The organism is Rhodovulum euryhalinum (assembly GCF_004342445.1).
Lineage (GTDB): Bacteria > Pseudomonadota > Alphaproteobacteria > Rhodobacterales > Rhodobacteraceae > Rhodovulum > Rhodovulum euryhalinum.
Window position 1 is genome coordinate 1 of the sequence record NZ_SLWW01000004.1, and the last position, 111589, is coordinate 111589.

110 protein-coding genes and 1 tRNA gene (1 of these 111 cut by a window edge) are annotated in these 111589 nt (G+C 68.8%); 54 read left to right on the top strand and 57 right to left on the bottom strand.

Annotated elements, in window-relative coordinates:
* From EV655_RS18595 to EV655_RS05765, 3 genes are all read left to right on the top strand, one after another.
* Positions 1 to 192: hypothetical protein (locus EV655_RS18595; protein ID WP_165905284.1), on the top strand; the 192-nt coding region annotated here is incomplete at its 5' end.
* Between the two features lie 46 nt (positions 193 to 238).
* Positions 239 to 1231, top strand: a complete 993-nt coding sequence (locus EV655_RS05760; protein WP_132542779.1) for a CheB methylesterase domain-containing protein — start codon at positions 239 to 241, stop codon at positions 1229 to 1231.
* Positions 1228 to 1794 (top strand): chemotaxis protein CheD, encoded by a 567-nt coding sequence (locus tag EV655_RS05765; protein WP_243645001.1) that lies wholly within the window; start codon positions 1228 to 1230, stop codon positions 1792 to 1794. The genes EV655_RS05760 and EV655_RS05765 overlap by 4 nt, the downstream gene beginning before the upstream one ends.
* A 77-nt stretch (positions 1795 to 1871) precedes the next feature.
* Here the strand turns inward: EV655_RS05765 and EV655_RS05770 are convergent, their stop codons facing one another.
* From EV655_RS05770 to EV655_RS05805, 8 genes are all read right to left on the bottom strand, one after another.
* The gene (locus EV655_RS05770) at positions 1872 to 2411 is read right to left on the bottom strand and encodes a 2-oxoacid:acceptor oxidoreductase family protein (RefSeq protein ID WP_132542781.1); all 540 of its coding nucleotides are present in this window, start codon (positions 2409 to 2411) and stop codon (positions 1872 to 1874) included.
* The gene (locus tag EV655_RS05775; protein WP_132542783.1) at positions 2411 to 3259 is read right to left on the bottom strand and encodes a 2-oxoacid:ferredoxin oxidoreductase subunit beta; all 849 of its coding nucleotides are present in this window, start codon (positions 3257 to 3259) and stop codon (positions 2411 to 2413) included. Before EV655_RS05775 ends, EV655_RS05770 begins: the two co-directional genes overlap by 1 nt.
* Positions 3256 to 4398, bottom strand: a complete 1143-nt coding sequence (locus tag EV655_RS05780; RefSeq protein ID WP_132542785.1) for a 2-oxoacid:acceptor oxidoreductase subunit alpha — start codon at positions 4396 to 4398, stop codon at positions 3256 to 3258. The genes EV655_RS05775 and EV655_RS05780 overlap by 4 nt, the downstream gene beginning before the upstream one ends.
* Entirely contained in the window at positions 4395 to 5288 is an 894-nt protein-coding gene (locus tag EV655_RS05785) for a 2-oxoacid:acceptor oxidoreductase family protein (RefSeq protein WP_132542787.1), read from the bottom strand. Before EV655_RS05785 ends, EV655_RS05780 begins: the two co-directional genes overlap by 4 nt.
* 9 nt (positions 5289 to 5297) lie before the next feature.
* Positions 5298 to 7109, bottom strand: coding sequence for an indolepyruvate ferredoxin oxidoreductase subunit alpha (gene iorA / locus EV655_RS05790; RefSeq protein WP_132542789.1), 1812 nt, complete (start codon positions 7107 to 7109; stop codon positions 5298 to 5300).
* Between the two features lie 96 nt (positions 7110 to 7205).
* Positions 7206 to 8549 carry a TRAP transporter large permease gene (locus EV655_RS05795; protein WP_132542791.1) on the bottom strand — a complete coding sequence of 448 codons (1344 nt, stop codon included), beginning with the start codon at positions 8547 to 8549 and terminating at the stop codon, positions 7206 to 7208.
* The gene (locus EV655_RS05800) at positions 8546 to 9055 is read right to left on the bottom strand and encodes a TRAP transporter small permease (protein WP_132542793.1); all 510 of its coding nucleotides are present in this window, start codon (positions 9053 to 9055) and stop codon (positions 8546 to 8548) included. The genes EV655_RS05795 and EV655_RS05800 overlap by 4 nt, the downstream gene beginning before the upstream one ends.
* A 69-nt stretch (positions 9056 to 9124) precedes the next feature.
* Positions 9125 to 10147, bottom strand: coding sequence for a TRAP transporter substrate-binding protein (locus EV655_RS05805; RefSeq protein WP_132542795.1), 1023 nt, complete (start codon positions 10145 to 10147; stop codon positions 9125 to 9127).
* Between the two features lie 277 nt (positions 10148 to 10424).
* On the opposite strand from EV655_RS05805, the gene paaI reads away from it, so the two are divergent.
* The 3 genes from paaI to EV655_RS05820 all read left to right on the top strand — a co-directional run bounded on the left by paaI (position 10425) and on the right by EV655_RS05820 (position 13810).
* Complete coding sequence (paaI, locus tag EV655_RS05810) at positions 10425 to 10850, top strand: hydroxyphenylacetyl-CoA thioesterase PaaI (RefSeq protein WP_132542797.1); 426 nt, start codon at positions 10425 to 10427, stop codon at positions 10848 to 10850.
* A gap of 40 nt (positions 10851 to 10890) precedes the next feature.
* On the top strand, positions 10891 to 12201 hold the full coding sequence (gene paaK, locus EV655_RS05815) for a phenylacetate--CoA ligase PaaK (protein ID WP_132542799.1): 1311 nt from the start codon (positions 10891 to 10893) through the stop codon (positions 12199 to 12201).
* Between the two features lie 100 nt (positions 12202 to 12301).
* Positions 12302 to 13810, top strand: coding sequence for a hypothetical protein (locus tag EV655_RS05820; protein WP_132542801.1), 1509 nt, complete (start codon positions 12302 to 12304; stop codon positions 13808 to 13810).
* 13 nt (positions 13811 to 13823) lie between these two features.
* Here EV655_RS05820 and EV655_RS05825 read toward each other — a convergent pair whose 3' ends face one another.
* The 7 genes from EV655_RS05825 to EV655_RS05855 form a co-directional block, all read right to left on the bottom strand.
* Entirely contained in the window at positions 13824 to 14822 is a 999-nt protein-coding gene (locus tag EV655_RS05825; protein ID WP_132542803.1) for an SUMF1/EgtB/PvdO family nonheme iron enzyme, read from the bottom strand.
* Positions 14819 to 16618 (bottom strand): hypothetical protein, encoded by a 1800-nt coding sequence (locus EV655_RS05830; RefSeq protein WP_132542805.1) that lies wholly within the window; start codon positions 16616 to 16618, stop codon positions 14819 to 14821. The genes EV655_RS05825 and EV655_RS05830 overlap by 4 nt, the downstream gene beginning before the upstream one ends.
* A gap of 96 nt (positions 16619 to 16714) precedes the next feature.
* Positions 16715 to 17722 (bottom strand): NAD-dependent epimerase/dehydratase family protein, encoded by a 1008-nt coding sequence (locus tag EV655_RS05835; protein ID WP_132542807.1) that lies wholly within the window; start codon positions 17720 to 17722, stop codon positions 16715 to 16717.
* A gap of 141 nt (positions 17723 to 17863) precedes the next feature.
* A complete protein-coding gene (locus EV655_RS05840) occupies positions 17864 to 18178 on the bottom strand; it encodes an H-NS histone family protein (RefSeq protein ID WP_132542809.1) in 315 nt (104 codons plus the stop codon).
* Between the two features lie 233 nt (positions 18179 to 18411).
* A complete protein-coding gene (locus tag EV655_RS05845) occupies positions 18412 to 19908 on the bottom strand; it encodes a phosphomannomutase/phosphoglucomutase (protein ID WP_132542811.1) in 1497 nt (498 codons plus the stop codon).
* Positions 19909 to 20075: 167 nt separating this feature from the next.
* On the bottom strand, positions 20076 to 20702 hold the full coding sequence (locus tag EV655_RS05850; protein WP_132542813.1) for an acyl-homoserine-lactone synthase: 627 nt from the start codon (positions 20700 to 20702) through the stop codon (positions 20076 to 20078).
* Positions 20703 to 20889: 187 nt separating this feature from the next.
* Positions 20890 to 21501 (bottom strand): helix-turn-helix transcriptional regulator, encoded by a 612-nt coding sequence (locus EV655_RS05855; protein ID WP_132542815.1) that lies wholly within the window; start codon positions 21499 to 21501, stop codon positions 20890 to 20892.
* Positions 21502 to 21618: 117 nt separating this feature from the next.
* Here EV655_RS05855 and EV655_RS05860 point away from each other — a divergent pair, with 117 nt between their 5' ends.
* From EV655_RS05860 to EV655_RS05920, 13 genes are all read left to right on the top strand, one after another.
* Positions 21619 to 22113: an autoinducer binding domain-containing protein gene (locus tag EV655_RS05860; protein WP_132542817.1), complete on the top strand. Its 495-nt coding sequence runs from the start codon at positions 21619 to 21621 to the stop codon at positions 22111 to 22113.
* Between the two features lie 133 nt (positions 22114 to 22246).
* Entirely contained in the window at positions 22247 to 24172 is a 1926-nt protein-coding gene (locus EV655_RS05865; RefSeq protein ID WP_165905285.1) for a DUF3141 domain-containing protein, read from the top strand.
* Entirely contained in the window at positions 24169 to 25581 is a 1413-nt protein-coding gene (locus EV655_RS05870) for a bifunctional enoyl-CoA hydratase/phosphate acetyltransferase (RefSeq protein ID WP_132542821.1), read from the top strand. The genes EV655_RS05865 and EV655_RS05870 overlap by 4 nt, the downstream gene beginning before the upstream one ends.
* Positions 25582 to 25587: 6 nt before the next feature.
* The gene (locus EV655_RS05875) at positions 25588 to 26787 is read left to right on the top strand and encodes an acetate/propionate family kinase (RefSeq protein WP_132542823.1); all 1200 of its coding nucleotides are present in this window, start codon (positions 25588 to 25590) and stop codon (positions 26785 to 26787) included.
* A gap of 95 nt (positions 26788 to 26882) precedes the next feature.
* The gene (ppsA, locus tag EV655_RS05880; RefSeq protein WP_132542825.1) at positions 26883 to 29255 is read left to right on the top strand and encodes a phosphoenolpyruvate synthase; all 2373 of its coding nucleotides are present in this window, start codon (positions 26883 to 26885) and stop codon (positions 29253 to 29255) included.
* A 27-nt stretch (positions 29256 to 29282) separates the two neighbouring features.
* Positions 29283 to 31022, top strand: coding sequence for an acetate--CoA ligase (gene acsA / locus EV655_RS05885; protein ID WP_132542827.1), 1740 nt, complete (start codon positions 29283 to 29285; stop codon positions 31020 to 31022).
* Positions 31019 to 33013 carry a pyruvate dehydrogenase (acetyl-transferring) E1 component subunit alpha gene (pdhA, locus tag EV655_RS05890; RefSeq protein ID WP_132542829.1) on the top strand — a complete coding sequence of 665 codons (1995 nt, stop codon included), beginning with the start codon at positions 31019 to 31021 and terminating at the stop codon, positions 33011 to 33013. Before acsA ends, pdhA begins: the two co-directional genes overlap by 4 nt.
* 4 nt (positions 33014 to 33017) lie before the next feature.
* On the top strand, positions 33018 to 34163 hold the full coding sequence (locus tag EV655_RS05895) for a dihydrolipoamide acetyltransferase family protein (protein WP_132542831.1): 1146 nt from the start codon (positions 33018 to 33020) through the stop codon (positions 34161 to 34163).
* Entirely contained in the window at positions 34160 to 34408 is a 249-nt protein-coding gene (locus tag EV655_RS05900) for a phosphopantetheine-binding protein (RefSeq protein WP_132542833.1), read from the top strand. Before EV655_RS05895 ends, EV655_RS05900 begins: the two co-directional genes overlap by 4 nt.
* A 161-nt stretch (positions 34409 to 34569) precedes the next feature.
* Positions 34570 to 35013, top strand: coding sequence for an ion channel (locus EV655_RS05905; protein WP_132542835.1), 444 nt, complete (start codon positions 34570 to 34572; stop codon positions 35011 to 35013).
* A 108-nt stretch (positions 35014 to 35121) separates the two neighbouring features.
* A complete protein-coding gene (locus tag EV655_RS05910; RefSeq protein ID WP_132542837.1) occupies positions 35122 to 36330 on the top strand; it encodes an ABC transporter substrate-binding protein in 1209 nt (402 codons plus the stop codon).
* A gap of 7 nt (positions 36331 to 36337) precedes the next feature.
* On the top strand, positions 36338 to 38023 hold the full coding sequence (locus EV655_RS05915) for an ABC transporter permease (protein ID WP_132542838.1): 1686 nt from the start codon (positions 36338 to 36340) through the stop codon (positions 38021 to 38023).
* Positions 38020 to 38655: an ATP-binding cassette domain-containing protein gene (locus EV655_RS05920; protein ID WP_132542840.1), complete on the top strand. Its 636-nt coding sequence runs from the start codon at positions 38020 to 38022 to the stop codon at positions 38653 to 38655. Before EV655_RS05915 ends, EV655_RS05920 begins: the two co-directional genes overlap by 4 nt.
* 178 nt (positions 38656 to 38833) lie before the next feature.
* On the opposite strand, the gene EV655_RS05925 is transcribed toward EV655_RS05920, so the two are convergent.
* Genes EV655_RS05925 through ectA form a run of 4 tightly spaced genes read right to left on the bottom strand, consistent with a single transcriptional unit; the run spans position 38834 to position 42587 of the window.
* Complete coding sequence (locus tag EV655_RS05925) at positions 38834 to 40267, bottom strand: aspartate kinase (RefSeq protein ID WP_132542842.1); 1434 nt, start codon at positions 40265 to 40267, stop codon at positions 38834 to 38836.
* A 50-nt stretch (positions 40268 to 40317) separates the two neighbouring features.
* Positions 40318 to 40707, bottom strand: a complete 390-nt coding sequence (locus EV655_RS05930) for an ectoine synthase (RefSeq protein ID WP_132542844.1) — start codon at positions 40705 to 40707, stop codon at positions 40318 to 40320.
* A 4-nt stretch (positions 40708 to 40711) separates the two neighbouring features.
* Positions 40712 to 41998: a diaminobutyrate--2-oxoglutarate transaminase gene (ectB, locus tag EV655_RS05935; RefSeq protein ID WP_132542846.1), complete on the bottom strand. Its 1287-nt coding sequence runs from the start codon at positions 41996 to 41998 to the stop codon at positions 40712 to 40714.
* Between the two features lie 49 nt (positions 41999 to 42047).
* Positions 42048 to 42587, bottom strand: coding sequence for a diaminobutyrate acetyltransferase (gene ectA / locus EV655_RS05940; RefSeq protein ID WP_132542848.1), 540 nt, complete (start codon positions 42585 to 42587; stop codon positions 42048 to 42050).
* 284 nt (positions 42588 to 42871) lie between these two features.
* Between ectA and EV655_RS05945 the strand changes: the two genes are divergently transcribed.
* The 4 genes from EV655_RS05945 to EV655_RS05960 all read left to right on the top strand — a co-directional run bounded on the left by EV655_RS05945 (position 42872) and on the right by EV655_RS05960 (position 45930).
* Positions 42872 to 43357, top strand: coding sequence for a MarR family winged helix-turn-helix transcriptional regulator (locus tag EV655_RS05945; protein WP_132542850.1), 486 nt, complete (start codon positions 42872 to 42874; stop codon positions 43355 to 43357).
* 129 nt (positions 43358 to 43486) lie between these two features.
* Positions 43487 to 44119 carry an ATP-dependent Clp protease proteolytic subunit gene (locus EV655_RS05950; RefSeq protein ID WP_132542852.1) on the top strand — a complete coding sequence of 211 codons (633 nt, stop codon included), beginning with the start codon at positions 43487 to 43489 and terminating at the stop codon, positions 44117 to 44119.
* A 145-nt stretch (positions 44120 to 44264) separates the two neighbouring features.
* Complete coding sequence (clpX, locus tag EV655_RS05955) at positions 44265 to 45530, top strand: ATP-dependent Clp protease ATP-binding subunit ClpX (protein WP_132542854.1); 1266 nt, start codon at positions 44265 to 44267, stop codon at positions 45528 to 45530.
* Between the two features lie 4 nt (positions 45531 to 45534).
* On the top strand, positions 45535 to 45930 hold the full coding sequence (locus EV655_RS05960; RefSeq protein WP_132542856.1) for a Rid family hydrolase: 396 nt from the start codon (positions 45535 to 45537) through the stop codon (positions 45928 to 45930).
* Between the two features lie 184 nt (positions 45931 to 46114).
* Here EV655_RS05960 and EV655_RS05965 read toward each other — a convergent pair whose 3' ends face one another.
* On the bottom strand, positions 46115 to 47326 hold the full coding sequence (locus tag EV655_RS05965; RefSeq protein WP_132542858.1) for an NADP-dependent isocitrate dehydrogenase: 1212 nt from the start codon (positions 47324 to 47326) through the stop codon (positions 46115 to 46117).
* Positions 47327 to 47627: 301 nt separating this feature from the next.
* Here EV655_RS05965 and EV655_RS05970 point away from each other — a divergent pair, with 301 nt between their 5' ends.
* On the top strand, positions 47628 to 47948 hold the full coding sequence (locus tag EV655_RS05970; protein ID WP_132542860.1) for a hypothetical protein: 321 nt from the start codon (positions 47628 to 47630) through the stop codon (positions 47946 to 47948).
* Positions 47945 to 49498: a methyl-accepting chemotaxis protein gene (locus tag EV655_RS05975; RefSeq protein WP_132542862.1), complete on the top strand. Its 1554-nt coding sequence runs from the start codon at positions 47945 to 47947 to the stop codon at positions 49496 to 49498. The genes EV655_RS05970 and EV655_RS05975 overlap by 4 nt, the downstream gene beginning before the upstream one ends.
* 33 nt (positions 49499 to 49531) lie before the next feature.
* Here the strand turns inward: EV655_RS05975 and EV655_RS05980 are convergent, their stop codons facing one another.
* Together EV655_RS05980 and EV655_RS05985 are read right to left on the bottom strand one after the other, a co-directional pair.
* On the bottom strand, positions 49532 to 49807 hold the full coding sequence (locus tag EV655_RS05980) for a hypothetical protein (RefSeq protein WP_207901934.1): 276 nt from the start codon (positions 49805 to 49807) through the stop codon (positions 49532 to 49534).
* Positions 49808 to 49821: 14 nt separating this feature from the next.
* Positions 49822 to 50475, bottom strand: a complete 654-nt coding sequence (locus tag EV655_RS05985) for an alpha/beta hydrolase (RefSeq protein WP_132542864.1) — start codon at positions 50473 to 50475, stop codon at positions 49822 to 49824.
* Between the two features lie 149 nt (positions 50476 to 50624).
* Between EV655_RS05985 and iscR the strand changes: the two genes are divergently transcribed.
* The 10 genes from iscR (at position 50625) to EV655_RS06035 (ending at position 58771) form a co-directional block, all read left to right on the top strand.
* Positions 50625 to 51086, top strand: a complete 462-nt coding sequence (iscR, locus tag EV655_RS05990) for a Fe-S cluster assembly transcriptional regulator IscR (RefSeq protein WP_132542866.1) — start codon at positions 50625 to 50627, stop codon at positions 51084 to 51086.
* A 67-nt stretch (positions 51087 to 51153) separates the two neighbouring features.
* Complete coding sequence (locus tag EV655_RS05995) at positions 51154 to 52200, top strand: cysteine desulfurase family protein (RefSeq protein WP_132542868.1); 1047 nt, start codon at positions 51154 to 51156, stop codon at positions 52198 to 52200.
* Between the two features lie 55 nt (positions 52201 to 52255).
* Complete coding sequence (gene sufB / locus EV655_RS06000; RefSeq protein ID WP_132542870.1) at positions 52256 to 53797, top strand: Fe-S cluster assembly protein SufB; 1542 nt, start codon at positions 52256 to 52258, stop codon at positions 53795 to 53797.
* On the top strand, positions 53797 to 54066 hold the full coding sequence (locus EV655_RS06005) for a hypothetical protein (protein WP_132542872.1): 270 nt from the start codon (positions 53797 to 53799) through the stop codon (positions 54064 to 54066). Before sufB ends, EV655_RS06005 begins: the two co-directional genes overlap by 1 nt.
* Positions 54067 to 54076: 10 nt before the next feature.
* Positions 54077 to 54388, top strand: a complete 312-nt coding sequence (locus EV655_RS06010) for a heavy metal-binding domain-containing protein (RefSeq protein WP_132543252.1) — start codon at positions 54077 to 54079, stop codon at positions 54386 to 54388.
* Between the two features lie 10 nt (positions 54389 to 54398).
* Positions 54399 to 55154, top strand: a complete 756-nt coding sequence (gene sufC / locus EV655_RS06015; protein ID WP_132542874.1) for a Fe-S cluster assembly ATPase SufC — start codon at positions 54399 to 54401, stop codon at positions 55152 to 55154.
* Complete coding sequence (locus EV655_RS06020) at positions 55154 to 56443, top strand: SufB/SufD family protein (RefSeq protein ID WP_132542876.1); 1290 nt, start codon at positions 55154 to 55156, stop codon at positions 56441 to 56443. Before sufC ends, EV655_RS06020 begins: the two co-directional genes overlap by 1 nt.
* Before the next feature lies 1 nt (position 56444).
* Positions 56445 to 56936 (top strand): YIP1 family protein, encoded by a 492-nt coding sequence (locus EV655_RS06025; RefSeq protein WP_132542878.1) that lies wholly within the window; start codon positions 56445 to 56447, stop codon positions 56934 to 56936.
* Between the two features lie 19 nt (positions 56937 to 56955).
* Positions 56956 to 57558 (top strand): Yip1 family protein, encoded by a 603-nt coding sequence (locus EV655_RS06030; RefSeq protein WP_132542880.1) that lies wholly within the window; start codon positions 56956 to 56958, stop codon positions 57556 to 57558.
* Positions 57551 to 58771, top strand: coding sequence for a cysteine desulfurase (locus EV655_RS06035; protein ID WP_132542882.1), 1221 nt, complete (start codon positions 57551 to 57553; stop codon positions 58769 to 58771). The genes EV655_RS06030 and EV655_RS06035 overlap by 8 nt, the downstream gene beginning before the upstream one ends.
* A gap of 12 nt (positions 58772 to 58783) precedes the next feature.
* Here the strand turns inward: EV655_RS06035 and EV655_RS18600 are convergent, their stop codons facing one another.
* Complete coding sequence (locus tag EV655_RS18600) at positions 58784 to 60301, bottom strand: fused MFS/spermidine synthase (protein ID WP_165905286.1); 1518 nt, start codon at positions 60299 to 60301, stop codon at positions 58784 to 58786.
* 122 nt (positions 60302 to 60423) lie between these two features.
* Here EV655_RS18600 and EV655_RS06045 point away from each other — a divergent pair.
* Positions 60424 to 60500: transfer RNA gene (locus EV655_RS06045), tRNA-Arg, on the top strand.
* A 321-nt stretch (positions 60501 to 60821) separates the two neighbouring features.
* On the opposite strand, the gene moaA is transcribed toward EV655_RS06045, so the two are convergent.
* Positions 60822 to 61835 carry a GTP 3',8-cyclase MoaA gene (gene moaA, locus EV655_RS06050; RefSeq protein ID WP_132542884.1) on the bottom strand — a complete coding sequence of 338 codons (1014 nt, stop codon included), beginning with the start codon at positions 61833 to 61835 and terminating at the stop codon, positions 60822 to 60824.
* 99 nt (positions 61836 to 61934) lie between these two features.
* On the opposite strand from moaA, the gene EV655_RS06055 reads away from it, so the two are divergent.
* The 4 genes from EV655_RS06055 to EV655_RS06070 all read left to right on the top strand — a co-directional run bounded on the left by EV655_RS06055 (position 61935) and on the right by EV655_RS06070 (position 65567).
* The gene (locus EV655_RS06055) at positions 61935 to 62396 is read left to right on the top strand and encodes a D-galactarate dehydratase (protein WP_243645002.1); all 462 of its coding nucleotides are present in this window, start codon (positions 61935 to 61937) and stop codon (positions 62394 to 62396) included.
* An 18-nt stretch (positions 62397 to 62414) separates the two neighbouring features.
* Positions 62415 to 64019 (top strand): AMP-binding protein, encoded by a 1605-nt coding sequence (locus tag EV655_RS06060; RefSeq protein WP_243645003.1) that lies wholly within the window; start codon positions 62415 to 62417, stop codon positions 64017 to 64019.
* A gap of 100 nt (positions 64020 to 64119) precedes the next feature.
* Positions 64120 to 64812, top strand: a complete 693-nt coding sequence (locus EV655_RS06065) for a phosphatidylserine decarboxylase (RefSeq protein ID WP_132542886.1) — start codon at positions 64120 to 64122, stop codon at positions 64810 to 64812.
* Positions 64809 to 65567: a CDP-alcohol phosphatidyltransferase family protein gene (locus tag EV655_RS06070; protein WP_132542888.1), complete on the top strand. Its 759-nt coding sequence runs from the start codon at positions 64809 to 64811 to the stop codon at positions 65565 to 65567. Before EV655_RS06065 ends, EV655_RS06070 begins: the two co-directional genes overlap by 4 nt.
* A gap of 69 nt (positions 65568 to 65636) precedes the next feature.
* Here the strand turns inward: EV655_RS06070 and gltA are convergent, their stop codons facing one another.
* Both gltA and gltX read right to left on the bottom strand, forming a co-directional pair.
* A complete protein-coding gene (gene gltA, locus EV655_RS06075; protein ID WP_132542890.1) occupies positions 65637 to 66932 on the bottom strand; it encodes a citrate synthase in 1296 nt (431 codons plus the stop codon).
* Between the two features lie 86 nt (positions 66933 to 67018).
* A complete protein-coding gene (gltX, locus tag EV655_RS06080; protein ID WP_424511302.1) occupies positions 67019 to 68422 on the bottom strand; it encodes a glutamate--tRNA ligase in 1404 nt (467 codons plus the stop codon).
* Positions 68423 to 68499: 77 nt separating this feature from the next.
* Here gltX and EV655_RS06085 point away from each other — a divergent pair, with 77 nt between their 5' ends.
* A complete protein-coding gene (locus EV655_RS06085) occupies positions 68500 to 70530 on the top strand; it encodes a ComEC/Rec2 family competence protein (protein WP_132542892.1) in 2031 nt (676 codons plus the stop codon).
* A gap of 22 nt (positions 70531 to 70552) precedes the next feature.
* Here the strand turns inward: EV655_RS06085 and lexA are convergent, their stop codons facing one another.
* The 6 genes from lexA to EV655_RS06115 form a co-directional block, all read right to left on the bottom strand.
* Positions 70553 to 71245, bottom strand: a complete 693-nt coding sequence (lexA, locus tag EV655_RS06090; RefSeq protein ID WP_132542894.1) for a transcriptional repressor LexA — start codon at positions 71243 to 71245, stop codon at positions 70553 to 70555.
* A gap of 73 nt (positions 71246 to 71318) precedes the next feature.
* Positions 71319 to 72491: a molybdopterin molybdotransferase MoeA gene (locus EV655_RS06095; protein WP_132542896.1), complete on the bottom strand. Its 1173-nt coding sequence runs from the start codon at positions 72489 to 72491 to the stop codon at positions 71319 to 71321.
* Positions 72488 to 72967 carry a cyclic pyranopterin monophosphate synthase MoaC gene (moaC, locus tag EV655_RS06100; RefSeq protein ID WP_132542898.1) on the bottom strand — a complete coding sequence of 160 codons (480 nt, stop codon included), beginning with the start codon at positions 72965 to 72967 and terminating at the stop codon, positions 72488 to 72490. Before moaC ends, EV655_RS06095 begins: the two co-directional genes overlap by 4 nt.
* Positions 72967 to 73776 (bottom strand): indole-3-glycerol phosphate synthase TrpC, encoded by an 810-nt coding sequence (trpC, locus tag EV655_RS06105; protein ID WP_132542900.1) that lies wholly within the window; start codon positions 73774 to 73776, stop codon positions 72967 to 72969. The genes moaC and trpC overlap by 1 nt, the downstream gene beginning before the upstream one ends.
* Positions 73773 to 74792, bottom strand: coding sequence for an anthranilate phosphoribosyltransferase (gene trpD / locus EV655_RS06110; RefSeq protein WP_132542902.1), 1020 nt, complete (start codon positions 74790 to 74792; stop codon positions 73773 to 73775). The genes trpC and trpD overlap by 4 nt, the downstream gene beginning before the upstream one ends.
* Entirely contained in the window at positions 74789 to 75370 is a 582-nt protein-coding gene (locus tag EV655_RS06115) for an anthranilate synthase component II (protein ID WP_132542904.1), read from the bottom strand. Before EV655_RS06115 ends, trpD begins: the two co-directional genes overlap by 4 nt.
* Before the next feature lie 153 nt (positions 75371 to 75523).
* On the opposite strand from EV655_RS06115, the gene EV655_RS06120 reads away from it, so the two are divergent.
* Positions 75524 to 77170, top strand: a complete 1647-nt coding sequence (locus tag EV655_RS06120) for a divergent polysaccharide deacteylase family protein (RefSeq protein WP_132542906.1) — start codon at positions 75524 to 75526, stop codon at positions 77168 to 77170.
* 66 nt (positions 77171 to 77236) lie between these two features.
* Here EV655_RS06120 and EV655_RS06125 read toward each other — a convergent pair whose 3' ends face one another.
* The 14 genes from EV655_RS06125 to EV655_RS06185 form a co-directional block, all read right to left on the bottom strand.
* On the bottom strand, positions 77237 to 78001 hold the full coding sequence (locus EV655_RS06125; RefSeq protein WP_132542908.1) for a proteasome-type protease: 765 nt from the start codon (positions 77999 to 78001) through the stop codon (positions 77237 to 77239).
* Between the two features lie 18 nt (positions 78002 to 78019).
* Positions 78020 to 78817 (bottom strand): transglutaminase family protein, encoded by a 798-nt coding sequence (locus EV655_RS06130; protein ID WP_132542910.1) that lies wholly within the window; start codon positions 78815 to 78817, stop codon positions 78020 to 78022.
* Positions 78818 to 78821: 4 nt separating this feature from the next.
* The gene (locus tag EV655_RS06135; protein ID WP_132542912.1) at positions 78822 to 79763 is read right to left on the bottom strand and encodes an alpha-E domain-containing protein; all 942 of its coding nucleotides are present in this window, start codon (positions 79761 to 79763) and stop codon (positions 78822 to 78824) included.
* A gap of 5 nt (positions 79764 to 79768) precedes the next feature.
* Entirely contained in the window at positions 79769 to 81190 is a 1422-nt protein-coding gene (locus tag EV655_RS06140) for a circularly permuted type 2 ATP-grasp protein (protein ID WP_132542914.1), read from the bottom strand.
* A gap of 125 nt (positions 81191 to 81315) precedes the next feature.
* A complete protein-coding gene (locus tag EV655_RS18605) occupies positions 81316 to 81492 on the bottom strand; it encodes a hypothetical protein (protein ID WP_165905287.1) in 177 nt (58 codons plus the stop codon).
* A 65-nt stretch (positions 81493 to 81557) separates the two neighbouring features.
* The gene (locus EV655_RS06145; protein ID WP_132542916.1) at positions 81558 to 81743 is read right to left on the bottom strand and encodes a hypothetical protein; all 186 of its coding nucleotides are present in this window, start codon (positions 81741 to 81743) and stop codon (positions 81558 to 81560) included.
* A 154-nt stretch (positions 81744 to 81897) separates the two neighbouring features.
* Positions 81898 to 82929 carry a histone deacetylase family protein gene (locus tag EV655_RS06150; RefSeq protein WP_132542918.1) on the bottom strand — a complete coding sequence of 344 codons (1032 nt, stop codon included), beginning with the start codon at positions 82927 to 82929 and terminating at the stop codon, positions 81898 to 81900.
* Positions 82926 to 83408, bottom strand: a complete 483-nt coding sequence (locus tag EV655_RS06155) for a GNAT family N-acetyltransferase (protein WP_132542920.1) — start codon at positions 83406 to 83408, stop codon at positions 82926 to 82928. Before EV655_RS06155 ends, EV655_RS06150 begins: the two co-directional genes overlap by 4 nt.
* Positions 83409 to 83411: 3 nt before the next feature.
* Positions 83412 to 84338, bottom strand: a complete 927-nt coding sequence (gene kce, locus EV655_RS06160) for a 3,5-dioxohexanoate:acetyl-CoA acetone transferase (protein ID WP_132542922.1) — start codon at positions 84336 to 84338, stop codon at positions 83412 to 83414.
* Between the two features lie 3 nt (positions 84339 to 84341).
* Complete coding sequence (locus tag EV655_RS06165) at positions 84342 to 85697, bottom strand: aminotransferase family protein (RefSeq protein ID WP_132542924.1); 1356 nt, start codon at positions 85695 to 85697, stop codon at positions 84342 to 84344.
* A gap of 8 nt (positions 85698 to 85705) precedes the next feature.
* Positions 85706 to 86782, bottom strand: coding sequence for an ABC transporter ATP-binding protein (locus tag EV655_RS06170; protein WP_132542926.1), 1077 nt, complete (start codon positions 86780 to 86782; stop codon positions 85706 to 85708).
* A 53-nt stretch (positions 86783 to 86835) separates the two neighbouring features.
* Entirely contained in the window at positions 86836 to 87987 is a 1152-nt protein-coding gene (locus EV655_RS06175) for an extracellular solute-binding protein (protein ID WP_243645004.1), read from the bottom strand.
* Positions 87988 to 88031: 44 nt separating this feature from the next.
* Complete coding sequence (locus tag EV655_RS06180) at positions 88032 to 88817, bottom strand: ABC transporter permease (protein WP_132542928.1); 786 nt, start codon at positions 88815 to 88817, stop codon at positions 88032 to 88034.
* Complete coding sequence (locus EV655_RS06185) at positions 88817 to 89683, bottom strand: ABC transporter permease (protein ID WP_132542929.1); 867 nt, start codon at positions 89681 to 89683, stop codon at positions 88817 to 88819. The genes EV655_RS06180 and EV655_RS06185 overlap by 1 nt, the downstream gene beginning before the upstream one ends.
* Before the next feature lie 94 nt (positions 89684 to 89777).
* Between EV655_RS06185 and EV655_RS06190 the strand changes: the two genes are divergently transcribed.
* Complete coding sequence (locus EV655_RS06190; RefSeq protein WP_132542931.1) at positions 89778 to 90740, top strand: LysR family transcriptional regulator; 963 nt, start codon at positions 89778 to 89780, stop codon at positions 90738 to 90740.
* A gap of 200 nt (positions 90741 to 90940) precedes the next feature.
* On the opposite strand, the gene EV655_RS06195 is transcribed toward EV655_RS06190, so the two are convergent.
* The 3 genes from EV655_RS06195 to EV655_RS06205 form a co-directional block, all read right to left on the bottom strand.
* Complete coding sequence (locus EV655_RS06195; protein WP_132542933.1) at positions 90941 to 91942, bottom strand: helix-turn-helix transcriptional regulator; 1002 nt, start codon at positions 91940 to 91942, stop codon at positions 90941 to 90943.
* A 319-nt stretch (positions 91943 to 92261) separates the two neighbouring features.
* Positions 92262 to 92480 (bottom strand): hypothetical protein, encoded by a 219-nt coding sequence (locus tag EV655_RS06200; RefSeq protein ID WP_132542935.1) that lies wholly within the window; start codon positions 92478 to 92480, stop codon positions 92262 to 92264.
* A 196-nt stretch (positions 92481 to 92676) separates the two neighbouring features.
* Positions 92677 to 92883, bottom strand: a complete 207-nt coding sequence (locus EV655_RS06205) for a cold-shock protein (RefSeq protein ID WP_132543262.1) — start codon at positions 92881 to 92883, stop codon at positions 92677 to 92679.
* Positions 92884 to 93729: 846 nt separating this feature from the next.
* Between EV655_RS06205 and EV655_RS06210 the strand changes: the two genes are divergently transcribed.
* On the top strand, positions 93730 to 94185 hold the full coding sequence (locus EV655_RS06210) for a host attachment protein (RefSeq protein WP_132542937.1): 456 nt from the start codon (positions 93730 to 93732) through the stop codon (positions 94183 to 94185).
* A 201-nt stretch (positions 94186 to 94386) separates the two neighbouring features.
* Here the strand turns inward: EV655_RS06210 and EV655_RS06215 are convergent, their stop codons facing one another.
* Complete coding sequence (locus EV655_RS06215; protein ID WP_132542939.1) at positions 94387 to 95187, bottom strand: Crp/Fnr family transcriptional regulator; 801 nt, start codon at positions 95185 to 95187, stop codon at positions 94387 to 94389.
* A gap of 232 nt (positions 95188 to 95419) precedes the next feature.
* Between EV655_RS06215 and EV655_RS06220 the strand changes: the two genes are divergently transcribed.
* Positions 95420 to 96175, top strand: coding sequence for a Crp/Fnr family transcriptional regulator (locus tag EV655_RS06220; protein WP_132542941.1), 756 nt, complete (start codon positions 95420 to 95422; stop codon positions 96173 to 96175).
* Between the two features lie 11 nt (positions 96176 to 96186).
* Here EV655_RS06220 and EV655_RS06225 read toward each other — a convergent pair whose 3' ends face one another.
* The 7 genes from EV655_RS06225 to EV655_RS06255 form a co-directional block, all read right to left on the bottom strand.
* Positions 96187 to 96816, bottom strand: a complete 630-nt coding sequence (locus EV655_RS06225) for a hypothetical protein (protein WP_132542943.1) — start codon at positions 96814 to 96816, stop codon at positions 96187 to 96189.
* Positions 96813 to 99251 carry a Lon protease family protein gene (locus tag EV655_RS06230; RefSeq protein WP_243645005.1) on the bottom strand — a complete coding sequence of 813 codons (2439 nt, stop codon included), beginning with the start codon at positions 99249 to 99251 and terminating at the stop codon, positions 96813 to 96815. Before EV655_RS06230 ends, EV655_RS06225 begins: the two co-directional genes overlap by 4 nt.
* A gap of 81 nt (positions 99252 to 99332) precedes the next feature.
* Positions 99333 to 99905 carry a L,D-transpeptidase gene (locus EV655_RS06235; RefSeq protein ID WP_132542947.1) on the bottom strand — a complete coding sequence of 191 codons (573 nt, stop codon included), beginning with the start codon at positions 99903 to 99905 and terminating at the stop codon, positions 99333 to 99335.
* 96 nt (positions 99906 to 100001) lie between these two features.
* A complete protein-coding gene (locus EV655_RS06240) occupies positions 100002 to 100256 on the bottom strand; it encodes a hypothetical protein (protein ID WP_132542948.1) in 255 nt (84 codons plus the stop codon).
* Positions 100257 to 100268: 12 nt separating this feature from the next.
* Complete coding sequence (gene mtnA / locus EV655_RS06245) at positions 100269 to 101369, bottom strand: S-methyl-5-thioribose-1-phosphate isomerase (protein WP_132542950.1); 1101 nt, start codon at positions 101367 to 101369, stop codon at positions 100269 to 100271.
* Between the two features lie 76 nt (positions 101370 to 101445).
* Positions 101446 to 102387, bottom strand: a complete 942-nt coding sequence (locus EV655_RS06250; protein WP_132542952.1) for a glucokinase — start codon at positions 102385 to 102387, stop codon at positions 101446 to 101448.
* Between the two features lie 8 nt (positions 102388 to 102395).
* Positions 102396 to 103724 (bottom strand): GH1 family beta-glucosidase, encoded by a 1329-nt coding sequence (locus tag EV655_RS06255; RefSeq protein WP_132542954.1) that lies wholly within the window; start codon positions 103722 to 103724, stop codon positions 102396 to 102398.
* Positions 103725 to 104087: 363 nt separating this feature from the next.
* Here EV655_RS06255 and EV655_RS06260 point away from each other — a divergent pair, with 363 nt between their 5' ends.
* The 9 genes from EV655_RS06260 to EV655_RS06300 all read left to right on the top strand — a co-directional run.
* Complete coding sequence (locus tag EV655_RS06260) at positions 104088 to 104627, top strand: hypothetical protein (RefSeq protein ID WP_132542956.1); 540 nt, start codon at positions 104088 to 104090, stop codon at positions 104625 to 104627.
* A 282-nt stretch (positions 104628 to 104909) separates the two neighbouring features.
* The gene (locus EV655_RS06265) at positions 104910 to 105146 is read left to right on the top strand and encodes an FmdB family zinc ribbon protein (protein WP_132542958.1); all 237 of its coding nucleotides are present in this window, start codon (positions 104910 to 104912) and stop codon (positions 105144 to 105146) included.
* 540 nt (positions 105147 to 105686) lie between these two features.
* Entirely contained in the window at positions 105687 to 107096 is a 1410-nt protein-coding gene (locus tag EV655_RS06270; protein ID WP_132542960.1) for a hypothetical protein, read from the top strand.
* Between the two features lie 86 nt (positions 107097 to 107182).
* Entirely contained in the window at positions 107183 to 107467 is a 285-nt protein-coding gene (locus tag EV655_RS06275) for a hypothetical protein (protein WP_132542962.1), read from the top strand.
* A 49-nt stretch (positions 107468 to 107516) separates the two neighbouring features.
* The gene (locus EV655_RS06280; protein ID WP_132542964.1) at positions 107517 to 108503 is read left to right on the top strand and encodes a TDT family transporter; all 987 of its coding nucleotides are present in this window, start codon (positions 107517 to 107519) and stop codon (positions 108501 to 108503) included.
* A 32-nt stretch (positions 108504 to 108535) separates the two neighbouring features.
* On the top strand, positions 108536 to 109162 hold the full coding sequence (locus EV655_RS06285) for a Crp/Fnr family transcriptional regulator (protein ID WP_132542966.1): 627 nt from the start codon (positions 108536 to 108538) through the stop codon (positions 109160 to 109162).
* 72 nt (positions 109163 to 109234) lie between these two features.
* Entirely contained in the window at positions 109235 to 109513 is a 279-nt protein-coding gene (gene cowN, locus EV655_RS06290) for a N(2)-fixation sustaining protein CowN (protein WP_132542968.1), read from the top strand.
* A 102-nt stretch (positions 109514 to 109615) separates the two neighbouring features.
* Positions 109616 to 111064 carry an IMP dehydrogenase gene (guaB, locus tag EV655_RS06295; protein ID WP_132542970.1) on the top strand — a complete coding sequence of 483 codons (1449 nt, stop codon included), beginning with the start codon at positions 109616 to 109618 and terminating at the stop codon, positions 111062 to 111064.
* A 69-nt stretch (positions 111065 to 111133) separates the two neighbouring features.
* Positions 111134 to 111589, top strand: partial view of an RsmB/NOP family class I SAM-dependent RNA methyltransferase gene (locus tag EV655_RS06300; protein WP_132542972.1) — the beginning only. Its footprint extends 759 nt past the window's final position; only the first 456 of its 1215 coding nucleotides appear in the window; its start codon is at positions 111134 to 111136; the stop codon falls past the right edge of the window.

Consider the following 111589-nt stretch of genomic DNA (forward strand, 5'->3'; position numbering starts at 1 on the left):
GCCGAGACGCTGCAGGGCCTGGTCACCCGGTTCCGCCTGCGCCAGGCCCGCACCACAGCCCCGATGGCCGCCCTCCGCCTCGTCGGACCGGAGGCCGGGCCCCCGCGCCCCCGGCAGCCCGAGGCCGAACCCGCCGTCCCGGCCCGGAAAAAGACCGCCGTCAACGACAACGCCCAATGGCAGGACTTCTGAGGATGGACGACGTGAAAAAGTCAGTACAACGGAAGGGGACAGGGCGATGCGCGTGATGATCGCGGATGCCAACGAACAGGGCCGCCGTCACCTCGCCGCGACCGTTGGCGCGATGCGCGGCGTGACGCTGGGCGCGTGCGCGGCGGATCTGAGCGAAACCTACCATGCCGCGGAAAGCCGTCCGCCGCAGGCTGTCGTTATCGCCGAAAGCCTTGCGCGCCTGCCGGAATTCGAGGTGATGCAGACCCTGTTCCGGGCCCTCAACATCCGCTGTGTCGTGGTCGCCGACACGCCGCTGAGCGGCGAGAGGCTGGTTTCGCGGGCCGGTACGCGGGGGATTCGCGTGACCCATATGGGCGCCTCGCAGGACGAGTTGCGGCAATGCCTGTTCGAGGTCCTGCTCGACCGCCCGGCGGCCGGCGTCGCACGCGACGTGCCGCCGGAGCAGATGAATTTCCAGCCCGGGCGGCTGATCCTGATCGGTGCCTCGACCGGCGGGGTCGACGCGCTGATCCGGGTGCTGTCGGGATTTCCGGCGAACTGTCCGCCCACGCTGATCGTCCAGCATACCAGCGGCACATTCAGTGCGGGTCTGGCGCGGCTGCTGGACCGCTCGACCGCAGCCCGGGTCGCAGAGGCGCAGGACCGCCAAGCGCTGGCTGCGGGCACGATCCTGCTTGCGCCGGGCAAGGACCACCATCTCGAGATCGCGCGGGGCGGCGGGTCGCATTGCCGCCTCCAAGAGGGGCCGCCGGTAAGTGGCCACCGTCCGTCTGTCGATGCGCTGTTCCAGTCTGCGGTCCCCGTCGCTGCGCGGGTGAGTGCCGCGATTCTGACGGGGATGGGCCGGGACGGGGCCGAGGGCATGCTGGCGCTTCATCGGGCCGGCGCCCACACGATCGGCCAGGATCAGGCCAGTGCGCTGGTCTATGGCATGCCACGTGCCGCGTTCGAGCTTGGGGGCGTTCGCGAACAGATGCCGATCGACCGGATCGGGGCAGCGCTGCTTGGCAGCTGCGTGCGGCGGAGCGCGGCATGAACATGTTTTCTTCGCCCCAGCGCCCGCCCCAGGACGATTGGCCGACCCGCCGGATCGAACCCGTGATCCAGGGTGAATTCCGGGTGTCGCGTGATCCCGAGATCGTGCTGTCCACGGTGCTCGGTTCCTGTGTCTCCGCCTGCATTTTCGATCCGCTCGCGCGGGTCGGCGGCATGAACCATTTCCTGTTGCCAGGCGACGAGGGGTCGAACAAGAGCGAGCTGAAATACGGCGCCATGGCCATGGAACTCCTGATCAACGAATTGCTCAAGAGCGGGGCGGTGCGCAGCCGGCTGCGGGTCAAGCTGTTCGGGGGCGCACGGGTCAGTGCGGCGTTCACCGATATCGGCGAGAAGAACGTGATCTTCGCGCGGTCCTACCTGCGGCGAGAGGGGTTCGAGGTCCTCAGCGAAAGCCTTGGGGGGCAACAGGCACGCCGACTGCATTTCCGTCCCGCGACGGGGGCGGCGCGCCTGGTGATGCTGCCGCCGACCGAGGCGCCGCCCGAACGCCGCGTGCCGCGACCGGTGTCCAAGCAGGATCCGGAGATCACCCTGTTCTGATCGCGCGCCGCAGCGGGATGCGGCCGGGCTGCGGGCGGAATTCGTCCCGGCATGCGCCTGAACGCGCGCGGTGCGGTCTATGCCGGTTCCTGCACCGCCATGGCAAGCCCCGCGGCAAAGGCGTCGCGGTTCAGCCGCTCGAACCTGGCGGGCGTCATCGCCAGCAAGGCGTCCAGCAGCGCCTCTGCCGGGCACGGTGCGGCCAGCGTGCAAAGCGCGCCGAGCGCGACGATGTTGGTCACCCTGGGGTTACCCAGCCCGCGCGCGGTTTCGGTGAACGGCAGGGCAATGGTACGGAAATCGCCCCGGGGCGGGTCGGGCACGCGCTCGGCATCGGCCAGCACGACCGCGCCCTGGTGCAGCAGATGGGTCGAGACGGTGGCCGCCGCCGCGTCAAGGATCAGCAGATAGTCGACCCGGCGGGCGAGCGGGAAAGCCGCCTCGCCGTCGCTGATGACCAGATCGGACCGGCTGAGTCCGCCGCGCGACACCGGTTCATAGGCGTTCGACTGCGCCACGTGGCGACCCTGCCGGGCCAGCGCCGCGGCGAGGATGCGCGCCGACAGCAGCAGGCCCTGCCCGCCGCTGCCCGAGAAGCGGATCTCCATATGCGCCATCACGCGTCCCCCTTTTCGCCGTGAAGTCCCGCCGCCATCGTCCGGTAGGCGGCGCCGTATTCCGGCCGGTCGTTGCGCGCGATGACCCCGGTGCGCAGGTGGTTCGGGCGGAACGGCACGTCGACCGTGTTGCGATAGGCGAAGGGACGCATTTCGCTTTTCTTGGCCAGCATCATCTCGGGCGAGGCGCCGAGATCGTTCTTGCGGCCATAGATTTCGGTGCAGTCCGATAGCACCTCGACGAAGGAAAAGCCGGGATGGGCCAGCGCCTGTTTCAGCAGGTCGCGCAGCGCCAGTACCTGCATCGTGACCTCGCGCCCGACAAAGCCCGCCCCCGCCGCGGTCGCCAGCGCGCAGGCGTCGAAGGTGGGCTCGCTGTTGCCCATCGGCGTGGTCGAGGTGTAGCGGCCGCCGGAGGTGGTGGGCGACACCTGCCCGCCGGTCATGCCGTAGATTTCATTGTTCAGCATGACGCAGGTGATGTCGAGGTTGCGCCGCGCCGCGTGGATCAGGTGGTTGCCGCCGATCGCCAGGCAGTCGCCGTCGCCGGTGATGACGACCACGGTCAGATCGGGGCGGGCGAGTTTCAGCCCGGTGGCAAAGGTCAGCGGCCGGCCATGGGTGGTGTGGAAGGTGTTGGCGTCGATATAGGCCGACAGCCTTCCCGAACAGCCGATGCCCGAGACCACGGCCAGCTTGTCCTTGTCGATGCCCTGTTCGTGCAGCGCCCAGACAAGGGCGCGCAGCGCGATCCCGTGCCCGCAGCCGGGGCACAGGAAATGCGGCATCTGATCCTGCCGGATCCAGTCGTTCACGTCGAAGGCGGTGGCGTCGGCGGTGTCCTTCATTTCAGCGCCTCCCGCGCGCGGTCCGCGATGTCGTCGGGGGTGATCGGCTGGCCGTCGATCCGGTTCAGCCGCAGGGCGGGGGCGCGGCCTGCCAGCACGCGCTCGACTTCCAGCACCAGCTGGCCCTGATTCATCTCGGGCACCAGCACCGCCTTTGCGCCCGATCGGGCGACGGTTTCGCGCAGCGCCTCTTCGGGGAAGGGCCACAGCGTGACAGGGCGGAACAGCCCGATCTTCAGCCCCTCGGCCCGCAGGTCGCGCACCGCCTGACGCGCGGCGCGGGCGGAGATGCCGATGGCCACGATCAGCAGATCGGAATCTTCGGCGTCCTGCACCTGCCAGCTTTCGATCCGCTCGCGGTGGTGCACCAGCTTGTCGGTGGTCCGTGTCACGGCAGCGGTTGCAACCTCGGGCACCTGCGTCGGGAAGCCGCCCGGCGCATGGGTCAGGCCGGTGCAATGGGCGCGGTAGCCGTCGCCGGGCCGCGGCATGGGCGGGATCAGATCGTCCGTCACCGCATAGGGCTGGAATCCCTCGCGCGGGCCGGTGGCGAAGCTGCGCCAGACCTCCGGCGCCTCGGGCACCGCGGCGAGGTCGACGGTCTCGGTCAGATGGCCGATTACCTCGTCCAGTAGCACCACGACCGGCACCCGCAGGGTTTCCGAGAGTTCGACCGCGCGGATGGTCTCGGAATAGGCCTCGGCGACCGAGGCCGGCGCCAGCACGATGATTGCGTGATCGCCATGGGTGCCCCAGCGCGCCTGCATGATGTCCCCCTGCGCGGGCCGCGTGGGCATCCCCGTCGACGGCCCCCCGCGCATCACGTTGACGATCACGCAGGGGATCTCGGCGCCGCAGGCATAGCCCAGATTTTCCTGTTTCAGCGAGAAACCGGGGCCCGAGGTCGCGGTCATCGCCTTGACGCCGCCCATCGAGGCGCCGATCACCGCGCCCATGGACGCGATCTCGTCCTCCATCTGGATGAAGGTGCCGCCGACCCTGGGCAACTCGCGCGCCATCACCTCGGCCACTTCCGAGGACGGCGTGATCGGGTAGCCCGCGAAAAAGCGGCAGCCGGCGCGGATCGCGCCCAGCGCGCAGGCCTCGTTGCCTTCGAGATTGCGGAGCGTGGCGGTCATTCTGCGGCCTCCGTGACGGGAATGTTGGTGACCCGGATGGCCTGGTCGGGGCAGAGCCAGGCGCAAAGCTGGCAGCCGGTGCACAGATCGGGCAGCGCCAGTTCGGCCTTGAGCAGGTCGTTCAGCCGCAAACAGCGTTCGGGGCACATTTTCACGCAGATGTCGCAGCCCTTGCACCATTCCTCGGTGATTTCGAGGATGGTGTCGACCTGCGGGTGGTGCATCTCGGAATGGGCCTTGTGCAGGCCGCTGGCGGTCACGTCTATGCGTTTCTCGCCGCCCATCGCCCAGGCGCGGCCCTCGGCAAAGGCGGCGCGGTTGGCCTCGACCGATTTCGCGGGGACGGTCGCGGCGATGATCTCGACCCAGGCCTCTTCGGGGAAGTCGAGCACGGTCGACAATGCCCCCAAGAGCACCGTGTTCGAGGCCCGCGCGTTGCCCAGGTTGGCGGCCATGCCGGTCGCGTCCATCACATAGCCCGCATGGACCTGCTCGATGATCTCCTCGGGCGTCTGGGGGGCATAGGCGGGCTCCGCCCCCCGCTTGCGGTTGCGGCAGGCAAACGGCGGCACGATCTTCTGGCAATCCGCGATGAAGGTGCCGGTATCGGGTTTCAGGTGCTTGAGCCAGCGCAGGCCCTCGGCCCATTCCAGCGCCACCAGGATATCCACCTCGCCCTCGGGGATGGTCGGCGACCAGACCTTGGGGCCAAAGCGGACATGGCTGAACACGCCGCCGCCGCGCTTGGCCATGCCGTGGACCTCGGACTGTTTCACGTCATGTCCGTCGGCCTGGCAAAGCTGCGCCAGCACCTTGGAGACCATGATGACGCCCTGACCGCCGACGCCGACGATCAGCACGTTCATCGTGCGGTTCGATTTGTCGCCCATGTCGTGCCCCTACTGGATCGGCCGGATGCTGTGCGTGGTGCACAGTTGCGCGCAGAGGCTGCATCCGATGCAGGCCTCGGGGTCGATCCGGACCTTGTGGCGCCCCTCGTGCCAGCCCTCGGACCAGGTGATCGCCGGGCAGCCCAGATTCATGCAGGCCTGGCAGGCGATGCAGCTTTCCTGCTCCACCTCCATCGCCGGGCCCTTGATCCGCACCGGGTCCAGCACGCAGGGCCGGTCGGAAATCACGACCGACACGCCCTTGTGCGCCATCGCCTCGCGCAGCGTGCGCTGCATGCTGGCGGTGTCGTAGCTGTCGACCTTCTGCACCCATTTGACGCCGAGCGATTTCACCAGTTCCATGAAATCGATCCGGGGGGCGGGATCGCCCCGCAGCGTCTTGCCGGTGCCGGGATGGTCCTGTCCGCCGGTCATCGCGGTGATGTGGTTGTCGAGCAGGAAGACGGTGATGTCGGCGCCGTTATAGACCGCGTCGATCAGTGGCGGGATCCCGGAATGAAGGAAGGTGGAATCGCCGATCGTGGCGACGATCGGTTTCGTTTCGGTCCCCGCCTTGGCCATGCCCACCGCGTTGGCGATGGACGACCCCATCGAGACGCAGGTATCGATGGACTTCAGCGGTTCCACCACCGCCAGCGTGTAGCAGCCGATATCGCCCGCCACCCGCGCATCCAGCGCCCTGAGCGCCATGTAGCAGGCCGCGTGCGGGCAGCCCGCGCACAGCACCGGCGGGCGGATCATCGGCGCGAACTCGAACGGCGCGGCGTTCACGCGCGGCGTCATCAACCCCGCGCGCGCCAGCCCGTCATGCACCACCTCGGGCGAGAACTCGCCCGCGCGCGGGAAGAACGCCTTGCCCTCGCAGGGGATGCCCATGGCCTTGAGCGCATCCTCGATCAGGGGCTCCAGCTCCTCGACGACGATCACGCGGTCCACCGAGGCCGCGAAGTCGTGCAGCAGACGGTCGGGCAGGGGCCAGGTCACGCCCAGTTTCAGCACCGTGGCGTCGGGCATGACCTCCTTCACATAGGTATAGGGGATGCCAGAAGTGATGATGCCGACGCGGGTGTCGCCCGGCTCGACCCGGTTCAGCGGGGTGTCGTTCAGCCAATCCTTCAGCCGCCGCTCGCGTTCCAGCACCACCCCGTGCTGCATCCGGGCATGGGCCGGGATCATCACGTTCTTTTTCGGGTTCTCGTTGAAGTGCCGCTCCGCGGGTTCCTCGCGGCTGCCCATCACCACCGTGCTGCGGGTATGCGACAGCCGCGTGGTCGAGCGCACGAACACGGGCGTGTCGAACCGTTCGGAGATGTCGAAGGCAAGGCGGGTGAGCTCCAGCGCCTCCTGCCCGTCGCTGGGTTCCAGCACCGGCACCTGGGCAAAGCGGGCATAGATCCGGCTGTCCTGTTCGTTCTGCGAGGAATGGATGCCGGGATCGTCGCAGATCGCGATCACCAGCCCGCCATTGACCCCGATATAGGAGAACGACATCAGCGCGTCGGCGGCCACGTTCAGCCCCACATGCTTCATCGCCGTGAAGGCGCGCACCCCGGCGAAGCTGGCGCCGATGGCGACATCCATCGCGGTCTTTTCGTTGGTGGACCACTGAGCGTGGATGTCGGACGCGGGGTAGGTCGCGATGTTTTCCAGGATCTCGGTCGACGGTGTGCCGGGATAGGCGGCTGCGACCTTTGCGCCGGCCTCCCACACCCCGCGGGCGATGGCCTCGTTGCCGGTCAACGGACGCGCGGCGCCCGCGAGGATGGGGTCGGCGGCGGTCTGCCGCAAGGCTTCGGTCATGGCTTTGTGTCCTGGGTCGCGCGTGCTGCCTAAGAAAGTTACGACGGTTCTAGTGATCGGGCAATTTTATAACACGGCGCGGATTGCCGCATCCTGTCAGTTCCCCATCTGGTTCGGCAGCACCAGCACCAGCCAGGGCACCGCCACGATCAGCGCCAGACGGAAGATGTCGGCCACCCAGAAGGGCGTCACGCCGCGAAAGATGGTGCCGGTCGACACGTCCCCGACCACCCCGCGCAGCACGAAGACGTTCAGGCCCACCGGCGGCGTGATCAGGCTGATCTCGGTCACCACCACGACGACGATGCCGAACCACACCGGGTCGTAGCCGAGCGACACCACCAGCGGAAAGAAGATCGGCACCGTCAACAGCAGCATAGACAGGCTTTCGAACACGCAGCCGAGCAACAGGTAGATCACGAGGATCATCAGCATGACCGTGGCGGGCGCGAGGCCAAAGCCGGTCACGACGCCCAGCAGCGCCTCGGGCAAACCGGCGAGGTTGACGAAGTTCGAGAATATCTGCGCCCCGATCAGCACCGCGAACAGGCTGGTCGCGGTCATGGCCGATTCCTTCAGCACCTCGAAGGTCGAGCGGATCGTCAGCCCGCCGCGCGCCAGCGCGATCAGGAAGGCACCCATCGCCCCCATGCCCGCGGCCTCGGTCGGCGAGAAGGTCAGGTTCAGGGGCGCCACGTCGAACAGCCCGTAGAGCCCCCCGATCACCAGCACGAACAACAGCAGCACCGCCCAGATGGACCTGAGCGCCCGCAGCCGCTCTGCCCACGGTGCGCGGGGGCCGGCGGGCCCTGCCTCGGGGCGGCGGAACACCACCCAGCGCACGGCGAATAGGTAGAACAGGATGCCGAGCGCGCCGGGAAGGATGCCCGCGATGAACAGCTTGCCGATCGAGGTCTCGGTCAGGAGCCCGTAGATCACCAGGATCACCGAGGGCGGGATCAGGATGCCCAGCGTTCCCCCCGCCGCGATCGAGGCGGTCGACAGGCTGTCGGCATAGCCATAGCGGCGCATCTCGGGCATGGCGACCTTGGACATGGTCGCGGCGGTGGCCAGCGACGAGCCGCAGATCGCCGAGAACCCGCCGCAGGCCGCCACGGTCGCCATCGCCAGCCCGCCGCGGAAATGGCCGAGAAAGACATGCGACACAGCGTAAAGTTCGCGCGCCAGCCCGCCCTTGTTCACGAACAGGCCCATCAGGATGAACAGCGGGATGACGGACAGCCCGTAATCCTGCGCGGTGTCGGTGATCTGGCGGCCCACCATCGACAGCGCCGCGTTCAGTCCGCGTTCGTCGAAGATCGACCCGCCGCGCGCATGGGCATAGCCGAAGGTGCCGACCAGCCCCATTGCAAAGACGATGGGCATCCGCATCAGCACCAGCACAAGAACCAGTGCGAATCCGACCAGTGCCGCGGTCATGGCGCCACGTCCTCGTCCAGGTGGTGGGGCGCGAACAGCGCGATCAGCCCCAGCGCCACCAGCACGGCTGCGGTCACCGCCGCCGAGACGGCGATGAAACCCGTGATCCAGAACACCGGGATGCGCAGGTATTCGGTGACGTCGCCATACTCCCTCGCGCGTCCGGCCAGCATCCAGACCCGCGCCGCCGGCCAGACCAGCATCACCCCGCAGGCGATGTTGATCGCCCCCTCGCGGACGCGGTGCAGGTGCAGCCGGTCGAACAGCCCGTCGAACAGGTCGACCGCGATATGCCCGCCCCGCGCCGAGATCACCGGCAGGCACGAGAACACCATAACCGCCATGAGCATGCGGGTCAGTTCCGTGGCCGCCTGGATCGGCGCGTTGAAGGCCGAGCGCAGGATCACGTCGGCAAAGGTCATGCCCATCAGCGCGAACAGCGCCAGGCAGGCGGTCAGCACCGGCACCCTGCTGGCCCCCCGTGCGACCCGGATCAGCGTTTCCATGTTCCGTCGCCCCTCCCCAGGGCGGCGGCACCGGGCCGGCAGGTGCCGGCCCGGCCCCGTGTCAAAGGCTCAGTTTGCGGCCATCTCGGCCTTGATCATGTCATAGGCGGCCTGCGCGTCGACGCCGGTGGCGGCCACCTCGGCGATCACCTTGTCGCGCACGGTCGCGGCCACCTGTTCGAACGTCGCCGCGTCCTGGGGCGTGGCGTCGATGATCGCGTTGCCCGGCGTGGCCAGCGTCGCGGCGATGGCCTCGGCGTCGCCTTCCTCCCAGATCGCGCCGATGGCACGGCTGATCGGCTCGCCGAACACCTTTTCCTCCAGCGCCGTCCGGATGTCCTCGGGCAGGCTGGCGAAGGTGTCCTCGTTCATGATGAAGGCGAAGGAGCCGCGGTAAAGCCCGCCGGGCAGCATGTACATGTTCTGCGCCACCTCGGTCAGCTTGAAGCCCACGCGCGAGTCGATCGGCATCACCACGCCGTCGGCAGCCTTGGACGCCAGCGTTTCATAGACCTTGGGCGCGGGCACCTGGATGCCCACCATGCCCAGCGCCGCGCCCACGTCGGCCGCCACGCCCCCGGGGATACGCACCTTCATGCCGGCCGCCTGCGCAAGCTCGGTCACCGGCTCGGCCGACATCAGTTGGGCGCCGCCATGGGCGTGCATCGCGACGACCTTGACGCCGCGGTGTTCGTCGGCCTGTTTCAGGTAGGTGTCATAGGCCCGCCAATAAGCGACCGAGGCGGCTTCGGACGTGCCGACATAGCCCGGCAGCTCGATCAGCTTGGTGGTGACGAACCGGCCCGGCTGGTAGCCGTGGAAGATGATCGACACATCCGCCGCGCCGTCCATGATCAGGTCCATCTGCGCGGGCGCATCGGCCAGACCGAGCTTGAGTTCGGTCGTCACCCTGCCGCCGGTGGCCTCTTCCACCATCTCGGTGAACTTGGGCCACATCCTGGCGTTGATGTTGTGGGTGGGCGGCGCCCAGCTAGAAATCACCAGCGTGTAGTCTGCCGCAAGCGCTGCGCCCGAGGCCAGCGCCAGCGCCGCGCCCGCCAGAAGCGCGCCCAGTTTCGTCCGTATCGCCATGGTCTCCTCCCAGGTTGCGATGGCGGATGGCCGGTCAGGATCAGGGGCGCCCGGCAGCCCGCCGGATGGCGGCGTTCGGTTGCGTCACTTGGCCCTCCCGCCCGTCATTGACCCACCTTTGGGGCTGTGCATCATGCCGCAAGAAATGATCGCAAAGGCATTGGCCCATGACCGGCAATTTTCTTGCGCCCGGATACAAGGCCCGCGGCGGACATGGCGCCAAACCTGACCGCCCGGCCGCGATGCGCCTATGTGTCCGAGCGCCGCAGGACGCGCCATGACGCCGCGGGACCGGGCCGAGCGGTGCGCCGCCGCGATGACCGCGGCCGCCGACGCCGTGCGCTGGCTGGGGATCGACCTGGTCGAGGTGGACGAGGGCCGCGCCGTGATGCGGATGCAGGTCGCGCCCCACCACGCCAACGGGCACCGCATCTGCCACGGGGGCATCACCTTCGCGCTGGCCGACACCGCCTTCGCCTATGCCTGCAACAGCCGAAACGTCTCGACGGTCGCGCAGCACAACCTGATCAGCTTCGTCGCCCCCGCGCAGGTGGGCGACATCCTGACCGCCACCGCGGCCGAGGTCTCGCTGACCGGAAAAAGCGGCATCTACGACGTCCGGGTGACCGACCAGAACGGCAAGCTGATCGCCGAGATGCGGGGCATGTCGCGGGCGGTCAGCGGCCGGTGGATCGAGGAATGAACCGGCCGGGGAAAACGACCCCGCCGAGGAGGAGGACGGAATGAAGGATCTGAACATGGATCGTGGCGCACTCGACCCGATCGAGGTGGCCAGCCGCGACGAGATCGCCGCGCTGCAACTGGAGCGGTTGAAATGGTCGCTGCGCCACGCCTATGACAACGTGCCGATGTACCGCGCGCGGTTCGACGCGCGGGGCGTGCATCCCGACGACCTGAGGACGCTGGCCGATCTCGGGAAATTCCCCTTCACCGTCAAGAACGACCTGCGCGACAACTATCCCTTCGGCCTGTTCGCCGTGCCCCGCGACAGGATCGTGCGGCTGCACGCCTCGTCGGGCACGACCGGCAAGCCGACCGTGGTGGGCTACACGGCGAACGATATCTCGACCTGGGCCGACCTGATGGCGCGGTCGCTGCGCGCGGGGGGCGTGCGGCCCGGGGACGTGGTGCACGTGGCCTATGGCTATGGCCTGTTCACCGGGGGGCTGGGCGCGCATTACGGGGCGGAACGGCTGGGGGCGACGGTGGTACCCGTGTCGGGCGGCATGACCGAACGGCAGGTGACGCTGATCGAGGATTTCGGCGCCACCGCGATCATGGTCACGCCGTCCTACATGCTGAACATCCTGGAAGAATACCACCGCCGCGGCCTGGACCCGCGGCAAAGCCCCTTGCAGACCGGGCTGTTCGGGGCGGAACCCTGGACCAACGCCATGCGCCTTGAGATCGAGGCGGCGTTCGACATGCATGCGCTCGACCTTTACGGGCTGTCGGAAATCATGGGGCCGGGCGTCGCCAGCGAATGTGTCGAAAGCAAGGATGGCCTGCACCTGTGGGAGGACCATTTCTACCCCGAGATCATCGACCCCGAGACCGGCGCGGTGCTGCCCGACGGCGAGGTGGGCGAGCTGGTGTTCACCACGCTGACCAAGGAAGGCCTGCCGATGATCCGCTACCGCACCCGCGACCTGACGCGGCTGATGCCCGGCACGGCGCGGTCGATGCGGCGGATGGCCAAGATCACCGGCCGGTCGGACGACATGATCATCCTGCGCGGCGTCAACCTGTTCCCGTCGCAGATCGAGGAACTGGTGGTGGCGACGGGGGGGCTCACCAACCACTACCAGATCGAGCTTTACCGCGCGGGCCACATGGACGCGATGCGCATCCATGTCGAATGTTGCCCCGACAGTACCGACGAGCTGTCGCGCGCCGCGGCCGCGCGGATGCTGCACAAGCGGATCAAGGACGTGATCGGCGTCTCGACCGAGATCGACGTCAAGGGCCCGGGCGAGGTCGCGCGGTCCCAGGGCAAGGCGCAGCGGATCGTCGATAACCGGCCCGCGGGGTGAGGGCGCGGGGGCATGGGCGGATTCATGCCGCAGCGGCCGTTCACCCGGTGTCAACGCGACTCGGTCAGCTTGCCTGGGGACAGCCTTGCCGGTACACCCCATGTCCATGACGCAGAAGCGCCAGAAGGCCCCCGCCCGGGCAGGCCAGGACCGCCAGGCGGCAGAGATCGCCCGGTCCTATGCCCGGCTCTTTCCCGAGGAGGACCGCCGCCCCTGGCTGGGGGCGGTCGCCGTGACCGCGGCGGTCGGTCTGTCGATCGCGGGCGCGGCCTTCGTGATGACCGGCGAGTCGCCCTTGTCCCGCCCCGCGGCGCCCGAAGTTCATGTTGCGCTTGGGCAGGATGGCCAGACGGTCGACGGGGGGCTTCTAGTCGATGGCGGCCCGCCGGACGTGGCGGCCGAGGTGACCGGCGTTCGCATGCCGGATTTTGCCCCGCCTGCCACGCGCCGCGCCGCCGCCCCGGCCGCGCCGTCGCCGCGCGTGACCATGGCGCCCGAAGACCCGCCCGCCCCCCGCATTGCCGTGGCGGTTCATTCCGGCCCGCCGTCGCTTGTCCCGCCGCGCCGCCCCGAGGGGATCGTGCTGGCCATGGCCGAGCCCGCCCCGCTGCGTCCCCGCGCCCGCCCGGCCGAGGCGCTGGTGCGCCACCAGGCGCCGCCGCCCGCCGCGGCGCCCGGCCCGGGGATGGCGACCGAGGACGTGCGGATCGCCACGCTGCGCCCGCGCAACCGCCCCGCCGAACTGGTGGCCCGGGCGCCGTCGGCCCTGGGCTCGCTGGCCGAGGTCCGCATGAACCCGCGTGAGCCGAGCTTTGGCGGCACCGGCTGCTCTGCGCGGCTTGCCGGGGGCATCCCCGACCGGCGCCGGGGCGCGGCCACGGGCAGCGCGCTGGCCGCGCGGATGCAGGGGATGGGTGGCGCCGACCGCGATGCGCTGATCCAGCGCGAACTGATGGCGGGCAACCTGCCCGGCTTCCTGCGCGACCTGACCCCGGTGACGATCCGCGGCCGGTTGCCGAACGGACGGCGGGCCGAGGTGACGATCTGCGTCACGCCCGACTATCTGGCGCTGGGCAGCGATCGCGACTACCTGCGGGTGCCGATGGGCCTGCCCGCGGCGGCACGCATCGCCGACCGGTTCGGGTTCCTGCTGCCGACCACGCCGATGGTCGACGCGATCTATGCCCAGGCGGGGCTGCGGCTGACCCCGCAGCCGATGACGCCGGGCGCCGAGATGACCTCGACACGCTATTTCCTGCAGCATAACCGCACCGTCGAGGGCCAGACCCGCGGCCGTGCCGGCCTGCTGACCGCGGGGCAGAAGAAGGACCTGGTGCTGACCAACCGGCTGTGGCGCACTCCGGGGCGGGTGGCGATCTATGGCTGGCACAAGCCCGACGGCCAGCCGATCCAGCCGCTGTCCACGGTCCATGTCGCGCGCTATGCCGATTACAGCCACGGCGTGCGGCTGGTCAGCCAGACCGCCTTTGCGAACGGGCGGGCGGTGGCGCTGGCCGCACTGCTGGAAAACCCGGCCTATGCGGCGATGCTGACCGGCGAAGGCCCGATCGAGGCGCCCGAACGGCTGATGGCGTCGCTCTACCGCTGAGCCGCGCGCGGCCCTAGCGGACCGTCTTGCAGCAGCGGAATCCCAGGTGATAATTCTCGTGGCTGGCCGGGCTCATCACCCTGTCGCCATGCCAGTAGGGCGCGCGCCAGCGGCACCAGTCCGGATGGGCGCGGTACTTGTCCCAGATGAACCACGACCCCTTCATCTCGGTCACGCCCAGTCTGGTGCTGCCCGCGCTGGCCATCTGGTCGGGGGCCAGCGGCAGGTTCATGTGCTCGGCCGCGTTGCCGTTCAGGTCGTAGACCTTGAGCGGGCTGGTGCAGCCCGGGAAACTGCCCACCGGATAGGTGTTCGACCCGCAATTCCGCCAGCCGCCGCCGGGGCAGGTGGGGCTTTTCTCGCTGTTCTGGGCGCAGACGCCGGTCCGGAAGGCCGGGCCATAGCTCCACCGGGCCGAGCCCTCGTATGCCGCGTTGTGGGCCGCGCGCATCCGGTTCACCGCGCCCGAGGCGGACTGGCCGCGCGCAAGGTCGAAGCGGTAGTCGGGCGGCTCCAGCGCGCCCGCGCAGGCGCCTTCCCATTCATGGGCGTCGCACAGCCGCTTGCCCTCGGCCGCGCAGATCTCGGCGGCGTCGCGCGCCTTGACCCACACCACCGGGTAGGCGCAGGGGATGTTGGGGTATTCGAACTGGTCGATGCAGGCTTTCGCGTCCTCGGGGCGCTGGGTAGCGGGATCGTAGAGCGGCGCCATGAACTTCGCGCCGCAGATCCCCTCGAACCGGCGGTCGGCATAGGCGGCGACGGCATTGCCGCCGGCGCGCGCGTTGCACTGCTCGCGGCTCATCGCGTGGCGGGTGATCGCGGGGTTGCCCTGCCCGACAAAGCCCGAGCGCGCGAAGATCGCCTTGACCCGGTCAAGCTGGGCGCCGCGCACACCGCGGATCTCCGACATCTCCTGGAACAGCCGGGCGTTGCGCTCGGCCAGCGTGTCGGCCGCGGCGGAGGCGGCCAGGGCAAGGCCGGTGGCCAGCAGTGCCAGGATATGTCTCATTCCCTCGTCTCCCTGCGCAGAAGATAGAAGAAGTCGCGGTTGTCGGCCGAGCCGACGAATCGCGGCACCCGGCTGCCGTCGCGGCGGCGCGCGTCGATCTGGGCCATGCCGGCGACCAGGTGGCGTGTGTCGATCCCGCCCCCGGCACCCGCGGTGTAAAGCGCCATGTAGGTGTGCTCCATCGCGTTCATGTCCAGCAGCATCGCATAGTCGCAATCATAGGCCTGGAACACCCGCGCCATGGCGGACGGTGTCGCGGCCGAGAACCAGGCATAGACCAGGATCGGCCCGTTCGGTCCGGGCCGGAGGCAGGCGCCCGCGCGCAGCGTGCGCAACTCCGCCTCGGCCGAACCCGACCAGTTGCCCGGCAGCCACTGGCGCACCAGCGGCCCGGGCACCGAGCGGCCGGTCTCGGGGTCACGCACGACCAGTGCCACGCCGTTCTGCCGGGCAAAGCGGAGCTCGCGCATCGGCGGCGCCGTCGCCTCGTCCCAGGTCGTCATGCCCACCGTGCCGTCGGCCAGCACATGGAACGTGGCAAGCCCCGGGTGCAGCCGGCTGAGCACCGTGCCGTGGACGACAAAGCCGTAATGGTGGCCATGATTCGTGGTCGCCATCTCGCCGAAACGGAAGGCGCCGTGCTCGCGCTTGAACCCGCCGGTGAAGGTGGCCGCGACGCGCGCGGCCTGATCGGGGTTCAGCATGCCGGTCGGCACCAGCGGGTCGGGGCGGGCAAAGCCGTCGGGCCCCGGGATCGACCAGTTCCGCCCCGCGCCCGAGGGCCGGGGCGACCAGTCGAGCCTTGGATGTTCGGTCCCGGTCTCGTAGCCGATCTCGAAATGCGACAGGTCGAAGCCCACCAGATAGACATCGGCCCGCCCCTCGACCGCGTCGAGCGCATTGGCGCCGCTGTCGCCGCGCAGGATCGCCGGGTCGATCATCCGGGGTTGCAGCGCCGAGGCATAGATCCCCGGCGCGCCCTCGACCGCGTACCACGCGCCCATCTCCATCCGCTCGGGGCTGGCGCCGACCAGATCGAAGGTCATCGTCGTGTACATCACCGGGTGATCGGCCAGCCGCGCGCGCCCCAGCGCCGCCGCGGCCCGCCCCGGATCGGCGCCATCCAGCACCGCCCCGCTTTCCAGGTAGCGGTCCTTGTAGAGCGTGCTTTTCACCAGGCCCACCAGGCTTTCCCCGAAGACCATGTTGTCGCGCAGGAATTCGGCGGTGCGTTCCAGGCTGGTGCGGGTGCCCGCGACCGGGTTGCGCAGGAACAGCCGGCCGTCGCAGAGCGGCGCGAAGGGCAGGCCCGTGCCGCGGGCGCGGTCGAGACCGGGCGCATCCCCGGCCCAGGGGCGGCACAGCGTCTGTGCCCCGGTCCCGGTCAGCGACAGCGCGGGGTCGGGGCCTTCGGTCAGCGCGATCGTGACGCGCCGGGGATCGGGGTTCTCGATGTGATAGGTTTCGCGCGCCTGGCCGGGACGGAACAGCTCCAGCAGGAACCAGCCGTTCGCGCCGGGGTTCAGCGAGGTCAGCGCAAGGCGCGTGCCATCCGCGGCGCGTGCCTCCTGCACCGTTCGGAACACCTGAAACTCGACCGGCGAGCGCGTGCGCGTCTCGTGCGCCTGGGCGTTGCGGCGCGCAAGCTCGACCGCGCCGGGGCCGGGCATCGGCTGCGCCGCGGCAAGCGCGGGCAAAAGGGTCAGCAGCAGGCCGCCCGCAAGGCGGGGCCAGTCGTGCAACCGGAAAAGGGACGAGACGGCGTTCATTTCCGCCCGATCCTGCAGACCATACATTTACATGGCGTAACTGCCCACCTTCCCCAAGGCAGGATCATCACCCCCGGATCAAACTAGACAGGCACGCCGCGCCGGGGCAAGCCCGTTCCGGGCTCAGAGCCGGTAATAATCGCGAAACCAGCTTACAAAACGGGCAACGCCTTCGCGAAAGCCTGTTTCGGGGCGATAGCCGGTCAGCCGCTGCAACAGTGTCGCGTCGGCCCAGGTGGCCGGCACGTCGCCGGGTTGCATGTCCATGAAATTGCGGATCGCAGGCCGGCCCAGTTCCGCCTCCAGCGCGTCGATGAAATCGGTCAGCTTCACGCTTTCGGAATTGCCGATGTTGACGATGCGGAACGGGGCGACCGGGCTGAGGCTGTCGCCCTCGGGCACGATGCCGTCCGCAGGGCGCTCGGGCGGGCAGTCCATCAACAGGCGGATTCCGCGCACCAGATCCGTCACATAGGTGAAGTCGCGCCACATCTCGCCATGATTGTAGACGTCGATGGGGTCGCCCTTGGCGATCTTCAGCGCGAACTTGATCGGCGCCATGTCGGGCCGCCCCCAGGGGCCATAGACGGTGAAGAAGCGGAACATCGTGGTGGGGATGGCGTGCAGATGCGCATAGGCATGGCCCATCGCCTCGGTCGCCTTCTTGGTGGCGGCATAGATCGTCAGCGGCGTGTCGGCCTTCTGCGTCTCGGCAAAAGGCATCTCGGTATTGGCGCCGTAGACCGACGAGGTCGAGGCCATCATCAGGTGGCGCACGGCGTGGCGGTGGGCGGCCTGCATCACGTTGAAGGTGCCGACCACGTTCGCATCGATATAGGCGCGCGGGTTCTCAAGGCTGTAGCGCACGCCCGCCTGCGCGGCGAGGTGAACGATGATCTCGGGGGCAAAGCCGTCGATGGCCGCCGCAAGTGCCGCGTCGTCCTCGAGCATCGCCTCGGTGGCGGCATAGCCCGGGCGTTGCAGCAGCCGTTCATGGCGGCGGCGCTTGAGCGTCAGGTCGTAGTACTCGGTGAACCCGTCGAAGCCATGCACCTGATGCCCCTCGGCCAGCAGCAGGTCGGCCAGGTGATAGCCGATGAACCCGGCGGTACCGGTGATGAAGACGCGCATGGAAAACCTTTCGCGGGCCGCCTCGGGTCGGCTGCCCTTATATCCAAGGCCGGTGCCAAAACCATGAAAAACGGCCCGGGCGGAATGGCGTTCCGCACCGGGCCGGATGGTCTGGCCCGAGAGGCCGGGTTTCTGCCGGGGTCAGCCGATCAGGAAATCATCGAGGCTGGCGCCCTTGTTCAGCGCTTCCTCCAGCCATTTCGGCCTGCGTCCGCGGCCGCTCCACGTATCCGACGGGTTTTCCGGATTGCGGAACTTTGCCACGGACTTTGCGCTGCGGCGGGTTTTCTTGCCGACGATTTCATCCAGTGAAAAACCGAATTCCTTTGCCTTCTCTTCCAGAGCCGCGCGGGCCTTGGCCTTTTCTCGGTCCTTGAACGAGGCTATCGCGACGTCGACATCCTTGCGAAGCTGCTTGAGTTCGGCGAGGGAGAGTTTCTCAAGGTCTTTTGCCATTTAGCGTTCCTGCTAGAGTTTATTATTGTTCACCATCATTGATGACCTTCCAGGTTCTTGTGCGCAAGACAAAACGAATTGATACCTGTCATTTTGGACAGGTTTTTTCGCCAGCGCGAGGGCGCGAAGGTCAAACCCAGCCATGAAGCGCGAGGAGTCCACGCTGCGATCGGCCGGAAATTGCCGAAAACATTAACGGCGGCGGCCGGGAAAGACTGCCGTCCGATCCCCGGTCAAAGGCTCTGGTCGTAATCGCCCACCGCCGGTTCGCTGCGGATCACAGAGTCGAGATCGGCAAAGATGGCGCGCAGTTCCGCTTCGCTGTCGGGGCTTTCGCAGACCACCACCAGGTTCGGCGTGTTCGACGACGCGCGCACAAGGCCCCAGGCGCCATTTTTCAGCATCACCCGCGCACCGTTGACGGTGACGATATCGGCAATCGCGCGCCCGCCAAGCGTGCCGCCTTGGCCATGCAGAGTTTGCAGTTTCGCCACCAGGCGGTCGAGCACGGCGTATTTCTCGGTGTCGGCGCAATGGGGCGACATCGTGGGCGACGACCACGTGCGGGGCAGGGCACGGCGCAGATCGGCCAGCGACTTGCCCGGATTGCGGTCCATCAGCTTGCAGATCTCGACCGCGACCCGCATCCCGCAATCATAGCCGCGCCCCACCGGACCGGCGAGGAAGTAGTGCCCCGATTTCTCGAAGCCCGCGAGCGCGCCGGTGGCATGCACGCGGCGCTTCATGTGGCTGTGGCCGGTCTTCCAGTATTCGGTCGTGGCGCCGAGCGCCCGCAATTCCGGGTCGCTGTGGTAAAGCCCGGTGGATTTCACGTCGACGACGAATTTGGCGCCCGGATAGAGGCGGGCGTAATCGCGGGCAAGGATGACCCCCATCTTGTCGGCGAAGATTTCCTCGCCCTCGTTGTCGACAACGCCACAGCGGTCGCCATCCCCGTCGAAGCCCAGCGCCAGGTCCGCGCCGGATTCCTTCACCGCGCGTGCCATGTCATGCAGCATTTCCATGGCTTCGGGGTTCGGATTGTAATTCGGGAACGTGTAATCCAGATCGCAATGCAGCGGCACCACCTCGACGCCGATGCGGTCCAGGATCTCGGGCGCGAAGTCGGAAGCCGTACCATTGCCGGTTGCGCAGACCACCTTCAGCGGGCGGGTCATGCGGAAATCGGTGACGAGGTCGTGGATATAGGCCTCGCGCACGCCGTCTGCGCGAACCCAGCCGCCGCCGGGGCGGGCCTCGCCCTTGCCCTCCAGCACGATGTCGCGCAGTTCGACCATCTCGTCGGGGCCATGGGTCAGGGGCCGCTCGAAGCCCATCTTGACCCCGGTCCAGCCGTTGGGGTTGTGGCTGGCGGTCACCATGGCGACCGCGGGCGCATCCAGGTGGAACTGGCTGAAATAGGCCATCGGCGACAGCGCCGGGCCGATGTCGCGCACGGTGATCCCGGCCTGCACAAGCCCCAGCATCAGCGCCTGCTTGATCGCCAGCGAATAGTCGCGGTAGTCGTTGCCGACCGCGATCTCGGGCCGGATGCCGCGGCGCTGCATCTGGGTGCCAAGCCCCAGCCCCAGCGCGGTCATGCCGGGCAGATTGATCTCCTGCGGATAGCGCCAGCGCGCGTCGTATTCGCGAAAGCCCGTGGGCGCGATCATCGCCTCGCGCAGGAAATCCCAGGTGTTGGGGCGAACCTCGGCAAGGGGTCTGGTCACAAGCGTCTCCTCGGGGTGCATCGGGGCTTTGCGCCCGATCTAGCCGATGTCGGCTTGTCTGCCCAGAGGCGGCAAGGCGACGGCCGGGCCGCGCGTGACATCGCAGCCGCGCAGGAAACCGGCCCGGCCGCAACTGGCGGCCGGGGGCAGGTCGGTCGGGCGGCGGGTCAGGCGGCCTGTGCCTCGTCCACCGGGGCGATCGCTTCGCGGGCAAAGCGGGCCGGCATGCCGAGCACGGCATAGCGCCGGCCGTCCTCGTCGTTGCGGTAGCTCTCGCCCATCTGCCGCACGTCATAGCCAAGCTGGCGCAGCGCCCGCATCAGCGCCAGCGAAGACAGGCAGATCATCTGCGTCGCGCCCCGTTTCCGCACGATGCCCACCAGCCCGTCGACGATCAGCCGCAGGCACTCGCCCCGATCCGCGGCGGTGGCCAGCGCGTCGTCGATCACCAGCCGGGTACATTCCCAGACGCGGGGACTGGCGATGTCCTCGGGCATGATCCGGGGCGGGATGTGGGGCAGCTTGCCCTGAAAGGCATCGCGCAGCATGTAGGTATGCGGCCCCCAGGTCGAGGTGGTCGGCATCGTTCGCGCGCCCCCCACGACGCGGCCGTCCTTCAGCACCACCGAGTAATGCGCCTGTGGCGTGTCGTACTGGTCCATCTCGACCTGTCCGTCATGCGGTACGTCCCAGCCCAACTGGTCGACGAAGACGCGTTTGCGCAGTTCGAGGAAATCGTAGAAAGCGCTGCCGTGCCGGTGAAGGTCGGCGAAGGTGAAGGCGAGGTTCTGCATGGGTTGGATCCTTCTGTGCTTGCCCGGGGTCAATCTGGGCGAAGCTGAAGGGGTTAACCAACCCTTAAGTTGTATTTAGCATGTGGCACACACGCTTAGGCAAGTATCTGTTGCAAAAGGAGTTTATCTATCAACCTCAGGTTGTTGTTCGGGCTAGAATTGCACGCATAAAGTGCTTTCGACGTGGCTAGATGACGCCCCGGCTGCGCGCGATCGAGGCGGCCTGCGACGGGGTCTGCGCGCCGAGCTTGCGCTTGGCATTCGCCAACCGCGCCTTGACCGCGCTCATCGAGATGTCGAGTTCGGCCGAGATCTGTTTCAGTCGCAACCCGTTGGCTTGCAGCCGCAGCGCCTCGGTCTCGGCGCGGGTCAGCTTGCGCGGTGGCGCCCCGGCCTTGTGCAACTGGGTCACGATTGCCAGCAATTCGTGCATCTCCACCGCCGAGAAGGGCCGGTCGGAGCGGACGAAATTGCCGTAGCTGCGTCGCCCTTGGTCGTCGGGGAACAGCACGCTTGTCACCGCGCCGTGGCGCAGCCCGTGGCGCCGCGCCTCTTTCAGGACGCCCCGCGGATCCTCGACACCGATCCTGTCCCAGGTGGTCGTCCCGGTATGGGCATAGGCCCATTTCATCACCGGGTCATGCACCACCAGCCCATGCGCGGTGTAATGCTGCACCCAGGCCTCGGGCAGGCGGTTCAGTTCTTCGGCGGGATAAGAGAAACCGACACGCAAAGCCACATAACAGCCCGCAGGGGCGAGTTCGGTCAGGCGGTCGGAAAATCTCTTGATCAGGCTCATGAGAATGGGCTTCACGTCCCGTTGTTTGAATTCAACCACGAAAGGTGTAGGGGATAGTCCTAACAGGTGGCATCAGGGAACGCCACTCAACTTTTGCGCGAGGAGACGTGAGGAGGGATGAACCGGGTAAGCAAGCTCGCGGAACTTCTTTCCGCATTGGACAGCCTAAGTGACACAGGCTTTGCACTCGCAATACACATCCGTTTCACACGCCCTCTGCTTCTGTATCAAAGCTATTCCAGTGAGTGGAGCGAAATCTACTCCGAGAAGGGGCTCATGCTGACCGATCCGGTGGTACGCTGGGGGCTCGAGCGGACGGGCGTGCTGTCATGGGACGATCCCGGCCTCGACGATCCCGCCGGGGTTGTGCCGCTTGCGCGGCAGTACGGGCTGAGAAACGGCATCACGATTTCCACGGGTCCGGTGACATCGCGCACGATCTCGGGCCATACGCGGTCCAGCGGGCCGTTCCAGCCGGACGAGATTAGCCGGCTGAAATGCCTTGTCGAGACGGTGCATGAGGTGACCGAGGGTCTGGATGCGCTCGACTGCCCCGAGATGGAGGCGTTGCGCGCGCTCGATTTCTCGCGCGACCGGCTTTCGTCCGGCTGACCGGCCCGGGCATCGCGCCGCCGTCATCCGCCTGTCATTGCCGGCACGCTACGCTGCGCGTGCAAAGCGCCCCATCGGGGGCTATGCTGCGCCCGCGCGCCAGAACAGGGCGGCCATCGTGGAGGGAACGCGCATGGACAGGACCGGCAAAGCGTCGATGGGGCAGGGCGGAGATCTGGCGATGACGCGCGGTTTTCCGCCCGTCGCGGCCGATCCGTTCGGTGTGGCGCGCAGCGCCTGGCGGGTCGCCGAGATCGCGCTGGCCCATGGCGCGGCGATCGCCGATGACCAGGGCAGCCGCTGGCAGGCCGGTCTCACGCAGGCCGCGACCGTCCTGCGCGTGGCGCGGACCAGCGGGCGGCACGCCACCCCGGCCGACTGGGCCGGGCATTGGCGCGACTACCTGCGCGATTCGGCCGAGCGTGCGGTACTGCTGGCCGATATCCTGCGCGACCGCTCGGATGCGGTTCTTGCCGCCGAGGGCGAGGATGCGCCGCCCGCCCTGGGCCATCCCCACGAACCTGTCATGGATGCCGGGGCGCTGCCCCGGCCGGGCAACGCCCATCTGGTGCGCTTGGTGCCCGCCAAGGCGCCCGATCCCGCGGCGCGGCCTGTGCTGCTGATCGGCGCGCGGGCGGGGCAGGGCGCGGGGCTTGATGCTGCGGTGGCGGTGGCGCTTGCCGCCGGTCTGCCGGTCTATGCGGTTGTTTTCGCCCGCGTGCCGGTGCCCGGCCAGACCGTCGCCGACATCATCGACGCCTGCGCCGCCTTCGCCGCCGAGGTCGCCCGGCGCCACCCGGACGCGCCGCCGCCGCTGGTCGCCGGGCAGGGGCCGGGCGGCTGGGCGCCGCTGGTTTTGGCCGCTGCCCATCCCGGTTGCGCGGGCGCGGTGCTGCTGGACGGCGTGCCGGTCGCACCGGGCCGCACTGCGCTCGCGCTGGCGGGCGGGGCGCTGCCTGCGCTGTTGTCCGACCTGGGCGGCGGGCTTTTCGACGGCGCGACGCCTGCCCTGGCCGCCGCGCTGGCCGATCCAGCGGGCGCGCTGGTCCGCCCCAATGCCACGCTGTTTGCCGAGGCCGACCGCACCGGGCCCCGCGCCGTCGAGGCCGCGCGCCGGGCCGGGGGGCTGCCGCTTCTGACGGCGGACGAGGCGCGCTGGACCGCGGCGGCGCTGCCGCCCGGCGACTTGCTGGCGCGCAACGCCGCCGCGCTGGCACCCGGCCGGCCGCTCGACCTGCGCGCGGTTGCCGTACCGGTGGTGCTGATGGCCCGCCCGGACGACCCCGCCGCCGCCCCGGCCGAGGCGCTGGGCTGGCTGCGCCAGAGCTATGCCGATGCCGCCGCCATCCGCGCCGCGGGCCAGCGCATCGTCCTGCTGTGCGATCCCGCCGCCGGGCCGGGCCTGCTGATGGCCGGGACCATCGCGGGCGCCCCCGCGCTGCGCGCGATCGAGGCGCTGCCGCCTGGGCTCTACGCACTCTGTGTCGACAAGGTCGAGGGGTGGGGGGCCGCCCGCCGGGCCGAGCTGTCGCTTGCCCCCTGCGACCTGGACGACCTTGCCGGGGGGGCGGGCCATCCAGCGGACGCCCGGACCTTTGCCGCCGCCGCGCGCGCCACGCGGATGCAGGCCGACAGCTACGAGGCGCTGGCCCGGCCGCTGCTTTGCGCCGCCATCGCCCCGCCGCTGGCCGAGGCGTCGCGCGCCCTGCATCCGGTGCGGCTGTGGGCCGCCGCGCTGTCCTCGCGCAACCCGGCGCTTGGCCCGGTCGCGGCGGCCGCGGCCCGGGTGCGGGACACCCGCCAGCCCGCCGCCCCGGACAATCCCTTCACCTGGATGGAGCGGATGGGCGTGGACCTGACCTGCCAATGGCTCGACCTGACCCGCGCGGTGCAGTCTGCCGCGGTCGAGACCGGATTCCACGCGGTCTGGGGCAATCCCTGGATGCGCGCCTTCGCCCCGCCCGCCGCTGCCGCTGCGCCAAGGCCCGCGCCAGACGCCGCCCCGCCCCGCCGCGCCCGGCGCAAGCCCGCCCAACCCACGGAGACCGCCGCCGAATGAGGATCGAGGAAAACCGCACCTTTGCCGAGATCGCCCCCGGCGACAGCGCCGAGATCGTCCGCGTCTGCACCGAGGACGATTTCTATGTCTTCGCCACCGCCTCGGGGAACCACAACCCGCTGCACCTGGCGCGCCATGACGGCGACGGCGACGGAGCGGCCGAGGTGGTGGCCCCCGCGATGTGGGTGGCCTCGCTGATCTCGGCGGTGATCGGCAACATCCTGCCCGGCGCGGGCACGCTTTACCGTGCGCAATCGCTGCGCTTCGAGGCCCGCGCCCATGCCGGCGACGAACTGGTCGCGCGGGTCACGGTCACCGAAAAGCGCCCCCCCGACGGCATCGTGATGGCGACCGAGGTGACGCGGAAATCCGACGGCGCCACGATCCTGACCGGCGAGGCCGAGGTGCAGGCGCCGCCCCGCAAGCTGACCTTCGAGGATCTGGATATCCCCGGCCTGCTGATCGAGCGCCACCGCCATTTCGATGCGCTGATCGACCGCGCCGAACCGCTGCCGCCGCTGCCGACCGCCGTGATCGCCCCCGAAGAGCCCAGGTCGCTGGGCGGCGCGCTGCTGGGGGCGCGGCACACGATCATCGCGCCGATCCTGATCGGCGACCCGGCCCGGATCGCGGCCGCCGCGCGCGAACTGGGCGCCTCGCTGGACGGGATCGAGATCGTCGAGGCCGCCGACCACGACCGCGCCGCCAACATCGCCGTCGACCTTGTCGCGCAGGGCCGGGCGGCGGCGCTGATGAAGGGACATCTGCACACCGACGTGATGCTCAAGGCCGCGCTCCGCAAGGAAAAGGGCCTGCGCACAGGGCGCCGCTTTACCCATGTCTTCGTGATGGACGTGCCCGGCGTGGCCCATCCGCTGCTGGTCACGGATGCCGCGATCAACATCGCGCCCGACCTGCGCACCAAGATGGACATCGTGCAGAATGCCATCGACCTGGCGCGGTCCATCGGGATCGAGGTTCCTAAGGTGGGCGTGCTGTCCGCCGTCGAGACCGTGAACCCCGATATTCCCTCGTCGCTCGACGCGGCGCTCCTGTCCAAGATGGCCGAGCGCGGGCAGATCACCGGGGGCATTGTCGACGGGCCGCTGGCGATGGACAACGCGGTCGACATCTCGGCCGCGCGTACCAAGGGGATCACCAGCCAGGTGGCGGGCCGGGCCGAGGTGCTGGTGGTGCCGAACATCGACGCGGGCAACATGCTGGCAAAGCAACTGGCCTATATCAGCCATGCCGAGGGGGCGGGCGTGGTGATGGGCGCGCTGGTGCCGATCATCCTGAATTCGCGGTCGGACGACGACAAGGCACGGCTGGCCTCGTGCGCGGTCGCGGCACTGCACAATGCGCGGCTGACCGGGCTTCTGCCGGTCGTCAGCCGGGCGGCGGAGTAGGCGCCGATGCCCCATGCTCTGACGCTGAACGCGGGATCGTCCTCGCTGAAATTCGGCCTGTTCGAACTGGGCGACGGACGCGGCGAGCCCGCGCCCCGCATCCTGGGCGAGATCGACCGCATCGGGTCCGAGCCGCACATGCGCGCCACCCGCCAGGACGGCACGCTGCTGTCGGACGCGCCGCTGCCCGGCGAGGACGCGGCCGATCACGCCGGCGCGCTGGCCCGGGCGCTGGAACTGATCGCCCGCGACCGGCCGCATGCGCAGATCGTCGCGGTCGGGCATCGCGTCGTGCATGGCGGGCCGGATCATGCCGCGCCGGTGGTTCTCGGCCCCGCGATGCTGGACCGTCTGGCCGCGCTCGAACCGCTGGCGCCGCTGCATCAGCCGCACAACCTGGCGGGCGTACGCGCGGCCTTCGGGGCGTTTCCCGGGGCGGTGCAGGTGGCCTGCTTCGACACCGCCTTTCACCGCCATCACCCCTGGGTGAACGACACGTTCGGCCTGCCGCGCGCCTATTACGACAAGGGCGTGCGCCGCTATGGCTTTCACGGGCTCAGCTACGATTACATCGCCGGGCGGCTGGCCGAGATCGCGCCGCACCTGCATGCCGGCCGGGTGATCGTCGCGCATCTGGGCAACGGCGCGTCCATGTGCGGGATGATCGGCGGGCGGTCGATTGCGTCCTCGATGGGGTTCTCGGCGCTCGACGGGTTGCCGATGGGCACGCGCTGCGGCCAGCTTGATCCCGGTGTGGTGCTGTATCTGATGCAGCACGAGGGGATGACGGCCGACGAGATCTCGGACCTGCTCTATCGCCGATCGGGGCTGTTCGGGCTGTCGGGCCTGTCGAACGACATGCGCCGGCTGGAACAGGCCGGCACCGATGCCGCGCGCGAGGCGATCGCCTATTTCGTGTTTCGCATCCGGCGCGAACTGGGCGGGCTTGCCGCGGCGCTGGGCGGGCTTGACGCGCTGGTGTTCTGTGGCGGTATCGGCGAACATTCGGTCCCGATCCGGCGGCAGGTCTGCGAGGGCATGGGATGGATCGGGTTGGAACTCGACGAGGCCCGCAACACGCGGGGCGAGACGGTGATCAGCACCGACCTGTCCCGCGTCCGGGTGCTGGTGATCCCGACGGACGAGGAAATCGTGATCGCGCGGGCGGCCCGCGACATGCTGGCCGCCCGCCGCGCCGCCGGGTAGGGCGCCCCGCCCGCGTCTTGATGCGGATCAACGCAGGCCCGCCCCCCGGCGCCTAGGCTTCCCCGATAGCAGCGCGCCAGCGGAGGGAGGAGCCAATGGCCCGCCATGTGAAATGGTTCGAGGATCTCCGTCGCGGCGATGTCGCCACCGTCGGCGGCAAGAACGCCTCGCTGGGCGAGATGGTCGCGGCGCTGGGCGGGCAGGGCATCAGGGTGCCCGGCGGCTTTGCCACCACCGCCGACGCCTTTCGCGCCTACATCACCCATAACTACCTTGACGCCCGCATCGCCGACACGCTGGCGGCACTCGACGCCCACCGGATCGACCTGCACGAGGCGGGCGCCACGATCCGCCGGATGATCCGCGAGGGCCACTGGCCCGACGACATCCTTGCCGCGATCCGCGACGCCTATGCCGAGCTGTCGCGCCGGGCAGGCGTGGACGCGGTGGCGGTCGCCGTGCGCAGTTCCGCCACCGCCGAGGATCTGCCCGATGCCAGCTTCGCCGGCCAGCAGGAAACCTATCTGAACGTCCGGGGCACCGAGGACCTGCTGGCGGCCTGCCGGCGCTGTTTCGCGTCGCTGTTCACCGACCGGGCGATCACCTATCGCCGCCTCAAGGGGTTCGATCACGACAAGGTCGCGCTGTCGATCGGGGTGCAGCGGATGGTGCGCTCGGATATCGGCGGCTCGGGCGTGATGTTCTCGCTCGATACCGAGACGGGCTATCCCGACCTCGTGCTGATCAACGCGGCCTGGGGGCTGGGCGAGAACGTGGTGCAGGGCGCCGTCACCCCCGACGAATACCAGGTCTACAAGCCCTTCCTTGACCGGCCGGGCCTCGTGCCGATCCTGGAGAAGGGGCTGGGGGCCAAGGAAAAGAAGATGATCTATGGCCGCGACGGGCAATCTACCCGGAACGTGCCGACCTCGAAGGCCGAGCGCGGCCGCTTCGTGCTGTCGGACGCCGAGATCCTCGATCTCGCCCGGATGGCCGTCACGATCGAGCGGCACTACGGGATGCCGATGGACATGGAATGGGCCCGCGACGGCGAGACGGGCGAGCTGTTCATCGTGCAGGCCCGCCCCGAAACCGTGCAGTCGCGCGCCGACGCGGCGGGCTTTCGCAGCTACAGCGTCCACGACAAGGGGCCGACGCTGCTGACCGGGCTTTCGGTGGGCGCGGCGGTCGCCGCGGGCCCGGTCTGCGTGATCGAAAGCGCCAGGGACATCGACCGCTTCGTCGACGGCGCGATCCTGGTCACCTCGATCACCGACCCCGACTGGGTCCCGATCATGAAGCGCGCCGCCGCCATCGTCACCGACCATGGCGGGCGCACCAGCCACGCCGCCATCGTCAGCCGCGAACTGGGCCTGCCCGCCATCGTCGGCACCGGCGACGCGACGCATTTGCTGCATGACGAGCAGGAGGTGACGGTCTCCTGCGCCGAGGGCGAGACGGGCTATGTCTACGCGGGCATCGCGCGCTATTCGGTCGAGGACATCGCGCTGTCGGACGTGCCCGAGACGCGGACGCGGGTGATGCTGAACATGGCCAACCCCGCCGCCGCGATCCGCTGGTGGCGGCTGCCGTCCGCGGGGGTCGGGCTCGCCCGGATGGAATTCGTCATCAACAACGCGATCAAGGCGCACCCGATGGCGCTGATCCACCCCGAACGGCTGGACGATGAGACCCGCGGGAAGATTGCGGAACTCACTTCGGGTTTCTCCGATAACCAAAAGTTCTTCATCGAGAAACTGGCGATGGGCCTGTCGCGGATCGCAGCGCCCGTCTATCCCGATCCGGTCATCGTGCGGATGAGCGACTTCAAGACCAACGAATATGCCGAGCTGCTGGGCGGGCGGGGCTTCGAGCCGAAGGAAGAGAACCCGATGATCGGCTTCCGCGGTGCATCCCGATACTATTCCGACGCCTACGCGCCGGGCTTCGCACTGGAATGTCAGGCGATCCGGCGGCTGCGCGACGGGATGGGATTCGACAACGTGATCGTGATGATCCCCTTCTGCCGCACCCCCGAAGAGGCCGACCGCGTTCTTGAAGTCATGGCCGCAAACGGTTTGAAACGCCGGGAAAAGGGCCTTCAGGTCTACGTGATGTGCGAGGTGCCCTCGAACGTCATCCTGGCCGAGGAGTTCGCGAAGCGCTTCGACGGCTTCTCGATCGGGTCGAACGACCTGACGCAGCTGACGCTGGGGGTCGACCGGGACTCGGCCGAGCTGGCCGCGCTGTTCGACGAACGCAACGCCGCCGTGCAGTGGATGATCCGCAGCGTGATCGAACGGGCGCACGCGGTCGGCTGCAAGGTCGGCTTCTGCGGTCAGGCGCCGTCGAACGACCCCGGCTTCGCGCGGCTGCTGGTCGGTTACGGCATCGACACGATCTCGGTCACGCCCGACAGCTTTCTCGCCGTCAAGCGCAACGTGGCCGAGGCCGAACGCATGACCTGAGCCCTTGAAGCCATGGGAGGAGGAGACATGGCGTTCGAGACGATCCGGAAACCCGAAGACATCCGCGCAAGTGCCGCGCTGAACGATGAAATCCGCGCCCGGTTCACGTGGGCGGACGCCCGCGCGATGCTGACCGGGCTGCCCGGCGGCAAGCTCAACATCGCGCACGAGGCGCTGGACCGGCACGTGGCCGCAGGCCACGGGGACGACCCCGCGATGACGTGGCTCGGCAGGGACGGGGCGCGGCGCGCCTTCACCTATGCCGACCTCGCGGGCCGGACCGCGCGGTTTGCCGATGTGCTGCGCGCCCACGGGCTGGCGCCGGGCGACCGGGTTTTCGGCCTGATGGGCCGCGAGCCCGACCTTGTCGTGGCGGCGCTGGGCACGCTGAAGGCGGGGATGGTGTTCTCGCCGCTGTTCTCGGCCTTCGGGCCGGAACCGATCCGGACGCGCATGGACATCGGCGGGGCCGCCGCGCTGGTCACGACCGAGGCGCTCTACCGGCGCAAGATCGCCGCGTGGCGGACCGACCTGCCCTCGCTGAAACTGGTGCTGATCGCGGGCGACGACGCCCCCGAGGGCTGCGTGGCGCTGGGCCCGGCGATGGCGGCCGCCTCGGACGATTTCGCCCCGGTCCCGATGGACCCCGAGGATCCCGCGCTGATCCACTTCACCTCGGGCACGACCGGAAAGCCCAAGGGCGCGGTCCATGTCCACGGCGCGGTCGCCTACCACGCCATGACCGGCAAGTACGCGCTCGAGATGCGGCCGGGCACGCGCTACTGGTGCACCGCCGATCCGGGCTGGGTCACGGGCACCTCCTACGGCATCATCGCGCCGCTGGCGAACCGGGTGCACATGACGCTGGTCGAGGAGGAATATGTCCTCGAAGTCTGGCTCTCGATACTGCAGGACGAGCGGATCGAGGTCTGGTACACCGCGCCGACCGCGATCCGGATGATGATGCGCGCGGGCGAGGATATCGCGCGGCCCTACGACCTGTCCGCGCTGCGGTTTCTGGCCAGCGTCGGCGAGCCGCTGAACCCCGAGGCGGTGGTCTGGGGCAACCGCGTCTTCGGCCGGCCGTTCCACGACAACTGGTGGCAGACCGAGACCGGCGGCATCGTTATCGCCAACACGCAAGCGATGGACATCAAGCCCGGATCCATGGGCAAGCCGCTGCCGGGGCAGGTGGCGGGGATCGTCGAACGCGACGGCGACGGCGTCCGCGAGTGCGCCGAAGGCGAGATCGGCGAACTCGCCTTGCGCCCCGGCTGGCCCTCGATGATGCGTGCCTACCTGCACGAGGAGGCGCGCTATGCGAAATGCTTCGCCGGCGGCTGGTACCTGACGGGCGACCTGGCGATGCGCGACGCGGACGGCTATTACTGGTTCGTGGGCCGGGCCGACGACCTGATCAAGACCTCGGGTCACCTGATCGGCCCCTTCGAGGTCGAAAGCGCGCTGATCGAGCACGAGGCGGTGGCCGAGGCCGCCGTGATCGGCCTGCCGGACGAGACCGCGGGCGAGGTGGTACGCGCCTATGTCTGCCTCAATCCCGGATTCGAACCGTCTGAAGACCTTGAGAAATCCATCCGCGGCCATGCGCGCGGGCGGCTTGGCCCCGCGGTCGCGCCGCGCGAGGTGGTGTTCCGCAAGACCCTGCCCAGGACGCGCTCGGGCAAGATCATGCGCCGGCTTCTCAAGGCGCGCGAGATGGGCCTGCCCGAGGGCGACATTTCCACGCTGGAGAGCGACGAGACATGACCGGCGACAAGCCCCACCTGACGCGCGCCCATGTGCTGGACCTGCTTCGCCACATGATCCGCATCCGCCGCTTCGAGGACCGCTGCGCGGAACTTTACACGCGCGAGAAGATCCGCGGCTTCCTGCATCTCTACGACGGGGAGGAGGCCGTCGCCTGCGGTGTCATCCCGGTTCTGGGGCCGGGCGACCGGATCGTGGCGACCTATCGCGAGCATGGCCACGCGCTGGCGCGCGGTGTGCCGATGGACGCGGTCATGGCCGAGATGTTCGGCAAGGCGACGGGCAGTTCCGGCGGGCGGGGCGGGTCGATGCACATCTTCGACGCGGGCCACAATTTCTACGGCGGCAATGCCATCGTCGGCGGCGGGCTGCCGCTGGCCGCGGGCCTCGCGCTCGCCGACCGGATGCGGGGCGCGCCCCACGTGACAGCCTGCTTCTTCGGCGAGGGGGCGGTCGCCGAGGGCGAGTTCCACGAATCGATGAACCTTGCGGCGCTCTGGGGCCTGCCGGTCCTTTTCGTCTGCGAGAACAACGGCTACGCCATGGGTTCGGCGCTGGCGCGCACCGAGGCGCAGACGCAGTTGACCGCCAAGGCCGAAAGCTACGGCATGGAGGCCCACCAGGTCGACGGCATGGACGTGGTCGCGGTCGAGGCCGCCACCCGGCAGGCGCTTGCCCGCATCCGCGAGACCGGCAAGCCGGTCTTCCTCGAGGCGAAAACCTACCGCTTCCGCGCCCATTCGATGTTCGACGCCCAGCTCTACCGCGACAAGGCCGAGGTTGAGGAATGGCGGCAGAAGGGGCCCATCGTCCGGTTCCAGGGCTGGCTCTTGCAGAACGGCCTGATCCACGAGGATGACGTCGCGGCCATCGAACAGGTGGCCGAGGCCGAGATCGACGCCGCCACAGCCTTTGCCGAGCAAAGCGCTTGGGAACCGGTCGAAAGCCTGACCCGCCACGTGATGGCCGAGGACCGCCCGCCGCCGCCACCCGCCGCCGAACCGTCGGGCAGGACCGTCACCATGACCTATCGGGAAGCGGTCAGACAGGGCATCCGCGACGCGCTGGCCCGCGATACCCGTGTGTTCCTGATGGGTGAGGACGTGGGCGCCTATGGCGGCTGCTATGCCGTGTCCAAGGGCCTGATGGCCGAGTTCGGCGAGGACCGCATCCGCGACACGCCGCTGTCGGAATCGGGCTTCACCGGCGCGGGTATCGGCGCGGCGGTGGCGGGGATGCGCCCCATCGTCGAGGTGATGACGGTGAACTTCTCGCTGCTCGCGCTCGACCAGATCCTGAACACCGCGGCCACGCTCCGGCACATGTCGGGCGGACAGTTCGGCTGTCCGGTCGTGATCCGCATGGCGACCGGCGCGGGCCGGCAACTGGCCGCGCAACATTCCCACTCGCTGGAAGGCTGGTTCGCCCATATCCCCGGCCTGCGCGTGCTGGCGCCCGCCACGATCGAGGACGCGCGCGGCATGCTCTGGACCGCGCTTCAGGACCCCGACCCGGTGCTGATCTTCGAGAACGTCATGCTCTACAACCGCGAGGGCGAGATCGACGAAGGGGCGGGGCCGGTCGGGATCGACCGCGCCGCGATCCGGCGGCCGGGCCGGGACGTCAGCCTCATCACCTATGGCGGGTCGCTCTGGAAGGTACTGGAGGCCGCCGAGGCGCTGGCCGCAGACGGGATCGAGGCCGAGGTGATCGATCTGCGCACCCTGCGCCCGCTGGACGAGGACACCATCGCGGAGAGCGTGAACCGCACCCGGCGCGCGGTGGTGGTGGACGAGGGCTGGCGCTCGGGCTCGCTTGCCGCCGAGGTGATCGCGCGGATCGCCGAACGCTGCTTCTGGTCGCTGGACGCGCCGCTGGCGCGCGTCTGCGCCGCCGAGGTGCCGATCCCTTACCCTGCGCATCTGGAAGCGGCCGCGATCCCCCAGGTGCCCGCCATCGTCGCCTCGGCCAAGGCCACGCTGGGGAGGTAGGCGGATGGGCGTCTTCACCATGCCGTCACTGGGTGCCGACATGGAGGCCGGCCGGCTGACCGAATGGCTGGTGGCGCCCGGCGAAACCGTGAAGCGGGGCGACATCGTCGCCGTGGTCGAGACCCAGAAGGGCGCGATCGAGATCGAAATCTTCGAGGAGGGCACGGTCGAGCGCCTCATGGCCGAGGTCGGCCAGAGCCTGCCCGTCGGCGCCCCGCTCGCCCTGATCCGCGGGGCGGGGGAGGCGGCCCCCGAGGCCCCGTCCGAACCGGCGGCCCCGGCATCCGCGCCCGCCGCGGCCCCCGATCCCGCGCGGCCCGGGCCGGCCTCGAAGGCCGTCCCCGCGACCGGCATCGCCGCGTCGCCGGCGGCGAAGGCGCTGGCCGCCGCGCGCGGCATCGACCTCGGCGCCCTGACCGGGACCGGGCCGGGCCGGGCCATCGTTCTGGCCGATGTCGAGGCCGCCGGGGCGAAACCGGCCGACCCGCGCGCGGAAATGCGCAAGGCCATCGCCGCGGCCATGGCGAAGTCCAAGCGCGAGATCCCGCATTACTACCTCTTCCACCGGATCGACCTGCAGGCCGCGACCGACTGGCTCGCCGCGACGAACGCCGCCCGCCCGCCCGAAGAGCGCCTGCTGATGGGCGCGCTGATCGCCCGGGCGACGGCCCTGGCGGCCCATGCCTCGGCCGGGGTGAACGGCCATTTCATCGCCGACGGCTTCCGACAGGCCGGGTCGGTCCATCTGGGCATCGCGGTGGCGCTCCGGGGTGGCGGGCTGATCGCCCCCGCGATCCGCGATGCGCACCTGCTGCCGCTCGACGCGATGATGGCGGCCCTGCGCGACATGGTCGCCCGCGCCCGCGCCGGGCGGCTCAGAAGCTCCGAACTGACCGATGGCACGATCACGCTCTCGAGCCTCGGCGAGACCGGGGTCGAGGCGATGGCGGGCATCATCTACCCGCCGCAGGTCGCGCTGGTCGCCGTCGGCGCGCCCACACCCGAACCGGTCGCACAGGGCAGGCAGGTCTCGGTCCGCCAGACCGTCACCGTCTCGCTCGCCGCCGATCACCGGGCCAGCGACGGGCGGATCGGCGCGAAATTCCTGGCCGGGATCGACCGGCACCTGCAACACCCGGAGGACCTATGACAGACGACGACATCCGCGCGGCCTATCTTGTCGCCCTCATCGACGTGGCGCCCGATCTCTCGGCCGACGGGATCGGCCCCGACGACCACCTGCAGGACGACCTCGACCTCGATTCGATGGACGTGCTGAACCTTGTGGCCGCGCTGCACAAGGCGCTGGGCGTCGATATCCCCGAGGCCGACTATCCGCAGATCGCCACGCTCGCCCTTGCCGTGCCCTATCTCGCGCGCCGCCTGGCCGCCTGATCCCGGCGCCTCGGCCTTCTTCTTGGCTTAAATACTCCACGCGCGGCGCGGTCCAACGCTGGACAAGCGGGGCGTCAGCCCCGCGTCGGTCGGGGGCGGGAGCGCCCGGGAGGCGCCGGAAGGTCTTTACGCCGGCGCGGCGACCGGGCACATCTTCGGCGATGCTGACCCAGATCGCCATCGGCACCCTGATCATCCTCGTGACGATCCTCGTCGCGGCCGCGGGCTTCTGGCTGGCCGAAACGGCGATCACGCGCGCCAACCCCTGGCTCGTCCGCCGTCCGCACGCGCCGAAACTGGTCGTGGTGCTGATCAGCGCGGTTCTGACCGTTCTGGGCGTGATGACGGTGTCGGTCTGGCTCTGGGCGCTGGCCTTCCTCTGGCTCGGCGTCTTTCCCGCGCTCGAACCCGCAGCCTATTTCTCGCTCGTGGTCTTCACCACGCTCGGCTTCGGCGACATCCTGCTGCCGGTGGACTGGCGCATCCTCGGCGGTATGGCGGCGGCGAACGGGCTGCTGAACATCGGGCTCTACACCGCCCTTCTGGTCGAGGCGCTGCGCCGGGTCCGCTCGGAACAGGTACGCGGCGTGGTGGACGAGCGCTGATCCCGCCCGCGGCCGACCGGGCCTCACGGGGAATTTTGCCGAAGGGGCCTTCGCGCAGCCGCCCGGGCTTGCCATAACGGCCGCAGACGCCACCAGGAGATCCGGCCCATGCGATCCATCATGTTCCCCGCCGCCCTCGGCCTTGCGCTGGCCGCCCCCGCGCTGGCCGATCCCGACCCCGCGGACTGGCCCTCCGTGCTGGCCGAGGCGCGGGGCCAGACGGTCTACTGGCATGCCTGGGGCGGAGCGACCGCCACCAACGACTTCATCCGCTGGGCGGGCGACGCGGTCGAGGACCGGTTCGGCGTGCGCGTCGAGCATGTGAAGCTCGCCGATACCGCCGACGCGGTCAGCCGGGTCCTGGCCGAGAAGACGGCGGGCCGGGACGCGGGCGGCGCGGTCGACCTGATCTGGATCAACGGCGCGAATTTCGCCGCGATGAAGCAGGCGGGCCTTCTGTTCGGGCCCTGGGCCGAGGACCTGCCGAACTGGGCCTTCGTCGATGTCGAGGGCAAGCCCGCCGTCACCGCCGATTTCACCGTGCCGACCGAGGGACTGGAGGCGCCCTGGGCGATGGCGCAGGTGGTGTTCTACCACGATACCGCCCGCCTGCCCGACCCGCCGCGGACCATGCCCGCCCTGCTCGACTGGGCAGCGGCGAACCCGGGCCGGTTCACCTATCCCCAGCCGCCCGATTTCCTCGGCACCACCTTCCTGAAACAAGCGCTTTACGGGCTGGTCGACGACCCGGCCGTCCTGCAGCAGCCCGCCGAGGCGGTCGATTACGCCGCCGTGACCGCGCCGCTCTGGGCGTTCCTCGATGACCTCACGCCGCATCTGTGGCGTCAGGGCCGGGCCTGGCCGCAGACGGGTCCCCGGCAATTGCAGTTGATGGCCGATGGCGAGATCGACCTCGCGATCTCGTTCTCCCCCGGCGAGGCGTCGACCGCCATCGCCAACGGGCAACTGCCCGATACGGTGCGGACCTATGTGCTGGACGGCGGCACGATCGGCAATGCCAGCTTCGTCGCGATCCCCTACAACGCCACGGCCAAGGCGGGCGCGATGGTGCTGGCCGATTTCCTGCTCTCGCCCGAGGCGCAGGCCCGCGCGCAGGATCCGGGCGTGCTGGGCTATGGCACGGTGCTGGCGATGGAGAAGCTGTCCCCGGAGGACCGGGCGCGGTTCGAGGCGCTGGAGCTTGGCATCGCCACGCTCTCGCCGGACCAGCTCGGTCCCGCGCTGCCCGAGCCGCACCCGTCCTGGATGACCCGGATCGAGGCGGACTGGCAGGCCCGGTTCGGCGTGGCCCGGTAGGGCCGCCATGCGCCCGCTGCGCGCCGCCCCTCTGCTGACGCTGCTGGTGATGCTGGGGCCGGTCGCGGCGGGGCTTCTGGGCACGCTGGCCCCGGCCCTGGGTCTGTTCCCGGCGCTGGGCGGCACGGGGCCGAGCCCGGCGCCGTTCGCGGCGCTGGCGGCCTGGCCCGGCCTGCCCGGGGCGGTGGGGCTGTCGGTGACGACGGGTCTCGCGGCGACGGTGCTTTCGCTGGTCCTCGTCACGCTGACCGTTGCGGGCTGGCAGGGCACCCGGGTGATGGCGGCGCTGGAACGCGCGCTCTCGCCGCTGCTGTCGGTGCCGCACGCCGCGGCGGCCTTCGGGCTGGCCTTCCTGATCGCGCCCTCGGGCTGGATCGCCCGCGGGCTCTCGCCCTGGGCGACCGGGTGGGAGCGGCCGCCGGACCTGTTGATCGTGCAGGATCCCTGGGGGCTGGCGATGGTGGCGGGGCTGGTCGCCAAGGAGGTGCCGTTCCTTCTGTTGATGACGCTGGCGGCCCTGCCGCAGGCCCAGCCCGCGCGGCGGCTGACCATCGCCCGCAGCCTCGGCTATGGCCGGGTGACGGGCTGGCTCAAGGCGGTGTTCCCTTCGGTCTATGCGCAGGTGCGGCTGCCGGTCTACGCCGTGCTGGCCTATTCGATGACGGTGGTGGACGTGGCGATCATCCTGGGCCCCGCGACGCCGCCGCCCCTGTCGGTGCAGGTGGTGCGCTGGATGGCCGATCCCGACTTGACGCTGCGGCTGCCGGCCGCGGCGGGGGCGGTGCTGCAACTGGGGCTGGTGCTGGCGGCGCTGGGGCTCTGGCGGCTGGGCGAGATCGGTGCGGGGCGGCTCGGCCGGGCCTGGGCCGAGGGCGGGGCGCGGCGCCATGGCGACGGCGTGGCGCGCGCCCTGGGCCTGGGGCTTGCCGCGCTGTCGGCGGGCGCGGTGATCGCGGGGCTGGCGGGGCTCGGGCTCTGGTCGGTGGCGGGGCTCTGGCCGTTTCCCGACGCGCTGCCGGCCGGGATGAGCCTGACAGGCTGGGCCCGGCACGCGCCCGGGCTGGCCGCGCCTGCCCTCGACACGGTCTGGATCGCGGGCGCGGCGACGGCGCTGGCGCTGGCGCTGGCGCTGGCCTGCCTGGAGGCCGAGCACCGCTTCGGGCTCAGCCCCGGCGCGCGCAGCCTGTGGCTGTTGTACCTGCCGCTGCTGGTGCCGCAGGTGGCGTTCCTGCCGGGGCTGCAGACCTTCGCGCTGGTGGCGGGGGTGGACGCCGGCATGGGGGCGGTGATCCTCGGCCACCTGGTCTTCGTGCTGCCCTATGTGTTCCTGTCGCTCGCCGCGCCCTGGCGGGCCTGGGATGCGCGGCATGCGACGGTCGCCGCCGCGCTGGGCGCGGGGCCGGGGGCGGTGTTCTGGCGGGTGCGGCTGCCGATGTTGCTGGCGCCGGTGCTGACCGCGGCGGCGGTCGGCTTTGCGGTTTCGGTCGGGCAGTACCTTCCGACGCTGCTGATCGGCGGCGGGCGGGTGCAGACGCTGACGACCGAGGCGGTGGCGCTGGCCTCGGGCGGGGACCGGCGGGCGATCGGGGTCGCGGCGCTGATGCAGACGGGCGTCGTGGTGGCAGGCTTTGCGCTGGCGCTGACGGTGCCGCGGCTGGCCTGGGCCAACCGGCGCGGGATGCGGGCGGCATGACCGGGGCGCTGCGCCTGGAGGGGCTGGCGATCTCCCGCCTCGGCGTGCCGCTGCTGGCGCTGGAGGCGGAGGTCGCGCCGGGCACGGTCCTCAGCGTGATGGGGCCGTCGGGGTCGGGCAAGTCCACGCTGCTGGCCGCGATCATGGGCACGCTGGCGCCCGGGTTCGCGCTGGCGGGGCGGGTGTGGCTGGACGGGGCCGACATCACCCGCCTGCCGCCCGAGGCGCGGCGGGTCGGCATCCTCTACCAGGAGGAACTGCTGTTCCCGCATCTGAGCGTCGGCGGCAACCTGGCCTTCGGCCTGCCGCGGACGGTGCGGGGGCGGGCGGCGCGGTTGGCGCGCGTGGCCGCGGCGCTGGCGGAGATCGGGATGGCGGGGTTCGAGGGGCGCGATCCGGCGACGCTGTCGGGCGGGCAGAAGGCGCGGGTCGCGCTGATGCGGATGCTGCTGGCCGAGCCGCGCGCGCTGTTGCTGGACGAGCCGTTCTCGCGGCTCGATGCCGGGCTCCGGGCGCAGGTGCGCGAGATGGTGTTCGAACGCGCCCGGGCAAGCGGGCTGCCGGTGCTTCTGGTGACCCATGACCCGGCCGATGCCGCCGCGGCGGGGGGCGCGGTGGTCGAGCTCGGGTAGGGGGGCGCTCCCGCCCCCGGCGCTGCGCGGGGCATTGCCCCGCTTGTCCGGGGTTGGGCGTGGCGCGGCCTTGCGGCCGCGCGGGGGTATTTCGGCCAAGAAGAAGGCCCGGAGCGCGGGGGTGGGGGGTATGGTTCGGGGGGCGCACGCGGGCGCGCGCGCGCCCCGCGCCCGGGCCTCAGGCGGCCAGGCGCGGGGCGGTCGTGCGGTTCTCGACCAGCGCGGCGTGGAGCGCGCGGATCGCGTCCTCCATCCGGTCGCGGGGCACGACGAACTGGGCGTCCACGTCGCGGGTGGTCTGCTGGACGGCGACGGGGTCGATCCCCGCGGCTTCGAGTGCCGCAAGCCCGCGCGCGAGCACCCGGAGGCCCGAGAGGTCGCGCCCGATGGCCGAGACCACGGCGAGGTTGCGCGCCTTCAGCGAGGCGGTCGGATAGCGCGCCGCGAGGTCGCGTTCGACCCGGCGCACCGATTTCAGCCCCGCATCCAGGTAATGGGTGATCGTGTTGGCATTCGAGGTCTTGGCGACGATCCGCACCCGGTGGCGCGTGAGCGCCTCGAGGATGGCGCTGTCATAGCCCTTCACCCCCACCATGTCCTGCTCGAAGAGCTCGAGCGCATAGACCCCAAGGCCCGTGACCATCTCGACCCGGGGCGCGCGCCCCTCGGCGTCGTCGATGAGCGTGCCCGGATCGTGCGGCTCGAACGCGTTGGTCACGCGCAGCGGGATGCCCGCCTGGCGCAGCATCTTGGCGGCCTTGGGGTGGACCGCCTCCATCCCCATGTTCGAGAGCTGGTCGGCCACGTCGTAGTTGGTGTGGCCGAGCTTCACGACATTGGCCGCGCCGACGATCTTGGGGTCTGCCGAGGACAGGTGGAACTCCTTGTGGATGATGGCCTCGGCCGCGCCGGTGAGCACCGCGATCTTCGAGAAGGTCACCTCGGAATAGCCGCGGTCGAATTCGGCCATCAGCCCCTCGGTGCATTGGGCATAGCCGGTGACGATGGGCATTTCGCGCGACAGGTCCACGTCGCGCAGCCCCTCGACGATGCGCTCTTCCAGGGTGCATTCACCCTCGTCGCGCCAGCCCGAGAGGTCGACGAAGCGCGCATCGACGCCCTTTCGCCGCAGGAGCGTCGCGGTGACGAAGGCGGACTGCGCCTCGCCCAGCCCCGAGAGCAGTTCGCGGATCACCGCCATGTGGCTCGACAGGCGGAAATGGCCGTAGGAGCACAGCCGCTGCAGGTCGATCAGGCAGGAGCGCGCGCCCTCGATGCGGTCGCGCACGAAATCGTCGGCGGCGGCCAGATCGCCGGGGTGGTCCAGCACCTGCGCATGGGCGGCGCGCATGGCGTCGGCGACGCGGTTCAGCGCATCCGACCAGCCCTGATCGTTGTCGGCATTCGAGAACAGCGCATAGACGCCCGGTTCGCCCGATTTCTTGTGTTCCAGCAGCAGGTTGGTGATGCCGGCGAAGGCCGAGACCACGAAGACGCGGTGATAGAGGTCGTCGCCCTTTCGGTCGCCGACAAACAGCGTGTCGCACAATTCATGGACGCGGCTCATCGAGGTGCCGCCGATCTTCTCGACGGTATGGGGATGCTTGGTCACTATCCTGTCGCCGCCCGGGTTGACCCCGGGAGCGCCCTTGTCTGGGAATGTCAGTCGGCGAGGGCAGGGGCGTAGGAGCCATCCTCGCGGTGCACCTCGGTCCCCGTGACGGGCGGGTTGAAGCAGCAGGCCATCACCAGATCCTCGTCGGCGCGGATCGCGTGGCGGTCGTGCTGGTCGAGGGCGTACATGACGCCGGGGCGGATCTCGAAGGTCTCGCCCGAGGCCAGATCCGTGATCGCGCCGTGCCCCGAGATGCAGTAGACGCTCTCGAAATGGTGCTTGTAGTGGAAGGTATGTTCCGAGCCCGCGGCCAGCGTGGTGATGTGGAACGAGAATCCCATCCCGTCATCGGCCAGCAGCATGCGGACAGAGGTCCATTGCGCATCCGAGACCGCACGGCTGGTGTCCTTGAGCTTGTGAAAGTCGCGTACGATCATGGGCCTACTCCGCCGCCATGCCGAAAGGGACAAGCGTCTCCACCGCCTGGTCGAGGATGTCGAGCCCGGCGCGGAACTCGTCCATCGGGATGGTCAGCGGCGCCAGCACCTTGACCACCTCGTCATGGGCGCCCGAGGTCTCGATGATCAGGCCGCGGCGGAAACATTCCGCGCAGATCCGGCCGGCCAGTTCGCCGCTGCCCACATCGACGCCCCGCATCATGCCGCGGCCCTTGATCCGGGCGCCCTCGATCCGGGCGGCGATGGCGTTCAGCCGTTCCTCGAGCACCTGGGATTTCAGCGCGATCTGGTTGCGCAGCGTATCGTCGGCCCAGAACTTTTCCAGCGCGACGCGGGCGGTCACGAAGGCATGGGTGTTGCCGCGGAAGGTGCCGTTATGCTCGGCCGGTTTCCAGATGTCGTGCTCGGGGCGGACCAGCACGCAGGCGAAGGGCAGCCCGAAGCCCGACAGCGACTTCGCCAGCGTCACCATGTCGGGTTCCACCCCCATGTGGTCGAAGCTGAAGAAGCTGCCGGTGCGGCCCATGCCCGCCTGGATGTCGTCGACGATCAGCAGCGCGCCCGTCTCGCGGGCGATCCGCGCGATGCCCTGCACCCATTCGCAGGAGGCCGCGTTCAGCCCGCCCTCGCCCTGTACCAGTTCCACGACGAAGGCCGCGGGCGGCTCGATCCCGGAGGAGGGGTTGGCGAGCAGGGTCTCGATCAGCTCCAGCGTTTCAACCTCGTCGCCCATGCTGTTCTCGTAGGGCAGGTGGGTGACGTCGGGCAGCGACACGCCGCCGCCCGCGCGCTTGCCCGCATTGCCGGTCAGTGCCAGCGCGCCCAGCGTCATGCCGTGAAAGCCGTTGGTGAAGGCCACCACGTTGCGCCGCCCGGTCACCTTGCGTGCCAGCTTGATCGCCGCCTCGACGGCGTTGGTGCCGGTGGGGCCGGTCATCATCACCCGGTGCTCCATCCCGCGCGGGCGCAGGATGTGATGTTCGAACGCGTCCAGGAACGCGGCCTTTTCCTCGGTATGCATGTCCAGCGCATGCGCGATTCCGTCGCGCTGGATGTGATCGACCAGCGCGGCCTTCATGTCGGGGTCGTTATGGCCATAGTTCAGCGACGAACAGCCGGACAGGAAGTCGATATAGGAATTGCCGTCGGCATCGGTCAGCGTCGCGCCCTCGGCGCGGGCAAAGCTGACGGGAAAGCTGCGGCAGTAGGACCGCACTTCGGATTCGCGTCGTTCATAGATGTCGGTCTCGGCTGTCGGAACAGTCGACATGGAAAATCCCTTTCGGTTCGTTTCGGCAAGCGGGCGAGGGCAGGGCGGGTCAGGCCGCCAGGCGCAGCGTCTCGGCCAGCCGGATGGTGACCATGTGCTCGGTGGCATGGCGGCCCTCGAAATGGTCCTCGCGCTTGTAATGCGGCTCGTCGGTCAGCCGCGCACCAAGGCGGCGGGCCAGCCCGCGGAACAGCCCCCACGAGGCGGCGTTGTCCGGCGTGATCGTGGTCTTCAGGCGCATCACGCCCGCGCAGGCCTCGCGGTCCAGCAGTTCGAACAGCATCTTGCGGCCCAGCCCGCGCCCGCGCGCGCGATCGGACACCGCGACCTGCCAGACGAACAGCGTCTCGGGGTCGGACGGCACCAGATAGGCCGAGATCCAGCCTACGACCTGGCCGTCGATCTCGGCCAGGATGCAGGTGTCACGGAAGTGATCGCACTGGATCAGGTTGCAGTAGAGCGAGTTCTCGTCCAGCGGCTTGCACGCGCGGATCAGCGCCCAGACCTCCGGGCCGTCCGCATCGGTCGGCATGCGAAAGGTGATGGGCGCGGTTCGGGCAAGCGGCGTCGCGTCGATGGTCTCGGCCATGGGATACTGTCCTCCGTTCACTTGAGCAACGATATATAGTTAGTCATCATAAATTTCAATAGCCGAAGCTGTTTTGCGAGCGTTGGCCGCAAGTGTGCGCTATAAAGCAATAAAAATATCAAAAATTCGCCGTGTAATAGGGGGATGATAGGGTGGGCGCGGCCCATATATGCTTCGTCTAACGAAGTTGAGTGGATGGCAAGTGCTTCGTCTTGCGAATTGTCCCCCCTTGCGCGCGGCGCGGATCGGTGAAATCGGTTCGTCAGATTGTGACAGGAGGCGCCTTGAAACGTTCGGATATCAGCCTGATCGCGTTGCGCCGCATCCTGCGCGCGACCGAGCTTTACGGCCGTGAACTGGCCCGGGCCGCGGGGCTGACCGCGGTGCAGATCCGCGTCCTGCAGATCGTCGCCGAGACGGGGCAAAGCACGCCCAAGGCGATCTCGGCGCGGATGGGCGTGTCGCAGCCCACGATGACGACGTTGATCGACCGGCTCGAATCCAAGGGCCTGGTCGAGCGGCGGCGGTCGGATTCCGACCGGCGGCAGATGAATATCTTCATCACCGAGGCCGGCCGCGAGGCGATCGACCGTGCGCCCGACCCGCTGCATGACCGCTATGTCGCGGCCTTCGAAGCGCTGCCGGACTGGGAGCAGGCGATGCTGGTCGCCGCGCTGGAGCGGGTGGCGGCGCTGCTGGATGCGGGCCATCTCGACGCCTCGCCGCTGCTCGATCTGGGCGACATCCGCCGCAACCCGCCATCGGGCTGAGCCCGGCGCGCCCGTTAACCGAGTTGGCCCCGGAATCGCGCTATCCCTTGCAGGCCCCCCGGCGCGGAACTAAGACTCAACTTGCGGGAGCCGGCCGGCCCCCACCCCCATCCTCTGAGGCAGGCGCACATGACCGATCCGATCGAGCATTACATGAACACCCTCGTGCCCATGGTGGTCGAGCAGACCTCGCGGGGCGAGCGGGCCTACGACATCTTCTCGCGGCTTCTGAAAGAGCGGATCATCTTCATCACCGGGCCGATCCATGACGGGATGTCGTCGCTGATCGTGGCGCAGCTGCTGCACCTCGAGGCCGAGAACCCGACCAAGGACATCTCGATGTACATCAACAGCCCCGGCGGCGTGGTGACGTCCGGCCTGTCGATCTACGACACGATGCAATACATCAAGCCCAAGGTCTCGACGCTGGTGGTGGGTCAGGCGGCGTCCATGGGCTCGCTGCTGCTGGCGGCGGGTGCGCCGGGGACGCGGTTCTCGCTGCCCAATTCGCGCATCATGGTGCACCAGCCCTCGGGCGGGTATCAGGGTCAGGCGACCGACATCATGATTCACGCCCAGGAAACGCAGAAGTTGAAAGACCGGCTCAATCAGATTTACGTGAAGCATACCGGGCAGGAGTTCCAGACGGTCGTCGACGCGCTTGAGCGTGACAACTTCATGGATGCCGAGGCGGCCAAGGCCTGGGGCTTGATCGACGAGATCGTCGAAAGCCGCAGCGCCGTGGAAAGCGCCAAGGCCTGACGCCGCGGGCGGGGCGACCCGCCCGGAATTTGGCGTTGTGCCTCAGGATGGACTGCCCTACGCTGTAGCATGGCGCGGGGCAGGGATTGCCGCCGTCCGGGCGGAATGGCCCGAATGGGCAGCGAGATGACCGCAGGGGACCGAGATGGCGACGACTTCAGGCAGCGACTCCAAGAACACGCTCTACTGCTCGTTCTGCGGCAAGAGCCAGCACGAGGTGCGCAAGCTGATCGCCGGCCCGACCGTGTTCATCTGTGACGAATGTGTCGAGCTGTGCATGGACATCATCCGCGAGGAAACGAAATCCTCCGGGCTGAAATCCACTGACGGCGTGCCCACGCCGCGCGACATCTGCGAGGTGCTGGACGATTACGTGATCGGCCAGATGCATGCCAAGCGGGTGCTGTCGGTCGCCGTCCACAACCACTACAAGCGGCTGAACCACGGCGCCAAGGCCGGCGATATCGAACTGGCGAAATCCAACATCCTGCTGATCGGCCCGACCGGCTGCGGCAAGACGCTGCTCGCCCAGACGCTGGCGCGCATCCTCGACGTGCCCTTCACCATGGCCGACGCCACGACCCTGACCGAGGCGGGCTATGTCGGCGAGGATGTCGAGAACATCATCCTGAAACTGCTTCAGGCCAGCGAATACAATGTCGAGCGCGCCCAGCGCGGCATCGTCTATATCGACGAAGTCGACAAGATCACCCGCAAGTCGGACAACCCCTCGATCACCCGCGACGTCTCGGGCGAGGGCGTGCAGCAGGCGCTGTTGAAGATCATGGAAGGCACGGTGGCCAGCGTGCCGCCGCAGGGTGGGCGCAAGCATCCGCAGCAGGAATTCCTGCAGGTGGATACCACCAACATCCTTTTCATCTGCGGCGGTGCCTTTGCAGGGCTGGAAAAGATCATCGCCCAGCGCGGCAAGGGCTCGGCCATCGGCTTCGGCGCCGATGTCAAGGAGAACGACAGCCGCGGCGTGGGCGAGATGTTCAAGGAACTCGAACCCGAGGATCTGCTGAAATTCGGCCTGATCCCCGAATTCGTCGGCCGCCTGCCGGTGATCGCCACGCTTCAGGACCTGGACGAGCCCGCGCTGGTGCAGATCCTGACCGAGCCCAAGAACGCGCTGGTCAAGCAGTACCAGCGCCTGTTCGAGCTTGAGGGCGTCAAGCTGACCTTCACCGAGGACGCGCTGTCCGCGATCGCCAAGCGCGCCATTGCGCGCAAGACCGGTGCGCGGGGACTTCGTTCGATCATGGAGGACATCCTGCTCGACACGATGTTCGACCTGCCCGGTCTCGACGGGGTCGAAGAGGTGGTGGTGAACGAAGAGGCCGTGACCTCGCCCGCCGCACCGCTGATGATCTATGCCGACCAGAAGAAGGGCGGCGCGACCGCGGGGTGATCGCATGGTGCGCCGCCTGATCTCGACCGGCTCGCCCTTCGAGGCGCGAATCGGCTACTCCCGCGCGGTGGTCTGCGACGGCTGGGTGTTCGTCGCGGGCACCACCGGCTACGATTATGCAACGATGACCATGCCCGAGCCCGTCGAGGCGCAATGCGCCAACGCGCTGGCCACCATCGCGGCGGCCCTGGCCGAGGCGGGGGCTTCGCTCGACGACGTGGTGCGTGTCCGTTACATCCTGCCCGATCCGGCCGACTGGCCTGCCTGCTGGCCCGTGGTATCGGCCGCCTTCGCGACGGCCCGGCCCGCAGCGACGATGCTGTCCGCCCGCTTGCAGGAACCGGAAATGAAGATCGAGATCGAGGTGACCGCCCGGTTGCCCTCGGCTGGGCAGGTCTAGCGGCGAACGCCGCGCACTGCTCGCAACGAGGTTTCCGCACCGTGGCGCGGGGGCCGCCCGCCGGACGACCGCTCGTGAACAGCCTCGTTCGGTAGTCGTCCTGGCCAGACTATTCCTGCATGTCACCGCGGCGCACGGTGCGGGCCCTGCCGCCCCGGTCCGGTGACCGGGGCGTGGGTCGGGGTCAGGCGAGCGCCTTGTTCAGGTTCTCGTCGACCTTTTCCAGGAAGCCCATCGTGGTCAGCCACTTCTGGTCGGGTCCGACCAGCAGCGCGAGGTCCTTGGTCATGAATCCCGTTTCCACGGTCTCGACCACCACACGCTCCAGCGTCTCGGCGAAATGCATCAGCCGGTCGTTGCCGTCCAGCTTGGCGCGGTGCTTGAGCCCGCCGGTCCAGGCGTAGATCGAGGCGATCGAGTTCGTCGAGGTCTCCTGCCCCTTCTGGTGCTGGCGGTAGTGGCGGGTGACGGTGCCATGCGCCGCCTCGGCCTCGACGGTCTTGCCGTCGGGTGTCATCAGGATCGAGGTCATCAGCCCGAGACTGCCGAAGCCCTGCGCCACGGTGTCGGACTGCACGTCGCCGTCATAGTTCTTGCAGGCCCAGACGAAACCGCCGTTCCACTTCATCGCGCAGGCGACCATGTCGTCGATCAGGCGATGTTCATAGGTGATCCCGGCCGCCTTGAACCTGTCCGCGAATTCCTCGTCGAACACCTTCTGGAACAGGATCATGAACTGGCCGTCATACTGTTTCAGGATGGTGTTCTTGGTCGACAGGTAGAGCGGCCAGCCCATGTTCAGCGCGTAGTTCATCGAGGCGCGGGCAAAGTCGATGATCGACTGGTCGAGGTTGTACATCCCCATGTAGATGCCCGATGAGGGCGCCTTGTAGACCTCTTCCTCGATCACCGTGCCGTCCTCGCCCACGAATTTCAGGCTGAGTGTGCCGGGGCCGGGGAAGCGGATGTCGGTGGCGCGATACTGGTCGCCGAAGGCGTGGCGGCCGATCACGATGGGCTGGGTCCAGCCGGGCACCAGGCGCGGGACGTTCTTGCAGATGATCGGCGCGCGGAACACCACGCCGCCCAGGATGTTGCGGATCGTGCCGTTGGGCGATTTCCACATCTTCTTGAGGCCGAATTCCTCGACCCGGGCCTCGTCGGGCGTGATCGTGGCGCATTTGACGCCGACGCCGACCTCCTTGATCTTCTCGGCCGCGTCGATGGTGATCTGGTCGTCGGTCCGGTCGCGCTCCTCGATGCCGAGGTCGTAATACAGAAGGTCGATGTCGAGATAGGGCAGGATCAGCTTCTTCTTGATGAAGTCCCAGATGATCCGGGTCATCTCGTCGCCGTCGAGTTCGACGACCGGGTTTTCGACTTTGATCTTCGTCATGGGCCCCTCGTTCAGGATTGCGGGAATCGCGCATCGAGCGGGTCATAGCCCATTTTCGCACGCTGGACCAGAGCGGTATGCGCTGGTATACATATTGCCGCGCCGCAGCGCCGGGGGACGTGTTCGCGGCCGAGACTGTCGCTGCCTTGGCATTTCCCGGCCGCGCGTGACCTCGGCATTTGCCGCCCCTGCGCGGCCGTGCCGGAATGGGTCTTTGGCGGTGCCGGGTGCAAGTGAAATCCGCAAGCGGGCCGGTGCATCTTTACCGTCCGGTAAGGCCGGTTCGGACAGATTGGCCGGGATGAAACGCGCGACCCTTTCGGATGCTGCCCTGCTGGGCCTGACGCTGCTGCTGACCGGCGCCACGGTGCCGCTGACCCTTGCCATGGCCGGGCCGGCCGCGGCGGGGCGGCCGGCACTGGTGGTGGTTCCGCCCTGGGGTGCGGGCGCGGCCGAGGTGATCGCGGCGGGCGGCGGCTACGAGATCGGCCCCCGGGTCGCACCGATCGCACGGTTCGCGGTCCTGGACCGGCCCGCCGCCGCGCGTGCCGCCGGGGCCTGGGCGGTGCTGGATGCGGGGGCGCTGCCGATCCTCTGCGGGTTCGAAAGGGACATTCGATGACCACCGATGATCTGACCGCCGAGCATGGCGTCTGCAAGCTGGCCGAACGCGTCCTGGTCTTCATGGTGCCGGTCCCGGTGATCGCGGCCGGGGTCGCGGGCAACGCGATGCTGCCGGTGCTGGTGCTTGCGGCGCTGCTGGGTGGGGCCGGGGTGATTGCCCGCCAGACCCGCAGCGCCTGGCGGCGCGAGGTGATTGCGACCGCGCTGATCGGCCAGTCGGCCCTGTTCACCGCCGCGCTTGCCGGGCATGCATGGCAGATCGACTCGCACATGATGTTCTTTGCGCTGCTCGCGGTGGTCTCGACGATGCGCAGCGTGCCAGCGCTGATCCTTGCCTGCGCGGTGACGGCGGTACATCACCTGTCGCTGAGTTTCCTGATGCCGGCACTGGTGTATCCGTCGGCCGATCTGGCGGCCAATCTTGCGCGCACGGTGCTGCACGGCGCGATCGTGGTGATCGAGGGCGCGATCCTGACCCTGTCGATGCTGCACGCACAGCGCCAGCGCGCCGCCCTGGTGACCAATCAGGCCGCCGCCGAAGCGCTGGCATGCGAGGCCGAGGCGGCCCGTCTGGCCGGGGAACGGGCGGGGGCGGATACGGACCTGGTCGTCGAGACGCTGAGCAAGGCGCTGGAACGGCTGGCGGCGGGCGACCTGCACTGCGCGATCGCCGCACCGCTGCCGGCTGCGCATGAGGCGCTGCGGCAGGATTTCAACACCGCGGTCGCCATGCTGTCGGACAGCCTCGGCGGCGCGGTGGCCGCGGCCGCCGATGTCCACCGCGAGGCGGCTGCCATCGCCGATGCGGCGGGCAATGTCGCGAGCCGCGTCGAGGGGCAGGCCCAGGACGTGACCGAGGTGGCCCGCGCGCTGAGCGATCTTGCCGCGTCGCTGTCGGAAACCGCCGATGGCGTGCATGAGGTCAGCGACGGTGCCGCGGCCGCGTCCCGCAACGCCGCAGAGGCGGCGACGGTGGTGCGCGACGCGATCGGCGCGATGGCATTGATCGAGACCAGTTCGGGCGAGATTTCCTCGATCATCCAGGTGATCGACGACATCTCGTTCCAGACAAGCCTGCTGGCGCTCAACGCCGGGATCGAGGCGGCGCGGGCGGGCGAGGCGGGCAAGAGCTTTGCCGTGGTCGCCTCGGAGGTGCGCGCGCTTGCCCAGAGTACCAGCAACGCCGCGCGAGACATCAAGACGCTGATCCAGACCTCGGCGGGTCATGTCGCCAACGGGGCGGACCTGGTGGCGCGGGCGGGCAGCGCGCTTGACGGGATCGGGGTCGAGATCGATCAGGCCAGCCATCGGGTGGCCACGATCAATCAGGCGGCGCGGGCGCAGTCGGAGGCACTGTCCGAGATGAACGGCACGGTGGCGCGCATCGACCAGAGCCTGCAGACCAACGCGGCGCTGGCCGAGGAGATGTCGGCCATGGGATCGCGCATGGCCCGGGGCGCGGGCGCGCTGAACGGCGCGCTGTCGGGGTTCGTCTTGCAGGGGGATGCGGCGCAGCCGCTGGCGCTGCGGGCGCGCGCCGTGGCGTGAAGCGCCCGCTGGCGGGCGGTGCGGCGGATGCGGCTAATCGGCGCGGCCGGCGTCGTCCGGCACCGGGCCGGGTGGGGCAGGATCCGGCGGCGGCAGGGCACGTGTTCCGCGCTTGCGCTCCATCACGACCCGGCCCCGGCCGAGCGCGCGGCGGATGCGCACCGCCGTCATGAAGGCTTCCTGGGTGGTGGGCGAGGACTCGCCGATCGCCTTGGACATCTCGTCGATCAGCCGCTCGTCATCAAGCTGCTCGGCCACCTCGATCGCCTCTCGGGCCAGCGCGTCGGCAAGATCGTCCAGCAGCGACATTTTCCCGTCCCCCGCTAGCGCGTGCCCTCGGTCAGGCGCCGCTTAACATAGGCGGTCACGTGATCGATCATCGTGCCCATGTGCGGATCCTGGAAGAAGTGATCCGCCCCCTCGATCTCGTCATGGGTGATGGTGATGCCCTTCTGCTCGTGCAGCTTGTCGACCAGCGCACGGGTGTCGGCAGGCGGCGCGACGCGGTCGGCGGTGCCGTGGATCACCAGCCCCGAGGACGGGCAGGGCGCCAGGAACGAGAAATCGTACATGTTGGCGGGCGGCGACACCGACACGAACCCGGTGATCTCGGGCCGCCGCATCAGCAGTTGCATGCCGATCCAGGCGCCGAAGGAAAAGCCTGCGACCCAGCAATGCTTGGCATTCTGGTTCATCGATTGCAGGTAGTCGAGCGCGGCCGCCGCATCCGACAGCTCGCCGATGCCCTGGTCGTATTCGCCCTGGGACCGCCCGACGCCGCGGAAGTTGAAGCGCAGCACCGTGAAGCCCATCCGGTGAAAGGCATAGTGCAGGTTGTAGACCACCCGGTTGTTCATCGTGCCGCCGAACTGCGGATGGGGGTGCAGCACGATCGCGATCGGGGCGTCCCGGTCCTTCTGCGGATGGTAGCGGCCTTCGAGACGGCCTTCGGGACCGGGAAAGATGACCTCGGGCATTTCGTTCTTCTCGTTTGCGGGGGCCCGCCATTCTTGACGCGAAGGGCCGGGCTTCATAAGGACAAAAACACCCGGCGGGCGCGGGCCCAGGGTGCATCCCGAGGTAATAGCCCGCCTGCGCTGCGTCAACCGTTTGCGGGAGGGCCCCGATGAAACTGAGCACCAAGGGCCGCTATGCGATGGTCGCGCTGGTCGACCTTTCGTTGCAGCGGGGCGACGATCTGGTCTCGCTGGCCGAGATATCGAAGCGCCAGGACATTTCGCTGCCCTATCTCGAGCAGTTGTTCGTCAAGCTGAGGCGTGCCGGGCTGGTGGAGTCGGTCCGCGGGCCCGGGGGCGGCTATCGCCTGGCGCGGCCGGCCTCGGAGATCCGGGTGGTGGATGTGCTGGGCGCCGTGGACGAGACGGTCAGCGCGATGCACAAGGGGGCGGGCGTGTCGGGCGGGCTGTCGGGAAGCCGGGCGCAGTCGCTGGCGAACCGGCTGTGGGAAAGCCTGTCGGCCCATGTCTACGTGTTCCTGCACCAGACGCGGCTGTCGGATGTGACGGCGAACGATCTTGCCCCCTGCCCGGCGGTGCCGGCGCTGTTCGAGGTGGTGGACGACGACTAGGGGGCGCTGCCCCCGTCCGCTGACGCGGACTCCCCCGGGATACTTGAGGCCAGAAGAAGGACAGGGCATGGGCGGGCGCGTCTATCTGGACTGGAACGCGACGGCACCGCTGAGGCCCGAGGCGCGCGCCGCGATGATCGCGGCGATGGATGTGGTGGGCAACCCGTCGAGCGTGCATGCCGAGGGGCGCGCGGCGCGGGCCATCGTCGAGCGCGCGCGGGCGCAGGTGGCCGCGGCACTGGGGGCCGAGGGGGCCGAGATCGTCTTTACCTCGGGGGCGAGCGAGGCGGCGGCGCTGGCCTGTGCCGGCCGCGGCCTTGAGGCGGGCGATATCGAGCATGATTCGGTCGCCGCCTGGGTGGACGCCTGCCTGCCGGTGGACAGCGCGGGCCAGGTGACGGTGCGCGATCCGGCGCGCACGGCGTTGCAGTTGGCCAATTCCGAGACCGGCGTGATCCAGGACCTGCCCGTGGGCCTCGCGGTCTGCGACATGACGCAAGCGTTCGGCAAGCTGCCGGTCGCCGTCAACTGGCTGGGCTGCGAGATGGCGCTGGTTTCGGCGCACAAGATCGGCGGGCCAAAGGGCATCGGTGCGCTGGTTCTGCGGCGCGGGACCGAGGTCGCGGCGCGAATCCGGGGTGGCGGGCAGGAACTCGGCCGGCGGGCCGGAACCGAGAACGTGGTGGGAATCGCGGGTTTCGGGGCGGCTGCGGAAGCGGCGCAGGCGGAAATTTCTGCTGGAAAATGGGTAGAAATCGAGCATCTTAGAAATATTCTAGAAAATACCGTTGTGGCTGGCGCAAATGAGACTATTTTTGTCGGGAAAGCTGCGCAAAGGTTGCCCAACACGTCGTGTTTCGCCACACCCGGGTGGAAGGGCGAGACGCAGGTGATGCAGATGGACCTGGCCGGGTTCGCGATTTCCGCGGGGTCGGCCTGTTCCTCGGGCAAGCTGCGTGCCAGCCGCGTGCTGCGGGCCATGGGGCTGGGCAAGGACGTGGCGGCCTCGGCGATCCGGGTCTCGCTTGGCCCGGGCACGACGGAGGAAGACGTGGCGCGCTTTGCCGAGGCCTGGCTTGCGGCGGCGGCGCGGGTCAGGGCCCGGGCGGGCTGAACGAGGATCGACCGGTGCCCCGCGCGGGGCCGGCAGGAAAAGGCGGAAGGATCAGATGGCTGCTTTGGACAATGCCGATCGCGGCGAGGCAAGCGAAGTTCGTGAAGGTGTCGACCGCGAGACGGTCGAGACCGTCCAGTCGATGGCCGGCAAGTACAAGTACGGCTGGGAGACCGAGATCGAGATGGACTACGCGCCGATGGGTCTCACCGAGGACATCGTGCGGCTGATTTCGTCCAAGAACGAAGAGCCCGAGTGGATGACCGACTGGCGGCTGGCGGCCTTCCGGCGCTGGCAGCAGCTGGAAGAACCCAAATGGGCGATGGTCGACTATCCCGAGATCGACTTCCAGGCGCAGTATTACTATGCCCGGCCGAAAAGCATGGCCGAAAAGCCCAAGTCGCTGGACGAGGTCGATCCCAAGCTGCTGGAGACCTACCAGAAGCTGGGCATCCCGCTGAAGGAGCAGATGATCCTGGCCGGTGTCGAGGGGGCCGAGGACGCGCCCGCCGAGGGCCGCAAGGTCGCCGTCGATGCCGTCTTCGACAGCGTGTCGGTGGGCACCACCTTCCAGAAGGAGCTGGAAAAGGCGGGCGTGATCTTCTGTTCGATCTCCGAGGCGATCCGGACGCATCCCGACCTGGTGCGGAAGTACCTCGGGAGCGTCGTGCCGCAGTCGGACAACTTCTATGCCACGCTCAACAGCGCTGTCTTCTCGGATGGGTCGTTCGTCTATGTGCCGCCGGGCGTGCGCTGCCCGATGGAGCTATCGACCTATTTCCGCATCAACGCCGAGAACACCGGCCAGTTCGAGCGTACGCTGATCATCGCCGACAAGGGCGCCTATGTGAGCTACCTGGAAGGCTGCACCGCACCCCAGCGCGACATCGCGCAACTGCACGCCGCGGTGGTGGAGATCGTGGTGCTGGACGATGCCGAGGTGAAATATTCCACTGTCCAGAACTGGTATCCCGGTGACGAGAACGGCAAGGGCGGCATCTACAACTTCGTCACCAAGCGTGCCGACTGCCGGGGCGACCGGTCCAAGGTGATGTGGACGCAGGTGGAAACTGGCTCTGCCGTGACGTGGAAATATCCCTCCTGCATACTGCGCGGCGACGACAGCCAGGGCGAATTCTACTCGATCGCCATCACCAACAACTGGCAGCAGGCCGACACCGGCACCAAGATGGTGCATCTGGGCAAGAACACCCGGAGCCGCATCGTGTCCAAGGGGATCAGCGCGGGCCACGCGCAGAACACCTATCGCGGGCTGGTCTCGATGCACCCCAAGGCCAAGAACAGCCGCAACTATACCCAGTGCGACAGCCTGCTGATCGGCAGCACCTGCGGGGCGCATACGGTGCCCTATATCGAGGTGCGCAACAACTCGTCCCGCGTGGAACACGAGGCGACGACGTCCAAGGTGGACGACGACCAGCTGTTCTATTGCCGAAGCCGCGGGATGGACGAGGAAGCGGCGGTGGCGCTTGTCGTCAACGGCTTCTGCAAGGAGGTTCTGCAGGCGCTGCCGATGGAATTCGCGATGGAGGCGCAGCAGCTGGTGGCAATTTCGTTGGAAGGTAGCGTCGGCTGATGGGCTCGTCGTGGTTTGTGCCAAAGACGCATGGCTATGGTGCCTTCCCGGCAAACTGGAAGGGCTGGGCGGCGGTGGCTGTTTTTTCGCTGCTGCTGGGGCTTGTGGCGATTGCGGTTTTCGGCCCGTTGGGGCGGCTGGGTGTGGCGCTGTTCTGGCAGGTGGCGCTGTATTTGCTGCTGACCACCGTTCTGGCGCTTGGGTTTATCGTGATCGCCCGGCGCAAGACGAGCAGTAACTGGCGCTGGCGCTGGGCTGATGATGACTGAGAAAGATACGATGATCGTGACCACCACCCCCAGCATCGAGGGCAAGACCATCACCGCCTATCACGGCATCGCCGTGGGCGAGGCGATCCTGGGCGCCAACGTGTTCCGGGACATCTTTGCCGGGATCACCGACATCATCGGCGGCCGCTCTGGCGCCTACGAGGCGTCGCTGGGCGAGGCCCGCGCGACGGCGCTGCGCGAGCTGGAAGACCGTGCCCGGACGATGGGCGCGAATGCCGTGGTCGGCGTCGATCTCGACTACGAAGTGATCAACAACATGCTGATGGTGTCCGCCTCGGGCACCGCCGTTACCATTGCCTAGGGAAAGAAACATGCTGGAAATCAAGAATCTGCGGGCCTCCCTTGAGGAAGAGGGCAAGGAAATCCTCAAGGGTCTGACGCTGACCGTCGAGGCGGGCAAGGTGCACGCGATCATGGGGCCGAACGGGTCGGGCAAGTCGACGCTGTCCTATGTGCTGGCGGGCCGTGGCGGCTATGAGGTGACCGACGGCGGCGCCACGCTCGAGGGCCGGGACATCCTCGCGATGGAGCCCGAGGAACGCGCGGCGGCCGGGCTGTTCCTGGCGTTCCAGTATCCGGTCGAGATCCCCGGCGTCGGCAACATGACCTTCCTGCGCACGGCCGTGAACGCCCAGCGCAGGACCCGCGGTGAAGAGGAAATGGATGCCGCAACCTTCCTGAAAGAGGTGCGCGCCCGTGCCAAGGAGCTGAAGATCGACGCCGAGATGCTGAAGCGCCCGGTCAACATGGGCTTTTCCGGCGGCGAGAAGAAGCGCAACGAGATCCTTCAGATGGCGATGCTGGAGCCGCGTGTCTGCATCCTGGACGAGACCGACTCGGGGCTCGACGTGGATGCGATGAAGCTGGTGGCCGATGGCGTGAACGCGATGCGCAGCCCCGACCGCGGCTTTCTGGTCATCACGCACTACCAGCGGCTGCTGGACCATATCGTGCCGGACGTGGTGCATATCATGGTGGATGGCCGGATCATCAAGACCGGCGGGCCGGAACTGGCGCTGGAGGTCGAGAAGAACGGCTATGCCGACCTGATCGAGGAGGCCGCGTGATGGCGCTGCCGCAGGCGAAACAGACGGCGACCGAGGAACGGCTGGCCGGGCTGAACCTGCCTGCCGCACCGGGCTGGACACGCCCGGCGCGCGAGGCCGCGCTGGCGCGGGTGCAGGCGATGGGCATGCCGGGGCGGCGTGACGAATACTGGCGTTTTACCAACCCGGCGGACTTCATTTCCGCCGTGCCGGTGCCCGCGACGCATCACGCGCGCCAGAAGGTTCCGGTCTTCGACGGCATGGACCGGGTCAGGCTGGTCTTCGTCGACGGGGTCTTCGATCCGGCCGCCTCGGACGATCCGGCGCTGGCGGGGGTCGAGATCACCCGTCTGGCCGAGGCCCAGGACCAGGACATTCACTGGGCCGCCGAGCTTTACGGCGCACTGGAGGCGCGTGGCCAGAGCCCGGTTGCCCGGCCGCTGGCGGCGCTCAACACCGCCTTTGCGACCGATGGCGTGCTGATCCGCGCGACGGGCCGGGCCGAGAAGCCGGTCAACCTGATCTACCAGCACGAGTCGGAAACCTCTGACGCGATCCTTCACCATGTCATCAAGGTCGAGGCAGGCGCCGACCTGACCATCCTGGAGAACGGCCCGGCCGCGGCGCGGTTCAACAAGGTGATGGAGGTCGACATCGCCGAGGGCGGCGCCTTCCACCATGTCCGGGTGCAGGGGCGCGACCATGACCGCCGCGCGGCCACCCATATCTTTGCCCGGCTCGGCCGCGAAAGCATGTTCAAGTCCTTCACCATGACCGCGAACGGGGCGCTGACGCGCAACGAATGTGTGATCGAACTGGCGGGCGACGACGGCGTGGCCCATGTGGCGGGCGCCTGCCTGGGCGACGGGGCGGATTTCCACCATGACGACACGGTTTTCGTCACCCATGACGCCGAACGCTGTGAAAGCCGCCAGGTGTTCAAGAAGGTGCTGCGGAACGGCGCGACCGGCGTTTTTCAGGGCAAGATCCTGGTTCGGCCCGGCGCCCAGAAGACCGACGGTTACCAGATCTCGCAATCGCTGCTGCTGGATGAGGACAGCCAGTTCCTGGTCAAGCCGGAGCTTGAGATCTATGCCGACGACGTGGCCTGTTCGCATGGCTCGACCAGTGGCGCCATCGACGAGACGGCGCTGTTCTACCTGCGCTCGCGCGGCGTGCCGCGGTCCGAGGCGGTGGACCTGATGGTTCTGTCCTTCATCGCCGAGGCGGTCGAGGAGATCGAATCGGACCAGATCCGTGACGAGATCGTGGAGCGCCTGTCCCGGTGGCTGGCGCGGCACCGGAGGTAGCATGGCTGTCACGACGGAAATCCTGGCCACCTGGCGCGGTCCCCGCGCTGCGTTGCGCCGCCAGTTGCAGGCAGGCAAGCGCGAGGATCGCGCGCTGGCCTACCTGATGCTTGCCTGTTTCCTGATCTTCATCGCGCAATGGCCGCGGCTGGCGCGCGAGTCCTATTTCGATGCGTCGGTCCCGCTCGAGGCGCGGCTTGGCGCGGCGCTGTTCGGATGGATGGCGCTGGCGCCGCTTTTCTTCTACGGCATTGCGGCGTTCAGCCATCTCTTTGCGCGGATGGTCGGCGGCGCTGGCAGTTTCTTCGGGGCGCGTCTGGCGCTGTTCTGGTCGCTGCTGTCGGTGTCGCCGGCCTTTCTGCTGTACGGTCTGGTGGCCGGTTTCATCGGGGCCGGGGCGGCGCTGAATATCGTCGCGTCGCTTCTTACGGTTGCGTTCTTCGCGATCTGGATGTTGTCTCTGGCCGAGGCCGAGGCGCTCGGCCGTGCCTGACATCCAGGGATATCGCCCCATGCCCCAAAGCCCCCTTTCCCTGCTCGCGCTTGCGCGCGACACGATCCGCGACCCGCGCGATGGGGCAAGGCGTGTCCTTGCGTTCGGCCTGCCCGAGGGCGTGCTCTGGCAGGCGCTTGTCGCCGTGGTGGCGATCAGCGTGCTGCTGACCCAGGCCGGCGAATATCTCGTGCCGACGCCGGTGGACCCGCTGTTGCCGGTCTTCATGGCGAACCCGATGCTGACCGCGGTGGTGCAGGGCGGTCTGCTGGTCGTCACGGTCTACGCGATCCACATCATCGGCCGCCGTTTTGGCGGCAGGGGAAGTTTCGCGGGCGCGCTGGCGCTGACCGTCTGGCTGCAGGTCATCATGCTGATGCTGCAGGTGGTGCAGACCGTGTTCCTGATCGTCCTGACCCCCCTGGCGGGCCTGGTCAGCATGTTCGGGATCGGCCTTTTCTTCTGGCTTCTCAGCCATTTCGTGGCCGCACTTCACGGCTTTCCCTCGGCCCTGAAGACCTTTGTCGCGATCATCGGCACGATGTTCGCCATGGTCTTCGGGATGAGCCTCGTGATGTCGCTGCTCGGCATCACCTTTGGCGGAGCGCTGAGCGATGTATGATGTCGAGAAAATCCGCGCCGATTTCCCGATCCTGTCCCGCACCGTGAACGGCAAGCCGCTGGTCTATCTCGACAACGGCGCCTCGGCGCAAAAACCCAAGGCGGTGATCGACGCCGTCACCCGCGCCTATTCGCAGGAATACGCGAACGTCCACCGCGGACTGCACACGCTGTCCAACATCGCCACCGAGAAATACGAGGCCGTGCGCGGCATCGTCGCACGGTTCCTGGGCGCGGCGGACGAGGACGAGATCGTGTTCACCAGCGGCTCGACCGAGGCGATCAACCTTGTCTCCTATGCCTGGGCCGCGCCACGCCTGCAGCCCGGCGACGAGATCGTGCTGTCGGTGATGGAACACCACGCCAATATCGTGCCCTGGCATTTCCTGCGCGAACGGCAGGGGGTGGTGCTGAAATGGGTAGATGTCGACGGGGCGGGCAATCTCGACCCGCAGGCGGTGATCGACGCGATCGGCCCGAAGACGCGGCTGGTCGCCATCACCCACATGTCGAACGTGCTGGGCACCATCGTCGATGTCGCGGCCATCGTGCGGGGGGCGCAGGACAGGGGGGTGGCGGTGCTGGTCGACGGATCGCAGGCGGCCGTCCACATGCCCATCAATGTCGATGCGATCGGCGCCGATTTCTACGCGATCACCGGGCACAAGCTTTACGGGCCCTCGGGGTCGGGCGCGATCCACATCCGCAAGGAGCGTCTGGCCGAGATGCGCCCGTTCCTCGGTGGCGGGGACATGATCCGCGAGGTTCACAAGGACGTCGTGACCTATGCCGATCCGCCGATGAAGTTCGAGGCGGGCACGCCCGGCATCGTCCAGCAGATCGGTCTGGGCGTGGCGCTCGACTACATGATGGGCGTCGGGATGGAAAAGATCGCCGCGCACGAGGCCGATATCGGGTCCTATGCGATGGACCGGTTGAAGGGGTTGAACTGGTTGCAGGTCTACGGCCATGCCGAACGGCGCGGCGCGATCTTCTCGTTCACGCTGGACGGCCCGGCGCATGCCCATGACATCTCGACCGTGCTTGACAAGAAGGGGGTCGCGGTGCGCGCGGGCACCCATTGCGCGGGACCGCTGATGGATCATTTCGGGCTCACCGCGACCTGCCGGGCTTCCTTCGCGATGTACAACACCCGCCAGGAGGTCGACACGCTGGTCGAGGCGCTGGAGCTTTGCCACGACCTGTTTGCCTGAGGCGGCGGGCGGCTAGTCCAGCAGGGTGCCCAGCCCCACCAGCCGGTCGATGGGCGCGTAATCGTCGGTCAGGACCGTGGGGGCCGTGTCGGCCAGCAATCCGTCGATGAACCGGTCGTCGAGCGGGGCAAAGCTGCGCGGCTCGGGGGCGCGCAGCGCCAGTTCGTCAACCGGGCTTTGCGCCTGTCCCGCCACCAGCGCGAAGACCCGCCGCTCGCCGGGCTCGGGCGGCCGCATCTCGGTCCAGACCTCGACCGCGGGGAACACCTCGCGCAGCGTCGCCACGATCGCGGCCAGCGCCTCCAGCCGGTCGGCATGGTCGATCACCGTCATCACGTAGATGCCGTCGGCCACCAGCCGGTCGCGCACCAGTTCGAAGAACTCGCGCGTCACCAGATGCGCGGGCACCGCGATGTCGGTGAAGGCGTCGCCCACCACCACGTCGAAGCGCAGTTCGGGGCGCAGCAACAACGCCCGGCGCGCGTCCTGGTGGATGACCTGCGTGGTCTGCGGGTCGAACCAGAAGTCGCTGGCCGCGATCCGCGTCACCTCGGGGTCGATCTCGGCCACGGTGACCACGCCCGCCCCCCGCGCGGCCCAGATGCGCGGCACCGAATAGCTGCCGCCGCCGATGAAGAAGGCATGAAAGCGGCGGTCCTGCATGCGCATCCGGGTGATCCCGTCCAGCATCGCGGAATGTTCGGTATAGGCAAGCGTGGGGTCGTCCCGCCCCGAGATTCCGTGGGCCAGGTGGTCCAGCACCATCAGCCGCACCGCCCCAGGATCGCCGGGCTCCAGCTCGACGGTCCGGATGCAGAAATACTGGCTTTCCGCGTCGCAGATCCGGGGCAGGGCCAGCCCGCCGCCGGCCAGCCCCAGTGCCCCCGCCAGCGCCGCCAGCGCAGGCAGCCCCGGCCCAGCCGCGGCCAGCCGGAACATCATCGCCGCGACCACCCCGTAACAGGCCGTGACGGTGGCCAGCGTCAGCGCCGCGCCCAGCCACGAGATGAACAGGAACCCCGCCAGCAGCGTGCCCGCGATGGCGCCGATCGCGCCCGAGGCGAACATCGCCCCCAGCGCGTGCCCCGACCGTCCGCCGGCCCGGATCGCGACGATCGACAGTACCGGGGCCGGCACGCCCGCAAAGAACGAGGGCAGGAAGAACACCGCCGCCGCCAGCAGCGTGATTGCCGCCAGCGGCTGGTCGAGCCCTTCGAGCACCGGCCCCGCCACCTGCCGCAGCAGCAGCACCGCCCCGCCGGTCGTGACCGCCGCGCCCAGCATCGCCCACCCGGTCACGCGCAACGCCGGTCCCGTCTCGCGCTCGGCGATCCGCCCGCCCCACCAGTGTCCGGCCGAAAACCCTGCCAGCACCACCGCGATCACCGCCGTCCAGGTGTAGAGCGACATGCCCACATAGGGCGCGATCATGCGGCCCGCCACGATCTCGACCACCAGGCTCGCGGCCGAGACCACGGCTTGCAGCGTGACGAGCAGCCAGAGCGGTGCGGGGCGGTGGGGTCGTGTCATGGCCAAGGCTCGTCTCTGCGGGTTTCCGGACATTAGCGAGCCGCGGACCGGTCTCCGCAAGCGGTTTTTCCCGGCATTTCCGATTGCGGCCGCCCGCGCGCGCCGCTATATCCCGTGTTGAAGCACCCGTAGCTCAGCTGGATAGAGTGCTGCCCTCCGAAGGCAGAGGTCACAGGTTCGAATCCTGTCGGGTGCGCCAATATTATCAGATACTTATGGGGAAGTGGCGCCGGTCTCTCAGGGATCGGGTAAGCGATAGGTAAGCCGCCGACTCCCCCGAACCCATCTGAAACCATCCTGAATCGTTGCCCGCATCCGGTTTCCCCGCCGCCCTTGCCGCCCGCTGGGACCACCTGCGCGCCCAGCCGCCCGCGACGGACGCGGATGACGTTGCCCCCGACTTTTATCCAGCGTGAGCGAGACTCCGGGTCTGAGTTTTGCTGTTTTCGGCGGCGTGGGCAACGGGGGCTGGCGCGGAGCTTTGCCGATGGCGCAGCGTCAGGCAGGTTTCTCCGCGCCATCAGCCCCCCGTATGGCTCATGTGCCGCGACACCTGCCCGTCCGGCGTCTGCCGGGAATAGTCGAAATCGTGGCCTTTGGGCTTCAACGCGATGGCTGCGCGGATGGCCTCTGCCAGTGGCGCATCGTCGTCGGGGTGCGCGCGAAGCGGCCCGCGCAGGTCGGCCATGTCCTCCTGGCCGAGGCACATGAACAGCTCGCCGGTGCAGGTGAGGCGCACGCGGTTGCAGCTTTCGCAGAAATTGTGGGACAGCGGCGTGATGAAGCCGATCTTCTGGCCCGTCTCCTCCAGTCGCACGTAGCGCGCCGGGCCGCCGGTGCGCTCGGCCAGGTCGACCGTGGTGAACCGTTCCTCCAGCCGCGCGCGGACGTCCCTGACCGACCAGTATTGCCCGACCCGGTCCTCGTTGCCCAGATCGCCCATCGGCATCACCTCGATGAAGGTCAGGTCCATGTCGCGGGACGCGCACCAGTCGACGAGGTCGAACAGTTCCTCCTCGTTGAAGCCTTTCAGCGCCACGGTGTTGATCTTGATCCGAAGTCCCGCCTCCTGCGCGGCGTCGATGCCGCTCAGCACCTGGCCGAGCCTGCCCCAGCGGGTGACGCGGGCGAATTTTTCGGCGTCCAGCGTATCCAGGCTGACATTCACCCGGCGCACGCCCGCCGCGGCCAGATCGTCCGCAAAGCGTTCCAGTTGCGAGCCGTTCGTCGTCAGCGTCACCTCATCCAGCGCGCCGGTATCGAGATGCCGGCCGATCGACCGGAAGAAGGTCAGGATGTCGCGGCGCACCAGGGGCTCGCCCCCAGTGATGCGCAGCTTGCGCACGCCCAGCCCGATGAACGCGGAACAGAGCCGGTCCAGTTCCTCCAGCGTCAGAAGCTCTTTCTTCGGCAGGAAGGTCATGTTCTCTGCCATGCAGTAGACGCAGCGGAAATCGCACCGGTCGGTGACCGAGACGCGCAGGTAGGTGATCGCGCGGGCGAAGGGGTCGATGAGGGGTGGCTGCTGCAACATGCCGCAGAAGGTAGGGGCGCGCAGCTGTTGTCGCAAGCGTCTTTCGGGGGCGGGCACAAGCGGCTAGGCTGGCATCGAACGGCCAGGGAGGCGGACCGGATGGCACGGACGGGCGGAATGTGGGCGGCGCTGGCGCTTGCGGGCTGTGCGGCGGTTCCGGCAGAGCGGCCGGTATCCCCGGCCGAGCCCGGCGCGCCGCTTTCGGTGCTGCGCCCGCCACCGCCCGGGGCGCGAACCGCCGAGGCGTTCGATACCACCACGCCCGCCGAGCGCGCGGCCGCCACCGCCGCGCCGCGCGCGCCCGAGGCGTTGCTGGGCCGGACCGTGGCCAGTCTCGGCGATCCGGCAGATCCGGGATTCTGGGCGGTGACGCCGCTGGTCGCCCGCGTGCAGCCGGGGCGCCTGGTGGATTCGGCGACCGGGTTCAGCGTGCTGGTCGAACTGCGCCCGCGCGAGGCCGAGGCGGGGGCGGGCACGCTGGTCTCGCTGCCGGCGCTGCGTGCGCTGGGGGTGCCGCTGACGGCGCTGCGCGAGATCTCGGTCTTCGGCGCGGCGCCCTGAGGCGGAGGGGAGGGGCGGATGGACGACCGCAGGCTTCTGCCGGTTCAGGACGACTGGGACATGATGCGGGCAGGGTTCCGGTGGCAGGTTCCCGAGCGGTTCAACATCGCGCGGGCCTGCTGCGACGACTGGGCGGACGAGGACCCCGCCCGGATCGCGGTGATCGACGCGAGCGATGGCGACCGGGACTGGAGCTATGGCGCGCTCAAGGATGCCTCGGACCGGCTGGCCACGGTGATGGCGGCCTCGGGCGTGGGGCCGGGCGACCGGGTGGCGGTGCTGCTGCCGCAGGCGCCCGCGGTGCTGGTGGCGCATTTTGCCGCCTACAAGATCGGCGCCGTGGTGCTGCCGCTGTTCACCCTGTTCGGGCCGGACGCGCTGGCATACCGGCTGGCCGACAGCGGCACCCGGCTGGTCGTCACCGATGCCGAGGGGGCGGGCAAGCTGGCGGCGCTGCGCGACCGGCTGCCCGATCTGACGCATGTGCTGTCTGTCGACGGCGGCCCGGCGCGCGATCTGTGGGCCGAGATCGCCGCCGCCCGGCCGATCGCCGCGCCCCGCGACACGCTGGCCGAGGATCCGGCGGTTCTGATCTACACCTCGGGCACCACCGGCCCGCCCAAGGGCGCGCTGCACGCCCACCGCTTCCTGATCGGGCATTTGCCGTCGATCGAGCTGCACCACCGCGGCTTTCCGCAACCTGGCGATCGCGGCTGGACGCCGGCGGACTGGGCCTGGATCGGCGGGCTGATGGACATGGCGATGCCGTGCCTTTACTACGGCGTGCCGCTGGTGGCCTGCCGGATGCGCAAGTTCGACCCGGTGGACGCCTGGGCGCTGATCGACCGGCTGAAGGTGCGCAACCTGTTCCTGCCGCCCACCGCGCTCAAGCTGATGCGCGGCACACCGGTCCCGCCGGGGGTGCGCCTGCGCAGCGTGGGATCAGGCGGCGAGAGCCTGGGCGCCGACCTGCTGGACTGGGGCCACCGGACGCTGGGGCTGACCATCTGCGAATTCTATGGCCAGACCGAGTGCAACCTTGTCATCACCTGCGTGCCCGAGTTGATGAAGGCGCCGCCGGGGGCGATGGGGCGGGCGGTGCCGGGCTTTGACGTGGCGGTGATCGGGGCGGACGGCGCGCCCGTGCCCCCCGGTACGCTGGGCGAGATCGCGGTCAAGCGGGGTGCGGCCTCGATGTTCCTGGGCTATTGGGGGCTGCCCGACAAGACCGCCGCCAAGTTCTCGGGCGAGTGGATGCGCACGGGCGATCTGGGGATCTGCGATCCGGCCGGGCATTTCACCTATGTCGCGCGCGACGACGACGTGATCACCTCGGCCGGCTACCGGATCGGCCCGACCGAGATCGAAAATTGCCTTGTCGGCCATCCCGACGTGGTGATGGCCGCCGTGGTGGGCGAGCCCGATCCCGTGCGGACCGAGATCGTGGTCGCCCACGTGGTGCTGCGCGAGGGCGCGGAATGGCAGGGGCTGGAAGAGGCGTTGATCCAGCGGGTGCGGGACCATGTCAGCCCCCATCTTGCCCCCCGCAAGGTGATCCGGGCCGACAGCCTGCCGATGACCGCGACCGGCAAGATCATGCGCCGGGCGCTGCGGGGCGGGTAGGGGCGCGGGGCGCCCCGCTCGGCCATGCGACCCCATCCGGCGTTTTCAAGCCTGTGCAACTGGTCTATGCAGGCGGCCAGCACAAGGAACGGGGGATCCCATGTCGGTCTCGATGCTGTCGACCTTCGTCAAACCCATGCATCCCGAGGGCCGCAGGTTCGTGGCCATCGCCGCGGGGATCACGCTGGTCGCCTTTCTGATCTGGGCGCCGCTCGGCTGGATCTGTGCCGGGTTGACGGTCTGGGTCTACTACTTCTTCCGCGACCCCGTGCGGGTCGTGCCCGACCGGCCCGGCGTGATGGTATCGCCCGCCGACGGGATCGTGTCGTTGCTGTCGCCCGCGGTGCCGCCCGCCGAACTGGGGCTGGGCGACCGGCCGATGCTGCGGGTGTCGGTCTTCATGTCGGTCTTCAACTGCCATGTGAACCGGCTGCCCGCTTCGGGGCGGATCGTCGCCGTCGCCTACCGGCCGGGCAAGTTCCTGAACGCCTCGCTTGACAAGGCGTCCGAGGACAACGAGCGCAACGGGCTGGCGGTGGAACTGGAGGACGGGCGGCGCTATGGCGTGGTGCAGATCGCGGGACTGGTGGCGCGGCGCATCCTGTGCTGGTCGGCCGAGGGGCAGCGCCTGGCCACGGGCGAGCGGTTCGGCCTGATCCGTTTCGGGTCGCGGCTGGATGTCTACCTGCCCGAGGGGGCGCGGCCGCTGGTCGCGATTGGCCAGACCATGGTGGCGGGCGAGACGGTGATCGCCGACCTGGGCGCCGCGCCCGGCGCCGAGACGACCCGATGAAACGCTTCGGCCCGCGCAATTCCGACAGCCTTGACCGGGTGCCGGTGCTGCAATTGTTGCCGAACATGGTGACGCTGGCCGGGATGTGCGTCGGGCTGACCTCGATCCGCTTCGCGATGGACGAACGCTTTGGCGCGGCGGTGGTCCTGATCCTGCTGGCCGCGGTGATGGACGGGCTGGACGGGCTGATCGCGCGGCGGTTGCAGGCCACCTCCGAGATCGGCGCGCAGCTTGATTCGCTGTCGGATTTCCTGTGCTTCGGGGTCGCGCCGGCGGTGCTGATCTACAAGTTCCTGCTGGCGCCCGCGGGCAGCCTGGGCTGGATCTTCGTGCTGGTCTTTGCGGCCGCCACCTGCCTGCGGCTGGCACGGTTCAACGTGATGTCGGGCAAGGCACAGGACGTGGACACGGCCAATACGCATTTCCTGGGCGTGCCGGCGCCCGCAGGGGCGATGCTGGGGCTTCTGCCGGCCTTTGCGACGCTGGGGGGCGTGGTGGCGTTCGACCAGGCGCCGCTGGTGGTGGCGGTGTGGATCGGGATCGTCGCTGTCCTGATGATCTCCAAGCTCAGGACGCTGTCGCCCAAGGCGATCCGGGTGCCGCGGCGGCTGATCGGTCCGATCATGTTCGCCACCGTGATCGGCATCGGGCTGACCTTCTCGCGGCCCTGGTTGCTGCTGCTGGTGCTTGATCTCGTCTATCTGGGGCTGGTGCTGCGCAGCCTGATCGAGGCGCGGGGGCGGCTGTTCGGCTGAAAAGCCGGGCCGGGCGAGGGTGCGCGCGCAAACAAAAGGGGGGCCGCCCATCGGGCGGCCCCTTCTGTCTCAGCGGTCCTCGACCTCGACATAGTCGCGGCGGGTCGGCCCGGTATAGAGTTGTCGCGGCCGGCCGATGCGCATGTTCGGGTCGGCGATCATTTCCTTCCACTGCGAGATCCAGCCCACCGTCCGGCTGACCGCGAAGATCGGCGTGAACATCGAGGTCGGGAAGCCCATCGCGTCGAGGATGATGCCCGAATAGAAGTCGACGTTCGGATAGAGCTTTTTCGACACGAAATACTCGTCTTCCAGCGCGATCTTCTCGAGTTCCATCGCGACCTTGAGGGTCTCGTTGTTCTCTATGCCCAGAAGCTCCAGCACCTCGTGGGCCGACTGCTTCATCACCTTGGCGCGCGGGTCGAAGTTCTTGTAGACCCGGTGGCCAAAGCCCATCAGCCGGAACGGGTCATTCTTGTCCTTGGCGCGGGCCACGAATTCGGGGATGCGGTCGACCGTGCCGATCTCGCGCAGCATTTCCAGACAGGCCTGGTTGGCGCCGCCATGGGCGGGCCCCCAGAGGCACGCGATGCCGGCGGCGATGCAGGCGAACGGGTTCGCCCCCGAGCTTGAGGCCAGCCGCACCGTCGAGGTCGAGGCGTTCTGTTCGTGGTCGGCGTGCAGCGTCAGGATCCGGTCCATCGCGCGGGTCAGGATCGGGTCGACCTCGTATTCCTCGGCCGGCACGGCAAAGCACATGCGCAGGAAGTTCGAGGCATAGTCCAGATCGTTGCGCGGATAGACGAAGGGCTGGCCCACCGAGTACTTGTAGGCCATCGCCGCGATGGTCGGCACCTTGGCGATCAGCCGGATCGAGGCGACCTCGCGCTGCCAGGGATCGTTGACATCGGTCGAGTCGTGGTAGAAGGCCGACATTGCGCCGACCACGCCCACCATGACCGCCATCGGGTGCGCGTCGCGCCGGAACCCGGTGAAGAAGCGGTGCATCTGTTCATGCACCATGGTGTGGCGCGTCACGCGGTTCTCGAAATCCTCCAGCTCGGCGCCGTTCGGCAACTCGCCGTAGAGCAGCAGGTAGCAGACTTCGAGATAGTGCGATTTCTCGGCCAGCTGGTCGATCGGATAGCCCCGGTGCAGCAACTCGCCCTCGTCGCCGTCGATGAAGGTGATCGAGCTTTCGCAGGACGAGGTCGAGGTAAAGCTGGGGTCGTGGGTGAACACCCCCATCTTGCCGTAGAGCTTGCCGATGTCGATGACGTCGGGACCTGCCGTGGGGCTGAGCACCGGCAAGTCCATCGACTTGTCTCCCAGGGTAAGCGTTGCGGTTCTCGTGCTGTCGGCCATGGATGTCCCTCTTTTGTCGAGAGACCGGGCCGCGTTCCCCTGCGGCACGGTCGGTGGCGTGCGGGGGCGTGCGGCGTTCCCGTGCCTCAGCCCTGGGCGTCAGCGAGCCGGGCGAGCGTTTCCTCCCGGCCGATGACGAGCATCATGTCGAACACGCTGGGCGAGACCGTCCGCCCGGCAAGCGCTGCGCGAAGCGGGGCTGCGAGCTTGCCGAGGGTGGTCCCGTGGGCCTCGGCAACCTGCTTGACCGCCGCTTCCAGCGCGTCGCGTTCCCAGCTAGCACTTTGCAAGTGCGGCGTCAATTGAGCCAGTATACCACGGGATACACCATCCAGGGCCTGCGCCGCCTTCTCGTCCGGCACGACAGGGCGTTCGGCAAGGATGAAATGCGCCTTTTCAACAAGCTGCGGGAAGGTCTTAACCCCCGGCTTGAGCAGGGGCAGCGCGTCGGAAAGCCCGGCATCCTGCCGTGCGTCAAGGGCGGGCTGACCGGTTGCGGCCAGAAACGCCTTCAATTCGCGCAGCAGCGCAGCATCCTCCATGGCGGCGAAATGCTGGCCGGACAGGTTCTCCAGCTTCTTGAAGTCGAACCGGGCGGGAGAGCGGCCGATTCCCTCCAGCCCGAACCACGCCTGCGCCTGCGCGTCTGTGAAGAACTCGGCGTCGCCATGGCTCCAGCCGAGCCGCGCCAGGTAGTTGCGCATGCCCGCCGCCGGATAGCCCATGGCGCGGTATTCCTCGACCCCCAGCGCGCCGTGACGTTTCGACAGCTTCTTGCCGTCGGGGCCGTGGATCAGCGGAATATGCGCCCAGATCGGCACGTCCCAGCCCATCGCGGCGTAGATCTGCATCTGGCGCGCGGCGTTGTTCAGGTGATCGTCGCCGCGGATCACATGGGTCACGCCCATGTCGTGATCGTCCACCACCACGGCCAGCATGTAGGTGGGCGTCCCGTCCGAGCGCAGCATCACCATGTCGTCGAGCTGGTCGTTGCCGATCCGCACATCGCCCTGCACCCGGTCCTCGATCAGCGTCACGCCGTCGCGCGGCGCCTTCAGCCGCACCACATAGGGCGCGTCGGGATGGGTCGCGGGGTCGGCGTCGCGCCAGGGGCTCTGGAACAGGGTGGATCGCCCCTCGGCGCGGGCCTGTTCGCGGAACGCCTCGATCTCGTCCGGCGTGGCAAAGCACTTGTAGGCATGGCCCGCCGCCAGCATCTGGTGCGCCACCTCGGCATGGCGGGGGGCGCGTTCGAACTGGCTGACCGGCTCGCCATCCCAGTCGAGCCCCAGCCAGGTCAGCCCGTCGAGGATCGCCGCCGTCGCCTCCGGCGTCGAGCGGGCGCGGTCGGTATCCTCGATCCGCAGCAGGAACTTCCCGCCCCGGCCCCGCGCGAACAGCCAGTTGAACAACGCCGTCCGCGCCCCCCCGATATGCAGGAACCCCGTGGGCGACGGGGCGAAACGGGTGACGACGGGGGTATCCGGCACGGGTGTTAACCTTTTGTTCATCATGGTGGAGATAACGTTTCCGCCTGTCTAGGAGATCGCTGGGGAGAGAACAAGCGGTGGGGCCGCTCCGCGCGCTCGAGGCCCGGAGGGGGCACCTGTTCCCGTGGACGCCGGTTCTGCTGGCCCTCGGCATCGGGCTCTATTTCACCCTGCCGGCCGAACCGCCCCTCTGGGCGTTCGCCACGCTCGGCGGGCTGGGCCTTGCCGCGATGCTTGCCGCCTGGAAGGGGCCGGAACTCTCGGGGCCCGTCTTTACCGCGCTGGCGCTGGTTGCCTTTGGCGTGGTGCTGGCCGGTGCCCGGACCCAGATGGTGGCCGCCCCCAAGCTCGATCACCGGTATTACGGTGTGGTCGAGGGTCGCGTGCTGATCCTGGACCGATCGCTGTCCGATGCGCCGCGGATCACGCTGGATCAGGTCTGGCTGGAACGGGTGCCGCAGGCCAGGACACCGGCGCGGCTGCGGATTTCGCTGCACGGGCAGGGCGGCGTGACCGACCCGATGCCGGGCACGCGGATCGCGATGATGGCGCATCTGTCGCCGCCCTCGGCGCCTGCGGAACCCGGCGGGTTCGACTTTCGCCGCCATGCGTGGTTCGGCGGGCTGGGGGCGGTGGGCTATGCTCGCACGCCCGCGGTTGCCATCGACCCGCCCGAGGGTGGGCTGTCGCTGATCGTTCACCGCGCGCGGATGCACCTTTCGGCGGCCCTGCGGGCGCGCATCCCGGGCGACCAGGGGGCGTTTGCCGCGGCGATCCTGACCGGCGACCGCTCGGCGATCTCGCGCGAGACGGTGCAGCAGTTGCGCGATTCCAACCTCGCGCATCTGCTGGCGATCTCGGGGCTGCATATGGGCCTGCTGACCGGTGTGGTCTTTGCCGCGCTGCGCCTCGGGCTGGCGCTGATCCCCGCGGTCGCGCTGCGCCTGCCGACCAAGAAGCTGGCCGCGATCGGCGCCCTGGCCGCGGGGGCGGTCTATCTCGCGCTGTCGGGCGGCAACGTGGCAACCGAGCGGGCCTATATCATGGTCGCCGTGGTGCTGGCCGCGGTGCTGGCCGACCGAAGGGCGCTGACGTTGCGCGCCGTGGCCTTTGCTGCGCTGATCATCCTGGTCCTGTCCCCCGAAAGCCTGACCCAAGCGGGATTCCAGATGTCGTTCGCCGCCACGACCGCGCTGATCGCGGTCTTCGGGGCATTGCGCGACCTGCCCGAGGGGATGTGGCGTCCGCCCCGCTGGATGAATGGCGCGCTGGCGGTGGTGCTGTCCTCGGCGGTGGCGGGGGTCGCGACGGCGCCCTTCGGGGCTGCGCATTTCAACCAGATGTCGCAATACGGCCTGCTGGCGAACGTGCTCAGCGTGCCGTTGATGGGACTGCTGGTGATCCCGGCCGCGGTCGCCGCGGCCTGTCTGGCGCCGTTCGGGCTGGCCGTGCTGGGGCTGGAGCCGATGCGGCTGGGCATCGCGTGGATCCTGGGGGTTGCGGACCGGGTTGCCGGGCTTGATGGTGCGGTCTGGCCGGTCGTGGCGCCGCAACCCTTGGTGCTGCCCATGATCTCGCTGGGGGCGCTGTGGGTGATCCTGTGGTCGGGGCGGGCGCGGCTGGCGGGCGTCGTCCCGGTCCTCGCGGCGCTTGTCCTGTGGTCCCAGGCCGAGCGCCCGGCGCTGTTGATCGCGGAAAGCGGCGGCCTGATCGGCGCCATGGGCCCCGAGGGGCGCGCGCTGTCCAAGCCGGGCGGCGAGGGGTTCGTCGCGCTGTCCTGGCTGGAAAACGACGGCGACCGCGGCACGCAGGAGGCGGCCTTTGCCCGGCCGGGGCTGGCGGGCGAGCGCGGGGATCAGCGTGTCGATCTGGACGGCACCCTCTTCACCCTCGTGACCGGGCGCGGCTGGGCCGAACGGATCGCCCCGGCCTGCGCCGCGGGCTGGGTGGTGGTGCCGCAGGTCGTGGAGGACGCCCCCGAGGGGTGCCGCCTGCTGGACCGCGCGCGGCTGGCCGAAACCGGCGCCGTGGCGGTCTACGCCGCGACGGACGGGCCCCGTCTTGTTTTCGCTCGCGATGCGGCGGGCGACCGGCCGTGGACCCGGTAGGGGCGCAGCATGCGCCGCCGCGTCAGTAGCTGCGGATCAGACCAACAAGGCGGCCCTGCACCTTCACCTTGTCAGAGGGCAGGATGCGCGTCTCGTAGGCCGGGTTCGCGGCCTCGAGCGCGATCATGTCGCCGCGGCGGCGAAACCGCTTCAGCGTCGCCTCCTGGTCGTCGACCAGCGCCACCACGATCTCGCCGTTCTCGGCGGTATCCTGTTCGCGGATCACCACCACGTCGCCATCGTTGATCCCGGCCTCGATCATCGAATCGCCCTTGACCTCGAGCGCATAGTGCCGCCCGCGGCCCGACAGCATGCTGCCCGGCACCGCCACGTTGTGCGAGACATGGCTGATCGCCTCGATCGGCGTGCCCGCCGCGATCCGGCCCATCAGCGGCACCTCGATCGCGCCCGCCGTCTCGATCTCCCGCGCACCGGCCGGCGGCGCGGGCGGCGGGCCGTCGCCCTCGATCACCATCGGCCTGAACCCGCGGGATTCCAGTGCCTCGGGCAGCTTGACGATCTCGATCGCACGCGCCCGGTGCGCCAGCCTCCGGATGAAGCCGCGTTCCTCCAGCGCCGTGATCAGCCGGTGGATGCCGGATTTCGAGCGCAGGTCCAGCGCGTCCTTCATCTCGTCGAACGAGGGCGGCACGCCGTCCCTCTGCATCCGCTTGTGGATGAATTCAAGAAGATCGAGTTGCTTGCGGGTGAGCATGGGGCGTCCTACTCATGGGAACCGTTCGCCCATGTTCTAGGCATGTTCACGTTTTGTGTCAAGTTTCATGGGGTCAGAGCCGGATATACTCGGCCGGTTCCCCGGCGCGCCGCGGTCCGTCGCCGGGCGGGCGCACGATCAGCGCGTCGGCCTCGGCAAGGATGGTCAGCAGCGCGCTGTCCTGCGTGTCGAAGGGCGCAAGGCCCGCGCCGGTGATCCGGGCGCGCATGTAGTGTTCGCGCGGGCCGTTGGAGTCCAGATCCCGGGCAAGCACACCGGTCAGGCGCGGGGCGGGCCCCGCGGGCAGGCCCTGCATCACGCGCAGGACGGGCAGCAGGAACAGCGTCGCGCAGACCAGCGCCGAGACCGGGTTGCCCGGCAGGCCGATCATCGCGGCCCCGCCCATCCGGCCCGCCATCAGCGGTTTCCCGGGCCGCATCGCGACCTTGTAGAAGGCCTGCTCCATGCCCAGGTCGGCCGCGACCTTGCCCACCAGGTCGTGGTCGCCCACCGACGCGCCACCGATCGTCACGATCAGGTCGGCACCTTCTGCCAGCCCGAACACCGCCTTGAGCGAGGCCTCGGTATCGCGCGCGATCGGCAGCAGACGCCCGATGCCGCCCTCGGCCTCGACCATCGCCTTCAGGCCGAAGGCATTGGACGCGATGATCTGGTCGGGGCCCGGCACCTCGCCCGGCATCACCAGTTCGTCGCCGGTGGCGATGATCGCGACCTCGGGGCGGCGGTGGACGGGCAGGGTGGGCAGGTTCATCGCGGCGGCCAGCGCCAGATCGGCGGGACGCAGGCGGCGGGGGGCGGCGATGCTGTCGCCTTCGGCGAAATCGGCCCCGGCCGGGCGGATATTGGTGCCGCTGCCGAGCGCGTCGCCCAGCGTGATGCGATCGCCATCGCGCGAAACGTCCTCCTGTATGACGACGCGGTCGGCGCCCACGGGGACCGGCGCGCCGGTAAAGATGCGCACGGCCTGGCCGGGGGCGAGCGTGCCGCCAAATCCCTCGCCCGCGCGCGACGTGCCGATGACGATCAGCGCCGCGCCGGCGTGGAAATCGGCGGCGGCGATGGCGTAGCCGTCCATAGCCGAGGCGGCGAAAGGGGGCTGGGTCAGGCGGGCGGAGACCGGCCGGGCCAGCACACGGCCTGCGGCACCGGCCAACGGCACCTCCTCGACCGGGGTGGGCGCGACAAGGGCGAAGACCTTGTCCAGCGCCTCGGCGACGGAGATCATGCCCCCGCCTCGTAGCGGCCGGACTTGCCGCCCTCCTTGAGCGTCAGGCGGATGCCGCCGATCTCCATGCCCTTTTCGGTGGCCTTGAGCATGTCGTAGACCGTCAGCGCGGCGACCGAGACCGCGGTCAGCGCCTCCATCTCGACGCCGGTCTGGCCCGTTGTGCGGACGGTCGCGGCAATGCGGATGCCGGGCAGGTTCGCGTCGGGGGTCAGGTCCAGCGCGACGCGGGTGATGGGCAGCGGGTGGCACAGCGGGATCAGGGTCGAGGTCTGCTTGGCGCCCATGATCCCCGCCAGCCGCGCCACGCCCAGAACGTCACCCTTGTCTGCGCGGCCTTCCCGCACAAGATCAAGCGTTTCCGGCCTCATCCTCACGTAGCCTTCGGCCACCGCGAGCCGTGCCGTCACGGGCTTGTCGGACACGTCCACCATATGGGCGCGTCCCTCGGCATCGAAATGGGTGAGGCCTGCCATCACTGGGCGCCCATATCCGGATTGGTGAGCAGCGCGCGGGTCGCCGCGGCCACGTCGGCCTGACGCATCAGGCTTTCCCCGATCAGGAAACTGCGCACGCCAAAGCGGGCCATCTCGGCCAGATCGGCGGGCGTGTTCAGGCCGGATTCGCTGACGATCTGGCGGCCCTCGGGCACCCCGCGGGCCAGTTGGCGCGTCGTCTCAAGAGAGGTCTCGAACGTATTGAGGTTGCGATTGTTTATGCCGATCAGGGTGGATTTCAGCGCGCAGGCACGGTCCAGTTCCTCGGCGTCATGCACCTCGATCAGCGCATCCATTCCCCAGCGCCGCGCCGCGTCCTCCAGTTCGGCGGCCTGCGCGTCGGACACGCTGGCCATGATGATCAGGATGCAGTCCGCCCCCAGCGCGCGGGCCTCGGCCACCTGATAGGGGTCGTACATGAAATCCTTGCGCAGGCAGGGCAGCTTGACCGCGTTATGCGCCTCGGTCAGGTACTCTTTCGCGCCCTGGAACGATGGCGTGTCGGTCAGCACCGACAGGCAGGTGGCGCCGCCCTCGGCATAGGCGCGGGCCAGCGCGGGCACGTCGAAATCGGGACGGATCAGGCCCTTGGACGGGCTGGCCTTCTTGATCTCGGCGATCAGGCCATAGCCCTTCTGCGCGGCCTTGTGCAACGCGGCGGCAAAGGGGCGGACGGGCGGCGCAGCCTTGGCGCGGGCCTCGATTTCCGACAGCGGGTGGGTGGTCTTGTCGGCGGCGATCTCGTCCAGCTTGTACGCCTTGATGCGGTCGAGGATGGTTGCGCTCATGCGGCCTCCGAGGTGATTTGCGCCAGACCCTTCACCTTGGCCCGGGCCTTGCCGCTGTCGATGCTTTCCGATGCAAATTCAACACCTTCTCGCAAGTTATTCGCGCGACCTGAGACGACCAGCGCGGCGGCGGCGTTGTAGAGCACCGCGTCGCGATAGGCCGAGGGCTCGCCGTCCAGCAGCGCGCCGAAGGCGCGGGCGTTGTGTTCGGGCGTGCCGCCCAGGATGTCCTCGAACAGGTGTTCGGGCAGGCCCGCCTCTTCGGGGTGCAACTCGCGCTCGGTGACCTGGCCGCTCTCCAGCATCGCGACAAAGGAGATGCCCGAGATCGACAATTCGTCGGTGCCGTCGCCGCCATGGACCAGCCAGGCGGCCTCGGAGCCCAGCGCGGCCAGCGTTTCGGCCATGGGCCGGATCAGCGTGCGCGAGAAGGCGCCGGTCAACTGGCGTCTCACCCCCGCGGGGTTGGTCAGCGGACCGAGGATGTTGAAGATCGTCCGCGTGCCAAGCTCGGCGCGGGTCGGGCCGACATGGGCCATCGCCGGGTGGTGCATGGGCGCCATCATGAAGCCGATGCCGACATCTTTCAGCGCCTTTTCAACGATATCCGGGCCGACCATCACGTTGATGCCCATCTGGGACAGCGCATCCGCCGCGCCCGATTTGGACGACAGGTTGCGGTTGCCGTGCTTGGCCACCGGCACACCCGCGCCTGCGACCACGAAGGCCGCCGCGGTCGAGATGTTCAGCGTGCCCTTGCCGTCGCCCCCGGTTCCGACGATGTCCATCGCCCCCTCGGGGGCGGTAACCTTGCGGCACTTCGATCGCATCACCGCGGCCGCGGCGGCGAATTCGTCCACCGTCTCGCCCCGGGTGCGCAGCGCCATCAGCAGGCCGCCGATCTGGCTGGGGGTCGCCTCGCCCTCGAACAGCGCCTCGAACGCGGTCTCGGCCTCGGCGCGGGTCAGCGGGCGGTCGGCCGCGATGCCGATCAGCGGCTTGAGGGCGTCGCTCATGCGGGTTCCTTCACGCTGTCTAGAAAGGTCTTCAAGAGGGCGTGGCCATGTTCCGAGGCGATGCTCTCGGGGTGGAACTGCACGCCATGGATCGGCAACGCGCGGTGGCGAAGGCCCATGATCGTTCCATCCTCCAGCCAGGCATTGACCGCCAGGCAATCGGGCAGGGTCTCGCGCTCGACGATCAGCGAGTGGTAGCGGGTGGCCTGGAAGGGGCTGGGCAGGTCCGCGAAGATGCCGGTTCCGTCGTGGTGGATCGTGCCCATCTTGCCATGCACGATCTCGTGGGCGCGGACGACGCGGCCGCCGAACGCCTCGCCGATGGTCTGGTGGCCGAGGCAGACGCCCAGCAGTGGCGTGCCGGTCTCGGCGGCGGCCGTCGTCAGCGCAAGGCAGATGCCGGCCTGTGCCGGGTCGCAGGGCCCGGGCGACAGGATGATCGCCGACGGTGCCATCGCCATCGCCTGCTGAACGTCCATCGCATCGTTGCGGACCACGCGCGTCTCGGCGCCCAGTTCGCCCAGGTAGTGGACGAGGTTCCAGGTGAAGCTGTCGTAGTTGTCGATCAGAAGCAGCATGGTCGCGCCATATGCGAAAGGGGGTGAACCCGGTGCCGGGTCGGGCTATACATGCTCAGAGCGGTGCGCCCCGGTCAAGGGGCGGCGGCGCGGGCAATCCCCGCGCGAGGCAGAAGGCAAGAGGCGCAAGGCCACAACCCGAAGGAGCGAGGCATGGGCAGGGGTCTGTTCAGCGGGATCGTCTGGGGCATCTTCGTGACCGGACTGTCGCTGGTTGCGCTGGCGCTGGTGGTGCCGGCGCCGACCGGCCCGTCCTTGCCGGGCGAGGCGCCCGCGCCGCAACTGGCCGCGCGTCCCGAGGCGCCCGCCGCGCAGGCGCCAGACCCCGCCGCGGCGCCGCCGGAGCCAGCGTCGCGTCCCGTCCCAGCGCCCGCGCCCGAGGCCGCACCCGCCACCGATATCGAGCTGCCGCCCGGCTCGGAGTTCAACCGCCCGCCACCCGAGCGCGAGGCAAGCCTGCCGGGGGCCGAGCCCGAGCCGCAGGGCGCGCCGCCGGTGCGCGGCCCCGAGGCGGCAGGGGCGCTCGCCGAGGCGCCCTTGCCCGACACGGCGCCCGCCGCCGCGCCCGAACCGGTGACGACCGGCCCCGACGGGCTGGCCCCGCCGCTGTCCGCCGAGCCGCCGCCCGATCTGGCGGCCGACGAGACGTATCAGCCACCCTCGGGCACGTCTGGTCCAGCGGCGCTGCGGACCGGCCCGGTACCGGCCGCCCCGCGCCCCGCCGATGTCCCGGCGGCCGAACGCGCCGAGGCCTGGGAACAGCCGGAACCCGCCATGCCGCAGGCCGCCGCGCCGGTCGATGCGCCCGCGCCGCATGGGGGCGCGCTGCCGCGGGTGCGCCCGCTGCCGGGAACGCCCGGCGCAGCCCCGATCCCGCCCGAACCCGAGGCCGAAGCCGCGATGCCAGCGGCGGACGACGCGGAACAAGCCCCGCGTGCCGATGGCGCTCTGCGCATCCCGGCGCCGGGCGGCGGGACGGCGGTTCCGGATATCCGCATCGGCCGGCTGCCAACGGCAGCAGATGACGCTATGGCCCCCGCGCCCGAGGCAGAGCCCGCCGCGCCGCCGCCCGAGTCGCCAGAAAGCGCCGCCGCCGAGCCCGGGGAGGCGGCCCCTGAGCAGGGTCTCGGCGCGCTTGCCCGGAACGCGGTGCCGTTCCAGCCCGATCCGGGACGGCCGCTGTTCTCGGTGATCCTGATCGACGCGGGCGAGCAGGGGCTCGACCGCGAGACGCTGATGACCTTTTCGTTCCCGGTGACCTTTGCGGTCGATCCGATGCGGCCGGATGCGGCCGAGACGGTCGCGGCCTATCGCGCGGCGGGCTACGAGGTGGTGCTGCTGGCCGCCGGACTGCCCGAAGGCGCGGTGCCCAGCGATCTGGAGGTGGCGCTGGCGGCGCGTGAGACGCTTCTCGGCCAGACCGTGGCGGTCATGGATGTGCAGCGCGGCGGTTTTCAGGACGACCGCGCGCTCACCGCGCAGATGGTGGATTTCGCCAAGGCGTCCGGGCACGGGATCGTCACCTATGACCGCGGACTGAATGCCGCCGCGCGCCTGGCGGGGCAGGCGGGGGTGCCGCAGGCGACGGTGTTCCGGATTCTCGACGAGGACCGGCCGAACGCCCCTACGATCCGCCGCATCCTGGACCGTGCGGTGTTCAAGGCGCGTCAGGATGGCTATGTGATGATGGTGGGCCACAGCTATTCCGACACGGTGACGGCGCTCTATTCCTGGGCGCTTGAGGCAGAGGCCGAGGCGGTCGAGCTTGCGCCGGCCTCTGCGGTGCTGCGCCGGCGCTGATACCGCCTGCGCTGCGCGGGCCGGGGGGCGGTCAGGGAATCGGGGTGGACGACATGGCAGACCCGCTTAACCTGCCTTGTGCGCCCCTTGGTGGTCTTGGCCGAGGTCGAAATCGGGCAGGCTGTCGAGCGCGGTCTTGAGCGCCTCGCCCCAGCCTGCCGAGATCGCCTGGTAATAGGGATCGTTTGCCGCGATCCGAAGCCCGGGCTCCAGCGTGAAGCTGCCCGCCTCGTAAAGCTGCACGTCGAAGGGCGGCGCCACCGACAGGTTTGCCTTGACCGTGCTGTCGAAGCTGACCAGCAGAAGCTTGACCACGCTTTCAAAGCTCATCGCCCGGTCATAGGCCCGCACCAGGATCGGACGGCCGTATTTCGTTTCGCCGATCTGGAAGAAGGGGGTGTCGCCGCCCGCTTCGATGAAGTTGCCCTCGGGATAGATCAGGAACAGCCGCACCGGCCCGCCCTTGATCTGGCCGCCGAGGATCAGCGTGGCGTTGAATGTCCCCTCGGCGCGCTGGCCCTGCGTGCCGGGCTGCGCGATCACGCCGCGCAGGGTCTCGGCCACCAGGCGCGCGGCCTGGAACATCGACGGCACGGCAAGGATCGAGGGCTCGCGCTCGTCAACCGCCTTGGTCCGCTCGTCCAGCAGGCTGACGACCGACTGGGTCGTGGCCAGGTTGCCCGCGGTCATCAGCATCAGCACCCGTTCGCCGGGTACGGACCAGGTGAACATCTTGCGGAAGGTCGAGATGTTGTCGATGCCCGCATTGGTGCGGGTATCGGCCATCATCACCAGCCCCCGGTCCAGCATCAGCCCGACGCAATAGGTCATTGCCCGTCCCTTCGGCAGCTATTGCTGCGCCACCTCGATCTCGACCGACAGCGCCTCGCCTGCGCCGCCGATCCGCGTGCCCCGGACGGGCGCCGCTTCGTCATAGTCGAGCCCGGTCGCCACCCGCACATAGCGGATGTCGGGACAGATTCCGTTTGCGGCGTCGAAACCGACCCAACCGAGCCCGTCGAGATGCGCCTCGGCCCAGGCGTGCATCGCGTCCTGCTCGATCCGGTCGTCCATCCTGAGATAGCCCGAAACGTAGCGGGCCGGAAAGCCCATCTCGCGGGCACAGGCGACGAAGACATGGGTATGATCCTGGCAGACGCCGCGCCCGGTGGCCACGGCCTCTTCGGCGGTGGCGCCGGCATCGGTTGCGCCGATCTCGTAGACCACCGCCTGCAGGATCATCCGCGACAGCTCATGCAGCCGGGCAAGGTCGGTCTCACCCTTCACCTCGCGGATCAGCGCCCGGCAGCCCTGGCCCGCCCTGGTCCGCGCCGTCGCGCGGCGGAACAGCCAGAGGGGGGCAGGCCCGCGGTGGGGGCCCACGACACCATGGGTCTCGGTGATCTCGATCTCTCCCTCCGAGCGCACGGTCAGTTCGGTCGCGTCGCGCTCGAAGCTGATGAGGTCCACCGTGTTGTGGTTGTGATCCTCGAAGCTCAGTTCCTTCCGGCCGCCCTCGACGTCGGTCTTCCAGGCGATGACGGTCTGCTGGTGGCTGGATTTCGGCGTCTTGCGCAACTGTTGCAGCCCGTAGGTGACCGGGTTGTCGAAGCGGTAGCGGGTCGTGTGGCGGATCCTCAGGCGCATGGGCTCACTCGTAGAACCTGTAGTCGATCTCGATCTGGTGGCCCAGCGCGGCAAGCGCGGCCAGGATGTCCTGCAGGTATTCATGCAGGCCGTACTCGAAGATCGAGTCGATGTCATGCGACATGAAGCGGCGGACCAGCGTGTCCGCCTGCGCGTGGCTGGGGTGGTGCACGCCGTAATCGGAGCCGAGATAGGTAAGATTGTCCCGGATCTTGGTGATCGAGAACCGCAGGCTGCGCGGCATCCGCCGGTCGAGGATCAGGAAGCGCGCGATATCCACGGGGCTGGCCTGGCTGCCATGCACCATGCGGAACCCGCCGCGCGCCGAGACCGCGCGCAGGATGGTTTCCCACTGGACGTTGTCGATCGAACTGCCCACCGAATTCACCGAGGGCAGCAGGACATAGTACTTGACGTCCAGGATGCGCGAGATGTTGTCGGCGCGTTCCAGGTAGGTGCCGATCCGGGCAAAGTTGAAGATGTCGTTGCGCAGCATCGTGCCCTGGGTCGTTCCCCGCACCAGCGCGGTGTGCTGCTGGATGCAGTCGATCGCGGCGGGCAGGTCGCGTTCGCCGACCTTGCGGGCCAGCCGTTCGCGTACCTGCATGTAGCAGCGGTTCATCGCCTCCCACACGTCATGGGTCAGCGCGGTGCGCACCAGCCGCGCGTTCTGCCGCGCCGCCGAGATCGTCGACAGGACCGACGAGGGGTTGTCCCTGGCCCGCAGCATCCAGTCGATCGCGGATTCCTTGGTGACCTCTTCGTGCCGGGCAAGATAGCCGTCCGCCACGCCCGCGGTCTGCATGATCGAGATCCATTCCCCGACCGAACTGTCCAGCCGGGTCAGTGCAATGCGCTGGCCGGTCTCGACCAGGCGCGAGGTATTCTCGGCCCGTTCGAGGGACCGGTACATCCAGAACAGCCCGTTCGCGGTCTTGCCAAGCATCCCCATCAGTCCTCGAGCACCCAGGTATCCTTGGTGCCGCCCCCCTGGGACGAATTCACCACCAGCGAGCCCTTCTTGATCGCGACCCGCGTCAATCCACCGGGCGTGATGTTGATCCCCTGCGGGCTGACCAGCACGAAGGGGCGCAGATCGACATGGCGCGGCGCAAGCCCGTTGCGGGTAAAGATCGGCACGGTCGACAGCGACAGCGTGGGCTGGGCAATGTAGTTGCCCGGCCGTGCCTTGAGCTTGGCCTTGAACTCGGCCAGGTCCTTGCGGGTGGCGGCCGGCCCGATCAGCATGCCGTAGCCGCCCGAGCCGTGCACCTCCTTGACCACCAGTTCGGCGAGGTTGTCCAGCACATAGGCCAGCGCGTCGGGTTCGGAACAGCGCCAGGTCGGCACGTTTTCCAGGATCGCCTTCTCGCCGGTGTAGAATTCGACGATGTCAGGCATGTAGCTGTAGATCGCCTTGTCGTCGGCGATGCCGGTGCCGGGCGCGTTGGCGATGGTGATCCGGCCCGCGCGGTAGACATCCATGATGCCGGGGATGCCGAGCGCGGAGTCCGGGTTGAAGTTCAGCGGATCGAGAAAGTCGTCGTCCACCCGGCGATACAGCACGTCGATCGGCTGATAGCCTTGCGTGGTGCGCATCGCCACCTTGCCGTCAACCACGCGCAGGTCGTGGCCCTCGACCAGTTCCACCCCCATCTGGTCGGCGAGGAAGGCGTGTTCGAAATAGGCCGAGTTGTAGATGCCGGGCGTCAGCACCGCGACAGTGGGCGTATCGGCGCCGTTGGGCGCGCAGGCCGCAAGCGACCGGCGCAGGTCGGTGGGGTAGGACTGCACCGGCTGCACCCGGTTCTGCGAGAACAGTTCGGGGAACATCTGCAGCATCGTCTCGCGGTTCTCCAGCATGTAGCTGACCCCGGACGGCGTGCGGGCGTTGTCCTCAAGCACGTAGAACTGGTCGTCTCCGGTGCGCACCAGGTCGATGCCGACGATATGCGTGTAGGTGCCGCCCGGCGGCTTGACCCCGATCATCTGCGGCAGGAAGGCGTCGTTCCTGGCGATCGCCTCTTCGGGGATGCGGCCGGCGCGGATGATCTCCTGCCGGTGGTAGATGTCGTAGAGGAAGGCGTTGATCGCGCGCACCCGCTGTTCGATCCCGCGCGACAGGCGCTGCCATTCGCGGCCCGAGATGATGCGCGGGATGATGTCGAACGGGATCAGGCGTTCCTCGGCCTCGGCGCGGCCGTAGACGTTGAAGGTGATGCCGGTCAGCCGGAACACCTCCTCGGCCTCGCGCTGCTTGGCGCGCAGCCGGGCGATGTCCTCGCCCTCCAGCCAGCTCTGGAAACGGCCGTAGGGCTGCCGCAGCGTCCCGCCCCGGCCCCACATCTCGTCGAAGAATTGCCTCTCGCTCATGGGCCTACGCTAGAAAGGCGCAGGGGCGGCGGCAATATGGAAGCTGCAAGGCGGGGGCGGGATTCCGTGCACCTGCCTGTTTTTTGGGCATGGGCACCGCGGGGGTCGTGGCGGCGGCGGCGCGTTCAACGCATCTTCCGGGTCTCGTTGATCCAGTCGACCATGGCGGCGTCGATCCCGCTCAGGATCTCGACCGCCCGGGCGGGGTCGTCGTGATTCACCAGCGCATCCAGCGCCATGTGCAGTGCCCGGTGCATCTGCTGCACCCCGTCAAGCGCCTCGCGATTGGCGACCTTGTGCATTTCCGCCGTTCCCTGCCTGAGCGAACCGTCCCGGGGCCGACTCTTGCGCCAATTCTGCGGCGGGATCAATGCGAAGCGCCGGTTTGCGCCGGCCTGCCGGACCTGCCCCCGGGGCCGTCGCCGATGGCCTCGGGCAGGCCGAACATCGCGCAGACGTCGCTGGCGATGGCGACCGCGGCCGGCGCCCCGGGGCCGAGGCCCGCCGCCAAAACCGTGTCGGTAACGCTCGTCGCCATGTCGACGAGGGCCAAGAGGGCGGTCGGGGTGGTCTGGCGCGCATGGTCGATCGCGTCCGTACAGAGATCGTAGCCGGTAAAGCGGCTTTCGGCACCCGCCGATCCGAGGCAACCTTCGACCGGAGAATGTGGCGGGAGAGACCCCATAGCCAACCTGCACAAGCGTCGTTCAAGGGGTCCGGGCGCCCTGGAACCCCTCCAGCACCGAGCTCAGGTTCGCGCCCAGCCCCTCGCAGATATAGCCGCCTTCCTGCACGAAAAGCGTGGGCACCCCCAGGCCCGCGATCGCCGCGCCGATCCGCGCAAAGCCGGGCGTGGTGACCGCGAGCCCCTTGAACGGGTCGCCCTCGTAGGCGTCGAGCCCGAGCGCCACGACCAGCGCGTCGGTGCCGTAATCCGCGATCCGCCCGAGTGCGGTATCGAGCGCCGCAAGATAGGCCTCGTCGCCGGTGCCGCGCGGCAGCGGCAGGTTCAGGTTGGCCCCCAGCCCGCGCCCCTCGCCGCGCTCCTGCGCATGGCCCCAGAAGAACGGGTAGAAGCGGGCGGGATCGGCGTGGATCGAGACCGTCAGCACGTCGTCGCGGGAATAGAACAGACCCTGCGTGCCGTTGCCATGATGCACGTCCACATCAAGGATCGCGGGCCGCAACCCGGCCGCGCGCAACCGCTCTGCGGCGATCCCCGCATTGTTCAGAAAGCAGAAGCCCCCGGCAAGGTCGGCAAAGGCATGGTGCCCGGGCGGGCGGCACAGCGCATAGGCGGCGGGGGCGCCGCCCGCCACCAGATCGGCCCCAGCAATCGCCGTCTGCGCCGACCAGTAGGCCGCCTCCCAGGTGCCCTCGGCGATCGGGCAGGCGGTGTCGGCCTGGTGGAATCCCGCCTGGCCCACGGCGGATTTCGGGTAGCCGTCGGTGCGGTTGGCGGGGTGGATGTTCGGGATCACCTCCTCGCCCGCGCCCTCGATCCGGCGCCAGCGGGTATAGATGTTGCGCAGGAAGCTCAGGTATTCGGCGCTGTGAACCGCGGCGATCGGGCCCATACCCGCATCCGCGGGCGCCGCGAAGACACAGCCCGCCGCCTCGGCCGCGGATTTCAGAACCTCGATGCGCCGGGGCTGTTCGGGGTTGGGCAGACGCGCGCCGTTCGCCATGAAATGCTTCGGATCGTGGCGCCATTGCCGGTCGTCGAACACCGCCTTCATCTTTGTCCTTTCAGGGCGTCCAGCCCGCTTTCGTCCAGGGTCATCAGGATTTCCTTGCCGTCCGCGGCCAGCCCCAGCCGCCGGTAGAAGCGCAGCGCCGCCGGGTTGTCGTCATAGACCACCAGCCGCAGGAAGCGCGCGTCCCAGAGCCTTGCCGCCTCTGCCGCCGCACCGGCAAGCAGGCGCCGGCCCAGCCCCCGGCCGCGCGCCGCGCGCGCCACCCACAGGTCCGAGACATAAAGCCCCGCCGCGCCGCGAATGGTCGAGAAGATCGGCGAGAACACCGCAACACCGGCAAGATCGCCGCCCGCCTCGGCCAGCACCGCGTGGGCCAGCGGCCGGTCGCCGGTCAGCGCCCGCCGCAGGTCGTCCGCCCGCGCCCGGTATGGGTCGCCGAGATCGGCCGAGAGCTGCCTCAGCCCCCGGTCGAGCCGTTCCAGGTCATCCATGTCCGGGCGCCGGATCGTCACCTTGTCCATGGCTCAGAACGCCGTCCTGCCGGCGCCCTTCAGGCGCAGCATCGCGCGGGTCTCTTCGGGGGTGGCGGGGGTGCGGCCCAGCGCCTCGACAAGGCCGCGCACCTTGTCGACCTGTTGGGCGTTGCTTGTCGCAAGCGTTCCCCGCGCGATCGTCAGGCTGTCCTCCAGCCCCACGCGCACATGCCCCCCCATGGCGGCCGCCTGCGCCGCCATCGGCATCTGCGCCCGCCCCGCGGCCAGCACCGAAAACATGTAGTCGCCGCCGAACAGCTTGTCCGCCAGCCGGACCATGTGGGTCAGGTTCTCGGGATCGGCGCCCATCCCCCCCAGCACGCCAAAGACGAACTGGATGAAGAAGGGCGGGTCGACCAGCCCGCGCCCGGCGAAATGCGCCAGCATGTAGAGATGGCCCATGTCGTAACATTCGAACTCGAACCGGGCGCCGCGGCGCTGGCCCAGCGCGGTCAGAACGGTCTCGATGTCGCGCGGCGTGTTCTTGAACACCAGATCGTCCGTGCCCTCCAGAAAGGGCCTTTCCCAGTCGTGCTGCCACTCGGCCACCCGTGCGGCCATCGGGTACAGCGCGAAATTCATCGTGCCCATGTTCAGCGAGCACATCTCGGGTTCCGCCGCCATCGGCGCGGCAAGCCGGTCGTCCAGCCCCATCACCGCGCTGCCGCCGGTGGACAGGTTCAGCACCGCGTCGCAGCCCGCCTTCAGCCGCGGCAGGAAGGCCATGAAATGGCCCGGATCGGCCGAGGGGCGCCCGTTGGCCGGGTCGCGCGCGTGCAGGTGCAGGATCGCCGCCCCCGCCCGGGCCGCCGCCAGCCCCTGCGCGACGATCTGGTCGGGCGTCACCGGCAGGTGGGGCGACATGCTGGGCGTGTGGATCGAGCCGGTCAGCGCGCAGGTGATGATGATCTTCGACATGTCTTACGCGCCGACCGCCAGGGCGGGGGCCACCTCGGCCATGAACTGCGCAAGCGACAGATCCAGCAGTTCGGTGATCTCGTCGATATGCGCCTCGGTCACGATCAGCGGCGGGCAGACCAGGACGTGATCGCCCTCGACCCCGCCCCTCGTGCGCCGGGAATAGACGATCAGCCCGTTGTCATAGGCGATCTGCACGAACCGGTCATGCGCCTTCAACTCGCGCGGCAACGGCGTCAGCGTCTGCGGATCCGACACGAACTCGAAGGCCAGCAACAGCCCCTTGCCGCGCACGTCGCCGATGATCGGATAGCGCGCCATCAGCCCGTCGAGCCGGGCCTTGAGCACCGCGCCCATCGCCCGGGCATTGGCGCAGAGGCCCTGCCGGTCGACCTCTTCCAGAACCGCGACGCCCGCCGCGCAGGCCAGTGGATTGCCCGCATAGGTGAAGCCGTGCTGGAATCCGCCTTCGTCCAGAACCGGGTCCACCAGCCGCTCATGCGCCACCATCGCGCCCAGCGGCACGTAGCCCGCGGCATAGCCCTTGGACATCACGATCAGGTCGGGCGTGACGCCCCAATGTTCGGTCGCGAGGAACCGCCCGGTCCGGCCGACGCCCGTCATCACCTCGTCGGCGATCATCAGGATGCCGTGTTCATCGCAGATCTCTCGCACCCGCTCCATGTAGCCCGCGGGTGGGACCAGCGCGCCGGTGGACGCGCCGCCCACCGGTTCGACGATGAAGGCCAGCACGGTCTCGGGGCCCTCCTGCAACAGGCAGTCCTCCAGCATGTCGGCATAGTGCAGGCCGGTCAGCGGATCGGCCGGGTCGAGCCCGTCGAGATAGGCGCGGGGGGCGGGGATCTTGGGCATCGGCCGCATCATCGGGTCGAAGGGCGCGGTCAGCGGCGCATAGCCGGTGATCGCCAGGGCCCCCAGCGTGCAGCCGTGATAGGACGGCGTGCGCGAGATCACCTTCCAGCGCTGGCCCTGTCCCGTGGCGACCGCCCATTGCCGCGCCAGCTTCATCGCGCTTTCCACCGCTTCGGAGCCGCCCGAGACGAAGAACACGCGGTTGAGCCCCTCGGGCGTGCGGGCGGCGGTCATGGCCGCGAGCTTTTCCGAGGCTTCCGTCTCGAAGTGCAGCCGGTAGCCAAAGGTCGCGCGTTCCATCTGTTCGCGCATGGCGGCCAGCACGTGGGGGTTGGAATGGCCGATATTGCAGACCATCGCGCCCGACGAGCCGTCGAGATAGCGCTTGCCATCCACGTCCCACATGTAGACGCCGCGGGCCTGGTCGAGCACGGGCTTGCGGGTGCGGCCCTGGTAGAAGAGGTGGCTGGGCGGTCGGTCGGTCATGCGTGTCCTCAAGCGGGCAGGGCGGTGCAGTCCCGCGGCCGCAGCCGCAGCGAGACGGCCGTACCCTCGGGGAAGGGGCGTTCGTCGATCATGTTGATGGCCTGAAGCTGGGTGTCGCCCGCGCGCACGAAATAGCGCACGGCCTGGCCCTGGTAATCGACGGTCTCTACCGTGGCGTCGACCGCGATGGCGCCGTTCGCGGGGGTCTCGGCGCGGGCCAGCAGCAGCTTTTCCGCCCGCAGCACCAGTTTCGCGGGGCCTTCGCCGGTCACCAGCGGCGCCTTCTCGGCGGGCACGGCGACCTGGCCGAAGATGTCGGCCTCCAGCGCGACGTGGCCGTTGGCGCGGCCGGTGCAGCGGGCGGGCAGGATGTTGGAGGCGCCCAGGAAATTGGCGACGAACTCGCTGGCGGGCGTGTTGTAGACCACTTCCGGCGGGCCGACCTGTTCGACGCGGCCCTCGCTCATCACGACGATCTGGTCGGACATCGCCAGCGCCTCGGACTGGTCGTGGGTGACGAAGACGGTGGTCACGCCGATCCGGTCCTGGATGCGTTTCAGTTCCACCCGCATGTCCTCGCGCAGGTTGGCGTCCAGCGCCGAGAGCGGTTCGTCCAGCAGCAGCACGTCGGGTTCGATCACGATGGCGCGGGCCAGCGCGATGCGCTGCTGTTGACCGCCCGAAAGCTGCTTGGGGTAGCGCGCGCCCACGTCGGGCAGTTGCACCAGCGCCAGTGCCTCGGCCACGCGGCGGGCCGCGTCATCCTTGGCCACGTCGCGGTATTTCAGGCCGAAGGCCACGTTTTCGGCCACGGTCTTGTGCGGGAAGAGGGCATAGTTCTGGAACACGATGCCGAGATTGCGCTTGTGGATCGGCACGTCGTTGACCCGTTTCCCGTTGATCTCGATATCGCCCTCGGTGGGGTCGAGAAGCCCCGCGATCATCCTGAACGTGGTGGTCTTGCCGCAGCCCGACGGCCCCAGCAGCGTCACGAATTGCCCCTCGGGGATTTCCAGCGAGGTCTTGTGGACGGCGGTGAAGCTGCCGAAGCGTTTGACGATGTCACGCAGGAAGACGGAACTCATGGGCCGGACCTTTCAGGGGGGCGCCCCCGCCGCGACCGGCGGGGGCGGGGGCTCTAGTACCCCTTTTGCACGCGGCCGAAGGTCTTGGACCATTCCGCCTCGTTGCCGTTCCAGTAGGGCGGGTCGAAGAAGTTCAGCCCCGCCAGCGTGCCGGTCGGGTCGAAGGCGGGCAGCGCCTTCACCTTCTCGGTCAGTTCCACCTTGTTGGGGTCGAGCGCGGGCGGGTAGTTCTGCCCCTCGGCCACCGCGATCGACGTCTCGGGCGAGAGCATGAAGTTCAGCAGTTCCTCACATTCCGGCATCGGCGAGCCGCGCAGCACGAACAGACATTCCTGCCAGCCGAGGCCGCCCGGCGGGTCGTAATAGCCGATGTCGTGGCCCTGGTCCTGCAACGCCTTGACCCGGCCCGACCAGGCCTCGGTGACATAGATCTCTTCCTCGGCCAGAAGGCTCATCAGTTCCGCCCCCGAGCCCCAGTATTTCAGCGCGATGTCGCGATGGGTGCGGATCGCGTCCCAGACGGCGTCCATGTCCTCGATGCCGTTCGGGTCCTGCCCGGTCTGCAGCGCGGCATACCAGATCCGCGTTTTCCACTCGCCCCAGCCGCCGATCTTGCCCTTCAGGGCCTCGTCGATCAGCAGCATGGCGCCCTTTTCCTTCATCTCGTCGTCCGAGATGTGCTTGCGGTTATAGGCCAGCCCCGTGGTGCCATAGTCGTAGGGCACCGCCGACAGCGTGCCGCCGGTGGGCTTGCGCAGCACGTCGACCAGCGCCGGGATCACGTTGGCGAGGTTGGGGATGTTGTCCTCGTTCAGTTCCGAGGAAAGTTCGAGGTTGTGGTAGCGGACATAGTCGAACACGCCCGACAGGTGCGCGATGTTGAACTCGCCGGGTTGGCTGGCCTTGACGCGGCTGATGTATTCGTCGGCCCCGCCGAAGGTGCCGTCGACCACGTTCACGCCGGTCGCCGCGGTGTAGGGATCGAAGGCGTATTCGCGGAACGCCTCGGACACCACGCCGCCCCAGCCGTCGAAGCGGACCTGTTCTGCCGCGGCGCGGGCGTATTTCGCGAACGGCGTCTGCACGCCATAGGCCAGCCCCGCCGCACCCAGCAGCCCGAGGAAGCCGCGCCGGTCGAGATCGCCGTTCAGGTAACGCTCGCGCAGGCGTTCGTAGCGGGTGGTATCGTCCATCTTGCGTGTCATGGTTTTCTCCTTGTTGGGGTTTCTCGTTGGTTCGGGCGCGGTTCTCAGCCGCCGCGCCTCCGGGCAAGGGATCGGGCCAGCGCCGCGCCCAAGAGCGGCAGTCCCACGGTCATCACGATCATCACTGTCCCCAGCGCGTTGATCTCGGGGCTGATCGAATTTCTCAGCATCGCGAAGATCTGGGTCGGCACGGTCTCCACCCCGCCGGGTTTCCAGAACAGCGTGCCGGTGATGTCGTCGAAGCTGATGGTGAAGGCGAAAAGCGCACCGGCCAGCACCGCGGGCAGCATGAGCGGCAGCGTCACCTCGAAGAAGGTCTGGCGCGGGCTGGCGCCGAGGCTCAGCGCGGCCTCCTCGATGTCGCGGCGGATGCCCACCAGGCGGGCCTGCACCACGAGGATCACGAAGGGCAGGGTAAAGATCACGTGCCCCGCCAGAAGCAGGGCGAAGCTCTTGTTCACGTTCAGGAAGTTCAGGAACAACAGCAGCGCGACGGCGAGCACGACCTCGGGCACCAGGATCGGCGCGATCAGCAGCGTCGAGATGAAATTGGCCCCCGGCACCCGGTAGCGGACGAGGGCGAGGCTCGCCAGAACGCCCAGCGTGGTCGAGATGATCGCGGTCAGCGTCCCGAGGATGATCGAGGTGCGAAAGGCGCGCAGGATCGCCTCGTTCTGCGCCAGTTCCGCGAACCAGCGGAAGGAAAAGCCGGTCATCGGAAAGCTGCCGAACTGGCTGGCGTTGAACGACAGCAGCACCACCACCGCCACGGGCAGGAACATGAAGGCATAGACCAGCAGGGTCCAGAGGCGCACCAGTTGCCAGCCCATCAGCCCAGCCCCTTCATCAGCTGCGCCATGCCCAGATAGCGGTTGTAAAGCAGCACAAGCGCGCCGAGGACGGCCAGCAGCATCAGCGACAGCGCGCTGCCCAGCGGCCAGTTCAACTGGGTGATGATCGCCTCGAACACGAGATTGGCGAACATCGCGTCCGTGGGGCCGCCGAGGACCAGCGGCGTGATATAGGTGCCCGCGCCGAGGACGAAACACAGCAGGCCCCCCGCGGCCAGGCCCGGCAGCGACAGCGGCAGCGTCACCTGCAGGAACGCCTGCCAGCGCGTGGCCCCCAGCGAATTGGCGGCGTCCTCCAGCGTGGTGTCGATGCCATCGAGGCTGACAAAGACGTTCAGCACCATGAAGGGCAGAAGGAAATGCACCAGCCCCAGGATCACGGTGGTCTCGTTGTAGAGCATCTGGATCGGCTCGGCGACGATGCCGAGGCTCGTCAGCACCCAGTTTACCGCCCCCGACACGCCCAGGATGTTGATCCAGCTCATCGTGCGGATGATGTAGCTGATCCAGAAGGGAAGCATCAGCAGGAGCAGCAGGATCGCCTTGTTTCCCCTTGATCTTGCGATGAAATAGGCCGCCGGATAGCCCATCAGCGCGCAGACCAGCGTGGTGATCGCGGCGATCTTCAGCGTGTTCAGCAGGATGTCGCGGTAGAACGGGTCACTCAGCGCCTCGGCCCAGTTGTCGAGGTAGAACCCCGCCTGATCGGCCCCCGTCGCGGTGCGCAGCCAGAAGGAATAGACCAGGATGAATCCGAGCGGCACGAACAGCAGCAGCGCGACCGCCGACAGGGCCGGGGACAGTAGTATCCAGGGCTGACGCGCTTCGCGGGATTCGACGGACATGCCGACCTTTCGATGCGGGGTGTTGCGCAAAGCGTGGCGGGATGCCAGACATAGAGCAAATAGATAATCGGAATTATGGATATCATTTCTGTCTATGGACCGGCCCGCCAACCCGCCCGAACGCCTGGTGCGCGAGCTTGACTGGAACCTGCTCCGGACCTTCGTGGTGCTGGCCCAGGCGGGATCCGTGACCGGCGCGGCCGAGCGGCTGCGGCTGAAACAGCCCACCGTCTCGGCCGCGCTGAAACGGCTGGAGGATCGGCTGGGCCGGCGTCTGATCGACCGGCGGCCGGGGCATTTCGCGCTGACCGAGGCGGGCGCGTTGCTCTACCGCGAGGCGGTCGATATCCAGGGCTCGATCCTGCGGCTGTCCACCCTGATCCGCGAGGTCACCGACGAGGTGCAGGGCCATGTCCGCATCGCGGTGGCCAGCCATGTCGTCTGCCCGCTGTTCGACCGGGCGCTGGCGGCGTTTCACGCCCGCCATCCGCGGGCGACGCTGTCGCTCGACGTGATGCCCAGCCGGGCGGCGCTGGCCGCGGTGTCCGAAAAGGCCGCGACGCTGGCCATCTGTCTGGTGCGGCAGCGCAATCCCGCGCTGGAATACCTGCGGCTCTACCGCGAGTTCTTTGGCCTCTACTGCGGCCCGCCGCACCCGCTGTTCGGCCGCGCGGGGCTGACGCTCGACGATCTGAAGGGGCTGCCCTCGGTCAGTTTCGAGACCGACCGGCTTCAGGATGTCCTGCGCCCGGTGACCCTGATGCGCGCCGAGGCGGAACTGGGCGACCATATCGTGGGCCAGTCCAGCCACCTGGAAGAGGTGCGCCGGATGATCGTCGCGGGGCTGGGCGTGGGGCCGCTGCCGGTCCACGTGGTCCGGCGCGACGTCGAGGACGGCCTGTTGTGGCCGTTGCCGCCGCACGACCGGCAGCCCGCCATTGACGTCCATGTCGTGTGGAATCCGCGCGCGCGCATGAACCGGGCCGAGGACGCGATGCTGGCGACGCTCTCGGCGATGATCGAGGCGACGCCGATCGAGGCGCGCACCTACCGCTAGTCGGGCGGCCAGACATCGGCGCGGGGCAGCGCGGCCTTGACTGGTGTCCGTGATCGTCCTGCGCCGCGCAGCTGCCCCCCCCTTGGCGTCCGGCGGTCCGTTCCGGCGCCGCGGTCCAGGTCTGCGTTGCGATCAAGAGGATTCTTCCGACGTCGGCGGCGGGATCAAGGCCCTATCGGTCGGGCATGTCCTGTCATCCCTCAGGGCAAGGCCGGGAAATCCGCTCTCTGATGCGGCGCGACGAGCGCGCGCAGGCCCTCGGGCTCCAAAACCTCGACCCGGTCTCCCCACTGGTAGAGATGCCACGCCATTTCCAGCCATCCCGAGGCGTGGAAGCGGACGGTGAGCGACCCGTCCGGTTCATCGGTCATCTCCTGCCGCGGATGGAAGACGAATTCGCGGGCGATCGGGGCGGCCGAGGGGGCGAAGCGCCAGGCGACCTCGCCATATTCCGCCTCGGCGTGGAACGAGCCGAAGGCGCGGGCGGCATGGGTGTCGAGGTCGAACGCCGGATCGCGCTGGAACGAGTGCGGCTCCAGCCGGGCCGCGCCGACACGGTCGAGGCGGAAATGCCGGAACCGTCCGTCGCCGCCCTTTTCGCGGGCCACCAGGTACCTGCGGATGCCCAGCAGCAGGCCGTAGGGTTCGACCAGCCGCTCCCGCGGGGCGTTGTCCCGCTCGCCGACATAGGTGATGGTCAGCATGTTGGGCGCCTTCAATGCCTCGGCGATGGTGGCGAGGATGACGGGATCGGTGCGCACCCGCGGCCCGGGGCGCGAGGCGAAGCCATTGGCCTCCAGCACCGCCTCGGCATCGGCCTCGGCGCGGCGGGCGTGGGGGCCGGGCATGCTGGCCAGAAGGCGGTCGCGCAGCGAGGCCAGCGCTTTTTCCTCGTTACTGGCCCCGTCCCGCGCCGCGCGCCGGATCGCGATCTCGATCGCCGCAAGCTCGCTGTCGCGGATCCCGCGGGAAAGCATCAGGCGCGCATCCTGGCCGCGGAGCGTCCAGAACTTGCGCCTTTGCTCGTCGGTGCGGGTGGCGACATTGGGAAAGCAGTCCTCCAGCGCCTTGGTCATCCGCTGGGCGGTGCGCCGGTCGACGCCGAACTCCTCCTCGATGTCCTGCAAGGCGATGCCGAGGTGACGGGCGGACGCCATCTCGGCAAGACGAAGAAGGTCGGAAGCCTTGGCGAAGGAGGACATGGATACACCCCATGACAGGAACTGACACAGGGGGAGCGTAGGAATGTAGATGCGGCCTGTCGATCTGATTCCGCCCTCGAAGGATGGTATCAAGTGACGCGTTTCATGACGGTGAGGGTATTCGGCAGGCCGCACCGGACTTCGATCGGTGAAAACGCCCGGTCCTTGATCTCAATGCCGTGCCAAAATCCGCAAGGGCGCCCGTGGATCGCCGTTGTCCGTCATGGTCAAGGCTGCCCGGGCGGGGTGTTGGCCAAGTGATCACGACGCCATGGAAGCCGAACGGTGGACGTGCCAAGGGCCAGACGGTTTCGAACGCTCAATCTCCGGTGGGGGTGGCCATCTTCTTGGCCGGCTTGCCGGCTTTGGGAAGGGCTGCTTGCGCTGCCTCCTTCTCCATCCGGGCCGCGCGGAGTGTGGCCGTCTTGCTTTCGCGCGCCTCAGCTTCGGAGCGGATGATCTCTCGCGCCGTGCGATTCGTGGTATCGGCCTTGGTCTCTTGTTTCGTCGGGCGGAAGAGGGTGTCTTTGGTGACCATGGGATCTGTCCCTCCTGCTGGGGTCGGCGGCGCGTCTGGCCTTGGCGCCGGGTTCGGGCCGTGTGCCGCGCCATGTACCCTTCTATCGCAGCCGGGCGGTTCCATCAGCAAAATACTGCGGTCCCGGGAACTGCCCTCCAAAGCAGGGGTCGTGGCAAGGGCAGGGCGGCAGAAATACCGCCCTGCACGCTTGTCTTCAGGCGAGAACGAGGTTGGTCGCGCTTTCGCGGCCGTCCCGGCCGGACTCAACGTCGTAGGTCACTTTCTGATTGTCGGCGAGGCTGGTCAGACCCGCACGCTCGACAGCCGAGATGTGAACGAACACGTCCCTGCCGCCCGACGCGGGCTCGATGAAGCCGAAACCTTTGGTGCTGTTGAACCATTTCACGGTGCCATTGGCCATATCCGTGGTCTCCTGTTCTGTCGCTGCCCGCAGCATGCGGCAGCCCGGCAAAGTCAGTCTTAATCGATCACCTGAGAGCCGGGTAAACGGAAGCAGTGGTTCGAGAGAGAATAACGTTAGCCAAACCCAAATGGGGAGTTCCGGGCGGTAATGCAAGGGGGAGGCGAAAGAAAAGGATCTGAACCCTTGCCGCAGGTGCGGAGAGCGCGCACGCTGACCGGTGCCGAACCGGGCCTGGCGCGTTGCCTGCATGCGCCTGGCGTGCGGTTTGCCGTCGTGGAAAAGGGTGGCAGAACGGGCTGCCACTGTCCGCCGTAGCGGTACGGACCGGCCTATGCGCTTCGGCTTGCCGCCGTGGATGCCAAACCTGTCGTGCCAAAGCTGCGAGGGGGGTGGTCACGTTCCGCGGCGGGTGTGTCGTGTGCGCCGATCGTTTGCCTTTGCTCCGGCCCGGGCCGGGATGGCGCTGCGACTAAACCGGTAACGCCCGCGGGGACAGGATACTCACCACCTTGCTCAAGACGGATATGGGCCGCCGTATCCGAACGCCTTGCCCGTGTCCCCAAGGCATCAATCCGGTTCGAACTACGGCGGCCCGCCCCTGCGGGGCTCGACGCGGTGTCCGCTGCCTTCGGCTGCCCGGTGCAGAATGGCAATCTGGCCTTCGAAGGCTCGCCAGGCCCGCTCCTCCCGTCGAGACTCAAAGGTTAGCGAAAAAGGGTGAGGTCCCGAATTGACGGGCGTCAACGGGCGCTATTGTTTCCCGGGCTTGCCATTGACGGCGGTCAATTACAGCGGGCGGCCCGTGTGGACAATCGTCGGATCGTCCGAGACAGGGGATCTGCCATGCGGAACGGGCGACTGTGGATACTCGCCATGAATGCCACCCGTGCGCGCATCCTGCGCGGGGTCGACGCGTCCGGCCATGGGGCAGGGCAGGCGGAACTGGTGATGCGGACGCGCCATCGCCATCTGCGGCTGATGATGGACCGCCATCTTGCGCTTGCCGGGCCTGCGCCGTCACCGTCCAGCCGACCGCCGGGCACAGTGGATGCGCTGGCCGAGGACGAGCGCGATTTCGTCCGCCAGGTGGTGCAGGTGCTTGAGACGCACCGGCTGGCCGGGGATTTCGAGCATCTGGCAGTCTTTGCCACGCCACCGCTTCTCGGGCGGCTTCACACCGAGATGCCCGCGCGGCTGGCGGCGATCCTGATCGCAGAACGGCCCCGGTGCCTTGTCCACCTGCCCGAGGCCGAACTGTTGCAGGCCGTATGCCACGACCTCGGCGCGTCGGAACCCTGACGGGCGCGCCTTTGTCCTGGTAGCCACTGTGGGGTGTTGCGCAGCATGAAGGGACAGTCCCCGGCGCGGCTCAGGCCAAAGGCCGAGCGCACGCTCGGTGGCATGACGATCCCCTCCGGATCTGGCCCACCCCCGAAAGCCGTCACGGCAGCGTCAATCCGGCCGTCGATCCCTCCATGCTGGCAGATTCGACCCTAGCGGTTAGTCCTCCCGCCCGGCATTGATGACCGTCATCGCACCCGGCTGGCCCGGCATGATGAGGTCCATGCCCTCGGACCCGGAACCGGGCAGGGCGGCGCGTTCGGCCAGCCTGTCGATGTCGAGGAAAAGGATATGCGCGGGGTCGAGAAGGCGGATGATCCCGTCCCGCTCGAGCGCCTTGAACACCCGGCAGATCGTCTCGACCGAGGTCGCCAGAAGGTCTGCCATGTCGCGCCGGGCGATGACCAGCGAGATCAACCCGGTACCGTCGGGCAGTGCCCGGTAGGGCAGGTAGGCACGGGCGCTCAGCAGGAACGCGGCGATCCTTTCCTCGGGCCGGAGCGCGCCGATCGTCCAGGTCAGCCAGCGCAACCGTTCCAGCTTGCTAGAGTTGTGGCAATAGAGCGCCCGGCGCAGCGTGCCGTCCTCGGCCACGAGCCGGTCGAAGGCCCGGCGGTCGAACCGGCAGAGTGTGGCCTCGGTCGCGCTTTCCAACGTGTAGCCCGCCCGCCCCTCGCCCTCCTGACCGAAGAGATCGCCCGGAACCGCGAGGTTCAGGATCTGGCGCCGCCCGTCGCGGCTGTGGCGCTGGAGACGAAGGCAACCCGACAGCACGATGCCGACCAAGGCTGCCGGTGCATCATCGTGCCAGAGTACCCGGTCTGGCGGCACGATCTCGACATGGGCGGTTTCGGCCAGCAGACGACAGGCAACGGGTCCGATCTGGGCACAGAAACCCGTGTCCTCGAACCGCCTGCTGCCGTCCGGTGATCCGTCCGCCGTCATTCGGTCGTGCAGCATGGCCGCTCCTCCTCTTGCGGTCGCGCTACCACCCGGTCTGCCTCGGCCGTTCGCGTATCGGCAACGCAAACCCCAACCGACCGCGCGAGTCGCACGCAAGATTCAGCATGGCCGATTGTCGCTACGTGAACATTGACGGTAGTCAATGCGCTGGGGATAGGTTCGGATACCGACGGTCGGAAAACGGGCTTCGCCCTTCCTTTCGAGACGGGAGGCGAAGAAGAGGAGGGGCATGGCAAACCGCGTTTCAAGAGGATGTCTTTCCGACTCGCAGCGGGACGATGTCCGCGGGCTGCTGGGTGAAATCCTTCATACCCTGCCGGCCGAGCATTTGCGCGCGCTGGTGGCAATCGCCCGGCTGCGCGATATCCCCCGCGGGACCGAGGTCCTGGCCGAGGCCACCTCGGCGCAGGAGATCGGCTATCTGCTGGACGGCGCGCTGGGGATGCAGAAATGCCTGCCGGACGGTCGGACGCATATCATCGGGCTACTGGTGCCGACCGACATGTATGGCCGTCTGTTCGACGGGCCCACGGCCTATGCCATTGTTGCCCTGACCGATGCGCGGGTGCTGACCTTTTCGCGTGGCCCGTTCGAGGACATCCTGAGGACCACCCCCGAAATCGAGCGGATGTTCCTTGTCAACGTGCTGGACGAACTTGATTCGGCGCGGGAATGGGTGCTGCTGATGGGCGGTCACAAGATCGTCGAGCGGCTGGCCTCGTTCCTGCTGATCCTGTTGCGGCGCAAGCTGCGCTCGGTCCGGCACCGCGACCCCGGTGTGCCGATGTCGGTGACGATCCCGATCCGCCGGACTGATCTTGCGCATTACCTCGGGACCACGCCGGAATCGATCAGCCGCGCCCTGCACGAATTGAACGGCGAGGGCGTGGTGCGGCTGAAGGATGCCTACGAGATCGAGATCGCCGATCTGCCGGGGCTGGTGCGGGTGTCGGGCGCGGATTTCCTGACGGGCGGGGCGGGTTGAGGGCCGCGGCCTCAGGCGCGCAGTACGTGGATGCAGCGTGTTGCGCCCAGCAGCGCCGCCAGGTTATGTGCCTCGACGTGCGAGAACAGCACGCTGCCCGGGCCAAGCCCGGTCCATGGCGCCCCCGCAACGGTCGGTGCGGCAAGCTGGCGTAGCGGGCGGCGGATGCGCGCTGCTGCGGCGGCGGCCAGTGGCGCAAGGTCCGGATCGGCACCGGCCGCGAGGACGATCTCGCGCAGCGGCGATCGCAGCAGCCCGGCGGGCAGCACCAGAAGATCGCCCGGCGCGGCGAGCCCGGTCAAGGCCCCGGCCAGCCGCCCCCGGGCGCGGCGGAACCCCCAGGTAAGCGCCGTGCGGGTGGCGGCCTCGGCCAGCATCCGTTCGAACCGCGCCGCGTCGCGGGCATAGGCCGCCCCCATCCGGGCCGGGTCGAGCCCCGCCACCGGGCGCCCGGCCGGATCGACGATCCTCGCCGCGCCCGCGACGGCCAGCGCGACGCTGTCGGCATCCTCGACCAGCACGCCTTGGAGCATGGCGCCCGCCTCGGCCGCCAGCCCCTCGGCCAGCGCAAGCATCGCCTCGGCCTCGGCAAAGCAGGTGGCGGTAAGGATCACCCGTCTGGTGCTGTCCGCCGGGGTCAATTGCGATCCTCGGACGTATCGGGTTTCTGGCCGAACCGGCGCCGGGCCTCGGCAAAGGCGGTCAGCCGCGCCTCGACCCGGCCATTCACGCTGTCGGCCGGAAAGGCGCCGTCCGCCCCGCGCGCGCCCGCCGGGCGGCCGGTCAGCAGCGCGATGCCCTCGTCGATGCTGGCGATCGGGATCACCCGGAACCGGCCCCCGTCCATCGCCGCGCGCACCCGCGGGCGCAGCACCAGGTGCTTGACGTTCGCCACCGGGATCAGCACGCCCTGCCGCCCGGTCAGGCCGCGCGCCGCGCAGGTGTCGAAGAAGCCCTCGACCTTCTCGTTCACGCCGCCGATGGCCTGGACGTCGCCGAACTGGTTCACCGATCCGGTGACCGCGAAGGATTGGTCGATGGGCAGGTCGGCCAGCGCCGAGAGCAGGGCGACCAATTCGGCCGCCGACGCGCTGTCGCCCTCGACCCCGCCATAGCTCTGCTCGAAGACCACACTCGCCCACAGCGACATCGGCAGGTCCGGGGCGTAGTGCCCGGCCAGGTAGCCCGACAGGATCATCACCCCCTTGGAATGGATCGGCCCGCCGAGTTCCGCCTCGCGCTCGATGTCGACGAGCTTGCCCGCCCCCATCCGCACCCGCGCGCTGACCCGGGTGGGGCGGCCGAAGCGGGTCTTGCCGATTTCCAGGACCGACAGCGCGTTGATCTGGCCCACGCGGGCACCTTCGGTGTCGATCAGCAGCGTGGCCCGCGCGATGGCCTCCTGGCCGAGTTCCCGAAGCCGCCCTGCGCGCCGGTCGGCCGCGGCGACGGCGGTTTCGATATCGTCGCTGCGGATCGCCTCGGCCCCCGCCTTGCCCGCCCAGTGGTCGGCCTCGCGCAGGATGTCGCCAAGCGCGGCGAGGTTCAGGGTAAAGCGTTCCGCATCTTCCGACAGCCGCAGGCTTTCGGTCAGCATCCGCGCCACCCCGTCGGCGGCGACCGGCCGCATGCCGTCCGTCCGCGCCATGGTGCCGATCAGCCGCGCGAAAAGCTGCGCGCTTTCGCCGGTGCGGGGCATCCGGTCGTCGAAATCGGCCTCGAGCTTGAACAGCCGCCCGAAATCGGGGTCGAGCGCGGCAAGCAGGTAGTAAAGCCGCCGCTCGCCCACCAGCACCACCCGCAGGCGCAGCGGCATCGGATCGGGGTCGAGCGTTTCGGTCGAGATCAGGCTGAACCGTTCACCCGCCGAATAGATCGTGACCTCGCCGCTTTTCAGGCTGCGCTTGAGGGCGTCCCAGGCCAATGGCTCGGTCAGGATCTGCATCGCGTCGAGGATCAGGAACCCGCCATTGGCGCGGTGCAGCGCGCCCGGCCGGATCATCGTGAAATTGGTGACCAGCGCCCCCTGGTCAGAGCTGTATTCGATCCGCCCGATCAGGTTGGCGAGCGTCGGCAAACCTTCCTCGACGATCGGCGCGCCCGACGCGGTGGCGGGGTCGTGGCTGACCATCACGTTGACTGCGTAACGCTGGAATTGCGGCTTGAGGTAGTGGCGCGACGTTGCGACGGGGAAGGCGCCGGCCTGCGGGCCGTCCTCGCGGATCAGGAAGAGTTCCGCGTTGTCGATCATGTCCGCGCGCATCGCCTGCAGGTGGCCGGTGACGGCCGCATGCTCCGCAAACCGCTCCAGCGCCTCGGCAAGCGCGGCATCCACGCCTTCGCGCGCCATCGAGATGTTCAGTTCCTCGACTTCGCGGCGTTGCGCCTTCATGCCCTTTGGCAGGTCCTTCAGGATATCCTCGAGACGGGCGCGCACCTCGTCGATCGCCGCATCCAGCCGGGCACGGTCCGCGGGGGGCAGCTTTTCGTACTCGTCGGGCGGCAGGATTTCCTCGCCCTTCCGCGGCGCAACCCCAAAGCCCATGGGGGTGCGCACGATGGCCAGGCCGCGCTCGCGCGCCATGTCGGCCAGCGCGCCCATCGCCGTTTCGTGGCGCTCGGAATAGGTGTCCTCGATGGCCCGGCGGCGGGTCTGGTAATCCTCGGATTCAAAGATCGCGGGGATGTCGTTGGCAAGGTCGTTGACCACCTTGCGGACCGTATCGCGCAACTCGACCGCGCGGCCGGGCGGCAGTTCCATGGCCACCGGGCGGCGCGGGTCGTCAAAGCGGTTGACGTAGACACGGTCGGCGGGCAGGGGGCGGGCGGCGGCGGCCTGCTCCAGAACCTTGCGGGTGGCGCTGTGGCGCCCGGTGCCGGGGGTGCCGAGGACGTAGAGGTTGAAATCGTCGTGCGAGGTTTCGGCCGCAAGCCGCAGCGCCCCCAGCGCCCTGTCCTGCCCGGGCCAGTCCTCAAGCGGATCAAGCTCGGCGGTGGTCGCAAAGCCGAGGTCGAAGTCCTCCTGTCCCGCAAGGTCCGCGGGTGCAAGGGGCTGGCCTGTCGCGATCCTGTCCATGGGCCTCAATCGCATCCGCCGATGCGACCAGCGAACACGGTTTCGGGCCGCCGCGCAAGTCCGCCCGGCGCGCCCCCCGCGTCAGACGTCGTGCAGCACCACGCGGGCGCCGAGGGGAACCTGCTCGTAGAGGTGGACCACGTGCGAATTGGCCATTCGCACGCAGCCGTTCGAGGCACGCCGGCCGATGCTGGCCAGATCCTGGGTGCCGTGGATGCGCAGCATGCTGTCGCCGCCCGCGTTGGTGAACAGGTAGATCGCCCGCGCCCCCAACGGGTTGTTCGGGCCGCCCGGCATGCCGTCCTCGTATTGCTTGTAAAGATGCGGCTGGCGCTCGATCATGTCGTCGGTCGGCCGCCAAGAGGGCCATTCCTTCTTGGCGCCCACGGTGAACACGCCGGGTTCGTACAGCCCGTCCCGGCCGATCGAAACCCGGTAGCGGATTGCGCGGCCCTTCTTGTTGGGCAGCGTCCAGTAAAGCGCGAATTCGCGCGGCACCACATGGATTTCGGCGGGCTCGACATTCTTGATACGCACCATCCGCGGGGCAAGCGGGTCCGCCTCTTCTGGATCGGGCGTGGCGGTCCGGGACAGCGCGGGGGCGGCGAACAGGCCGGTTCCGAGGGTGGAGAGCAGGAAAGTTCTGCGTTTCATTTTCGAAATGCCATTTTGGACAACGTCTTATCCAAGGTTATCCGCAGGATCGCCCCGTGCAAGGGCCAAGGCGGCCCGGTCACGAAGATTCGAAGCTCAACGATCCTCGTTGCGGTCGTGGGGACCGCGTCCGCGCAACCACCGGACGAGGGCCGACAGGTCGAACCAGATCAGCGCAAGGCCAAGCGGGATCATCCAGAAGCCCAGGATCGGCAGGAAACCGGCGAACCCGCCCAGCACGAGGCCGAGCCCCGCAAGGCTGCGCCCGCCCGGCGGCAGGGCGGTGCGCGCCCGGCGGGCGAGATGCGCGACCCGGGCGCGAAGGCCCCTCCTGTCCCGGCCGCCGGTCATCGGGGCATGCGCTCAGCCTGCGGCCCGGGCAAGGTCGGGGAACAGCGCGGCCAGCCCCCCGGCGCTGGCCGGGGCGACGCCGCGCTCGGTGATCAGCCCGGTGACGAGCCGCGCGGGTGTCACGTCGAAGGCGGGGTTGCGCGCGGGCGTGCCCTGGGGCGAGATCAGCACCTGGCCGATGACGCCGTCGGGCATCCGCCCCTGGACATGGGTCACCTCGGCCTGGGCGCGCTCCTCGATCGGGATCTCCTTCACCCCGTCCCACACCGTCCAGTCGATGGTGGGAGAGGGCAGGGCGACATAGAACGGCACGCCGTTGTCATGGGCGGCCAGCGCCTTGAGATAGGTGCCGATCTTGTTGCACACGTCGCCCTGCGCGGTGGTGCGGTCGGTGCCGACGATGCACAGGTCCACCTCGCCATGCTGCATCAGGTGGCCGCCCGCGTTGTCCACGATCAGGTCGTGGCTGACGCCGTGGTTCAGCATCTCCCACGCGGTGAGCTGCGCGCCCTGGTTGCGTGGCCGGGTCTCGTCGACGAAGACATGGATGTCGATCCCTTCCTCGACCGCATGATAGATCGGCGAGGTCGCGGTGCCCCAGTCGACGGTGGCCAGCCACCCCGCGTTGCAATGGGTCAGCACGTTCACGCGCCCGCCGCCCTTGCGCGCGGCGATCTCGCGGATCAGCGCGAGGCCGTTCACCCCGATCCGGCGGTTGATCTCGACATCCTCGTCGCAGATGTCGGCCGCGCGGCGGAAGGCTGCCTCGGCGCGGGCCTCGGGGGGCAGCGATTTCAGCAGGCGGATCATCTCGTCGAGCGCCCAGCGCAGGTTGATCGCCGTGGGCCGCGTTTCATGCAGCACCTCGTAGGTTTCCGACAACGACGCGTCCGAGGCATCCTCGGCCATCTGCACCGCCACACCATAGGCCGCGGTCGCCCCGATCAGGGGGGCGCCGCGCACCCACATGTCGCGGATCGCGTCGGCGAAGTCCTTTCTGGTGGAGAGACTTACGATTCGAAGTTCATGCGGCAGCCAGCGCTGGTCGATGATCTTCACGGTGCCGTCGGCCTCGCGCCAGATGGAGCGGTAGTGAGTTCCGTCGATCTTCATGGGCGTGGGGTTCCTTGTCTGTGCGTTTGCCGGCTTCTGACCCATCGCGGGGGCGGGGAAAAGGTGGTTCCTCGTCTCATGCGGACTCTGCAAGATAGGCAGCGCAGCCCGTCAGTGCCGCGAAATCATCGGTGATGGTGGCGATCGCAAACGCTTCCATCAGGCCCGAGAACCGGCCCTTGGCGCGAAACGCCCGGTCAAGGCCCAGCCGACCCAGATGCGGGGTCACCGCGCGGGCAACGCCCCCGATCAGGTAGATGCCGCCATAGGGAAGATGGTGCAGCGCAAGGTCGCCCGCAACCCGGCCGAGCATGGCGGTATAGCACCGCAGCGCCTCTTCGGCGGCCGGGTCGTCCGGCGCGGCGGCGATGATCGCATGTCCGTCCATCCGCCGCGGCGTGCCCGCCCGCATGGTCACCCAGGCGAACAGCGCCTCGACGCCGCGGCCGGCCAGGATGTCCTCGACCGCGGCGAACCCGTCGTCGCCGGCGGCGAAGCGGGCCAGCGCAAGGCCGTCCTCGTCGGCCACGGGCAGGGTGACATGGCCCGCCTCGTTCGCGGTGACCAGCGTGCCCGTGGGCGTGCGGTGAACGACGGTCACGTTGACCCCGGTGCCAAGCCCGATCACCAGCCGCGTCTCGCCCGCCGCACGCGGGCCGTCGAGTACCGGGACCAGGGCGTCCGGCGCAAGGTGATCGAGTGCGTGACCCTGCGCCTGCAGGTCGTTCAGAAGCTTCACGCTCTTCGCACCGGTGGCGCGGGCGATCCCGGCCTCGTCGATGGTCCAGTCGAGGTTGGTCAGCCGCCCCCGTCCGGCCCGGACCGGCCCCGCCAGCGCCGCGCAGGCACCGTCGATCCGGGGGCTGCCCGCCTCGGCAAGGTAGCGGGCGAGCACCTCGGAAAGGTCCGCGAATTCGGCATTGGGATAGCGCCTGACGCTGCCCGCGACGAGGCGCGGGCCACCGGCCAGCGCGACGCGGGTATTGGTACCGCCGATATCGGCCACAAGTGCGGTCATGGGCGCGATCACTGGACAGGTCCTTTCAGCATCCGGGCCAGCGCGTGGTAGGATGCCTTGGGGGTGCGCTGCAAGCTTTCGAAATCGACATGGACAAGGCCGAAGCGTTTCGAATAGCCGTACGCCCATTCGAACCCGTCGAGAAGCGACCGGACCACATAGCCCCTCAGCGGCACACCTGCCGCAATGGCGTCTTTCGCGGCCTCGAGATGGGCCGCCAGATAGGCGATGCGGTCTTCGTCGCGCACCTGGCCTTTCACCACCCGGTCGGGTGCGGCCATGCCGTTCGCGGTAATGTAGAGTGGCAACGCGCCGGTGAAGGTGTCGGACATCCAGTGCAGCAGCGCGCCCAGTTCGTCGGGTGCGATTTCCCAGCCCGTGTCGGTCTTCGCCAGGGGGCCCGCGACCGCCCGTTTGCCCGGCCAGGGTCCGGGGGCGGGCGCGACGCGGCGGATCGTGTGATAGTTGACCCCCAGCCAGTCCAGGGGCGCGGCGATGGTGGTCATGTCCTGTTCCCAGCCCGCGGGCAGGTGCGCCGCCAGCCCTTCGAGCGCGCGGTCGGGATAGCTGCCCCGTGTCATGGCCTGAAGGAAGAACCAGCTGAAGGTCGCCCCGTGCCGCAGGGTCGCTTCGCGTGCGGCATCGCTGTTTTCTGCGGGAAACCCCGGTTCGAAGTTCAGCACGACACCCGCCTTCGTCGCGCCCGCGGCCCCGAGCGCGGCCATGCCCAAGCCATGGGCGAGGCCAACATGGTGCATCGCGCGCGCCGTGGCGCGGATGTCGCGCAGGCCCGGTGCGTGCTGGCCCTCGAAATGCGACAGCCACGAGACGCTCCAGGGCTCGTTGATCGTGGCCCAGGACCAGACCCGGTCGCCAAGGCGGTGCGCCATCAGTTCAGCGAAACCGGCAAAGCGTTCGGCCGTGTCGCGGTTCGCCCAGCCGCCCCGGTCGGCCAGCGCCGAGGGCAGGTCCCAGTGATAGAGCGTCAGCATGGGTTTCAGTCCACGGGTCAGCAGTCCGTCGACCAGCCTGTCGTAGAAATCGAGTCCCTCGGGGTTCACGGTTGCCCCGTCCGGCATGACCCGCGCCCAGGAGGTGGAAAACCGGTACAGGTCGAACCCCGCTGCCGCCACGAGGTCCAGATCCTCGGCGTGACGGTGAAGGTGGTCACAGGCCATCCGCCCGTCCGCACCGCCCGCCACGTTTCCCGGCGTCGCGGCAAAGCTGTCCCAGTGGCAGGGCCCTGCGCCGCCTGCGCCGTGCCCCTCGACCTGGTAGGCCGAGCTGGCGGCGCCGAAAAGAAATCCCTTCGGAAAGTCGTCGCGTGTCAGATCCATGGTCGAAGCGTCGTGCCGTGGGCGCCGTGCGTCAAGCTCAGGATTGTACGGCCGGGGCGCCGCTAGCGCTTTGGTTGATCGCTCCGGAGGCGCGGGCCACCATTGCAGAGCCGAAGGGGACGGCGACATTGGCCACAAGGTGGCTGTCGGCATCCGCCCCGAGGACATGAGCGCGACCGGGACGGCCGGGTTCGCCCGTCAGGGCCCGGTCGAGGTCGCCGGGGCGCTGGGTGAGGCGGCCCAGCGTTGCTGCGGGGGCGCAGCTTGCGGATGACCGCCGATCCGACAAGGGGGCATCTTTTCCCATGGGCCGTTCGCTTCGGTGGCGTTAGGCTGGGCGCTGCGGATCGAAGGAGAGCGGAGATGATCGGAAGACGCGGCAGGAGCCTTGCCGTTCTGGCGATGGCGGCGGCGCTGGGGGCCTGTGTCGAGGCACGGGGGCCCACGGGGCCGGTGCCTGCGGCGATCGCGCCGGTGCCTGCGAGAAGCATCCATGCCGGTGCGGTGGGGTCGGTGGTGGTGCCGGGCGGCGGTGGGGCGATTCCGCCCTGGGCGGGCGAGCTGTCGGATGGCGGTTTCCGCGCGGCGCTGGAGACCTCGCTGCGGCAGGCGGGCATCCTTGTGCCGGGCGGCGGGCAGACACTGGAGGCCGTGGTGATGGATGTGGCCGAGGCGCCGAGCGAGCCCTCGACGACAAAGGTCGTGCTGAACGTGCAGTACCGGCTGCGCGACGGGGCGGGCCGGTCGGTGCGCGATCTCAGGGTGAGTTCGGGCTATACGGCGACGCTGGCCCAGGCGGTGCAGGGGATCGACCGGCTGCGCGTGGCCCGCGAGGGGGCGATCCGCCAGAATATCGCCGTCCTGCTGCGCGAGCTTGGCAGCACCAGCGCGGGCTCCCTCTGAGACCGGTCGGCCGGGCGCAGGCGATTGCCCCGATACGGGGGGCAGCCGGATCGCCGGGCCGGGCCGCTGTCTGGCCGGACGGCGCCCGTGCGGACCGGCTGGAGTGGATCGGGAACGCCGTCCGGCTGGGCAGTTCCGTCCGGTTCTGCCGCATGGACAGGCAATGGAGCGCCGGGCGCGGCCGCGCAGGTGCTGGGCGGTTGACCCCGGGGCTGGTCGCGGACGATCAGGGACCGGACAGCCGCGGGGCTGGATCCCGTGGCCTTGGAGTGGAGCCTTGCGATGCCGATCTATGCCTATCGCTGTGGCGCCTGCGGGGCGGAGTGCGAGCAGTTCGTGCGCGGCGACGACGCGCCGCCGGTCTGCCCGGACTGCGGCAGCGCCGACCTGCAGCGACTGTTGTCCCGACTGGCCCGTCCGGGCAAGACCGGCAAGATGATCGAGGGCGCGCGTCGGCAGGCCGCGAAGGAGGGCCATTTCAGCAACTACGCCAAGTCCGAGCGCCCCAAGACGCGCTGAGGCACCCGCCTCGGGCAAAGCCCGGCCGCCAGAGGACGAGCGCGGGGAAGGCGATGCGAACCGCGATGGCGACGGCATCGGCGAGAAAGAAGGGCTTGACTCCCCCGAACTCGTCCTGCGCCGATATACCGTCATGCAGGCCCGCAACCACAAGGCAGCTCAGCCCGACCGGCGGCGTGATACGGCAGACATCGGCCATCTCGCCCACGGGGATGCCGAACCAGATCGCGCATGTCGGCTCCGCCGTGCCAACGGTGGTGTCCTCGTCCGAGACAAGCGCCCCTGTCCAGCGCCATCAGGGCGGGGCAGACCACCGGCCGCGTCCGCAGCGGCGATCCCGATCGCGTCCATGAACAGGCCCGGCACCGCACAGGCCAGCAGGATCGGCACCGCGTCGGCATCGGTGACCGGTCGACACAAGCCTCGACAGGTTCACCCGGCGGGAACACTTCAACCAGTCAGATTGCGCTCAGGCTTTACCCGCGGCTTCCCATCTCGGCCGGGTTGCGCCACTCTGCCCGCAGGCACGCGAGGCGGGCGGTGAACGAACAGGGCCATATCGGGACGAACCTCGCGATCTGGGGCGTGGTGACGGCAAGCGCGGTGGCGTCGCTGCTGGCCTTCGGTCCGCATTGGGCGGTCTGGGCGGCGTCACTTGCGGCCTTTGCGCTCTGGCTCTTCGCGATCCTCGGTCTGTCGGACGGGCCGAGCCGGGCGTTTCTCGCAGGCACGCTGAAAAAGTCGAGCTACACCCAGATCTACACCACGCTGACCCGGCGCAACGTGATGTGGGTCTGGCGGCGGCTTTGTGACGAGGCCAGCGACCGCGACGGCTGGCCCACGCTGTTCCGCGCCGCGCTGACCTGGCGGCTTTATGACAAGGCTTTGCTGATCGCGGTGGCCTATCCGGTGCTGTTGCTGGTGGGCCAATGGATCGTGACCGGGGCCGAGGGACGCGTGGGCAGCTTCGTGGTGCTGCCCGCGGCCCCGTTCTGGCCGGACCGTGCGGCCACGCTTGTCGTTTTCGGCATCTTGATCCTTGGCTTCGTCGCCCGGACACTGGCGGCAGCCAGTCGGCATCGTGTCGTGCGACAGGCTGCCGACTGGCTGCTGATTCTCGCATTCGCAGCCGCATTCGCATTCGCAGTCGCATTCGCAGCCGCATTCGCAGTCGCAGTCGCAGTCGCAGGCGCAGTCGGATTCGCAGTCGCAGTCGCAGCCTTAGCCGCCGTCGAGTGGCTCGACTTGCGCGGCAAGCCGATATTGGCGCGATGGTTGGTGACGGGAGCGGTCGTGCTGTCGGTGGTCTTGCTGGCGCGTGTTCTTGATTGGTCCGCCGTCCCCGAGGACCGCCGCAGCCTGTTCCTGTTCCTCGCCGTCTTCCCCCTGATCAACGCCCTGTTCGATGTCCTGTCCTACGCCGTCACCCTGTCGCTCCTGCGCCGGGGGCTGCGGTCGGGCCTGCCTTTCCTCTGGGGCCTTCTCGACCTTGCGATCGCCTGCGTCCTGTTCCTTGCCCTCGGCGTCACGCTGGTCGCCGCGATCGACGGGCTGAACCGTCTGGCCGGTGTGCCGCTGCTCGATCTCGGCGCGCTGTTCGCAGGGATCAGGGAAACGCCCGGTGCCCATGTCTGGCTCTACCTGATGCTGTTCTCGACCATCGTTCCCACGGCACTGCATTTCCTGGTCAGCCTGCTGGGCCTGCAGGGCGTCTGGCCACGCGCGCTTCGCCGTCCCGTCGCCGTCCTGATCGACCGCGCACCGGACAGCCCGCTTGAGGCTGTCCGCGCGGCCCTGGCACTCGGGCTGATCTGGGCGATCCCGCTGATCCTGCTGGGCGCGGCGCTTTGGGGTCTGTGGGCCCTGGGCGGCGGGATGGTCAGCACCGCCCTCGCGCGGTACTTCGATGTGCTGCTGTGGATCGCCGCCGAGCCGCTGGCCGCCTTCTGACCGCAAGGGCCCCTCACGCGCGGCTGATTGGACGTTGGCGGCCGGGGCGGATAAGGTAGCGTCAGCATCCACCCGACGAGGTTCCCATGTCCCGTTCCGCGACCATCGCCCTTGCCGCCGCGCTTGCGATCGGGGCTGCCCCGGCCGCGCTGGCCCAGTCCCAGCTTGCCCGGGACGTGTTGCCGGAGCTTCGGCGCGCGGGTGTTTCGGCAAGCTGCATCGGCACGCTCTCGCAGCATGATTTCGCGGTTCTCAAGTCCGTCATGGACCATCCCGAGCGGTCGCCCGGCAACAAGCTCCAGCAGATGAAATTCCTCGCCGAGCGCAGTTGCGGCGAGACCCGGTCCTTCCTGTTTGACATGTTCCGCTGACGCCGCCCTGCCGCTTGCCGGATCTCGCGCACCATGGCACACCGGTGCCATGACGCGCCCGGTTCCGCCCCTCTTCACGCCCCGTCCGCGCTTTGGCGACCAGGTGCCGCCCGCGATCTTTCCACCCGTGCTCGGGGCGCTGGCACTTGGCCTTGCCTGGCGGCGCGCGGCAGAAACACTTGCGGTTCCGGGCGCGGTCGCAGACCTGATCCTGGGCGCGATGACACTGCTTTTCCTGTTTTGTGCAATGGCCTATGCGGTGAAATTCGCACGCAGGCCGGGTGTCCTGCCCGAGGATTTGCGGGTGCTGCCGGGCCGCGCCGGGCTGTCGGCGATGGTGCTGTCGGTCTATCTGGTGGCGGCGGCGCTGGTGCCGATCGCACCCCGTGCGGCGCTGGTGCTGCTGGGTGCGGGCTTTGCGCTGCACGGGGGTCTCGTTCTCCTGGTGCTGCGCGCGCTGATCGCAGGGCCGCCCGGGCAACGCCGGGTGACGCCGGTCTGGCACCTGCAATTCGTGGGCTTCATCGTTGGCGCGGTGCCGGCGCAGGCGTTGGGCCTTGCCGGGTTTGCGACCGCGATCCTCTACGCGACCGGCGTGGCGGCGCTGGCGATCTGGGGGGCGAGCCTCGTGCAATTCGTGCGCGAGGACGTGCCCGCGCCGCTGCGCCCGCTGCTGGCGATTCATCTCGCGCCCGCGAACCTGTTGGGCACCGTGGCGATCCTGACGGACAAGACCGGGCTCGCATGGGTCTGCGCCGGGCTGGCCGTGCTGCTGGCCGCCCTCCTGCTTGTTCGGGGGCCCTGGCTTCTCCGGGCGGGGTTCTCTCCGTTCTGGGGCGCGCTCACCTTCCCGCTTGCGACGTTGGCGAGCTTCCTTCTGGCGATGGCGGCGGCGGGGCAGGGCGCGGGGTTCCGCATTGCCGGTGGCCTTGTGCTTGTCGCCGCGACGCTTGCGATTGCACCGATCCTGTTCAAGGTGATGCAGGCTTGGGCAAAGGGCGGTCTGGGGGCCAGGACCAACGCGGCCCGGGCGTGACCGCGCGCGGGGTCCCGTGCCAGCCTGCGCCGATGCAGGGTCCGCACCATCCCCATTCGGCCCTGGCGTCGCAGCTTGGTGGCGGGCGCCGCCGTCGCCATGGGCCGGGCGAGACCATCGCGCGGCCCGATGCCGGGGTAGACCGGCTGTTCCTGCTGGAATCCGGGCTGGCCCGGATCAGCCTGACCGGCGCCGCGCGTGAGTTGACGCTGGGCTATCTGCGCCCGGGCAGCCTGTACGTCACCCATACCCGCGCCTGGGTCGAGGCGCTGGACCCCTGCACGATCGTGTCATGGCCGGTCGGTGACATGCTGGCGCTGGTCACCCGCCAACCCGAACTGGGGCTTGCGGCGTTCCGCGAGGTGGGGCTGCTGTTGCGCGGGGCGCTGGACGTGATCGAGGATCTGGCGTTCCGCCCGGTGGAGTCGCGCCTTGCCCGGTTCCTGCTGGCCGAGCGGCAGATCCAGGGCAGCGACCGGCTGCGCCTGATCGACAGCACCGAGTCGCTGGCGAGCGTGCTGGGCACCACGCGCCAGACGCTGTCGACGCTGCTGACGCGGCTGGCGCGCAGCGGCGTGATCGAGCGTCCCGACCGGCGCCACCTGGTGCTTCTGGATATCGCCCGGCTGGAGGCGTTGGCCGAACTGTCGCCTGGCTGACAGATCGGATCCCCCCGGCTGTCCTAGATACGCCCCGATCGCCAAGAAACTGCCCGAAAGGACCGCCTGCCGATGACCGACCAGACCCCCGATCGCTATGTCAGTTTCTGCGGACTCGACTGCACCGCCAATGCCGACCGGTTGATGGAGATGCTGGCCGCGCGGATGGCCGGGAACGAGTCGCGCTGGGTGGGCTATTTCGAGAAGAAGCTGGCCGAAAAGGCGCGCATGGGCACCGACAACCTGTTCTTTGCGGGGGCGCAGGTGAACGCGCTGCGGGCCTTCTTCGAAGAGGTGGGCGACGAGGCAGCGCTGGCGCTGCTGTGGGATCTGGAACAGAACTGCTGCTGAGGGCATCCGGCCGTCACCGCCGGTCCGCCGCATTTGCCCTTCCCTTTTCCGGGACCCCGTGAAATAGGGAAGCGCCAAACGAAGACTCCCCAGGAGACCCCCATGGAGATTCGCGAGGCGCTCACCTTCGACGACGTCCTGCTCATTCCCGGCGCCAGCTCGGTCCTGCCGAGCCAGGCCGACACCGCGACCTTTGTCACCCGCGCGATCCGGCTGAACATTCCGCTTCTGTCCTCGGCCATGGACACGGTGACAGAGCACCGCATGGCGATCGCCATGGCGCAGGCGGGCGGGATCGGGGTGATCCACCGCAACCTGACCGTCGAGGAGCAGGCGCGCGAGGTGCGCCGGGTGAAGCGGTACGAGAGCGGGGTGGTCTACAACCCGATCACGCTGACCCCCGACCAGACGCTGGCCGACGCGAAGTCATTGATCGAACGTTACAACTTTACGGGCTTCCCGGTGATCGACGGCAAGGGCCACGTGGTGGGCATCGTGACGAACCGCGACATGCGCTTCGCGCCCAGCGACGCGACGCCGGTGTATGCGATGATGACGTCCGATAACCTTGCCGTACTGCGCGAGCCCGTGGACCGCGCCGAGGCGCTGAACCTGATGAAGGCGCGGCGGATCGAGAAGCTGCTGATCACCGACGAGGCGGGCAAGCTGACGGGCCTGTTGACGCTGAAGGACACCGAGAAATCGGTGCTGAACCCGCAGGCGGTGAAGGATGAACTGGGCCGGTTGCGGGTCGCCGCTGCGACGACGGTGGGGGATGCGGGGTTCGAACGCTCCGAGGCCCTGATCGACGCCGGTGTCGACCTGATCGTGATCGACACCGCGCACGGCCACTCCGAGGGGGTCGCGAAGGCGGTCGAGCGGATCAAGAAGGCGACCAACGCGGTGCAGGTCATGGCCGGCAACGTCGCCACCGCCGAGGCGACGCGGGCGCTGATCGGCGCGGGGGCGGACGCGGTCAAGGTGGGGATCGGGCCGGGGTCGATCTGCACCACGCGGATGGTGGCAGGCGTCGGCGTGCCGCAACTGACCGCGATCATGGATTGCGCAAAGGCCGCCGGCGACGTGCCCGTGATCGCCGATGGCGGCATCAAGTATTCCGGTGATTTCGCCAAGGCGATCGCGGCGGGCGCATCGTGCGCGATGGTGGGTTCGATGATCGCGGGCACCGACGAAAGCCCCGGCGAGGTGATCCTTTACCAGGGCCGGTCGTTCAAGTCCTACCGCGGCATGGGTTCGCTCGGCGCGATGGCGCGCGGCTCGGCCGACCGCTACTTCCAGAAGGACGCGGCCTCGGACAAGCTGGTGCCCGAGGGGATCGAGGGGCAGGTGCCCTACAAGGGATCGGCGGGTGCGGTGATCCACCAGTTGGTCGGGGGTTTGCGCGCGGCAATGGGGTACACCGGCTGCGCCACGGTTGCCGAGATGTGTCAGAACTGCCGATTCGTGCGGATCACCGGGGCGGGGCTGAAGGAAAGCCATGTCCATGACGTTCAGATCACCCGCGAGAGCCCGAACTACCGGATCATGTGACATGCCTGGGACTCCTGTTCCACCAAGGGGTTCCGCCGCGATGTTCGGGCATGGCGGCGCGGTCCTGCGGTGACGCCGTCCGCCCGCCACGCCGCTGCGATCTGCATCCTCGACGACTGGCTTGCCGGTGCGCCGGTCGAAAGGCTTTTGACCACCTGGGGCCGGCAGAACCGCTATGCCGGTGCGAAAGACCGCGCAGCGATCCGCGACCTGGTGTTCGAGGTGCTGCGCTGTCGGCAGTCCTTTGCCGCGCTGGGCGGCGCTGACACCGGGCGGGGGCTTGTTCTGGGTCTGCTGCGCAGCGCGGGCGCCGATCCCGATACGGTATTCACCGGCGAACGCCACGCGCCCGCGCCGCTGACCGAGCGGGAACGCGCTGCACCGCCGCCGTTGACCGATCTGCCCGAAGAGATCGCCTGCGACTGTCCCGCGGACCTGGCGCCGGTCCTGCGCGAGAGTCTGGGGGCCGATTTCCGCCCGGTGATGGAGGCGCTGCGCCGCCGCGCGGCAGTATTCCTGCGCGCG

Bases quoted from the DNA above. Each gene is read 5' to 3' on its own strand.
- EV655_RS05760 (WP_132542779.1), top strand. From the start codon at position 239: ATGCGCGTGATGATCGCGGATGCCAACGAACAGGGCCGCCGTCACCTC.
- EV655_RS05765 (WP_243645001.1), top strand. From the start codon at position 1,228: ATGAACATGTTTTCTTCGCCCCAGCGCCCGCCCCAGGACGATTGGCCG.
- EV655_RS05770 (WP_132542781.1), bottom strand. From the start codon at position 2,411: ATGGCGCATATGGAGATCCGCTTCTCGGGCAGCGGCGGGCAGGGCCTG.
- EV655_RS05775 (WP_132542783.1), bottom strand. From the start codon at position 3,259: ATGAAGGACACCGCCGACGCCACCGCCTTCGACGTGAACGACTGGATC.
- EV655_RS05780 (WP_132542785.1), bottom strand. From the start codon at position 4,398: ATGACCGCCACGCTCCGCAATCTCGAAGGCAACGAGGCCTGCGCGCTG.
- EV655_RS05785 (WP_132542787.1), bottom strand. From the start codon at position 5,288: ATGGGCGACAAATCGAACCGCACGATGAACGTGCTGATCGTCGGCGTC.
- iorA (WP_132542789.1), bottom strand. From the start codon at position 7,109: ATGACCGAAGCCTTGCGGCAGACCGCCGCCGACCCCATCCTCGCGGGC.
- EV655_RS05795 (WP_132542791.1), bottom strand. From the start codon at position 8,549: ATGACCGCGGCACTGGTCGGATTCGCACTGGTTCTTGTGCTGGTGCTG.
- EV655_RS05800 (WP_132542793.1), bottom strand. From the start codon at position 9,055: ATGGAAACGCTGATCCGGGTCGCACGGGGGGCCAGCAGGGTGCCGGTG.
- EV655_RS05805 (WP_132542795.1), bottom strand. From the start codon at position 10,147: ATGGCGATACGGACGAAACTGGGCGCGCTTCTGGCGGGCGCGGCGCTG.
- paaI (WP_132542797.1), top strand. From the start codon at position 10,425: ATGACGCCGCGGGACCGGGCCGAGCGGTGCGCCGCCGCGATGACCGCG.
- paaK (WP_132542799.1), top strand. From the start codon at position 10,891: ATGAAGGATCTGAACATGGATCGTGGCGCACTCGACCCGATCGAGGTG.
- EV655_RS05820 (WP_132542801.1), top strand. From the start codon at position 12,302: ATGTCCATGACGCAGAAGCGCCAGAAGGCCCCCGCCCGGGCAGGCCAG.
- EV655_RS05825 (WP_132542803.1), bottom strand. From the start codon at position 14,822: ATGAGACATATCCTGGCACTGCTGGCCACCGGCCTTGCCCTGGCCGCC.
- EV655_RS05830 (WP_132542805.1), bottom strand. From the start codon at position 16,618: ATGTATGGTCTGCAGGATCGGGCGGAAATGAACGCCGTCTCGTCCCTT.
- EV655_RS05835 (WP_132542807.1), bottom strand. From the start codon at position 17,722: ATGCGCGTCTTCATCACCGGTACCGCCGGGTTCATCGGCTATCACCTG.
- EV655_RS05840 (WP_132542809.1), bottom strand. From the start codon at position 18,178: ATGGCAAAAGACCTTGAGAAACTCTCCCTCGCCGAACTCAAGCAGCTT.
- EV655_RS05850 (WP_132542813.1), bottom strand. From the start codon at position 20,702: ATGCAGAACCTCGCCTTCACCTTCGCCGACCTTCACCGGCACGGCAGC.
- EV655_RS05855 (WP_132542815.1), bottom strand. From the start codon at position 21,501: ATGAGCCTGATCAAGAGATTTTCCGACCGCCTGACCGAACTCGCCCCT.
- EV655_RS05860 (WP_132542817.1), top strand. From the start codon at position 21,619: ATGAACCGGGTAAGCAAGCTCGCGGAACTTCTTTCCGCATTGGACAGC.
- EV655_RS05865 (WP_165905285.1), top strand. From the start codon at position 22,247: ATGGACAGGACCGGCAAAGCGTCGATGGGGCAGGGCGGAGATCTGGCG.
- EV655_RS05870 (WP_132542821.1), top strand. From the start codon at position 24,169: ATGAGGATCGAGGAAAACCGCACCTTTGCCGAGATCGCCCCCGGCGAC.
- EV655_RS05875 (WP_132542823.1), top strand. From the start codon at position 25,588: ATGCCCCATGCTCTGACGCTGAACGCGGGATCGTCCTCGCTGAAATTC.
- ppsA (WP_132542825.1), top strand. From the start codon at position 26,883: ATGGCCCGCCATGTGAAATGGTTCGAGGATCTCCGTCGCGGCGATGTC.
- acsA (WP_132542827.1), top strand. From the start codon at position 29,283: ATGGCGTTCGAGACGATCCGGAAACCCGAAGACATCCGCGCAAGTGCC.
- pdhA (WP_132542829.1), top strand. From the start codon at position 31,019: ATGACCGGCGACAAGCCCCACCTGACGCGCGCCCATGTGCTGGACCTG.
- EV655_RS05895 (WP_132542831.1), top strand. From the start codon at position 33,018: ATGGGCGTCTTCACCATGCCGTCACTGGGTGCCGACATGGAGGCCGGC.
- EV655_RS05900 (WP_132542833.1), top strand. From the start codon at position 34,160: ATGACAGACGACGACATCCGCGCGGCCTATCTTGTCGCCCTCATCGAC.
- EV655_RS05905 (WP_132542835.1), top strand. From the start codon at position 34,570: ATGCTGACCCAGATCGCCATCGGCACCCTGATCATCCTCGTGACGATC.
- EV655_RS05910 (WP_132542837.1), top strand. From the start codon at position 35,122: ATGCGATCCATCATGTTCCCCGCCGCCCTCGGCCTTGCGCTGGCCGCC.
- EV655_RS05915 (WP_132542838.1), top strand. From the start codon at position 36,338: ATGCGCCCGCTGCGCGCCGCCCCTCTGCTGACGCTGCTGGTGATGCTG.
- EV655_RS05920 (WP_132542840.1), top strand. From the start codon at position 38,020: ATGACCGGGGCGCTGCGCCTGGAGGGGCTGGCGATCTCCCGCCTCGGC.
- EV655_RS05930 (WP_132542844.1), bottom strand. From the start codon at position 40,707: ATGATCGTACGCGACTTTCACAAGCTCAAGGACACCAGCCGTGCGGTC.
- ectB (WP_132542846.1), bottom strand. From the start codon at position 41,998: ATGTCGACTGTTCCGACAGCCGAGACCGACATCTATGAACGACGCGAA.
- ectA (WP_132542848.1), bottom strand. From the start codon at position 42,587: ATGGCCGAGACCATCGACGCGACGCCGCTTGCCCGAACCGCGCCCATC.
- EV655_RS05950 (WP_132542852.1), top strand. From the start codon at position 43,487: ATGACCGATCCGATCGAGCATTACATGAACACCCTCGTGCCCATGGTG.
- clpX (WP_132542854.1), top strand. From the start codon at position 44,265: ATGGCGACGACTTCAGGCAGCGACTCCAAGAACACGCTCTACTGCTCG.
- EV655_RS05960 (WP_132542856.1), top strand. From the start codon at position 45,535: ATGGTGCGCCGCCTGATCTCGACCGGCTCGCCCTTCGAGGCGCGAATC.
- EV655_RS05965 (WP_132542858.1), bottom strand. From the start codon at position 47,326: ATGACGAAGATCAAAGTCGAAAACCCGGTCGTCGAACTCGACGGCGAC.
- EV655_RS05970 (WP_132542860.1), top strand. From the start codon at position 47,628: ATGAAACGCGCGACCCTTTCGGATGCTGCCCTGCTGGGCCTGACGCTG.
- EV655_RS05975 (WP_132542862.1), top strand. From the start codon at position 47,945: ATGACCACCGATGATCTGACCGCCGAGCATGGCGTCTGCAAGCTGGCC.
- EV655_RS05980 (WP_207901934.1), bottom strand. From the start codon at position 49,807: ATGTCGCTGCTGGACGATCTTGCCGACGCGCTGGCCCGAGAGGCGATC.
- EV655_RS05985 (WP_132542864.1), bottom strand. From the start codon at position 50,475: ATGCCCGAGGTCATCTTTCCCGGTCCCGAAGGCCGTCTCGAAGGCCGC.
- iscR (WP_132542866.1), top strand. From the start codon at position 50,625: ATGAAACTGAGCACCAAGGGCCGCTATGCGATGGTCGCGCTGGTCGAC.
- EV655_RS05995 (WP_132542868.1), top strand. From the start codon at position 51,154: ATGGGCGGGCGCGTCTATCTGGACTGGAACGCGACGGCACCGCTGAGG.
- sufB (WP_132542870.1), top strand. From the start codon at position 52,256: ATGGCTGCTTTGGACAATGCCGATCGCGGCGAGGCAAGCGAAGTTCGT.
- EV655_RS06005 (WP_132542872.1), top strand. From the start codon at position 53,797: ATGGGCTCGTCGTGGTTTGTGCCAAAGACGCATGGCTATGGTGCCTTC.
- EV655_RS06010 (WP_132543252.1), top strand. From the start codon at position 54,077: ATGATCGTGACCACCACCCCCAGCATCGAGGGCAAGACCATCACCGCC.
- sufC (WP_132542874.1), top strand. From the start codon at position 54,399: ATGCTGGAAATCAAGAATCTGCGGGCCTCCCTTGAGGAAGAGGGCAAG.
- EV655_RS06020 (WP_132542876.1), top strand. From the start codon at position 55,154: ATGGCGCTGCCGCAGGCGAAACAGACGGCGACCGAGGAACGGCTGGCC.
- EV655_RS06025 (WP_132542878.1), top strand. From the start codon at position 56,445: ATGGCTGTCACGACGGAAATCCTGGCCACCTGGCGCGGTCCCCGCGCT.
- EV655_RS06030 (WP_132542880.1), top strand. From the start codon at position 56,956: ATGCCCCAAAGCCCCCTTTCCCTGCTCGCGCTTGCGCGCGACACGATC.
- EV655_RS06035 (WP_132542882.1), top strand. From the start codon at position 57,551: ATGTATGATGTCGAGAAAATCCGCGCCGATTTCCCGATCCTGTCCCGC.
- EV655_RS18600 (WP_165905286.1), bottom strand. From the start codon at position 60,301: ATGACACGACCCCACCGCCCCGCACCGCTCTGGCTGCTCGTCACGCTG.
- moaA (WP_132542884.1), bottom strand. From the start codon at position 61,835: ATGTTGCAGCAGCCACCCCTCATCGACCCCTTCGCCCGCGCGATCACC.
- EV655_RS06055 (WP_243645002.1), top strand. From the start codon at position 61,935: ATGGCACGGACGGGCGGAATGTGGGCGGCGCTGGCGCTTGCGGGCTGT.
- EV655_RS06060 (WP_243645003.1), top strand. From the start codon at position 62,415: ATGGACGACCGCAGGCTTCTGCCGGTTCAGGACGACTGGGACATGATG.
- EV655_RS06065 (WP_132542886.1), top strand. From the start codon at position 64,120: ATGTCGGTCTCGATGCTGTCGACCTTCGTCAAACCCATGCATCCCGAG.
- EV655_RS06070 (WP_132542888.1), top strand. From the start codon at position 64,809: ATGAAACGCTTCGGCCCGCGCAATTCCGACAGCCTTGACCGGGTGCCG.
- gltA (WP_132542890.1), bottom strand. From the start codon at position 66,932: ATGGCCGACAGCACGAGAACCGCAACGCTTACCCTGGGAGACAAGTCG.
- lexA (WP_132542894.1), bottom strand. From the start codon at position 71,245: ATGCTCACCCGCAAGCAACTCGATCTTCTTGAATTCATCCACAAGCGG.
- EV655_RS06095 (WP_132542896.1), bottom strand. From the start codon at position 72,491: ATGATCTCCGTCGCCGAGGCGCTGGACAAGGTCTTCGCCCTTGTCGCG.
- moaC (WP_132542898.1), bottom strand. From the start codon at position 72,967: ATGGCAGGCCTCACCCATTTCGATGCCGAGGGACGCGCCCATATGGTG.
- trpC (WP_132542900.1), bottom strand. From the start codon at position 73,776: ATGAGCGCAACCATCCTCGACCGCATCAAGGCGTACAAGCTGGACGAG.
- trpD (WP_132542902.1), bottom strand. From the start codon at position 74,792: ATGAGCGACGCCCTCAAGCCGCTGATCGGCATCGCGGCCGACCGCCCG.
- EV655_RS06115 (WP_132542904.1), bottom strand. From the start codon at position 75,370: ATGCTGCTTCTGATCGACAACTACGACAGCTTCACCTGGAACCTCGTC.
- EV655_RS06120 (WP_132542906.1), top strand. From the start codon at position 75,524: ATGGGCAGGGGTCTGTTCAGCGGGATCGTCTGGGGCATCTTCGTGACC.
- EV655_RS06125 (WP_132542908.1), bottom strand. From the start codon at position 78,001: ATGACCTATTGCGTCGGGCTGATGCTGGACCGGGGGCTGGTGATGATG.
- EV655_RS06130 (WP_132542910.1), bottom strand. From the start codon at position 78,817: ATGCGCCTGAGGATCCGCCACACGACCCGCTACCGCTTCGACAACCCG.
- EV655_RS06135 (WP_132542912.1), bottom strand. From the start codon at position 79,763: ATGCTTGGCAAGACCGCGAACGGGCTGTTCTGGATGTACCGGTCCCTC.
- EV655_RS06140 (WP_132542914.1), bottom strand. From the start codon at position 81,190: ATGAGCGAGAGGCAATTCTTCGACGAGATGTGGGGCCGGGGCGGGACG.
- EV655_RS18605 (WP_165905287.1), bottom strand. From the start codon at position 81,492: ATGCACAAGGTCGCCAATCGCGAGGCGCTTGACGGGGTGCAGCAGATG.
- EV655_RS06150 (WP_132542918.1), bottom strand. From the start codon at position 82,929: ATGAAGGCGGTGTTCGACGACCGGCAATGGCGCCACGATCCGAAGCAT.
- EV655_RS06155 (WP_132542920.1), bottom strand. From the start codon at position 83,408: ATGGACAAGGTGACGATCCGGCGCCCGGACATGGATGACCTGGAACGG.
- kce (WP_132542922.1), bottom strand. From the start codon at position 84,338: ATGTCGAAGATCATCATCACCTGCGCGCTGACCGGCTCGATCCACACG.
- EV655_RS06165 (WP_132542924.1), bottom strand. From the start codon at position 85,697: ATGACCGACCGACCGCCCAGCCACCTCTTCTACCAGGGCCGCACCCGC.
- EV655_RS06170 (WP_132542926.1), bottom strand. From the start codon at position 86,782: ATGAGTTCCGTCTTCCTGCGTGACATCGTCAAACGCTTCGGCAGCTTC.
- EV655_RS06175 (WP_243645004.1), bottom strand. From the start codon at position 87,987: ATGACACGCAAGATGGACGATACCACCCGCTACGAACGCCTGCGCGAG.
- EV655_RS06180 (WP_132542928.1), bottom strand. From the start codon at position 88,817: ATGGGCTGGCAACTGGTGCGCCTCTGGACCCTGCTGGTCTATGCCTTC.
- EV655_RS06185 (WP_132542929.1), bottom strand. From the start codon at position 89,683: ATGTCCGTCGAATCCCGCGAAGCGCGTCAGCCCTGGATACTACTGTCC.
- EV655_RS06190 (WP_132542931.1), top strand. From the start codon at position 89,778: ATGGACCGGCCCGCCAACCCGCCCGAACGCCTGGTGCGCGAGCTTGAC.
- EV655_RS06195 (WP_132542933.1), bottom strand. From the start codon at position 91,942: ATGTCCTCCTTCGCCAAGGCTTCCGACCTTCTTCGTCTTGCCGAGATG.
- EV655_RS06200 (WP_132542935.1), bottom strand. From the start codon at position 92,480: ATGGTCACCAAAGACACCCTCTTCCGCCCGACGAAACAAGAGACCAAG.
- EV655_RS06205 (WP_132543262.1), bottom strand. From the start codon at position 92,883: ATGGCCAATGGCACCGTGAAATGGTTCAACAGCACCAAAGGTTTCGGC.
- EV655_RS06210 (WP_132542937.1), top strand. From the start codon at position 93,730: ATGCGGAACGGGCGACTGTGGATACTCGCCATGAATGCCACCCGTGCG.
- EV655_RS06215 (WP_132542939.1), bottom strand. From the start codon at position 95,187: ATGCTGCACGACCGAATGACGGCGGACGGATCACCGGACGGCAGCAGG.
- EV655_RS06220 (WP_132542941.1), top strand. From the start codon at position 95,420: ATGGCAAACCGCGTTTCAAGAGGATGTCTTTCCGACTCGCAGCGGGAC.
- EV655_RS06230 (WP_243645005.1), bottom strand. From the start codon at position 99,251: ATGGACAGGATCGCGACAGGCCAGCCCCTTGCACCCGCGGACCTTGCG.
- EV655_RS06235 (WP_132542947.1), bottom strand. From the start codon at position 99,905: ATGAAACGCAGAACTTTCCTGCTCTCCACCCTCGGAACCGGCCTGTTC.
- EV655_RS06240 (WP_132542948.1), bottom strand. From the start codon at position 100,256: ATGACCGGCGGCCGGGACAGGAGGGGCCTTCGCGCCCGGGTCGCGCAT.
- mtnA (WP_132542950.1), bottom strand. From the start codon at position 101,369: ATGAAGATCGACGGAACTCACTACCGCTCCATCTGGCGCGAGGCCGAC.
- EV655_RS06250 (WP_132542952.1), bottom strand. From the start codon at position 102,387: ATGACCGCACTTGTGGCCGATATCGGCGGTACCAATACCCGCGTCGCG.
- EV655_RS06255 (WP_132542954.1), bottom strand. From the start codon at position 103,724: ATGGATCTGACACGCGACGACTTTCCGAAGGGATTTCTTTTCGGCGCC.
- EV655_RS06260 (WP_132542956.1), top strand. From the start codon at position 104,088: ATGATCGGAAGACGCGGCAGGAGCCTTGCCGTTCTGGCGATGGCGGCG.
- EV655_RS06265 (WP_132542958.1), top strand. From the start codon at position 104,910: ATGCCGATCTATGCCTATCGCTGTGGCGCCTGCGGGGCGGAGTGCGAG.
- EV655_RS06275 (WP_132542962.1), top strand. From the start codon at position 107,183: ATGTCCCGTTCCGCGACCATCGCCCTTGCCGCCGCGCTTGCGATCGGG.
- EV655_RS06280 (WP_132542964.1), top strand. From the start codon at position 107,517: ATGACGCGCCCGGTTCCGCCCCTCTTCACGCCCCGTCCGCGCTTTGGC.
- EV655_RS06285 (WP_132542966.1), top strand. From the start codon at position 108,536: ATGCAGGGTCCGCACCATCCCCATTCGGCCCTGGCGTCGCAGCTTGGT.
- cowN (WP_132542968.1), top strand. From the start codon at position 109,235: ATGACCGACCAGACCCCCGATCGCTATGTCAGTTTCTGCGGACTCGAC.
- guaB (WP_132542970.1), top strand. From the start codon at position 109,616: ATGGAGATTCGCGAGGCGCTCACCTTCGACGACGTCCTGCTCATTCCC.